The organism is Bacillus sp. URHA0034 (assembly GCF_056280405.1).
In genome coordinates, this window is record NZ_JBWCDK010000002.1 from 572,379 (window position 1) to 687,721 (window position 115,343).

The following is a 115,343-nucleotide window of genomic DNA, read 5'->3' on the forward strand; positions in this document are numbered from 1 at the left end:
CTTTCTTCGTTCAAGAGGCGAAATACCGTCTTCCATCTCTACAACCACGTGCATCATCACACCTGCAATAATTTTGATAAGTTTTCGCTGGGCATGCTCTGCATTCATCCCATCTGGTATATTTTGGGACACTGTTTTTAATTTATCCAAGACCCAGATCATCGTGGATTCAATTCCTTCCCTCTGAGCCCATCGATATAACCCGCCCATACTAAACGATTCGTGATCCTCTTTTCCACCCTTGGTCAGGCTATTTTTTAACTGAGCAACGACCTGACGAATTTTTATCTGGGTGTCAGGAGCATCCAACGCTTTGCCCAGATCACGCATAAATAGGTAGGATATGCTGCGATCCAAATAGTTATCCAGTTTGCCTGTATAATCAAGCCAACGGATATAATTGGAATATCCTTGGGAATTCGTTTTATTCTTTCTTTTCGAAAAAAAGGAGAATAGTGGATGGTGATGAATATGGTTTTGTTTCCATACATTTATATCTTTTGTTAAAGCAGGGACATAAGACTTTTCGATGACTTGGAGATAAAGTGATTGAAAATACTGTACAGCCTTGTGCTCAGCTAATTGATAGGATTTATCCGCATTTATTATTAATTTTTCATTCATCAATATTTATCCCCTGCCCAAAGTTCTCTAGTTCTACCTGCCAAACCGTTTTTATTAAACAATAACTAGATGTATACCTTAAATTATAAAAGGTTTCTCAAATAATAAAAGGCGGCAGGTATCTTATTTTATTCGTTTAAATTAACTACAAGAACAAATTATTCCTTGCAAATGCACTCAGGATTCATTTACTCAGATTAAAATGCACTTCCCTTAAAAATGACAATTTTATGGGTAAGAATAAGATATAAATTCATCTTGAAGGTGGGAATGTAAGTGAAATATGTTCAATTAAAAAATGATAAGATCCCTCCCATAGCACTGGGGACTTGGTCTTGGGGAAATGGAATTAATGGCGGGGACGCTGTTTTTGGCAATAATCTTGCAGAAAAAGATTTAAAGCCCGTTTTTGATGCAGCGATGAAAGCTGGATTCAATTTATGGGATACGGCTGCGGTTTATGGAATGGGCGCCTCAGAAACGATTTTAGGGAAGTTTATCAACGAAAATAGCAATGTGATCATCTCGACGAAATTTACTCCACGTGGGGAGCAGCCTGATACTGCCATAGAGGACATGCTCAGTCAAAGTTTACAACGACTTGAGGTGAATCATGCCGACATCTATTGGATTCATAATCCAAATGATGTAAAAAGATGGACAACTAAGCTGATTCCTTTAATGAAAAGCGGCAAGGTAAAACACGCAGGTGTTTCGAATCATAACTTAGAGGAAATAAAATTAGCAGCTTCGATTTTAGAAAAGGAAGGTTTGGAACTTTCAGCCGTACAAAACCATTATAGTTTGCTTTACCGCTCTTCTGAAGAGGCAGGCATTATTGATTGGTGTAATCAACATAACGTTCTGTTTTTTTCTTATATGGTGTTAGAGCAGGGTGCGTTAACAGGAAGCTATAGTGACAAAAATCCGTTTAAAACAGGGACAAGGCGAGGAGAAGCATTCAATGCTGATGTGCTGAAAAAGTTAAATCATTTAATTGATTTGATGGAGACCATTGGTAAAAAGAGTGGTGCAGATCCTGCCCAAATCGCTATTGCATGGGCGATTGCAAAAGGAACAGTACCTATTATAGGGGTAACAAAGCCAAAACACATAGATGGTGCCATTTCGGCTGCTGAAATTGTGTTAACAGAACAGGAACTCAAAGAGTTAGAATCAGCAGCAAAGGCAACAGGGGTCGAAATTAAAGGAGCTTGGGAAAAAAGTATGCACATATAAAGCGCAAGCGCCTTGGTAAGCCCCGACAAGCATAAGACAAGCCGGCCGAAAGGTTGCTTTTTAACCTTTTGAACGGCTTGGCTGTAGACCATCGAGGGGCTAGGCGCTGGAGCTAGACAATTTTCAAAGTCAAAAACCTTTATACTTTCTAACAAAAAGGCCTATTCCATCCATGTTGTAACAAGCCTTTTTCTGTGTATCCTAAGCATACGTTTCCGTTTCCATTTTGTTAAATAACTGAATTAGGTCCTTTAATGTATAAAGCTTAGCGGTTAAAAGATAAAGCTCTTCGTAATTATTTTTTACATAATCATCTATAACATCGATTCCCTTTTTAAAGCCATCAACTAAATAATAAGTATACTTTCCATCCCAGGAGTACTGATTGATTCGTAATAATTCTTCCGCGATCATCTGGAACTTATATTCCTCAACGAGGAGTTTAACTTGATATAATTTATCGATATTAAACCTAAAGCTGTTTTTGATCTCATGATTTTTTTCGACATATAAAATAAATTCATTTATATTTTTTGCTAACATAATCGCTTTTTGCATCTCAAACTTCAATTCCCTTACCCCCTATTTTGTTAAAATGCTGTCCTTAGGAAAATTGTATGATTTCTTTCTGTAATCTGACACTCCAACGTTTTATTGTTGACATTACATCATGACCCTGTTTATAATTTACTTCGCATACGAAATGTTCTTATAGTTAATATTAGAAAATAGAAAGAAAGGAGGGATAGAAACTGGACATATTAAATAATGAAATATTAGTGAGCTTTTTGGAAATAAATAAAGCCTACAACAGGCTTGTTAAATTTGATGCAGAAAGATTAGGGATTACCCCTGTTCAATTAAAGGCACTATTCAAGATTAACAATAACCCTAATATTAGTTTAGGTGAACTCGCTGAAAAATTAAGACTGACGAATAGCACTGTTAGTGGCGTGATTGATCGCCTTGTTCATAGCGGACTAGTCGAAAGAGTGGTACCTCCTGGCGATAGAAGGACCATCTCTATTCTTTTAACAAGCGATGGAAAAAAAACATTAGAACAGTTTAATTCTTCTGATTCGATGCTAATCAAGAAGATCACAGAAGTCCTAGATCTACCGGAAGAGGAAATCACTCATCTGCTGCGGCTTCACCAACTCGTTTTAAAAAGGCTAACAATTGAGGAGGAATAATTGAATGAGTACGAAACGTTTACTTTTGGTCAACATTATTATTTTAATTGTTTTAGTAGGTGGAGGATTTGCAGGATATGCCTACTACAATAAAACTGTTAATTATTTATCAACAGATAACGCGCAAATCGCCGGACAACAAGTAACAATTGCTGCCCCTGCAAACGGAAAATTAACAGATTGGGCAGGTAAAGTGGGGGACAATTTTTCTAAAAATAGTCCGATTGGAACAATTCTTACCACTGGGCCAGATGGCGAACCAACTGAAATGAAAGTAACTTTGCCAACTGACGGAACAGTTGTCCAAAGTAATGCAGTCGAAAATTCATTTGTAGCAGCTGGAACTCCGCTTGCACAAGTATATGATTTAAACAATTTATGGGTAACAGCTAACATTGATGAAACAAAGGTTGACGAAATTGCCGTAGGCCAGGACGTTGACATTTATGTTGATGCTTTCCCTAATTCAACTTTAAAAGGAAAAATCCAACAAATCGGTTTAGCAACTGCAAGTACTTTTTCATTGTTACCTAGTTCAAATAATACAGCTAACTACACGAAAGTGACTCAAGTGGTTCCTGTGAAAGTATCAATTGATGATAATAAAGGTGTAGGAATTGTTCCTGGTATGAACGTGACCGTGCGAATTCATAAGTAGGTGATAAAATGTCAATATATATCACGGTTTATGCCATAATTTGTATTTTGGTACTACTTTTGATTAATTTTGGTGTATTTAAACAAAGAAAACCAAAAATTAATCAAAGTGAACTTAAAAATCAAGAGGTAGAAGATATTCCTCAATCGCCAATCCTTGATAAAAAAGATCTTCATCAAAATCTTGATCTATCAAGCGAAGTGGAAGAAATGCTTGAAGATAACGCTATAACCGAGCCAGCTTTAGAGTATGTTCAAGCGGATGTTCAGCCGAAAGAAGAAATGATTACACAGTCTAAACAAGCAGAAAAGGAATCCGAAAAGTCTGCAGGAACTGGGAAAATTCTTACTGCCTTAATGCTTGGTGCATTTGTCGCCATTCTAAACCAAACTTTACTGAATGTTGCAATTCCACATATTATGAATGATTTAGGTGTTTCAGCAAGTACTGTGCAATGGCTATCAACGGGCTATATGCTAGTTAATGGAATTCTAATTCCGGTCACAGCTTATTTGATTGAAAAGTTTGGAACGAGAAAGCTTTTCCTTACTGCCATCTTTCTTTTCACTATAGGTTCTCTGGTTTGTTCGCTTTCATTAAACTTTTCTATGTTAATGATTGGGCGGGTCATCCAAGCTAGTGGTGCAGGTATTATTATGCCTCTCTTGATGACAGTCTTTTTCGCCCTCTTCCCTCCGGAAAAACGCGGGAAGGCCATGGGCCTCATGGGGGTTGTCATGATCTTTGCTCCTGCTATTGGCCCGACCTTATCCGGTTGGCTGATTGGACATTATTCATGGAGATTATTGTTTGATATTGTCATTCCCATTGGTGTAATTGATTTAATTTTAAGCTTCATGTGGATGAAAGACGTAACTAAAACGACGAATCCTAAATTTGATTTCCCAGGATTATTATTTTCAACCCTAGGGTTTGGTTTCTTGTTATATGGGTTTAGTGAAGCAGGAAGCGATGGCTGGAGCAGTTCAACGGTTGTCATTTCATTAACAATTGGAATTTTGTCTATACTGGCCTTTATCTGGCGTGAGTTAACGACTGAGAAGCCAATGTTGGATTTACGGGTGTTTAAATATGATATTTTTGCCTTAACCACCATTATAAGTATGATTGTCAATATGGCTATGTTTGGTGCCATGATCTTACTGCCAATTTATTTGCAAAATATTCGAGGTTTTTCTGCCTTAGATTCTGGTTTATTGATGCTCCCAGGTGCGATTATCATGGGTATTATGTCGCCGATTTCCGGTGCACTTTTTGATAAAATCGGTGCAAGATGGCTTGGCGTGATCGGTTTAACGATAACTGTTATTACAACATGGCAATTTACTAAATTAAGTATGACAACAAGTTATTCCCATCTACTCCTTCTTTATGTATTTAGGATGTTTGGAATGTCATTCATTATGATGACGATTATGACAGAAGGTTTAAACCAATTGCCTCGTCACCTTGGGGCACACGGTACGGCAGCGTCAAATACAGCAAGACAAATTGCTGGTAGTATCGGTACGGCATTCCTTGTTACCGTTATGACAACTAGGTCAGGGGTACATTATGGTGAATATATTAGTACCATGACTAGCGCGAATCCCTTCATTGCGGGTCAATTTTCACAGCTTACTCAAAGCTTAGGAGCTTTAACACACATGCCGGCTGCTGGGAAACCACTTACTACCTATTTGCTTTATGGTCAAGTAATGCAACAAACAACAATAGATGGGATTAATGATGCATTTATTGTGGCAACACTGATTGCTTTTGTAGCCTTGGTTTTAGTTTTCTTTGTAAAACGGGCACAGATAAAAAAGTAAAATATTAATTGGATAGAGGCTTTCCAAGAGACTAATTCTTTGGGAAGTCTCTATTTTATTGTACATTGAATAATAAAAAGCCGCTCAGCAAAACTGAGCGGCTTAGAAAATGAATGACCTTATAGTCCAAGGGCTTTTCTCGTATTTGGTCCTACCACGCCATCTACTTGCAGGTGATTAGTTCTTTGGAAGTTTCGGACTGCGCTATCGGTGTTTGCCCCAAAGATGCCATCATACCCTTTGGTGTTGTAGCCTAGTGCTGTGAGTTTTTTCTGAAGCGTTACAACAGCTGGCCCGCGACTACCTTTTTTTAGGGTTTCCCCGATTGTAGTAACAGGGACAGAAGGTGTACCTTTCCCGCTTTTCAATCCATTTGCCACTGCGATTGCGTCGAAGGAGCTTTTGGATGTTGTAATGACAACCGGTGTATTAACTGGCACCTGATTGAATAGCCACTCTACTTCATTATCATACATTCGGACACAGCCGCTGCTCACATATCCTCCAATAGAACTTGGGTTATTGTTCCCATGAATCCCGTAGGTTGTTCCCCATGTTCCACGGGCATTTAAACCCATCCAGCGGTTACCTAGTGGATTGCGCGGGTCTCCTCCTGGAATGTGACCTTTGTAGTATGGACGGTTAACAATTTTGTTAACAATTTTGAATTTGCCTTCTGGTGTTAGTGAACTACTTCTTCCTGTTCCTACTTTGAATTGTTTTTTCAAGACGCCGTTTTCATAGTAAGCCAGCTGGTTGTTTGCTTTGTTAATGATAATAAACTTGTTGACGGTAGCGGCCGAACTAGAAGGTACACCAAAACATAAGCTAAACAACATAAGAAAAGCCAAACTAACAAAGATTAACCATTTTCTTTGCAAATTGATCCCCCCATCACCCATTAAATTGACTAATCCGTGTATTTTATGTTTGCTGGCATATCCACATTACAAATTTGTTAGTAATATAACAATCTAGTTTTCTGTGTTACGCCAACATTTCCATATTATTAATATTTCTACATATTTTACCTTTTCTCCTTTATAACGAACAAAAAAATATCCTTTTTTTATTTTGAAAGGCAGGTTTTGATTAACTGCCCCTTCCTTTTTACATATTGCTACATACTTAATCGGAGTTACTTTCCCCTTTTTAATTAAGTGCTTTTTAGTACAGAAATAATAAATCAATAGATTTAAATAACCACAAAAAAACTAACCCACTATTATGTATGGGTTAGTTCTTTCAGATTAGTTAATAATCGTTATGCCGAAACTCTAATATTCTTATCCTTTTTTCTATTAAACGAATACAAGATAAATAAAAGAATAAACCATATTGGTGTTAAAAATAAAGCAGTACGAGTAGCTTCAGCAAATAGCATGACAATTAGAATGAAAGCAAATAAGGCTAAGACCGCATAATTAATAAACGGTGTAAATGGTGCTTTAAAGGTCGATTTTTTTCGAAGATCTGGCCGTAGTTTCCGATACCGTATATGACAAACTAAGATAATCCCCCAAACCCAAATAAAGCAAATCGCACTTATCGTTGTCACGATACCAAAAGCTTGTTCAGGAATTACCTTGCTTAAAAGGGCTCCGCTTGATAGAACAAGTGCTGAAACAAATAAAGCATTACTTGGTACATGATTTTTATTTAATTTTGCAAATTGGGATGGACCTTGGGCTTTAGAGCTTAAATTAAATAAGATTCGGCTGGTTGAAAACAAACCACTGTTGCAGGCCGATGCTGCAGATGTTAAGACAACAAAATTAATAATTCCTGCCGCAATCGGAATTCCTACTAAACTAAATGTCTTTACAAAAGGGCTGTTTTCTGCATTCAATTGTGTCCAAGGATTGATACATAAAAGGATAAACAGTGCTCCCACATAGAAAAATAGAATTCTTAACGGAATTTTATTGATCGCTGACGGGATATTTTTTTGAGGATTTGATGTTTCCGATGCTGATACACCCACCAATTCAACCCCTACATAGGCAAATACCACCATTTGAAAAGAAAGTAAGAAACCTGACACACCATGTGGGAATAGTCCGCCATATTCCCAAATATTTTTTACTGAAACGGCAGCCACATCTGTTTTAAACCCTATGACTAATAAAATAACTCCTATCCCGATTAAAGCAAGAATCGTAATGACTTTAATTAAAGCAAACCAAAATTCTAATTCGCCAAATAGTTTCACTGTTAATAAATTCAAACCTAATAATAGTACTAGGCAGACGATGGCTGGAACCCATTGCGGTATATTAAACCAATATTGTACATATACACCAACGGCTATAATATCCGCCATGGCTGTCATGATCCAACAAAACCAATACGTCCACCCCGTTACAAATCCGGCCCATGGTCCAATGTAGTCTTCCGCAATATCTGTAAAAGATTTATAACCTGCTTTTGATAAAAGAAGTTCTCCTAAAGCCCTCATTACAAAGAAACAGGCGATGCCGACAATTACATAGGCAAACATAATCGATGGACCAGCTAACTGTATGGCCCTGCCTGAACCTAAAAATAACCCTGTTCCAATCGTACCGCCAATCGCAATCAGTTGTACGTGTCTGTTTTTTAAATCCCTTTTTAATTCTTGTTGTGCCACTTAAAACTCCCCCTAATGGTAGTAATAGTACTTCTTGTACTTGTGAAGCAATGAACAAGAAGCAAACCAATAAAAAAGAGACTGGAATATCTCCAATCTCTCAGGGCGTAAGAATAACAAAAATTATCTATTACTCTTTTGGGATAGAATAATAAATAGTCTTCGTACTCTTCTGTCCTTTTGCCTGAGATTGTGAACCCTTCGGCGCCGCAAGTGTGCGGTCTCTCCAGAAGCTGCTCCTGCTATAGTGTGATCCATAGCAATCATAGCTTGCTAAATATGTAGTTAGTAAGTTTGAAAAAGTGAATCAATTTCAAACTATCGCTGAATAATTTATTATTTTAGTAGTATTTGTTCTAATTGTCAACATATAAAATTATCTGCTAAGAACCTTACCCGGAAGACCGGCTTTACCCACAAAAATAGATGGTGAATAACACCATCTATTTTTGATATTCTGCATATTGAGACACTTTCTTCGATGTCTTGATGAGTTCTAACCTCAAATGCATTAATCTCCTCTACTCATTTTTTTCCTCAGATGGGGCATCGAGCAAATTTAGATTCTGTGATTCTAGAACTTCAGCTCGGCTTTGACCATACAGCCCGACATAGATATGCTCAATCTCTTCGCCGGTTAGATCGCCACGCTTTAAAAGCTCCTCAGCAATTCTGTGAACAAAATCAGCGTTATCATTCACAAGCTTCTTTACTTTCGTCATTTCACTCTTTAGGAGTTCATTGATTTTGCCGCGCAGCGCTCTAAGACCATCTGTGCGCGAACCGACGGCGAGCCAGCTGAACAATTCCTCACCCATACCGACAATCCCTAGATAGGCACCGGCTAGTTCTGTTGCCTGTCTCAAGTCGGAAGTAACCCCGTTTAATTTTTTATTTAAAAACTCCTCTTCCACCGCACGTGCTGCCAAACATACTTGGATTTCCGCTAATATTTCTTTATCGGTGCGATTATATCGTTCATGCGTTGGCTTAGTAGCTGCAAGACCAAGTGCACCGCCCCTGCGGATAATCGTTACTTTCCATACTCGTGCATGAGGCTTAAGCAGGAACTGTGCGACGGCATGACCAGCCTCATGATAAGCAACATTCCTTTTTTCATCTTCACTCATGGACCTTAACGGCTGTTTAAGCCCCCATTCATAGGTCTCCATTGCGGCACGGAAATCTTCATAGCTTGTAACTTGGGCTCCGCGTTGATGGGCGATAACGACCGCTTCGTTAACGATATGCTTGATTTGTGCTGGGGAGTAGCCAATGGTATCAAGTGCTGCCCGTTCAGGGGTAATAGAAGAGTCTCTTTTCACCTTTTCAAGGTAGTATTGGAAAACGTCAATTCGGCCATCATAGTCAGGGGAATCAACCCAGAGTTTTCGGTCAAAACGGCCTGGACGGAGCAGTGCTTGGTCAAGTACATCGGGAAGGTTCGTTGCCCCAACCGTTAAGACAGCAGGCCGGTCTGCCCTTTTTTTACGAAGTCCCACCGTACGAAGGAGCTTGGAGAACCAGTTATTATCAATGTTTGGCGGATCCATCTGCAAGAGCAGTTCATTTAAAAGACCCGAACCACCCATCCCCATCATTCCGCCCATCATTCCACCGGCACCGCCTCCTGCCTGACGGCTCATACCGATTGCATCAATTTCATCTATAAAAATAATGCATGCGCCATACACTTTTGCCAGCTTTCGGGCCTTCTTATATAGCCCCATTACTTTAAGATTACCAACACCAAAAAACATATTTTGAAAACTTGGGGCCGAGGCATAAGCAAAAGGTACTTGGGCCTCATTTGCAATTACCTGGGCTAGATAGGATTTCCCAGTCCCTGGCGGTCCACATAAGAGTAAGCCACGGATAGCCTCCCCGCCCATTTCCTTGAACTCTTTTACCCCCTTTAAGAGGGTAACAATCCTCTTGGCATTTTCGACAATCTCGGGGTTACCCCGGTAATCGTCCCAAGTGGAGCCGGTTTCCCCTGGCAGGATCCAATAGGTTCTACCGCGGGCAAGGAACCAAAAAAGGGCAACAAACTGGATAATCATGAATAGCATGGCAAAGAGCAGCTGCAGTAACAAACTAACAATACTTATCACGACACCCCAAACTGTTGGCCCACTATTAAGCAAATATATACTTATAATGACCACAGCTGCGACCCAGAGGATGATTTTACGCCATTTTACCCATCGATATTTCCTCATGGCTCCACACTCCTTTCTGAATATTTAGAATATTTTTTCGTTACTAGACCGTTATAAATGTTAGGCCTCCAAATTATTTAATCTAGAATACTGATATTTATTCCTATTTCCGACTAGTCATACCTATCGAAAAAGGTAAATTTATCAGTTGAATTGACAAAGTTTGCTTTCTCCCTAGAATTAATGTAAAAAACCCTCCAATCAGCATAGGAGGGTTTCTAACAGGGATTATTTAAATTTTTTTATAATGTCTAATAAATACTTAATTGCAACAGCTAAACCGCCAACGAAAAAGAATGCTATTAAAATCCACCCAGAAGGGTCGATTGGGAACATAGAAATGAGGAAGTTCAAAGGAATAACGTAATATAATAAATCCTTCAAATATCCTAAAATAAAATCTGAAGTGAGCGTGCCTTTCCAGAATGACTTTAAAAATCCTAATAATAGATCGAGAATCATTAGTCCAAAAACGGCCCACATTGTATAAAGCATCCAATCTGATAGTATCATTTTTTCATCACCACCTTGATACATCATATGCTTGTAACAGAGGCAGGTGAGAGTACTTGGAAACTTTTGTTCACAGAATATTCATAAATTAAGGAGGGTATGAAAAAAAGGATGCCCAACGATGGACACCCTCCTATTAGTTAATTTTCTGCAAGTTTGTTAACAACTTTTTTGTCTGAAGCCTTCAACTCTTCAGGATCTTCAGCTTGTTTCGCCCGTTTAATAAAAAAGGCAAGTACTAAAGCAATAAGAGCAATCCCAACAGAAACAAGGAATGAATCGTTAATCCCTTCTAACATAGCCTTCATGGCAATTTGCTGCTTCATTTGGGCTACCATTTCCGCTGTCGGTTTTCCTGTAACATGTTTCATCGCAGAATCAGCCAGTTCAGTAGCATGTGTTTTCGTGCGGTTCGACATGATCGTAATCAAAAGAGCCGAACCAATCGCACCTGATACTTGTTGTAACGTGTTATTCATTGCGGTACCATGCGGATAATAACGTGAAGGAAGCTGATTCAATCCGTTTGTCATGACCGGCATCATGACCATCGACATACCAAACATACGTGCTGAGTAAATAAGCATTAATTCCGTATAGGTGGTTTCTAATGTTAATGTACTAAACATATAGCTTGTAAAGATGGTAATGGATAGACCGATCACTGCAAGAACTCTGCCGCCGAATTTATCGAATAATTTCCCTGTGATTGGGCTCATAATCCCCATTAAGATCGAACCAGGAAGCATCAATAACCCTGATTTTAGCGGTGTGATGCCACGAATGCTTTGCACGTATATAGGTAATAGCAGCATGGCTGAAAACATCGCCATGGCAATTACGATTGAAATAACAGATGAAAGTGCAAACATCGGATATTTATAAACTCTAAAATTCAACATTGGCTTTTCAAGTTTGTTTTGACGAAGGACAAACCATACCAAGCTGATTGCCCCAATGATAATCGTTGCATAGACTTGCGGGCTATCCCAGCCCTTATCACCGGCAGAACTGAATCCATAAAGTAATCCACCAAATCCGACACTTGATAATAATAATGAAAACTTATCAAGACGAAGATCAACCTTGCCTTTTTTATCTTTTAATAAGAAAATAGCAATGACAAGAATCAAAGCGGCAATTGGCGAAACAAGATGGAACAAAATTCTCCAGCTATTATGTTCAATTAAGTAACCGGATAGAGTTGGACCCACTGCTGGGGCAAAAATAAACACTAATCCAAATAGTCCCATTGCTCCTCCCCTTTTTTCAGGCGGGAAGCTTGTTAACATTACATTCATTAATAATGGCATCATAATCGCTGAACCTGCAGCTTGAATCATCCTAGCTGCTAATAAAAGTGGAAAAGCATGCGCGAATCCAGCAATGATCGTCCCAGCCGTAAATAGCGCCATGGCTGTAAGGAATAATCTTCTTACTGTATATTTTTGAATTAAAAATGCGGTTGCTGGTATCATGACTCCATTTACGAGCATATACGCAGTTGCCAGCCACTGGACAGTAGATGCATTTACATCTAAATCCTTCATGATGGATGGCAAAGCCACGTTCAGTAGTGTTTCATTTAACATTGAAATAAATGCCCCGATCATCAATATAGCGATAATCCCATATGGCGGGCGATCATATTTAATGGTATCTTCCATCTTAATTCCCCCTAGTAAACTAATAGTTCATTTTTTTATACCCCTTGTTTCGCATAGACAATATCATATACCGATAGTTCATTTTTTGCAATCAAAAAATCTCAAGTAAATTACTAATTTGTCTTAAACCAATAATTAAGGTACAATTATTTTTATACTAATAGTCTAATTAGAATTCAAGGTGAATGTAATGAACGAAAGAAAACAACATGTTATCAATAAAGCACATCAATTGTTTATCGATAAAGGTTTTCAAGCTACATCGATTCAAGAAATTATCGATTACAGCGGGATATCGAAGGGTACCTTCTACAATTATTTTTCCTCAAAAAATGAATTGCTAATGGCTCTTTTTACTTCCTTAAGCCATAGGATAGAGGTTGAACGAAATGAGCTCTTAATCGGACAAGATATAGCTGCTATTGAAATTTTTATCCAACAGATTGAACTGCAAATGGCCTTTAATCGCAGGAACAAGCTATTTACTCTCTTTGAAGAGGTATTCGTCTCCAATGATCCTACCTTAAAGGAATTTTTAAAACGCACTCAAATCATGCATATTCGCTGGATTTTTAATCGTTTTGTCGATATCTTCGGTGATGACAAGCGCCCTTATTTATTAGATTGTGCGATCATGTTTATGGGTTTAATGCATCATAATATCCATTTTCATTTTTTAGCAAAGGAATCTGATGCCAATATTAAACAGGTCATTCGGTATTCCGTAAGACGGATAGAAAAGATGGTCGATGAGGTAGAAAAAAGCGGTGCTCAATTATTAGAACCAGAAATATTGGAAAAGTGGCTGCCAGAGAATAATAAATCTGAACACGCATTGGAGAAAAAACTTTCTAATACTATCTTGGCCTTAAAAAAATGTTTAGGCGGCGGCGATGATCAATTTAAAAATATTGAGCTACTGGACTTTATACAAGAAGAAATTCTACATTCCAAAACACCGCGGCAATTTCTCATTAAAAGTGCTATTTCCTCTTTAAAAAATAATCAAACTAGCTCTTGTAAAAAGGATCTCCAAAAGCTAGAAAAAATGGTCGAAGATTGTTTTTCGAAAGTAGGAATTTCGTAATCCATTTTCGATCAGATTTGTATTTAATAGGTTATTAAAAGCTTGTCGGAGAGTACCACTTAAACGACAAGCTTTTTCGAGATTATTAAAATGGATTCTTCCACTCCATTAAAGTACCATAATTACACGATTCTTTATCTTGTAAATAACCTTTTACTACTTTGACAGGTGTTCTGCCTAATCCTCTTTCCTAACTGAGAACGAGTCTATCGGTTTCCCAATCGGGGTATAGATCTGTGCGTCTGTCACGCCAAGTTGTAACAGATCCCTTTTCACGCACTTTATACAGTAACTCTAAATTAAGGTCTGCTGTGACAATCATATCTTGGTTAATCTCTCCTTCTGCCATGATGCCTTGAGGAGGGAATGGAATGTCATTCGGTGTAATAACCGCTGCCTGGCCAAAATTAGCACGCATGAAATCAACCGTTGGCAGTGATCCGACTGTACCTGTTGTTACGACATATACTTGATTTTCAATCGCTCTGGCATGACTTGTATAACGAACCCGGTGAAAACCATGGCGGTCATCGGTACATGATGGACAGAAGATGACATCTGCTCCCTTTGCCTTGGCCATTCGAACGATTTCGGGAAACTCAATGTCATAGCACGTTAATAAAGCGATTTTCCCTTTATCCGTTTCAAATACTTCCAAGCTCTCTCCCGCACTCAGCCCCCACTCATTTACTTCTGTTGGTGTAATATGGAGTTTTGCCTGTTGTCCAACTCGTCCATCTGGGTAAAACAAATGGGCAACATTGTAAAGACGATCACCTTTACGGATAACATGAGTTCCAGCAATAATATGCATCCTGTATTGAAGAGCCAATTTTATAAATAAAGACTGGTACATCTCAGTAAAGTCAGGTAATTCTTGGATCGTTAAAGCTTCCCCATTAACATTGCCAATCGACAAAAGCTGAGTAGTTAAAAATTCAGGAAAAAGGATAAAATCCGCTCCAAATTCTTCTGCTGTTTTTATATAATGCTCCACTTGATTTTCAAACTCCTCAAAAGAATGAATCGTATGGAGATGATATTGAACTGCCGAAACTCTTATTTGCATAAGATCCCCCTTCTCTCGTATTGTGTTATTTATTTTATGGTAAAAACGAATTAGGACTAATTATATAAAAATAGTATAAAGAAATATAATTTAAAATATTTTTCCCCTGATGTCAATAGAAATTGAGAAGTTCTCTCTTAACACCTTTAACTAGTGAGTTCAAACAGTAGTTTAATAATAACAACATGATTCTTAACCTTTTTCAAAATAAACAAAATGAATCAAAAATAAGACGAAAATCTGTATCTTTTAAGATAAATATAGAAAAGGAACATGGAGAATTTCAGGTTATGATACCTATGTAAGCGACATCAAAATAGCAGAATAAAAGAATGAAGGGAGATTTTTCAATGAGTAAAATAAAAACATGCGTTAGTTTATACAGTTTACAAGATGAATATTTAAATAAACGCATGAGCCTGGAAGATATCTTTAAATTTATGGCAGACAACTCCGTTGAAGGAATTGAATTTTTACCCGACCAGATGATGCACAATAGCCCTCATCCTTCAGTGGAAACATTAGCAGAATGGGATCGACTAGTAAGTACCTATAAGATGAAACCAGTCATTGCAGATGTTTTCTTGAATACAAATCTTTATAAAAATAGAGAATTAACGCAAAAAGAATGCGTAGATCTATTAATTGAAGAAATTAAACTTGCAAACCGTTTAGGGATTCGATTGATTCGACTCGTATCGATGGTACCAGCTTTTGTCATTGAGCCATTATTACCATATGCGGAAAAATATAATGTTACCTTGGCGCTGGAAATACATGCAGGTTTGAGCTTTGATGTTCCAAAAACTCAAGAATTTATTAATGAAATGAAACGATTGAATTCTCCTTATGTGGGACTTGTCATTGATGCTGGTATTTTCTGCAAAAGGCTGCAAAGAGTAATGGCTGATTATTGTCAACAACATTTAGGTACCAGCCAAGAGGTGATTGATTATGTCAATAATATTTTCTCTCAAGGTAAAGATCCTCGAAAAATATATTTGGAAAATGGCGGTTTTCCAGATGATCTAAAAAGATTATTAAAATCGGATGCCGATCACTTTTTTGCTCATTTTGCTGATGGATATGAAAACGAGCCCTATAGTATCTTAGATGAATATATGCCATATATTAAACATTTCCACTTTAAATTATTTGAAATGACAGAAAATGGCGAAGAATATTCAATTGATTATAAGGGTCTTCTCCAATACCTGCATGAAAAAGGATATGAAGGCTATGTCTCAACCGAATACGAAGGAAACCGCTGGGTGCTCCCCGGAAATCCAATGATAGAAAAAGAGCAGGTTTTAGCCCATCAGGCATTGATACGAAGTGTTATTAAGGAACTAGAAGGACAGGAGGTTTATTAATATGTTTGATAATAATGTATTTCTTGAAAATACATGTAAAAATATTGAAGAAGCAAGTAAAATTACAGGATTTGAATTGAAAACCAACATTACTTACTATCGAGGCATTCCGCTTTCAATGGTAAATGATATTGGTGTTGAAGTAGACGGTGTAAGGGTTGCTCGTGAGGATATTCTGTGTTCAGTGGATCAAGTTGATTGGTTTACCTTAGCAGAAATGGAAACTGTTACGACCTATAAATGGGAATATGGTGAACCACTAACGGTTCGAGTTCGTAAGGACGGCGGGCTATCTAAGGGAACCCATGAAGTCGCATTAGATGTAGTTGTTCGGACTGCCTATATTCCGGTGCCTTTGGCGGGAAGAAAGGTTAGGACTGTCGAGATAGCATAATAGAAGTTCCATAAAAAAAATCAGCCCATGGCTGATTTTTTTATTAAATATCAAAGTTTATTTATCTAAGCCCTGTATTGTTTGCTCCATTACGTTCAAATCACTCTTAATACTTGTGAATTTATCCCCAATCTTCCCTTCATTTTCCACTTATTTCATACTCCTTTAGTGATTTTATTTATTATAGGAAGATTGTTTTGTGCCTCCAAAAACGGCCAAAAAATCATTACTCCTTCTACCCCTTTTGCTCCAAGCTGCACACATGAAAATACTTCCTATTAAAATCAATGCACCAAAAAGAAATGGTATATTGTAGGATACATCATAGAATATTCCTGCTAATGAAGGCCCAATAATATTTCCTAAACTGCTGTAGGCATTATTCATTCCTGCCGCGAAACCCTGTTCACTGCCTGCCATTTTCGATAACATGGTATTAATCGCTGGACGTAGAATCGAAGTAAGCAAGAAAAATAATATATTCATTATTAACATATAAATAAAGTTTCCAGAGAACAAGACGAGAATCATTGAAACGGCCGAAAGGAAGAAACATGTATTTATCACTTTAATCTCATCGAAGCGGCGAAGCAGCCAATCTACCATTACTGCCTGAATTATAACCCCCACAAGTGCACCAACTGTCAAGATAATAGAGATATCTTTAGGGGTATATTCATATTTTTCACTAACATATAATCCATAGATTGCTTCAAAGTTGGCTAATCCAAATGTCATGGTAAAAACGAGTAATAATAAAACGAAATAAGGCACCTTAAAAGATCGTTTAATTTCATGTATCACTCCAACTTTTTCTGAAGTTGAATTTCTAAAAGCATGTTGTTGTTCTTTTGACAATGTCTCCGGCAAGAAAAAAAAGGAAATAATCATAGCGATACCTGCAGCAATGGCAGAAGCAAAGAACGGTACACGGAGTCCATAATCAGCTAAGAATCCACCAATCCCTGGCCCGATAACAAAGCCAAGTGAAATGGCAGCACCCAATAAGCCCATCCCTTTCCCACGATTTTCGACGGTTGTAACATCAGCGACATATGCCATATTCGCTGGTACAAGTATTCCAATACCGATCCCTCCTATCAATCGTGATAGATAGAGGAGCCATAAATCCGAGGCAAAACTAAACATAAGCTGTGACAGCATGATAATTCCTAAACCAGCAATCGTAATGATTTTTCTGCCATATTTATCTGAAAACTTCCCACCAAGCGGAGAAAACAAAAATTGGGTCAGTCCTGTTGCAGCTACGAGATAGCCTTGGTCTTTACCTGTTGCTCCTAAGTCTAGAATAAATTTTGGGAGAACAGGGATCGCTAACCCTACCCCAAGCAATGCAATAAATATGTTCACCATAAGTATTAGCAATGGTACATTCATTTTCACTTTTAAACCTTTAAACTTCTGCATTTATTTTCTCCTATTCTTAAAGTTAAATCTTAATATAATCTTACACCCCCCATTCCTACATTTATTTCACTTTTTTAATCACTTTGCGAAGCATTTTTTAACCTAACTTATTTATTATTTTCGTAAATATAAAAGAGATTAAAAATCTATTTATGATTTTTAACCTCTTTTGATTACTATCTATTATTAATCATTTTACACCTGAAGAATTGCTTGCCTGTAACAGCTTAATTCAGTTTCTCTGTAATCAAACCACTCGAACTCCGCACTGTTTTTACTTTCTTTACCATTAGAACTGGCAAACATGCAAAGCATGGTCCCAACCATACCACCTACGGATTCAGGATTTAATTTCCTGCCATCTGCATTCTCATAAAACAGCTGGAGATTTTCCTCCTCTTTACCAAAATAGAAGTTATACGATTGACCCTCTGCAGAAACCTTGAGGATGATTTCTTCACCTTCTACTTCAGTTTTAGCAAGCTCCTTTTCTGTTGTTATACATTGAAATTGAGGCTGATGAGGGTATCCGTTTATCTCGCTCGTACACTGGATCAGCCTCAATATTTACTTTCCTTTTTCCACCGAACGCTCCAACCGGAATTGATGATTACAAGCCTGCATGATCGCTAAACCAGCAGTCTCATTCTCCTCGGAGGCTAGGAAGTTCATCTTTGATGCCATCCTAAAATTTGCATGCAGTTGTCTACGGCCAATAAACCCAAGGGTTGGGACATTTTTATCCACTTCTGTCGCAGTTAAGTCGATTTTACGTATCTCCTGGCTGATTGAACGAGTAAGAAGTTTCATTGTCAGCTTACTTTCTGAATTCGTGTAAAATTCCTCATAAGGGGTCCCAAAAAATACCCAATCCATTCCAAGTTTCTCTCCATTGAATTCATCCCTCGTTGAAATTACTCGTTCTGTAACTGCAGGCAGATCTGGCGCCGGATAACTCCATTCCACTTTCCCCGTTCCAGGACTGATAACAGGCCAGCCTTCTTCCCATACGACTGGGGCAATAAAGGTTTCACGTCCAAGATTTTTATGATAGCCTTCGATTAACCGAGAACCGAGGATGACGGCATACCACTCGCCATTTTTCAGTTGAACCAAATCCGCGTGACCCACATTGCAAATCGGATAATGTTTTCCTAGATGACGGTGGGTTAAAATGGGGTTCCCCGCATAGCCCTCAAAATCATTAAAAATCGTACGACTGCGTGCAACCGTTACGGCATGGAAGTGCTCTGTACCTCCCTCAGCAATCACTAAATAATAAAAGCCGTCCTTTTTATAAAGATGCGGTGCTTCTGGTGAAGCGCAATTTTTTAGAGCTCCACCCCAAATTGTCCTTGCCTCTCCGACAAGACACACCCGGTCTAAATCGATTTCACTAACCCATATCGCCTGAGACCTTGTACCATCTGTATTCGTATCCTCTCTTGTACCTGTAAGGTATGCTTTTCCATCATCATCAAAAAATAAAGATGAATCAATCCCAGGGCATCCCTCTAGCCAGTAAGGATCTGACCAGGGACCACGAGGATCTTTAGCCTTCACAATAAAATTCCACTTATCGCTAACATTCGTCGTAATCATGTAGTAGGTACCGTTGTTATATCTCAGTGTCGGTGCCATAATCCCGGCTGTCATATGATCTGCTGACACATGAAGTTGGGATTTTCGATCAAGTATATGACCAATCTGCTTCCAATTTACTAAGTCGGTAGAGTGAAAGATTGGGACGCCTGGAAACAGAGAAAAACTCGAGGTAATCATATAAAAATCATCATCCACCCGACAGATGGAAGGGTCTGGATAGAATCCTGGTAAGATTGGATTCATTAACTGTTTTGGCATTTTTTAAAATCACTCCCACTATCAAAAGTTTTTTTTCAAAACTTAAACTAGGATTAACTTTCTCTTGTGGGGAATTGCACCAAGAACCGTATCTGCCACTGGTGGAAAATAAGAGCAGCTATACGTATAGCTTACTTCAATATCGTGGCTTCCGGCTTCTAGTCCGCCTTCTTTTGCCACTGTAAGCGTTGCTGGCTCTAAAATGCCCCAATGAACATCTCCAAGTGAAGCCATTTCAGCTTGCGTATAGGTATCACCATTAATCGTCCATGTGATCTGATCGCCTGAAAAAGTTTCCCCATTTACTGAAACCGTAGCGGGGCGTAATTGTGAAAGCCAGAGCCCTCGATAATACAAAGATCTTATATTAACTTGGAAGCCAATGATTTTTCCATTTTTCTCTACATTTTTAAAGCCTCTCGATTGGATGCAAGGTTTTTCTAACATTGTCATGGTTATTCTCCTTCTCTCTTATTCTCCTAAAATTCTTTTCATCATTACATGTTGTTTCCGAATTTGTTCAGAGGCATAGCCGGTCACGTCTTTGTTTGGACCTTCATACTCACTCACCATATAGCCATCCCAGTTATGCTCCATTAATGTATTAATAATTTTTTCATAAGGAATCGTCATCTCTTGAAAATCATCTGTCATTTTTACAAATTTAGCATGGCAGCAATACACATAAGGTAATAATGGGATAATATCCTCTACTGGACTATGTTCAGATGGAGGCATGATAAAATCATCTGGACCCCATTCACTTGCAGGTAAAGCCTTGGTTTCGAATACACCAAAATCGATGTTTAATCCAAAATACTTTGTTCCTGTCTCTTTAATAAACTCAACATAATCGTCCACCATCTTAGATTTCAAAAGTGTAGGAGCATGAATCTCCGGGCACATGCGGACATTGTATTTTTCTCCTAACGGAAGCGCCATTTTGATAAATTCCCGCCAGTTTTCTACGGGAGTAAGATCATCATCGATTACGCCTAATTTGGTCCTAAGAACGGTAAATCCAAGTCTATTTGCCAGTTTGAAATCACGTTCCAACATTTGTAATGATTCTTCTGATGTAAGATGTCTTCCCTCATACAAGCGTGAATCGACCCAATGACCGTATTCTGCCGGAACAATATTATATTTTTCTATTAATCGATCCCAATTTTCCAGCCATTCCTCACTAGGATTTGGATAGCCTTCAATATGTGAGTTTGCTAATATTTCTAAGCCTCTTGCACCAATATCGTTCATTTCTGCAAACATATCTTCTAATGTCATGGTTACACCATATTCGCCCGCATAACTATAGAGTGAAACTCCTCGTTTTGGTTTTCTAAGATTCCCAGCTTCATAATTCATACCAGTTTACTCTCCTTTTTCATATACTGTATCCGTTTACAACTTTACCAAATTACCACATAAACACTTCCTTGACTTCTGGTGGTAACCAGGCACAGGTTGATACCGCTTCCACTTTAACTATAAAGTTTATTTCTACTAAATACCTTTAGTTATTTATCTTAATAGATATAGATTTTATTTCTTTTTGTCTCTTTCATTATCCATAAATAAAAAAGGATAAAAATCATAGCGTGATTTTTATCCTTACTTGACAGTTCCAACTTCCTAATGTAGTTCTCGGAATTTCGCTGGCGTTATACCTTCCTTTTTCTTAAATACCATCCCAAAATAACTAACATCTTCATATCCGCACATTTTACTAATATTTTTGATTTTTTCATTCCTCTCCTTAATTAGAAAGGTTTTCGCATTTGCTAAACGAACATCTGTAATATAGTCAAAAATAGAAAATCCGTTAATCTTTTTAAATAACTGGCAAAGGTACTCTTTTGACAATTGGACCTTTTCCGCTAAATCAGATAACACAATGGGCTCGTTATAATGCTGGTTAATATAATCCATTACGAGATGTACTTTGTTATTCTGATTTTGAATAAACCTTTCATTTTGTTGCGTAGTTGATTTTGGAAACTCCAGTAAAATATCATAAAGCACTCTTGAAAAATCATACATTTCCATTCGGCTATTGCGAGTATAAATTAAAAATAATTCTTCCATATATTTCTCTACTATTTCAGGATCGTTTAGTTTATAAATACCCGATTGCTCCATCCCGATATTTTCAAAAAAATCCTTTGTCCCATAGCCTGTAAACAACATGAAATGAACAATCCATTCTTTGCTCACTCCATAATATTTATGACCACCATTTGGGAAGAATAATATCCCGCTCCCTTCCTCAACCACAAACTGTTTATTGTCTATTTCGAGCACTCCGCTTCCCTTGACAGCTTGAATCCATTGAAATAATGGCAAACCTGAAGGTCTGTTTATGTATTCCTGCCTATGATTTAAACCTAAAGAATATAAAACAAAAGGTAGTTTTAAATTTTGTTCTGTGTATTTTGTAAAAAAAACCTTTTCCATAATTCAAAAAGCCCCATTCAATACTTAATATATTCATATCAACTATAATATTTTAAGATTTATTCTGACAATAAGATTTATTAAGATATTAATATAATCTTATCATGAAAGGGTGCTTTTATCATGTCAACAATGCCTCATATTAAAAAATACAATGATATTCCAACATTATTCGTTCGTGACGAACCCTTTATTGCGTTAGCTGGAGAGATCCATAATTCTAGTTCCTCGAACCTGGAATATATGGAAAAACAGGTTTGGCCAAATTTAAAAACATTAAATATGAATTCCGTTATTGTCCCTGTTTACTGGGAATTAATTGAACCAGATGAAAATCAATTTGACTTTACCATCGTTGAAGGACTCATCAACCAAGCGCGTGAAAATAACATGCATCTTATTTTCCTATGGTTTGGATTGTGGAAAAATTCAGAATCTATGTATGTGCCCCACTGGATGAAAAAAAATACTAGAACTTATTTCCGTGCATGTAAACCAAGCGGTGAAGCAATAAATACCATTTCACCTTTATGTGAAGCCGCAATTGAAAAGGATGCTAACGCATTTTATCACTTAATGAAATTTATCAAATCTATTGATTCAGAAAAAAATACCGTTATTGTTATGCAGGTTGAAAATGAAATCGGACTTTTAGGGACAGATCGAGATTATTCTTTTACAGCAAATAAAGCTTTTTCACAAGAAATTCCGCAATCCGTTGCGGAAGAATTCCAAGTTTCTGGAACATGGGAAGAAGCATTTGGCTATGATTCATGCGAATACTTTATGGCTTATTATTTTTCATCTGCAGTAGAACGAATTACGAACACAGGTCAAAAGGCTTATCCTCTTCCTTGCTACGCCAATGCATGGTTAGAACAGTTCCCGTGGCGTGCGGGAACCTATCCAAGTGGCGGTCCCGTAATGAAGATGCGAAAAATGTGGAATTTAATGGCTCCTTCTCTATTTTGTCTGGCACCTGATATTTATGTTCCATATGTACCTGATGTATTGGATGAATATAGTCAGGGTGGCAATCCATTATTCATCCCAGAGGTCCGAAAGGATGCTGTCTCAGCTACATATGCCCTATATGCTGTTGGTGGTTGTAACGCAATTTGTTATGCACCATTTGGCATTGAAGAACTTTTAATGAATCCAGAAAAGACTGACAAACCACCACTAGAAATAATGATGTCATTAAATATTGACCCCTCTGCATTTGAAATTGAAGGCAGCGCAGCATATTTAGCCAAGAGCTATTCCATAATCGAAAATATCAAACCACTCTATTATAAATATAGAGGCACCAGTCATTTACAGAGCTTTGTAAAGAGAAATGAACATGACTTTGGTAAGCTCCTTCATTTTAACAATTATGATATTCTCGTATCTTATTCGCCAAAAGCACCAAATAAGCCAACTTCAGGAGGCATGATTTTTGAACTTTCGGAAAATGAATTCGTCGTTATTGGAACAATGACGAAGGTTCAATTTTTTTCAAAGCCAGGAAAAAATACACACGTGGAATTGTTACGATTCGAAGAAGGCGAATTTGTTAACGGTGAATGGAACGCAGGAAGAGTTTTAAACGGTGATGAAAAGATGATGATACAGTTGAAAGATATGCCTTCAGCATATAAAATTCAAGTATATGAATATTAAAATATATTTTAATAGCCAATACATACAAATAATATTATTTGTATGTATTGGCTTATTTATTATCTGTTCCGAGTTTGTTTCACAAGTGATGCTGCTCCAATTACCCCTGCATCATTTCCTAACTGGGCAAGCTTTAGTTTCGTACTAGTTCTTACTGTTGGGAAGGCAAACTTTTGGAAATATTCTTCTACCCCTTTTAACAGCATGTCCCCTGCCGCTGACACTCCCCCACCAACAACAATAGTTTCAGGGTTTAAGATGTTACCAATATTGCCGCAAGCTAGTCCCAAATAATAATAAAATTTATCGACTACAATTAAAGCCAATTTATCTTCTTTTTTAGCTTGATCAAAGACTGTTTTAGCCGTCACTTCTTGTCCATCATCAATTAACCACTTTAATTCAGATTCCCCAGCATATTTTTCTGAAAAATCTCTGGCTAATCTGACAACACCTGTTGCACTTGCTACTGTTTCCAAACAGCCTTGATTTCCACATGTACATTGATAACCGTTAGGCTCTACAACTACATGGCCAATCTCTCCACCTGCACCAACCTTACCGTGAATAAGATTACCATCTGCAATAATACCGCCTCCTACACCCGTTCCAAGTGTAACAAAGACAACATCAGCACCATCTTCCCCTGCACCCTTCCAGCGCTCACCTAATGCAGCGACATTGGCATCATTATCAATACTAAAAGGAATGCCTGTTTCTTCTTCAATCTGTTGTTTTACTTGCTGCAAAGTACTCCAGTTTAAATTATAAGCTCCAATGACTGTCCCTTGGGCGCGGTCAACTGTCCCAGGAGAACCCATTCCGATTCCTAAAATATCATCAGCTGAAAGCCCATACAAATCAAGACGATGTTTAATCGATTCAATAATGTTTGGTACGATATTCTTTCCTTCATTTTGAATATCTGTCTCAATACTCCATTTTTGTTGAATTTCGCCCTCTTCAGTTAAGATTGCAAATTTAACCGTAGTGCCTCCAAGATCAATACCAATTAGTTTTTTCATCTATTCCCCGCCTTATAAAATAATACAGGTGAAAAACCCACCTGTATTATTATAAACTATTTACCTAATAATTTCCGCTCCATTTGTAAATGACGTTTGGTCATTTCTATAGCTCTTCCCGATAAATGATCTTCATATTCTGAGACAATATAACCATTAAAATCAGAGTTTTGAATAATCGGTAAGATCTTATCATATGGAATGCTTGCTTCTTCCAGATTTTCATCAATATAATGAAACTTTCCATGGAAGTGAATTACATGAGGCATGATTTGCTTTAACCCTTCATAATCTGGCTCGTTGTAAAAAGTAACAAATCCATACATTCCTTGGAATGCCCCGATTACAGCACCATTTGCACCAGCATCAAGCAGTCGTTGTCTTGCTTCCATCATCGGAACTCCATCATAACGAAATTGAGCGGCCATTTCCAGTAATTCAACAGGTGCTCCATTGGCTAAAGCCTCATCCCAATGCGGTTTATTTGGGCGAGTTGCAAAAGTGCCAAAATCAGTAACAAATCCAAGATAGGGAGATCCTGTTTTTTCAATTACCTCGGTGAATTTTTGAATGCTTGGTGATGTTGGCGTTTCAGGATTATGAATTTCAATTCCAACCTTGATTCCGTAAGCCTCCGCATATGGCGCTAATCTAGCAAATACGGATGGTCCAATAAGATATTGAGCACGCATAATTTTACAACCCAATTTATTCGCTGTTTTCAAATCAATAATAGACGACTGAAGCAATTCTTCTTCTGTTAAATCACGATCCGCTCTTACCCCGCGGTCTGCATTAGCTCCGTAAGAAATAAATTCGATTCCATAGTGATTCGTCATGGCCTTAAATTCAGTTAAAATTTTGTCATTTACATATGGGTAGGATGAAAGCATTTGTGTACCTACCAACTCAAATCCTTCCGCTCCAAATTCAGCTGCGGTGCGAATGCAATCCTCTAATGTAAATTTGCCTTTCACGTATTCATCTGTAAAGCTATATAGAGAAACACCTAATTTAATATTACTCAATTGATCTTACCTCCTTTCTCCTAATCTCTTACCTGTAATGTTTTGCTTCCACAAGAATCTAATACCGCATATTCACGTTCTGTCTTTCTTCCAGGAACGGCCATATATGGAATACGTAACATCATTTTCACATCAATATGATGTTCTCCTTCAGATAAACCTCCCGGTGCAAATACACTAATCGTAGCTGGTTCTACTAAATTCCAAAACTCCGAAATAAGACTTGGCAGTTGTCTTAAGGTAAACTCTTTTTCATTTAACCCAAAAGTTATATCATCAGAATTCACTTCTTTACCATCAACGGTAACCACAAACTCTTCAATACAGGATAAATAATGCCCCCGATAGTTACTTAAACGGATTTGGAATTCATACCCCAACTTTTTACCATTCACAAAAGTATTTTTTAAACTTTCATCGCAAACAACGTCGACGAAAGGTAATTTCATACTAAATGCCACTTGGTCCACCTCCTATTTGCTAGCCACTGTTTCCTGTTCAAAAACAACTTCTTTTCCAGTTTCAGCAGAACGATAGACAGCATCTAAAATCTTTGTCACAACAAATGCTTGTTCTGGTTTCACTAGTGGTTCTTTATCAAATTTAACCGCTTCTAACCATTGTTTTGCTTCGAGTACTTCGGGTTTATTGGATCCACCTTCAAAGAATGCAATGGCTCCACCTGCAGAGTTTTTCTCTTCTGTTAACATACCATTGCGTGCAGAATTATAAATTAACTCATTGTTGCGGAAGCTCATGCCGGAATTGATTTGTGCTCCTGCCTTAGTTCCACATAGAGTTGTAGCCGCTTCTCTTGATTCTAGTACATTAAGTGCCCAAGAAGATTCAAGAAATACCGTTGCTCCATTTTCCATTTTAATGTATCCAAATGCTGAATCTTCCACTTCATATGTTTCAGGATCCCAAGGGCCAAACATATTGCCTTCGACAGCTTCTGGTAAATTACCTAGTTTATTGAACACAGAACCTGTTACCGAAACTGGTTTGTAATTATCCATCATCCATAAAGTGATATCAAGAGCGTGTGTACCGATATCGATTAGTGGACCTCCGCCTTGCTGTGATTTATCAGGAAATACTCCCCATGTTGGAACTGCACGGCGGCGAAGGGCATGTGCTTTTGCAAAATAAACATCTCCAAGCTCATCTTTTTCACAAGCTTTATAAAGTGATTGGACTTCTGGACGGAAGCGGTTTTGATATCCAATGGTGAATTTCTTGCCGGATTTTTTCCAAGCATCCATCATTTTTTGAGCAGCTTCTGTATTGTGTGCCATTGGTTTTTCACACATAACATGCTTGCCTGCTTCAAATGCAGCAACTGTAATTGGGCTATGGCTAACGTTTGGAGTTAATACATGCACAAGATCAATGGATTCATCTTTTAATAGCTCTTTATAATCAACATAAATTTTTGCATCTTCAGTTCCATATTCTTTAGCGGCTTTTTCAGCACGTTCAATTTCAATATCACAGAATGCCACCATTTCAGCAATTTCTTTAAATTGTGCTAATGCTGGAAAATGCTTTTGATTTGCAATACCACCGCAGCCAATAATACCAATTCTTAATTTACCCATAATATTCATTCTCCTTTTTGTTTAAAATATTTTATTAGATATATAAATTGATAATCTATTTAAGCAAAAAATTGACTCAAATAGTTTTTACTAATGTTAATTGAATCTTTTTTCGATTTAAGTGAATCTTCAAATGCCTTGTCCTCAACTTCAATGACGGCATATCCACGGTAGCCAATATCCGTTAGAGCAGATACATATTGGCCCCAATTGACATCTCCAAGGCCTGGTAATTTAGGCGAAATATATTCCAGTGGTGTTGCCATGATTCCCACATCGTTTAAGCGATTCTTAAATACTTTGATATCCTTGAAGTGGATGTGGAAGATCCGCTCTTGGAATTCATATAAAGGCTTAATATAATCCATTTGCTGCCAAACAAAATGCGATGGATCAAAATTCAATCCAAAGTTTTTATTTGGGATTAATCCAAACACGCGACGGAAGATGGCTGGTGTTGTCATAAGATTTTGGCCGCCTGGCCACTCGTCTGAAGTGAATAACATCGGGCAGTTTTCAATTGCAATCTTGACTCCAAGCTCTTCTGCAAATTCTATGACAGGCTTCCAAACCGTTGTCATCGTTTCCAAATTTTCATCTACTGTTAGCTTTTGGTTTCGGCCAATAAAGGTGGTGACCATGTTAATATCCAATTTGTGGGCTGCCTCAATACATTTTTTGATGTGGGCAATGTAGTATTCACTTTTCTCTGGATCTTCATCTAAAGCATTAGGATAATAAGCAATCGCAGAAATTTTAATTCCTTTTGCTTCGGTATAATTTTTGACGTAATCCACATCTAAGTGATCGACATCAAGATGGGTAACACCTGCATATTTACGGGCCGCTTTCCCTTTCGGCCATGCACAAAGCTCCACACATGAAAAACCGTTTTCAGCTGCATAGTCAATAACTTCTTCAAAGGTGCATTCATTTAAGATAGCACTGTTAAATCCAAGCTTCATCGTGCCATATCCTCCTATGTTTATAGTAAAATCTTAGAATTAATAAATGATTTCGCTTACATATATATCTTAACCCGTTATTTGATATATTCCCTTACATTAATTATCCTAGTAAGGTATACATTTTCGTCCTTTTTCAAAGATTCTACATTTTTGTATTTATAATAGATTAAATATGATAGTGTTATTTTTAACCTTTCCCGAAATTATATAAAAACCAAAAAAGGTGCAATGTTAAACTGCACCTTTTTTGGTTTAAAATAAAATTCTTATTTCTGGTTTTTTGCCCATTCATCTAATTGTTTCTGTTTTTCTGCTATGATCTTATCAATACCAGCGGCCTTTAAACCTTTAATGAACTCAGGTAGACTCTTATTAGGATCTAATACACCTGATTCAAGTCCTAGTGCGTATTTTGCAACGACATTGGTAACGGCTGTTACTTCCGTTTTAACGGATGAACTATCAAAATTAAATCCAAGTGCTTTAGATTTAATCGCGCTTTTATTGAACTCCTTCGTTTCGTTCCATATGTCTGGATTATTCCCTTCGAATACATATGATAGAAAAGAATTCCCCATTGCAAAGCTCATATTTAAATTGTAACCATTGTTTCCTGCATTTACCCCATCTGGATACTTGATTACATTATCCGATACTTTAACATAATGCTTTCCTTCAATCCCCCAATCTAGCAAATTGACAATATCTTTATTTCCATACATTAAATTAAGAAATTTCATTGCTGCTTCCGGGACCTGAGAGCTCTGTGGAATTCCCCACATCATTGTGGTTACGGCAGAGGTGGTTGTAACTGGTTTTAAAAGTGAAGCAGTCACCATTGGCTTAGCCGTAATTTGCGATTCCTGTAAAGCAATACCTGGTTTTTGAGGACTAAAATAACTAAAACCTACATTTGACTTCACTAACGATGTGCCAGGATCTGGATTCGTTGTTGCATTTTTTAACGTAAGTCCTTCCTGATTCCATCTTCTCATTGTCTTAACAAACTGCGCATATTCGTCTGTTTCATATAAGTCTACTATTTTCATATTATTGTCGTAGTTTGGTAGAACCCCCATTGTGTCACCTAGCGGATCGAACCAGTTATAAACGACAGTTTGCTGAGCTCCAGGCTGAAAAGGAACAATTGGAGTGATCCCTTTCTCATTTTCCTTGATCGTTTTCAGAGCAGCCTCTACATCATCCAGTGTTTTGATTTTATTAATGTCAATGTTATATTTATCTACCAAGTCCTTGCGCATATTTATACCAGGTGCTCCTGCCATATCTCGAAGAGTTGGAACTGCGTACAATTTCCCAGAAACCTTGGCAGCATTCAAATAATCCGGATCCATTGTCTTTTTAATATCCGGACCATACTTATCTACCAAATCATCCAGTGGTAATAATTGTCCTTTAGCCACTTGTGATGTATAACCAAAAAAAGAGGTAACCAGCATTAAATCTGCTTTTTCATTACTGGATAACATTAAATTCATCTGTTGAACGTAATTACCTATATTAATGGGTGTTAATTTTACCCTAACCTTGATTTTTTTTTCTGATATCTTGTTAATTTCATCCTGTACGAGTTTGATATCTTTGGGTATTTCAGTTGTAAAAAAGACCATATTTACTTCAGATATTTTTTTCCCTGAACCTGAACTTTCAGATGTGGAACTCTCTTTATTCGAACTGCATGCCGACAGAACTAGTAAAAAACAAGCAAGCATTATACTTATTAATTTTTTATTCTTTTGCATTCAAGAACCCCCATTTTTTATTTTTTGAAACCGCTATCATTTTTAAATAGTGTTCACGACCAAAATCAATATAAACTCTGTAAGTATCCCCCCTATTCAAATGGTTATATTATTTTAACCATCGATTCATATACCGCTTATTATAAGGAGGAAAGTTCTAGAAAACGTTCAATTAATTAAGAAAAATTATATTAATTTTTAATATTTTATGAAAATAAATAATATTCTAAACTATTACCGCAAAGTTTCCTCCTCTTTGCGGTGAATCCTCCTTATTCAATTCTTTTAGTTATAACTCTTGGTCTACTGTAATTTCTAATCTCTGAAATACTTTTCCAATTCATAAAGATCATCTTCTTCGGTATATTCATAACTTTCGATTCCTTTTACTTCATTTTTAAGAGAGTTACCCAAGGTTTTCTGCTGATTTTTTCTGAACTGATAGGGGGTTGTATGAAAGGTATCTTTAAACAATTTGTGAAACGTATTTAAACTCGAAAAACCTGACTCCATGGCAATCTGAATAACTGGCCAATTGGTTTCCAATAAATACTTTACTGCCTGTTCCAGTCGAATTCCGTTTAAATACTTTACAAAAGGCTGTCCCATATGCTGCTGAAAATATCGTGATAAATAAGGAACCGTCAACCCTTCATTTTCAGCGATTTCATTTAAGGTAATCGGATGCACATAATTTTTTTGGATATAGCTGGTGATTCTTGTTAGACGTTCTATGTCTTTGCTGCTTTTTCGGTTGATTTGCTTATGATTTGCCACTCTAAATTGACTAACAAGACTGTAAACTATGTCTAAAAGTAATGAATGAATTTTAATCTCATACCCTAGCTCTTTTTTTCTTAAAGTAAACATAAGGTGAATCATCAACAAACGAATACCATTAAACCTTTCTTGATCCTTATTATGAAAGGATTGACATTCAAAAGATTCCTTTTCAATGTTTTGGTACCATTTTTCAATAAAAGTTAGCGGTATTTGAAGTAGTAACACCCGGTTATCTTCACTTGCTTCCACACCATGAACTTCATTGCTGTTAATCAGCAGCAAGTCATTTTCATTTAAGGAGTACTCCTCACTTCCTACAAAAACTTGAATTCGTCCTTTTAGAACAAACAAAAATTCAATCCTGTCATGCCAGTGCATCGCGACATATCTCACACTTGTCATTAACATTAACATTGGAATCTCTTCGTTTATGACCGCACTTTCATATGGATATTTCATAAGCGCCTCCCCTACAGTTAATACAAAGTACCGTTAAAAAAGGTGTGCCTCTTTATGTACACACCTTTTTTAATATCATCATTAAAAGGACAACGTAATCTTTCCAAACATACCGGTTGGGTCTATAGGATCATGCCATACAATAAATGGAGGTTCTGGATGATTAAAACGATCCCTGTCCAATGTAGTTGCTACTTCTACACGGATGGTATTGGTGCCTTCCCTTAAATAGTCCGCAACATCGTAAATATAAGGTGGACAAACTTTCATCCCAACATATTGATCGTTAATCGATAATTCCACGGCTTCATAAATAGATTCAAAAGCTAAAATCCCTTGTCTTTGAACTTCTGGAAGCTCAAATGTCTTTTCGTACTTAATAATTCCTGTAAAAGCTGGGTCTATATTAGAAATTGGTACCAATTCATTCATTTGAGTTACTTCGCCAAAATTCGGATAATCAATGTTATTTACCAAAGAATAATTCCAGCTTTTAGATAAATCTATCGTTTCTTCGCATTCATTAAGTTTTATTGAAAAAGGACGATATTTTTCATATTCACCGTTCAGGGCTTCGTCACCCACAAATAGAACACAAGAGTCATAAGGTCTTAGCTCTAGATTAATAATACTTTTTCCGTTTACTTTCCTAACTTCTATCTTCTCAAATTTATTTTCAAGTCCGTTATAGATTATAGCAAATTCTCCACCAGAAAGTTCAATATCCCCACTGAAAGTCTCATGTGCTGATTCATTCTGAAACATGTAAATACTAATCTCTTTTTCATAATGATAATAGGTTAAATTCTTGAATGGTTTCTTTAATTGAAGATCAAATATTCCTTTCTCCTTAAGCTCTTTAGCCAACTCACTTAGAGGTACAATCTTATACTTTTCCAAAGCTCTTAAAAGTTCAGACACTTCTTGTCCATCTACAACATTAGAAATCCCTTCAGGTTGTCCATCTACAAAAATAATTTCTAAACCAGCTGCATTTTTAATAAAAGCGGCCAACTCTTTTGTTATATATTGGCTATAAGGAATAACTATACATTTAAATTCTTCGCCATTAATAGTTAAATGGTTATTCTCTAACTTTCCATTGTAGGTTTCTAAATTATTCAGCATATCAATCGAAACAAAATCAAAATCAATTTGATTTTCAGTAAGGGCTCTAGCAGGCTTTTGCATTTTCATATATTCGCCTGTCCATTCACTTTCACCGTGATATAAAACAGCTACAGGTGCCACATGTCTACCGCCATTAAAAATATGGCATAAGCGGTTAGCATAGTGCATCAGATAAGCAAAATGCTTGAACTGCGGATTATGTCCACGTGCATAGAAATGTGGTGGACAATCGAAGTCAGGATATTCACGCATTGAAAATGCATGTGGAACAAGGTGATTGATGCCACGGACAACTAGATGGTCCAGGATATACTTCATATCTCTAACACCAAGCTTCCATCCATAAGCACCAAATAATTCACACATCGTTCTTCCTTTTTTCTTGGGATCGAGATGACCATAGGAAGAACCTAGTTTTCCGAGTGTATAATGATAAAATTCTCCATCTCCCTTAAAGATTCCACGGCGTTCTAACCCTGCACCGCCAAAAATCACCTGACCGCCAATTACGTCAATCCCGGACATATGCTGCCCTGATAGGGCTCTAAAGAAATGCCCCGCACCACTTCCTAATCTGCTATGCTGATCATTATCTTCAATCACGTGTCCAATGTATTCAACATTATGTGCTTCACACCATTTGCCCAATTGATTGCTAAAGTTCTTTTCATATAAACGGGTAACAACATCCATGTAGGTATAACGAGTATGGACACAAATGTTCATTTCTTCAGAGCTGTTCCATAGATAGGGTAGGAATACTCTCCAGTTATCCCCTAGGGCTTCAGAAAGCAAAGTTTTTGCTTCTTCACTCCAAGGTAATGGCATGTCTTTCCTTCCGATTGATTCATTAAAATCAAACCCATTAACATTTCCGAATGCGGGCTCATCTGAGAAAAATCCGGCAAATGTCTTCCCAAATTCGTCTTTGTAATGTTGAAAATGTGGTTCATATACCGCTTCAAGTTGAGTGCAGACTGACTCTTCATCAATCATGTTGATATATTTCGGGTTGCCGCCGTCCGTTTTCGTTTCATAAACGACATAAATTCTCCATGGTCCTTCTGGTAAGGTGCAGGTTAAAAAATCACCTTCAACATGATTAATTAAATCGATTAATTCTTCATTAATAACTCCATCTGTTACTAGTTTTCCTGCTACCACACTAATTAATTTATTATTTTTCTGTTCCTCTTTGTTTATTGGCTTACCAATATCTAACCATGATGTTTTCGGTTTTAACATCGGACTAATATGGATCGTTACTTCATTTTGCGCACCTAATACATCAACTGTATTATAGTTGATATAAGTTTTCTTTCGGTTCGGATATTTTTTCTCAATTAATCCATTGGCATAACCTGTTGGAAAATGGGCATCGTCTAATACCCAAACCCTCATTCCTCTTTGTTTGGCCTCGTCCATGACAATATCCAGGTCATGCCACCAGCCTGGACCTGCAAAATCAGGATGCGGCCTTGCTTCGACACAAATTCCTTTGATCCCGCATTCATAGATTCTAGCAATTTCTTCTCTGATAACTTCTTCTTCTTCCCCTTTCATCCATAGAAAAGGTAGAATATAATTTCCTGTTTGCTGGCTCATTAAATCCTGAACAGTCTTAATCATGATGCAAACCTCCTATTAAAATAGCTTATAAGCTACACATGATAGTGTAACTTATAAGCTCAAAAATAATATATTTACATTGTTAACTCATTTCGTCTTCTTAAAAGTTCATTTGTATTATCCATAGCTCTTGCTTTAGAAATCTTATAAAAAAATAACGGAATTGTGGCTAATAGATAAAGGATCCCAGGCACTAGGTTTACTAAAGCATTTATTCCATGTACAACTTCCGGTGTCTGTTGTTGATTAGCAACATAACCGATGGCCCCTAAAATAGTTGCACTCACAGCTCCAACTAAAGCGCTTGCAATCTTAGTTGAAAGACTTGTAAATGAGTAAATAGCACCGTCAGCTCGAATTCCTGTTTTAATTTGATAGTCATCGATACAGTCAGCAACCATACTAAAGTTCATAGGGCTGGCAAAACCAGTTGGCAAGCATGCAGCGATTGTCCATACGATAATCATGGTAATATTGGTAGCTGGTGTAAAGTATAATGCTATAAAAGCAATACCAGTAAGGATTGAACCAAGAATTAAGATTGTTTTCTTTTCAAAAAATTTAGCTATTAACGGAAGAGAAAAAGAACCAATTGCCCCACAAACGGAAAGAATTGTAAATGAGACTGCAATTAAATCTGGGCGATTTAAGACGTAAATACAGTAATACGTTAAAGTACCAATTCTTCCAAATACACCTAATAGTACAACGAAAAGACTAGTTAATAATAGTAGTAATTGTTTATTAGCTCCAACAGCTTGTAAAGATTCCTTAAGAGTTGGTCTCTCCTCTATGGTTGGCTCTATTAATTCCTTACAGTTCTTAAAGGTAAAGAATAATAAAGGTGCGGATACCACTGATAATACAATTGCAGCATAGAAGAAACCGTGTTGCTGATTACCATGACCCAAGATAGTAATTAAAGGCATTACCGCAGCACCTGTAAGAATACCAGCGACTTGTCCAAAAACTCCTCTATACGCATTTAAATTTGTTCTTTCGTGAGTATCTCTTGTCATAACTGTTGCAAGGGCACCGTACGGTACATTTACGACAGAGTGGACAGTACCTAGTAGTAAGTATGTAACACCTGCGTAAATAACCTTAGCTGTACCTGTTAGGTCAGGAGTGTAGAAGGTCAAAATATTTAATAAAGCTAGAGCAAAGGCACCGTAAAGAATATAGGGTCTAAAACGGCCATGCTTACTCTTTGTCCGTTCCATGATTAAACCGAGAATAGGATCAACAAAGCAATCCCATACCCTTGCTACAAGCAAGATTACAGCTGCTGCACCACCAGCGATGCCAAAAACATCTGTATAAAAAAACAATAGATAGGAAGACGCTAAGCTCCAAACGACACTGGCAGAGAACTCACCAAATCCATAACTTAACTTTGTAAGAAAACTAAGATTACCTTTAATTTGAGGCACTACCAAACTTTCTTTTGTTTGTGGAACTGCTCCATTTGCCATCTCTTATCCTCCTAGTTCAAAATACCTCAATTACAAACTTGTAAAACATTCAGTAGCTACTGTTACAATTATCGTACCGCAACCCATATGTAACCGCCTTCATTTAATTAAACACATAAGTATAATTTTTTATCCTTTAAAGTGAGCTTTTATGAGTACCTAAGAAAAGATTAAATAAGTAGGTATGATTCTTAACCTTTTTTCAGTAAAATCTGACATTTATTTTAACATAAGACAATAGTTTGAGTTTTTTAGCTATTTTATCACACTTTTATTAAAAACAGATTAATAATTACCTAGGACAGGTTGCCCATAATTTATTTTTTATAAGAGGATAAAAAAACAACCTATAACAAGTATAGGTTGTCGATCCGTTCAAATTTAGTTTTCTAAAACTCTAAATTCTCCTTCTAGTCCTTCTTGAGAGTTTGATCCGATGAATACTTTAAACAAACCAGGTTCAACTATATACTCCATAGCCTTATTATAAAAACCAAGACTATTGATATTTATTTCAAAAGTAACAGTTTGCCGTTCTCCTGGTTGCAGATTGATCTTTTTAAAGCCTTTCAATTCCTTAACCGGTCTTACCCTGCTTGCAACGACATCAGAAACATAAAGCTGGACAACCTCCTCACCGGTACGCAGCCCTGTATTAGTTACATCTATATTAATCGTTACGAGACTCTCCTTCGTAACCTCTGGAGAATTTACAGTAAGGTTTTGATAATTGAATGTCGTGTAACTTAAACCAAAGCCAAAAGGGAACAAGGGTTGATGTGGTCCATCAATATATTTAGAAGTAAACTTAATCTTACTTGCCGGTCTGCCTGTACGAGGATGATTATAGTAAATAGGAACTTGTCCAACTGAAAAAGGGAAAGTCGCCACTAATTTACCACTTGGATTGTAATCACCAAACAACACATCCGCGACAGCGCTGCCAGTCTGAATGCCCAGCTGCCATGCTTCTACAATGGCAGCTACGTTCTCGGCCGCCCATGGGATCGATAATGGTCTTCCGTTAATAAGGATCACAACGATAGGTTTACCTGTTTGATGTAATGCTTTTAATAATTCTTCCTGCCGGCCTGGCAAATTTAAATCCATTCTACTGGAAGCTTCTCCACTCATGTCGGCATTTTCACCAACAACCGCAATAATCACATCCGATTCGTTTGCAATCTCTACAGCTGTCTTAAAGTCTGCCCCTTTATCTCCAATGACTTCACAACCCTTGGCGTAGACTATTTCTGTGTCCTTTTCAACCGCAGAAGTAATCCCAGAAAGAATGGTAACCACATCTTCTTCATTACCAGTGATGGCCCAAGTACCGAGCATATCCTTTTTATTATCAGCCAATGGGCCGATCACAGCAATTTTGTTAAGGTTTTTCTTTAATGGTAAAATTTGATCCTCGTTTTTTAATAAGACAATTGAACGTTTTCCCATTTCTCTCGATATTTCTACATGTTCAGGTGCCAACAAGGATTTTACTTCAATCTCATGATTGGTTCGATATGGATTCTCAAAAAGCCCCATCTGAAATTTCACCCGCAAAATTCGTCTAACGGCTTCGTCTAAAGCCTCTTCAGGTATTGTACCGGTCTTAATTTGTTCAGGTAAATCTTCCTTATACGTCCCCTGACTCATATCCATTTCTAACCCCGCCAGTAGTGCCTTTTTGCTGGCTTCTTTCCGATCTTCTGAATCTCCATGAACAACTACTTCAGCAATCGAGTTGGCATCACTTATAACAAAGCCTTTGAATCCTATCTGTTCTCTTAAAACATCCGTTAATAGATATTTGTTTACAGTACATGGAACACCATTCAAATCATTAAAAGCACTCATAAATGTACCTACACCTGCTTTTGCTGCAGCCTCAAACGGTGGAAGGTACACTTCGTGAAGAGTTTGTAGAGACATGTCCACGGTATTATAGTCACGGCCGCCAATTGCTCCACCATAAGCAGCAAAATGTTTTGCACAGGCTAGTATTCTCTCAGGTTTAGTTAGATCATCTCCTTGAAATCCTCTGACTCTAGCAGCAGCAATCATACTACCCAGATATGTATCTTCTCCTGCACCTTCTGCAATCCTTCCCCAGCGCGGGTCCCTTGTAATATCTACCATTGGTGCATAGGTCCAATGAATGCCTGCAGCAGAGGCCTCTTTTGCGGCAATTTCTGCTGTTTTTTCAATTAATTCGAGATCCCAGCTACAGGCTTCTGCAAGAGGAATAGGAAAGATCGTCCTGTAGCCATGGACCACATCTAAGCCGAAGAGAAGCGGTATTCCTAATCTAGATTCTTCAACCGCAATTTTTTGTAGTTCATTTGAAAGCTCTGCACCGGTAGCTCCTCCCATAGAACCAAGGAGGCCTTCTCTAATTTCATCTTTATGATAGTTTCTCTCCATGGCCTGAAATTCCTCATATGAAATCTCACCCTCTACCAATTTGGCAATGATTTCGTCTTTTGTCATTCCAAATGCCCCAAATATAGATGGTAGAAATTGTGTTAATTGACCAACCTTTTCTTCTAAAGTCATTTTATCAATTAATTCATTTATTTTATTCTCGAAATCTTTATAACTATCTTTACTACTTACTTTTGGCATTACCAAAGCACTTCCTTTCATGAATGTAATCCTGAATTACAAAAAGTACCCTATAGGCAGATTTTATATTTTCTACACTACTAGGTACTTCCATTCATCTTTTTTTAAAATGACGATGATAGTAATACAACCTTATTTTTACCTCTTTCAAAAAAAACAGGTTCTTTTCGGCTAGCCGCTTTATAAAAATGATCGATTATATTCATCATGTAAACACCATGTTCAGCAGGAGCGATTAATTCTTCACCAGATAAAATACAATTTGTAAAATGTTCAAATTCATTCTTTAATTTAATATTTGGATTCAGAATTGGCGATATATCCACACAAGTATCCAATAATTCAGAGTGTAACTTTAACTCCCCATTAATAAGGCTTACTCCGCCTTTTGTTCCTAATATTTCCACAAACGTTTTGTCTTGTGCAATATTAGAAGCCCAGCTAAATTCAAAATTCACTGTTGCCCCATTTTGTAGACCGATGAAGCCTATAGCTGTATCTTCAACATTAAAGATGCCGTTTGGATTTCCTTTATAACCGTTGCGGTTACGTGTTGTGGTATGACTGAAATTTTGGTGAATGGCTCCAGTAACGTACGATGGTTCCGGCATCCCGATAAGATATAGTGCTAAATCAAGATAATGAACACCTAAATCAATCATCACTCCGCCGCCAGCACAATCCTTATTTGTAAACCATGTGCCTCGCCCTGGAATACCGCTACGTCTAATCCAGCCAGCTTTTACTTGATAGATATCTCCTAAGTAACCCGCATCAATATATTTTTTTACATAAACTGCCTCATTTGTAAAACGATTATTTAAACCAACCATCACCTGTTTTCCGGATTTAATCTTCGCTTCGACTATTTTTTGTGCTTCCACTGCATTAATGGCCAGCGGTTTTTCACAATGCACATTGACCCCTTTTTCAAGTGCGTAAATAGATATTTCCGCGTGCAGGAAATTTGGGGTACAAACGCTTACTAAATCTAACTCTTCCTTGTTTAGCATATCCTCATAATTACTATAGACGTTTGGAATATTATATTTTTGGGCTAGTCTTTGGGCATTTTCGATATTCACATCACAAATGGCGGCTAATTCGACATTTGGCAGTGTCATATAATTATTTAGATGCTTTCTTTCCGCATTACTTCCCGCTCCGATTAATCCATAACGTAGTTTCTTGTCATTCATTTGACCACTTCTCCCCAAGTTAAAATGCTAGTTTCCTCATATACTCAATCGTGTAATCGATTCCCTTTTCTCCTAGTTCTCCTGTCCATACAGGAGAATGCGGTTCAATACTTAATCCGCCTGTATAACCTTTTACTCTTAACAATGAAATGAATGTTTTCCAATCTGTTTGGTCCAACCCTGCCGGCGGGTCATCTACTCTCACGCCATTAATGATCATTGACCCCTTTAAATGGACATGGTTGAAGCGATCACCCCAATCAAGTGTTTCTTGGAGGTAATCACCGCCAAAATATCGACTATGTGAAGGATCAAATTTGATTCCTAATTCCTTCAAATGACCATGAACAATTTTCCAGACATCAGGAGTATTGACAAAATTCACCTTTCGGCAGTTGTAAGTAGAGACCTTTACTCCCTTTGGTTTCGCATAGTCAATCAATAAAGAGAAAAACTGAATGGCAGCTGTACAGTTTTCATAGAAAGATAATTCTTCCACGTAGTTACAGCCACTTACAAAGTTAGTACATCCTAATTCACTGGCTACATCAATCAATCTGCAGCATCTTTCTAGCTCTTCTTCGATCACGCTGCCTTTTTCATCAATACGCAATGATTTCCATCTTCCAATCGAGCCAATGCTAATACCATATTCATTTTTCCAATTTAGTAAATTCTCACGATTACGAAAAAACTCATCCACATTTTGACCTTCATTGACACAAACTTCTATAAATTCTAATCCTTTTTGCTTCGCTTTTTGAAAACTTTCCTCTGTTGGTGCTGCAATAATTCCAAGCTGCATCATAATAAAACCTTCTCCCTATATTGTTAGAACATAATCTATATAACACTAAAAATTTTGATTACCGCTTACATTTTTATTTTAATCAAAGAACAAGTTTATATCTTTCTTACAATTAACCAATTAAATATTAATTTTCATTCTTTTTTTTTAGAATTATGAATGATTTAAAAAAAGAGATTAAAAATCTACACTAGATTTTTAATCTCTTTAGTTTTATAACACTTATAGATCACTTATTAACAAATTAAATTCAAACAATCTTACCTCGTGCGGTTGTAGATCTCCTATTAAAATAATCGATTCATTTTCCACAACATGATGTTTTACCTTCATATCCGGAACACAAACTTGCTTTAAATAGTCTACTTCATCTGGTTTCATATCATCCACGGCACCAAATTTCAACCATTCATCAAGTACACTCCCATGGTCGCGGTTCAATTTCAGCTCCTTGACACGATACTTCCCATTGGCGATGCCTTGTATTTCTAATGACAGGTTCAACGTGTCATTGTTCTCAAATATTTCGTATTGCTCGTGAATTCCCATACTTCCTTCAGGATGTAAATAATAAGAGTAGTTAAAATGTTTGTAGTTATAACAGATCACTTGATAGCGATGACCAGACTTTTTCGTCACAATATAATGGTCACCTTTGGCCACAAGAATTTCACCCAATTGTTTTAACAGCATATAGGCATGGTAGCTTGGTTTCTTTATTCCGCTTTTCGTCACCAATCCGGCCCCGCCATGCAAAAGTGTTTTAGAGTCCCAAAAGTCACTAAAAATATCTGAAAACAACCAATAGCCCATCATATTCACTTGATTTTGATTTAAATTTTCAATGATATTCTTTATCAAGTAAGAAGCTTTAAAACAGCTATCATTAAGGAAGTTTCGATTAGATATAGAAATATTCCATTCTGTTACATTCAATTCTAAACCATCAAATCCAGCCTTTTTTAATGCTTTTCTTACCTCATTCAGTTTATTAATGACATAATTAGGATTGTTGGAGTGTAGGTTTTTAATCGGTACTCGATACTTATCACGATGAATTTCGATCGGATAAATGGATATGGAAAGGAAATCAGGCTGGACTTCCTCTTGTTTCCATTGTTCTAGTAACAAATCAAGTTTGTCGCCTTCCAAATCCATACTTAACCCACATCCACCAACCTTCGCTGATGGAATTAATTCCTTTGTATGCTTCTTTAATTCGCTAAATATTTTAAAATACTCTTTAAAATGGCTCAGACCAACATTTTGATTATTTTTAATTTGATCTAAGAAATCCTTTTCACTTTGTAAACTTGTATTAAATACATCTGTGTGCGGTTTCCACATCTCAAAATACCAAGTCTCGACTTCATCAATTCCATACCGCTGAATGCATTGTAGTAAAAACGCCCTAAAAAGGTTTGTCCATTCTTCTAGTGTCCTTTCACTTATTGTCTGGACAACAATGTTCTCTCCTATGGCATTATGAATAATTTTAGGTTTTGGACCAATTTCAATAAAAGGTTTTAATTTATTTTTGACTAGAAAATCCAATAATTTGTTTGTATTAGAAAAATTGTAAGTGATTTTTCCACCAGAACGATCTTCCACCAGCATATCATCGCCAAACAATCCCCAAAATCTGGCATAGGTAAAGCCGATTTCGCCTTGTAAGAGAGTAATTTGCTCTTGCATATCCGAATTTAAAATATCTTTTGCATACCCAATATTCAAAAGCTTATTCCAATACTTCGTAAAGGCATCCAATTTCCCTATTTTTATTATCTCTGTTTCGATTGCTCCTGTGGACTGAGGAAATGTTTTGACCTTTTGCTCTACTGAACTTTTCAGATATTGCTGCAGCTCAGTAAATGCTTCATTACTATCATGATTCCTAATTTCTCCCGTAATATTTTCCTCTTTTTTAGTTGTATCTGACTTCTGTTTACGGAATTCCACAGGCTTTAACTGATAAACTTCATTAAAGACCCTGTTAAAAGCCGCTAAATTTGGAAATCCATTGTCTAATGCAATACGTGTAATTGGCTTAGCCGTGTTAACTAGTTCGTTAACAGCATGGGCGAGACGAATTTCATTTATATATTGAGAAAAGGTTTTTCCAGTTTGTTTTTTAAAAAATTTAGACAAATAAGGAACAGAGATGAAATGGAGACCGGCAACTTCCTCTAACGTTAAGGGCTCCCGATAATTACTTTGGATATACTCCATAATCTCAGATAATCTTTCATTTTGACCTTTGTTAGTTGTTTGGTTTTGTAATTCTAGCTGATTCGTACTCTTTAAATAATGTAATTTTAATAATGAGATTAATTTAAACGTTTTCTCTAATGATTCCACCTCAGAATCATTTCTCTGCTGCATATATACCGATAATAATTCTTCAATGACATTTCTTAATTCCTGATCGGAAGAAGGGTTTTGCTGGTTTGAATTACAAGTAAATAATAAACTTTTTTGACTCAGTAAAGAACTTAGTTCTAAATAATTAAAATGAAAAACAACAAATAAATTATCCTTTTCAGATTGAAAAGAGTGAAATTCATTTGAATTGACCAAGATAAAGTCGGATTTGTTCAAGTGATTGATATTATTCGTTATTTTCACTTGAAGCTGGCCCTTTATCATGTAGATCAATTCAATGTCTCGATGAGCATGCTCTAGATTACTCTTACGATTCATAACCGAAACCGTTATCAATTTGGAATCTATTGAAGATTGGAAAATGTGTGTAGCACTCAGTTCAATCACCTCTTTAAACACAAAAACTTTTTAAAAAGTCGTTTATTTCTAAATATAGCACAAAAAGAAGACACTTCGACATTTATTTTATAATATTCAAGTAAGCGCAAATTAAAATGAGCATAAACATTAAAGTGGGTGCCCCCAAAAGTATATTTTGGGGGCACCCACTTTTTTATACATTAAACTAGTCTGTTGATTGCCGCTCCAGGCGTTTCGCTCTAATCAACAGAGTGTGAAAAAATTATACAACAACAACCTTTTGGGTCAGCCTCACAACATTCTATTTATTTAGTAAGTTGCTTAATAAGACTTGATGACGTCTAACTTGTTCTACACTGTCCACTTCCATAAAGTCTTGGATGTGACGGTTTCCTTCATATTCGCTGTCAATATATCCTTCATATCCAGCTTCTGTTAATACCTCGATAATCTCTTTATATGGAATACTAGGTTCCTCGTAGTTTTCTGTAATTTCATAAAATTTCCCATGGACATGCATGATATAAGGAATATAGTCTTTAAGGATTTTTGGATCGGTATAGACAAAGTGCATTGCTAGTTCTGCATATTCTACATCTTTTTTATTGGCATTCTTCATACTTTTTACAATTTCAAATGTCTCTTGTTTATCAAGACCATTGGCATAATTGTCACTGACCAATTGAACGATCTCTGGGGTAGCCCCATCACGGATATATCTTTGCTCCATAACTGGTAACATTCTCTTCACAAAGATGCCTAAGTCAGGCATAATCCCAAACCACTTGGTTCCACTCTTCATGATATATTCTAGTCTTTCTTCAAACCATGGTGTCCCAAAGGTGAAAGGAGCATGAACTTCAAGTGCAATTTTAACGTCATACTCTTCTGCATAAGGCAGACTATTCTGTACAACTTCCAACGGTGTGGAAACCAATGTTCTTAAAACCTTAAACCCTAGTTTATTAGCAAGCTTTAGATCTCTCACCATCATTTCCACATTTTCTTCTAGCGTTAACAAGCGATTAGGGAATAATTTGTTATCTAAGAACGCATCATAGGCAATCGGTTCGACTCCATATTCATCCATCCAGCCAAACCATTGGTCAACAAATTGATCCGTTACCTTAGGAAACCCTGTAAGCATTTGTTCTGGAAGTAATTCAATCCCTGTAGCACCAGCTTTGGCCGCCTCAGCGATACATTGTTCTAAAGTTAACTTTCTTGTAAAGTATTCTTCCTGGTAACTATATAATGAAACTCCGCGCTTAATGTTTGCTTGTTTGTTCATTTTTAAACCCTCCTTTTAACTAAGCTATAATTCTATCTTCTTCAAGTGTAATTTGTTTGATATCATTTCCAATATTAGGCCATGGCAGATAGGAAATTCGCAAATTAACAACAGCATGTACTTTATGCGTCCCTGCTTCTAAGCCACCTGGTTTTTTCACGAATAATGTTGCCTTTTCACCGAATTCCCAGCGATTATTGATAACGGTTGATAATTCGTGATATGGAAAGCTGCCGGTTTCTACTGAAAAAATCATATCGTCATGTACATAAGATTGATCATTTATCTCTAAATCAATACTATTAATTAATGACAAAGCAATACCACGATAATATGGAATCCGTAACTTTACTTCAAAGCCAACTACCTGTCCGTCTTCCACCACATTTCGAAAACCATCTTCGCAGACTAAGTACTGTTCAAACATGTATTTTCACTCCTTAATGATTCAAATTCGCTCTTAGAAAACGCTTATTATGTTGTGTTCTATTTAAAATATACCTCTTCAATATCATTAAAACTATTTTGTTTTCTCCCCATTCCATATACTTTTATATCCATTTTCCTTTTTAAAAGAATATATGTAATCATTTCAGATTAAAAATGTAATGCATTTTTTTAACCTATCCCCAAATGCGATTTAAATTAAATTTAACTTACATATATCAAAAAGGAAGGATTTTCACCTTCCTTTCCCAAATTTATACTTGAGCTGATATCTCTTTATTGCTCGATTGATTTAGTTTAATAGGTGCGGTTTCACTTATACCAAAAGTGAAAAGGAACCCAACAAAAGCAGCTGCTGCCGTAACCCATAATGGAGCCATAAGTCCAAATCGATCAGCTAGGATTCCTGACACAGTTGGCCCAAAACTACCGCCGATAATTTCACTAGTTAAAATAACAAAACTTATCGATGTTGCTGAAAATGCCCTTGAAACAGATTCAGCAGGAATAATATTCATAATTAATGGCTGGTAGCCATTTCCTAAAGAGAAAACAAGAATGGAGATGAGTAGGACTCCGAAGTTGTGGTAAGAAAGAGCTATTGAGATAGGAAGGAATATAGCTAATAAAGAGAATACTTTAATTGCAGGTAATCGACCAATACGGTCGGAAATAGCTGCACCCCCGAACTGTCCAATAAACATCATCAGACCCATGAGGCCTAATAACATACCAATTTGTGCTTCCCCATAATTAGTAGCTTCTGCATAAATGGTAGGTAAAAAAGCAGTAAGTGATAAAATATAAATCATATTACAAATACCAACAATTGTACTTAACCAAACATTTCTTGTCTTAAAAACACGAATGTAATCAGCTTTAGTTGGTTTAGACTTTATTGGTACCACATGAGGGGACATACTTGGCTTTGGCTCTTTTAAAAACTTCCATATGATCAGACCCATGAGGATTCCCGGGATCGCAATGATATAAAAGGAAGATCTCCAGCCAAAAGAAGCAGCAAGAGCAACGGTGAGAACAGGTGCTAATGTTCCTCCAATTAAGGAAGAAGAACTTTGCACGATTCCCATATTTAGACCTCTTCTTTTTTCCGAAGACTCCTGAATCACAATCGATTGAACCAGCGGCATTACCGGGCCTTCCGCCAATCCCATTATGCCCCTTACTAATAGTAATGTAGCAAATGAACCGACAATCCCTGATAGTAAGGTAGCAATGGAAAATAGAAACACAAAAATGACAAGCATCGGTTTCTTTTTACCTAAGAAGTCGGAAAGACTGGCAAAAATCAAAGTAGAAAGGCCAAAAAATAGTCCAGTGACAGACACAGTTATTCCTAGTTGTGTATTGGACAATCCCAACTCAGGAGCAATTTTCGGAAAAATGAACCCTAAACTTAACCGATCTAAGAATACAAGACCAACAACTAAAAACATGGTAATGACTAGGAAATTTTCATAACGAAAAAAACCTCTTTGTTTCTCCATCCAACTGCCCCCTTCAATCTTTTTACTTGATTGATATCAAATTAGAGACGCATATAATCTTGTATACGTCTCTACAGTGTGTTTACTTCTGATAAAAAAGGTTCATTCATTTTTGCAAGTGTTTCATAGACATACTTACCAACATTTACATTCTCATTCATCTGACCGCTCCAAGTGAGCAATTCCCATTCAACTAACTGGTCTGAATTCTCAACAATCAGTCTGCAGCGTTCATACCGTTTCTCCATAAAAATCTTAAACGTCTCTTCGACCCCAAGGTTAGATTTCAAAATATCAGCCAAAACAATGACATCTTCAATAGCGATCGAGGCACCTTGTCCAAGATGTGGAGCTGTACCATGAGCAGCATCACCGACAAGCAAAATATTTCCTTTATACCACGGTTTTGCCATCATATGCGTAAAGATTGGCCGATAAACTACCTGATCAGGGTCTGTTATTTGATTGGCCGCTTCTGCAATCGCACCACCGAATTCTGTCAGTCTTTCTTTTAGTAATACATGAAGCTGATCATTTGGAAAACGAGGATTACCTGGTTCATGAGTGGTTACAAGCAAATACATTTCATCTTCTGACATCGGAACCAAACCAGCTTTTGCTTTTTGCCCGTAATAGAACAGGCCCCGGTCCACTTCTTTCGGACGTGGTAGGGTGTAACGCCATACCCCTTGACCGCTATATTTTTGAACAATATCCCCGAATAATAATTTTCGAACCTTTGAGTTTGCTCCGTCCGCCCCAATGACCAAGTCATAAACTGCCGAAATCCCGTTACTTAACTCAACCTTTACACCATTTGAGATATTTTCCATTCTTTCGATGGTTGAACCCATATATATTTTGGTTCCAATTTTTTCAACAGCATCTAAAAGAAATTCATGTAGTTTTCTTCTTGAAATGCCGTTAACGCCCGGATATCCTTCAATAGTTGGCGAGTCTCCCTTAAACATAAAATGGCCTTGCCCTGTGTAATAATCGAAACCTGGATAGGAATACCCGTCCTTCATACATGCATCTGCTAAGCCAATTTCATTTAGAGCTCTAAGAGCATTAGGCGGCTGAATGATCCCAACACCGTATACATTCCATTCCAGTTCCTTCTCAACAATCTCTGCGTCAATCCCAATTTTATGAAGGGCAGCAGCTGCTGCTAAACCACTAATTCCACCGCCAACTATGAGTACCTTTTTAACAAATTGATTTGTCATTTGAAACACCCCTCATTCCCTATTAATCAATAATCGCAACAGCCCGAGTCCAGCCTGCACTGCCACCTCTTATTTTCACAGGAAAAACAGATACTTTAAATCCATACGCTGGTAACTGGTCTAAATTAGCTAGTTTTTCAATTTGACAGTACTCTTTTTCTTTTCCGGCAAAATGGGCCGCCCAAAGGACACCAGGACGTGGATTTTGTTTATAATCTTGTGCCTGAATGGTCAATGGCGTATCCCAGCCCCAACCGTCGGTTCCCATTACTTTAATACCTTGTTCGATCAGCCAGAGAGTTGCTTCTGCAGAAACTCCCACGTGGATTTCACTATAATTCGGCTGATATCTTTTCTTATCAGCATCACATCGTATCATAACAATATCAAACGGTTTTAACTGATAGTCAATTTCTAGTAGCTTTACTTGTATATCTTCAACTGTCAAAGAATAGCCTTCTGGTTTGTCAGTAAAATCAAGGACTACCCCATCGTTAAAAAACCATTCAAGCGGTAGTTCATCAATCGTCCGAGAAGGTTTTCCTTCAGATGTCGGCCAATAATGCCAAGGTGCATCGACATGTGTCCCGGCATGACTCGTTAGCGTAAGAAATTCTCCGGCAAGACCTTTTCGCTCAGGAAAATCCTCCGGTGTGACACCGACAAGCTTCGCTCCAAATTCTGCTCCTTCTTCATGTGTTTCAAAACGAATCGAAAACGGAAGAGGATCTTTTAAATCCTCTTCAATTGAAACACTTAGGTCAACAATTCTAGCCATAAAAGTTCCTCTCCGTTCATCGTTCTTATATGATTCTATTTTTCAATGAGCCTAGTCCTGTAATCTTTAATTCTACTTCATCCCCAGGCTCAAGGAAGCGGTGCACCTCGGAACCGAGTTCCATAATGCAGCCAAAGCCAACAGTTCCGGATCCGATAATATCGCCTGGAAATAAGGTGACTTCCTCTGAAGCGCGCTCGATCATGTCGTCAAATGTGTAATAAATATCCTTAAAGTTTCCCCGGGAAAGAACCTCCCCATTTACCGCGGCAGTCATTTCTAAATCGAATCCCCCGGCAGTTTTATATGGTTCTAATTCATCTTTTGTTAAAAGATAAGGACCTATCGATGTCGCAAAGTCCTTCCCTTTTGCCGGACCTAAAAGCACCTTCATTTCTTTCATTTGGATATCTCGAGCGGACCAATCATTTAAAATCGTATAGCCAAAAATATAGTCCTCTGCTTCTTCAGCTTTTATATTTGTTCCTTTTTTTCCAATAATACAAGCAAGCTCGAGTTCATAATCTAAGCGTATACATTTAGCTGGCCGTTTAACCTCATCCCCCGGTCCCTTCATAGCATGAGGGTTAGAAAAATAAAAGATCGGCATTTCATACCACTCTGGTGCCACCGTATCCCCTGAGCGCTTTGTTGCATTTTTGACATGGGTCTCAAAGGCAACAAAGTCTCTAAAAGTTACCGGATTTGGCAATGGAGCTGTTAACCGAATTTCCTCAAGCGAATAGAATGGAAGATTCGCTGAACCACTTAATCCCTCTATTATAGCCATATACTTTTCGTTATTTTTGATAAATTCTAACATACTATCGGGTAATTCACCTTTGGAGGCAATCTTCATATCGAACACTCTATTTCCATCCAGCCACCCCGAACGGATTTGTCCATCCGGATTTAAAAAGGTAACGAACTTCATGTCTCCACCTCCGTACTACTTCGCTAACTGTTCTTTTAACCAATCATACATCTCATAGGTTTCTGTGATATTATCAACTTGACAATGAGATGAACCTGGGCTGCTAGTCGGAATGATCTTTAACCAACGCGGGCAAGTAAGATCATTGTAAACATTGTAGGCATTTTCAACTGAATTCTGCCGATCGTCCTCACCATGGACAATATAGGTTGGCATTTGGATTTTTTCCGCCACACCACGTAAATTATAATGCTGAAGCTTTGCCCTTGCAGCAGGCATGTCTTCTACACCAAAGATATGCTGGAGAATCTTCGCTAAAGGATGATGATCCGGGCGTTTTGCCCAGACATCGTTGTAATCATAAACAGCCCCCCAGATCGCACAAGCTTTAAACCTTGGCTCGAAGGCTGCACATCTGGCTGCCATATAGCCGCCCATCGATACTGCCATTACTCCGATTCTTTCGGGATCCACATTTAAATTTTCAACTGCCCATTCGTATGCTGCTGTTCCGGCCGTATTATAATCATGACGCGAATGAATATGATGGATTCGTAACGCTCCGCCCTGACCAGGTCCATCTAGGGCAAGAAGCGATATGCCCCGTTCATTTAAAAACTGTGCAGGTCCATAATATAATTCCTCTGCGGTTGAATCCAAGCCGCCAAACATCACCATCAACGGTCCCTTACTTTGACCTGGTGCTTCAAAATAATAACCAGGCAGTACTGCATGCTCAAATGGAATATTTATTGCCTTTGGCGGTACAGCTAGCAGTTCTCCTCCTTTTCTGAATGATTCTACTCCTTTTAAGTAGGTTGGAAGTTTACGTTCATCATCCGGCTGCAAGAAAAATTCTGCCGTGCGAAAGTAGTTTGCTGCCCGTAAATAGCCGGACCGTGCTGTTTCTTTATATCCCTTGTCCATTGCATCATTTGCTTTAGTTAATGATTTATTTCCAAGTCTCATCCATTCGTGATGGAAACTCTCATAATCTCCTAACTTCATACGGCTGGCTGCATCCAAAATTTCATTTACCTCGCCGCCGCCAAAATAAGATTGGCTAATCATTCTCACAATTTGATAAGACCACATGTAATTTTCCGGAAAGAAATGCCACATTTCGATTTATCCTCCTGTTGTGCTTATTTTATTACTTTGCCAGATGCATCCCAAGGCATTTCGCGGCCCCAAGCATCGTTTGGATTTTCTGAAAGACTCCATCTGTACGGACCAAAATCCGGTGCAAACACCAGGTGTGCTCCTGCATATAATTCAAAACGGTTGCCGCCTGGCTCATCTACGTAAAAGAAGAATCCTTCAGCGAGAGCATGACGTGTCGGCCCGCCCATTGCTAATTCATAGCCGTTTTCTAGGATATGGTCGGCAGCTATTAAAACTTCCTCTCTACTTTCTACGGCATAACACACATGGTTAAACCCGCCTGGTTTGCCGCTATGACCTTTTAAGAAGGCAATATCATGGGAAAGGTTGGTGACTGATAACCAAGCACCAATTTCAGGACTTCCAGGTTCATCAGCATTTAAAAAAATCCCTTCGTTATAGCGGAAACCAATGTTTTGATAGAATTCGCGGTCTTTTGCTACATCATTACTAAAAAGGGTAATGTGATCAATTCGGCGAGGAGAAATACCGCGGCCTGGATTTTTTTGCGGACGGTTTTTCCATTTGCTGCGAAGCTGATCAGGTGCTTCAAATAATTCAACATCCCAGAAAATCTCTTCTAAGTGTCCATCTGGAGAAGTGAATTGATAGGCCCGGCCATGTCCAAGGTCCCCTTCAATCCAGCCAATCCCTTGTCCAAGTTTCTCAATATGGGCAGCTGCTTCTTCAAGTGCAGCCGGACTATCTGCTCGCCAGCCAATATGACCAAGACCAGGTTCATTGCCTTCCGTTATTTTCAAGCTGTGATGGTAATGCTCTCCCCATGCACGAAAGTAAACGGAATTACCTGTTCGGCCAGACTCTTCTAACCCAATAATATTTTTAAAGAAATGGGCTGATTCTTCTAGTTTCGGACTAATGATTTCAACGTGGGCCAGATGAGAAAAAAAGTGTGGATTTTTATACATGATCAATGCCTCCAAATTAAATAATCATAAACAAACCATCTGGATGAAAGCGGTTTATTTATGATTATTATAGCGAGATTCTGATTTGGAAACGTTCACTTTTTTATCAAAATTAATATCAATTTTTATCTTTTTCTGAAAATATCAAATACTTATACCATTTTTTCTTGTCGTCTTCCTCGGTGAAATCGTACCCTTCTATTCAAGTTAAAAAAATAAAAGGTACGAAAATGATTCCGCACCTTCTAAGATTATTATTGAAGTTAAACAGGAATAGAAATGGTAAAAGACGTCCCTTTACCAATTTCACTATCTACTACTATTTTTCCATTTACTTTATTAATGGTACTGTAAACAACAAGCATGCCAAGACCGGTTCCTTCTTTTTTGGTAGAATAATAGGGATTCCCTAATTGTAAAACCTGCTCTCTTGTCATTCCAATCCCATTATCCTTTATTATAATCACAATGTCTTTCTTTTGCTCGGAAACATCGATTATAAGAACCCCGCCTTTTTCTTTCATTGCTTCAATGCCGTTTTTATATAAGTTGATTAAACACTGCTGTATTTGGTTTTTATCATATTTAAAAGATAAAGAGTTTTTAAACGTATATTGAAGTTCGACTTGATGCATGTTGGCGTAGGGAGTAATAATGTTTTTTACATACTCCGTTTCTTCCTTTAGATTCGAAATAATCATATTCTCCGACTGCGGCTTTGCAAAAGCCAAAAAGTCACTTACAATATTTTCTGCTCGTTTTAACTCTAATAATGCATACTCAACATAAGTTTTTTCATCTACTGTTAGCGTTTTAGATTTATTTAACAGCTGTAAAAATCCATTTGTAACAGTAAGCGGATTTCTGATTTCATGCGAGACACTCGCTGATAAATCACTTAGGACATTAAGGCGCTCGGATTGTAAGAATGACTTTCGGGTATTCATATTATCAATGATTTTCTCTATCAATATCATAATAATAACCATGACTAATGTGTAAGTTGGTAAAGCATTAATCGTTAATATCCAAAATTCATTGTTTAAAGCAGGTAATTGGGCAGCGAGAGTAGTTAAATAGAACACCATGGTAAAAATGGATACCAAAACAGCACACAAGATACGTTTCCTAGCATTTTGCCCCAAAAACCATTTACTTAATAGAGGTATTAACATAAAAACAATAGTGGAGAAAAGAAAGGATTGCAGTGAGCCTGCCCCGCCAATTATGATTCGATAAATGTTTAACACCATATACAATGGAAGCGTATTTTTATATCCTCCGAATAGGGCAACGATAATAAATGGAACGAAGCGTAAATCAAAAATAAATCCAATTTCCAATTTAATTGGAAAGGCCATGCATAGCACCATTGAAATGGATGAGAGAAGGATAAGGATATTTTTATTGTATGTATGTAGCTTATTTTCAAAAAAAATCAGGAATAGTAAAACCGGGAAAAGTAAAAACAGAAAATTTAACAGTAACGCTTCGATCAAGATGAAACCCCTTCCATGCGATTGAAAACACAAATATAAAAGACTACTATAAATGTCCAGATTACTATTTTACTACATTTATGGATCCTCGTTCTATATCAATTATCACTTTTTTGAATGATTCTTATTTTCCATTAACAAAAAAGGGCAATCCCACCGCAGAGTAAGTAGTTCAGTTTTAAGGTAGAAAAATAAATTTTAACAGCATTTTTTAGTCCAATTCCAAGTTATGATTCAAATAAGGTGGATGATAAGTATTTTAACTACCGCTTGCTCTTAAAACATCAGATGGGCAAAAGTCTATGAAAATAGGGAGCTTTGAACAGTATGAGGGGAAATTATATCAGTTGTGTCCGAAGTCGAGGCACCTTCGGACAGCAGCTGGCTAAATTTCTTCCGTCCTGTCCGAAGTCGAGGCATCTTCGGACAGCAGTTGGCTGAATTTCTTCCGTCCTGTCCGAAGTCGAGACATCTTCGGACAGCAGTTGGCTAAATTTCTTCCGTCCTGTCCGAAGTCAGGAAATCTTCTTGAAAATAAGTTTTCCGACAGGCTATAAAAAATGCTTGGTTTCCCAAGCGTTTTTTTTGCTATTTCACCTGCTAAAATTTCGTGTAAAAGCAGTGTTAATCAGGTTGATCGTTGAGTTGTGCATTTTAACTTTCTACTCGATACCTGAACTACTTATTCGCATAAATTACACTTAATCTGTCGCTAATTTCATCGCATATTGGTAAATAAGTTGAAATGGAACCCCATGATCCCTTGCTGCCTTTGCTACATCTTCATATTCAGGAGCTTGGTGAAGCATTTTGTTTTCTCTGTATGCCTGCTTTACCCTGATGTGCCCATAAGGGGTTTCCACCTCAATAAATCTTCGATCAAGAATATCACGGCTCCACATACTTCTGCGTACACCAAGAGTAGTAGTTTCCTCCAACAAAACTTTCTCACAATGATCGGCTAATTCCAAGGAAACTAAAACTGTAACAAGGGTGCCGGGCCGATTTTTCTTCATGAAGACTGGCGTATAAAAAACGTCGAGTGCCCCAACTGCTAATAGTCGTTCCAATGTATAACCAAGCCCTTCCCCGGTCATATCATCAAGCTGGGCTTCAAGCACATAGATAGATTCCCGGCGTTTATGGGACTCATCTTTACTGTTCATAATGTCTGAAGCTGTAAGGAGTAAGGCCCTAAGTACATTCGGATGGTCAAAGTCATTTTCCCCAGCTCCATAACCAATCTCTTCCACAATATGTCCGCCGATAGGTATGAACTTTTTTACGAGTGCCCTTAATATCCCTGCCCCTGTCGGTGTAGTCAGTTCACCTTCAACGTTTAATTCTGCGAGGGGTATTCCTTTTAGCAACTCCATTGTAGCCGGAGCGGGAATTGGATAAAGTCCATGAGCCATCATCTTTTTTCCATAACCGGTTGGTACGGGAGATGCATAAATATCTTCGATTTCAAGGCTTTCGAGCGCCAAACATACTCCGATTGTATCTATAATCGAGTCCATTGCTCCCACCTGATGGAAATGAACCTCCTTAGGATCAATTCCATGTATTTTACCTTCAGCAATAGCAACACTTTGAAAAATGGCCAGACTGCGTTCTTTTACTCTTGTGGGAAGCGTGCTTTCCTCAATCAACGACAAAATCTCTTTCGCACTCCGATGTTCATGAAGATGTGCGTGGCCATGGTGATGGAGCCGATGATCATAATCATTATGTTGATGATGGTCTTCATGTTCTCCTGATGGAAAATGGATTTTCAATCTTTTTGCTGTTATACCGCATTTATTGACATTATGTACTTCGATTTCAAAGCGATCAATCGGTAATTTTCTCAACTGTTCTACTATGTAGGAGAGATCTGCTCCTAGATCAATCAGAGCAGCCAATGTCATGTCCCCTGCAATTCCGGAGATACAATCAAGATAGAGGTTTTTCAATTTTTTCGTTCCCCCAAATTTAATTTTGGCTCTGTTAAGTGGCTGTTGATTTCCGCTCCAGGCGCTCCTTTTCCGCGGGCGTGCCGTGGGAGCCTTCTCGGCTTTGAAAGCGCCTGTGGGGTCTCCCCTGCCCCGTACTCCCGCAGGAGTGGCGCGCCTTCCGCTCCAATCAACAGAGTATAAAAAACAACCATATCGTTTAACAGAACCTTAATTTAAAAAAGCCAATTATTAGGATTTCATTAGCTGTATGCCTATTAACATGAAAAAAGAAATCCCGACCAAACACATTACCCATAACCAAGCTAAATTCATATTCCCTGCATCCATTGCAACGTAGATCGCAGTTGAAACAGTTTGGGTTTTCCCTGGGATGTTTCCAGCAAACATTAAAGTCGCCCCAAACTCGCCTAATGCTCTTGCAAAACTTAGAATGGTACCTGAAATGATTGCTTTAAGTGCTAGAGGAATGGAAATGGTCAGAAATAATTGTAGTTCATTCGCCCCATCCACTCGAGCTGCATTCTCAATATCTTCCTCTATGGCTTCAAATCCTGCTTTTGCAGATTGATACATTAAGGGAAATGCAACAACTGTCGAAGCAATTACGGCAGCCCACCAAGTAAACATAACAGGCTGCCTGAAGATCCCTTCAATCACTTGTCCAATAACACTATTTCTTCCAAACAATACAATTAATAAGAAACCTACAACTGAAGGTGGTAAGACTAATGGTAGAAGGAATACCGTCTCAACTACAGCTTTCCCTTTGAATTTTGTCTTAGCCATCAGCTTTGCAAAAATTAACCCTAAGATTAATACACATACGCCAGAGACAGCAGCTACTTCAATGGAAAGTTTGACTGGTGACCAAAAATCCGTTGCCATAGTATGATTAATCTAATCCTTTAAATCCATAGTTGATAAAAGTCTTCAAAGACTTGTCAGTCTGCAGATAATCATAAAATAATTGTGCCTCTGATGGATGGGTACTGTTCTTAATTACACCAACAGAATAAACAATCGGTGCATGAGTTTTTTCATTCGCCGTAGCTGCAATCTTAACCTTTTTTGAACTCCAGGCATCTGTTTTATAAACAACACCTGCGTCAACATTTTGACTTTCTACATATGTAAGCACTTGACGAACATCCTTAGCATATACCACTTTTCCTTTGACTTGATTCCAAACATTTAAATCTTCTAATGTTTCCTTGGCATACTCTCCTGCTGGGACAGCCTCCGGAGTTCCAATCGATAGTTTATCTGATTTAATTATATCTTCAAAGGAATGGATTCCCTTATTTGAGTGATTTGGAACCACTAAGACAAGTTCATTTCCGAGTAAGTCTTTTCCTTTTGTTTTTTCAATTAATCCCTTTTTGACCAATTGATCGAATTTATCCTCCGCCGCGGAGAAGAAGAGATCCACCGGTGCTCCCTGTGAGATTTGTTGTTGAAGTGCCCCTGACGCCCCAAAGTTATAGTTTACGATCACATTTGGATGTGCTTTCTCGAACTCTGCCTTGATGTCGTTTAGGACATCTTGTAAACTAGCGGCTGCTGAAACCGTTATTTCTACTTTCTTTTCAGTAGATGTTTGTTTCTTTTCTTCCGGTCTATTAGGTTGTTCCTTAGATGAACATCCAGCAAATGCCAGTAAAAGCACGCTCAGCGTGAACAATAGCGGATATAGCTTTTTCAATCCTCTCTCCCCTTTAAACTAAATATCATCAATTATAACTCATTATAATTAGTAATAAATCCAAAGGATAGGATAATACTCACATTGTTCTATTTTAAACTTTTGGTTGCGCATCTATTTGTTTGAAAAAAATAGTGTTTTCCAATAAAAAAACACGATATCCTCTATATTCATATCGTGTGCCTATTTATTGATTTATTTAATCGGTTAAAGGACAAGCAAATATTGAATTTGACCGGGTGAAAGTGGTGTTATCGCCATAACGTGATAGCCAATACTTAGCAGCTGTGATAATGTTTCTGCACAATTTTGACGCGGCGGTTCGATTGGAGCATGAAAACTTTTATAAAGATCAATAAACTGATTATCCGTTGAACAGTGAAGCAAAACAACATGTCTTCCCGTCCACGCTTGACCAATTATTGGTTGAATTGGAATTCCCCTAATATTTCTCATCTTTTTACATCCTCACTCATTGATACCATTAGATTATGTATAAAATGAGTCCATTGTTCGCTTAGGAAATTCAATCTGAACAATATATTGGAACATATTGTTCATTAAAATAAAGAGCTTTCTATATTAGTATAGAGATATATATTTTTTATCTAATAGAGGAGGTTTTTATGCTTAAGAAAATATTTTCAACTATGTTGTCCTTCTCCCTTGTTCTTTCAGGAATTCTTACTGTTTCAATAATAGAACCAGAGGAAACAAAAGCATCCTCTTACAATAATTTGGCTGATCGTCCATTTATGGGGTGGAGCAGCTGGAGCTCCATCCGTAAAAAACCAACAGAAAAAACCATAAAAGCGGCAGCAGATATTATGGCGGAAAAATTTAAGATACACGGTTACGAATATGTAAACCTTGATGATTATTATCAGCTTGATTGGACTTCTAACGTGGACAAATATGGCAGGTGGGTAGTAGACCCTAAAAAATTCCCTAATGGTATGAAAGCGGTTGGGGATTATATCCACGAAAAAGGATTGAAGTTCGGATTGTATGTCACGCTTGGTATTCCAAAAGGGGCGTTGGATCAGAACACGCCTATTGAAGGAACACCCTACCATGCAAAAGATATTGTCGATCTTAGCAAAGGTCAGAAGGTAAGTTTTAATTTCGATAATATGTATGCGATCGATTATTCAAAGCCTGGGGCACAGGAGTATATCGATTCGTGGGCTAAACTATTTGCGTCCTACGGGGTGGATTACCTTAAAATTGATGGTGTCCGAAACGAGGATATTCCGGATATCGAGGCATGGGCAAAAGCATTGAACAAGACAGGAAGACCGATTCATCTTGAGTTATCCAATAACCTTGATATCGATCATGTATCTACTTGGCAGCAATTATCTAATGGCTGGCGGACGGACCATGATGTTGAAAGTTATGGAAAACCAACGCTTACCGATTGGGAACATGTTTTTAGAAGATTTAATCATGCGGCAAAGTGGCAGCCTCATGCTGAACCAGGCGGCTGGAATGACTTTGATTCACTCAATGTAGCAAACGGTAGTAAGGATGGTCTAACAGCTGATGAAAAACGTTCCTATGTATCACTTTGGGCCATTGCTGCTTCACATTTTGTTATTGGCAGCGATCTAACGAAACTAGATAACTATGGAATTAGCCTTCTGACGAATGACGAAGTAATTGGGGTTAACCAAAGTGGAGTTGCTGGGAAACGCTTATCCAAAACAACTACCTCTCAAGTTTTTTATCAAAGCTTGCCGGATGGTACGTACAACATCAGTCTTTTTAATACGGGTTTATCGCCCCAAAAAGTTTTCGTCAAATGGAAAGATTTAGGATTCAATGGTTCAGCATTGGTCCATGATCTGTGGAGCCATGAAGATCTGGGTAACAGGCGATCTGGGTTCACGGCTGCTCTATCTAGCCATGCATCTCAAATGATTCATTTAATCCCGGCTTCTACCCTTACCGTCTCCCCAAAAAGTGGTCAAACCGAGATTAACCCTTCAAGGGTAACATTAAGCTGGGGGGCAGAATCCGGAGTAGACAGCTATCATGTCCAGGTAGCGCAAGATCCTGACATGAAAGAGATTATTTTCGACCAAAACGTTCCTTCGGCCTCTTTGACCATTAAAAACCTTGAAAATGATACACGATACTATTGGAAATTGTCATCCGTTACAGGTGAAAGCGAGAAACTGAAAGGAATTTACTCCTTTTATACTAAAAGGACAACAGCTCCATCTGCGCCAGATTGGGTAATGGCAGATAAGAATAACAATCGAACAGTTACACTTACCTGGAATCCAACTGCTGGAGCAACTTCCTACACGGTATACCGTAAAAAGATAAATATACTAGGATTCAGCAGCTTCAAACCGATTGCAACAAATCTAACAAATCCGAACTATAAAGATAAATCTGCTATACATGATAGCCACTATTCATATGTCGTAACGGCAAAGAATACCATAGGTGAAAGTGGAGAGTCGATCGAGGTTCAAACAGATAAACACCAAGCAGCCTCTCAGTTGATCACTCTTTTATCCGCATTTCTGATGGTGGTTTCTTGTATTATTTTCATCAGGGTTACAAGAGACAAATCCAAAGCGAACTCGGTTGAAGGTCAGTTTAATAAAATAGCATAAATAAAATGCGAAAAGAGGGTCTGCCAAAGTAACGTATCTTTTGGTGTACCCTCTTTTTGTGAGCATTTTTAGGATTGAAATTTTTATTACACTTTCAGTAGTTCTTCACTTTTCAACTACTCAACTAATCCTGGAGTCTAGGTTTGGCAGGATCACAGTTTGGCGGGTCTAGACTAGCAGACTCTGCTAATTTCATCAAATAATAACATTCTTCACGGAACATATGATCCGCCATTAAGGGTGCGAAGGTCCCTAATGCCTGCTTCGTTAATTCAAGTTCTTCTAGTTCAGCTAAAAAGTTTTGAAATAACTTTATTTCTAACTGGCTGTCTACATTCATTTTTGATAAAGCTGGAAACGTAGTCAATCCTGTACGTAGATAACCGGCTAGCTCAACAGCTTTAAGATAAAAACCTTCAAAATCCTTCCTAAATAAATTACTTTTTTCTTTCAATTTCTTCTCAACACCATCTAAATTGGAGGAAATCGCCTCAGAATGACCTGCAGCATCTAACAACCATAAAAGATGATGGTGCAATTCATGGTAGACAGGAGGTAATTGGCCTTCCTTAAGGTGAGTTAAAATTCTTACATACTCCTCTAATTCATTAACCATATGATTGATAAAGGTCGGGGTTAGGTGGATTTTAATTTTACCAACAAGATGTTTGCTGATTAATTCTAATTTGAATTCTCGTAGATTTAAAACCGCTGATTCGGCATCAGTTGTGACTGATATCAAATCAGCGAATTTTGCACGATCCAGAAGTGTGTCAAAGACCCGAATAAAAGTTAAGGCTTTATTAATTTCCTCTTCTTGAACTGGTGCAAGAGCCTCATAAATAAACCGAGAATGATCACCAAGTATTTGCAGCCAAAAACGGTGTTCAAATCGCGCTGTCCTCTCAAAGACCTCATTCATATTTATTCCTCCTCGTATAAAACTCCCCCACTAATTTAAGATTTTATTCTCCTTATGAACATTTTATTAAAGAAAAAAGGCAACAACCGTCTGTCCTTTTTTTGAAGTACGAAAAAAAAGAAGAGCCCTTTACATGGGCCCTAAATAAAAGATTTATAAGTAGCTTTTTGCTTTAGTAGTCTTAATTTCTGGTTTTTGGTTAAGATTCTCCATAATCTCGCTTTGAATACCATAATATACCTCTCCTCTCAGGGATCATGTATTTTCATGTCATTTTATAACCTTAAGCATAGATTTAAGTGGTTGTGTATCTATTGTAGCAAACATATTTTGTAAAAGAAATTTCAAAAAGTCGACTATTTATAACTCAAAGTTACAAATTCCACGCTAGATCTTCTATATGCAAAGAAAGTATAGGAGAATCTTCGTAGAACTTTCGCTACTCTTGTCGAAATATGAATTAAAAATTTTGAATAAATATGTCAAGATTGTGAACTAATAAAAAAACTATTACTCAAAAAACTTATATAATTTCTTTTTCAAGAATATTGATTTTTTTTAAAATAAATTATATTATAAGTCTCGTTGATTTTCTTTCGACATATTTTGCACTACTTTCATTGTTTATATTTTCACAATATTTAAACAAGGGAGTTAAAAGAAGGGAAGTTTTTATGGAGATTTTCAGAAAAAAATCTATAGAGGATTTACTCAACCAAGCAGAAAAAAAAGAAGGGTCCTTAAAAAAGGAACTTGGCGCCTTTGATTTATCTATGCTCGGAATTGGAGCGATTGTCGGAACTGGGATTTTTGTTCTTACAGGTGTGGCAGCAGCCGAACATGCAGGCCCTGCCTTAATTCTGTCTTTTATTTTATCAGGGCTAGTATGTATATTCGCTGCACTATGTTATGCAGAATTCGCATCAACAGTTCCAGTATCGGGGAGTGCGTATACCTACAGTTACGCTACATTCGGAGAATTCATAGCCTGGATTTTAGGCTGGGATTTAATACTCGAATACGGGTTCGCCAGTGCCTCGGTGGCCAGCGGATGGTCTGGGTATTTCCAGGGGCTGATTGCAGGATTTGGCATAACCATTCCAAAAGCGATCTCTAGTGCCTTTAATCCGGCGGATGGAACCTATGTCGATGTGCCGGCTATTTTAATTACGTTTGTTATTACTTTGTTATTAACAAGAGGCGTTAAACATTCGGCACGTTTTAATGCCGCCATGGTCATCATTAAATTAGCAGTTGTGGTCATTTTTCTAGCTGTTGGAGCATGGTATGTGAAGCCAGCTAATTGGACACCTTTCATGCCATTTGGCTTTTCAGGAGTCGCTTCTGGTGCCGCGACGGCGTTCTATGCCTATATCGGGTTTGATGCTGTTTCAACCGCGGCTGAGGAGGTTAAAAACCCACAGCGGAACATGCCTATTGGGATCATCTCCTCTCTAATTGTTTGTACGATTTTATACGTAGCCGTGTCCGCTGTCTTAACCGGGATTGTTCCCTATCAATTGCTAGATGTAAAAAATCCTGTTTCATTTGCTTTAAACTATATTCACCAAGATTGGGCTGCGGGATTCATTTCCCTTGGGGCTATAGCTGGAATTACGACTGTTTTAACCGTGATGGTCTATGGACAAACTCGTTTATTTTATGCCATCAGCCGTGATGGCTTGCTTCCTAAAGTATTTTCAAAAGTAGATCAGAAAAAACAAACTCCAGTGGTGAATTCATGGATTACCTGTCTGCTTGTTTCTGTATTTTCTGGTTTGATTCCGCTTGGAAAGCTGGCAGAACTAACGAATATTGGCACTTTATTTGCGTTTATGTCTGTTTCAATTGGGATTCTATATTTGCGTAAAACACAAGGAGCACCAAAACGAGGCTTCCGAGTACCGCTCGTACCGTGGATCCCATTAATTGCTTTTTTATCATGTGGATACCTAGTTCTTCAGCTCCCTGGTATAACCTGGATTAGCTTTTTGGTTTGGCTTGTCATAGGCTTAGTGATTTATTTCAGTTATGGAAGGAAGCATTCCACGTTAAATAATCGAACAGCTTAACACAAACCTAGAGACCTTCTGTAAAAATTTTTTACTGGAGGTCTTTTTATGCCAGATCCCTGAGTTTTCCAATCTATTATAAGGTATAATGCTTATATAAAGTAATTCTAACTTAATTGGGACGCTATACTTAATGAGGTGTTTAGAAGTGATAACTGCAGATCAAATGCTTGTCAAAAAAATCAATCAAAGATTAATATTAAATGAAATTGTTGCCAATTCCCCTATTTCACGGGCAAAGTTATCTGAAACAACAGGTTTAAATAAATCGACTGTTTCATCGCAAGTGAATACCTTGATTGAAAAAAATCTCATTTTCGAAATTGGACAAGGACAATCAAGCGGCGGAAGAAAGCCTGTTATGCTGGTTTTCAACAAAAATGCTGGCTATTCTATTGGAATAGATATTGGTGTCGATTATCTCAATTGTATATTAACGGACTTAAAAGGAAATATCGTTCTTGAAGATTACCAGCAATTAGAAAGCCAGTCCTCTGAGGACATTCAGGATGTTCTTTTTTTAAAAATTAAAAACTTATTAGCTCAGATGCCGGAATCCCCATACGGGCTTATCGGCATTGGCTTATGTGTGCCGGGACTCGTAACTACAGAGCAAAAAGTTATCTTCACCCCTAACTTGGAATGGAATTATCAGCTTGACTTAAAACCTCTAATCGAACAGGAATTTAAAGTGCCTGTCTTTTTAGAGAATGAGGCAAATGCCGGGGCTTACGGTGAAAAAGAGTTTGGAGCTGCAAAAGATTACGAAAATCTTGTTTACGTAAGTGTTCATACTGGTATTGGAGTCGGCATTATTATTAATAATGAACTTTATCGTGGGGTCCGTGGTTTTGCCGGAGAAATGGGCCATTTAACAATTGACTTGAATGGACTTAAATGCAGTTGTGGAAATCGGGGCTGCTGGGAATTATATGCTTCCCAGGATGCTTTATTGAAATCATTATCGAAAAGTCACCAAGAGAAACTATCTAATCGGGATATCATTCATCTCGCTAACCAAAATAACCCAGACATTCTAATGGCACTACAAAAGTTTGGTTTTTACCTAGGGATTGGATTAACAAGTATACTAAATACCTTTAATCCCCAAGCCGTTATCATCCGAAATAATATCGTCGAGGCGTTGCCAATGGTGTTAAACTCGATCAAAAATTCGGTGGCATCGAGAACCTACCAACAACTTGAAAATAGTTATGAACTATTAATCTCATCCTTAGGAAAAAACGCCCCCGCCTTAGGGGCGAGCTCGATTGCAATTGAACACTTTTTAGAAACGTTTACCGCCTAAATGGTCGCATAAAACGCAAAGTAAGAATGTCTACTTTGCGTTTTTTATTATCCTGCTTCTTATACTCCACAAAATTAACCCACTTTTAGACTAATTCAATCTCGAAATTAGTCTAAACTAAAAAGGAAAAGGAATAGATTTCTCATCGTTACAAAAATAGAGCAATCATAAATTAAAATTAATAATGGGAAGAAGGTTGTGTCATGTCTTGGTTGGTATTTGCTATTTTATCTGCTGTTTCAGCTGCATTAGTTTCGATATTTGGTAAAATTGGGTTACAAAATATTGATGCCAATACAGCTACTGCGATTCGATCTGTTATCATGGCGCTCTTTTTAATCGGAGTTGTTAGTGTTCAGGGGAATTTGGGCAAAATCCCTGAGATTATCGGACAAAGGAAAGCCTTGTTGTTTATCGTCCTAAGTGGTTTGGCCGGTGCCACCTCCTGGTTGTTTTACTTTTTAGCCTTAAAAACTGGAAAAGTATCGCAGGTGGGTCCAATCGATAAACTAAGTGTCGTCATTGCGACCGTTTTAGCGATTATCTTTTTTGGAGAGAAACTTAGCCTTGTTAACGGAGTCGGGGTAGCATTAATAGCCATTGGAGTCATTTTAACTGCGCTTCAATAGCGTTAAAATCCAAAAAATAATCCTATAGAAAAATGCTTGTTTAATTAAAACCACTAGTGAACGCTCACTTTGTGGTTTTATTTTTTTATGTCTAGTTATATTTGGGCTTTTGCCGTCTCTTTAGACATGTTAGATAAATATCATATCAGAAAGGTCAGTTAATCTTGACTATTTAAATCAACATTCAGAAGAATTTGAGGAGGATTTATAGATGGATCTGCTCGCTTGTATTCATCAACAATTAGGTAAGTTAACAAATCCAACACTTAAGGAATTAGCAAATGCTTTAAAAAGGATTCCAAATATTTGTGATTTAGTCCAACCTTTTATCACTGACCCAGACCAATTTTCATATGGGAGGAATGTGATTTACTTAAACGAACATTTAGAAGTGATCGTAATAAACCTCCCTCCACATGTAGAAACCGCCATCCATGATCATGGTGAATCTCTCGGATGTGCAATGGTATTGGAGGGAAAATTACTCAATTCCATCTATCAAACCAATGAAAATCAGATTGAACGAGCGACTGCCTATTTTATTAATCAAGGAAATTGCCTTTATTCCCCTAAGGGGCTGATCCATAAAATGAGTAATCTGCAAGATGAACGGATGATTTCGCTTCATGTTTACTCCCCGCCCCTTTTAAATATGTCTAATTATCAGGTAGAACAGCGAGAGAACGAACTCTTAACTGTTATGTATGAAATAGAACCTTAATAAGGAGGGCTTATTACGGTGGAAGTTGTCATATACAGAAACATAAAAGGGAGTATCGAAGCGATCGACCTAAAATGGTGGAAATCATATGCCAATAAATTTGGGCTAAACATTCATGAACACTTGACAATCAATACTGTTACCATAACAGTTTACCTTAAAGAGAAATCGGCAAGTTTTTTAATTTACCGTTCCGGTTCTCATTATCAGTTGAGTCTTGATTATTTTCGTCTAGAATTTTCAGACTTACCACTGGCTAACTTCATTGATCTACTCATTTATGACAAGCGGCTTTCTGGAGAAAAGCATATTATAAAAACTGGATCGTTCACTGAATTTACTTATTTTCATGAAGGAAAAGTAGTCGATTCAGATAAAAATATATCCCCATTCCATTTTGACTTATTTCTATTAAGAGAAGCTATTTTTGGTCATGTTCATTTAGCACTGGATGAATTAATTCAAGCTCAGCGTCTAGGTGATACTGAAAAGGTGAATAAAATCAAACAGACTTTGAACCGGTATCAAAAACAAATTGCTAATCTTAATGAACAACTTAACCTATAACCAGAGCTTATTAAACTACTTTTTTAGGAAATAAAGAATACACCCTCATTTAAAAACATCATCTTATGGAATATTAAGTTATAAACGCAAATATATATCAAAGGGTAGATAAAGAAGCATATGCCGACTTTACAAAAAGAGGCGTTAATAGTGAGCTAATCATAATTAACGCTGATTCTGTAGGCATATGCTTTTTATATTGTCTACCTATTGAACCTAAATTTTTTGGAGGTTGATTTAATGACAAATGTTAGTTATGCAATCGGAAGCCAATTGGACGTATGCTTACAAGACTGCATCGATGCATGTAACCGATGTATTCAGGCATGTAATGAGTGTTTTGATGTATGTTGTTCTTCAGCACAATCGCCAGAGTATGCTGCTTGCCTGAAAATACTTCGTGACTGTTCAGATGTTTGTGCATTGGCTTGCCAATTGATTGCAAGAAATAGCGTCAACGCTCGTTTCTTGTCCAGTATTTGTGCTAACATTTGTGATGCGTGTGCGAAAGCATGTGAAAAATGCGAGGATGCTTGCTGTAAAAAATGTGCAGAAATTTGCAGACAGTGTGCAGATGCTTGCCGTGAAGCCTGCTGCTGCTAAAAGAACAAAAGGTAGACTATAAAAAACTTTCATTCTACATGAGAGGGTACATCCTTGTACCCTCTTTTAAAGATGGATAATAACTATCTTATGAACCGTTTGAATAAGATATTCTCCCTTCTTATATAGTAAACAGTGTGGTTTTAATACTATTCAGTGAAGAATTTAATCTATTTTGTGCATCCACATCTAATTCAAAACGATTATCTTCTAATTTTTTTATTTGACTATCTAAAATAAAGGCTCCTTTTAAAATATGGGTTGCTCCTAAAGCTGTTAAGACAGGCTTTAAGGCATAATCAATCATTAATAAGTGCCCAAAAGTGCCGCCGACAGCAATTGGTAAAATGGTTTTCCCCTCTAGACCACTTTGTGGCAGAAGATCTAGGTATGTTTTCAAAACACCAGAGAATGAAGCTTTGTAGACCGGTGTTAAAATGACGATAATATTCGCATCCTCCACTTTTTTATTTGCCGCTATTATTTCTTCATGATCAAACTTTGCTTGAATCAAAGCATTTGATGGTAGTTGGCGGACATTTATAATTTCAGGTTCAATCCCAATTCCACTAAAATGATTTAATACCTCGTGCAGAACTCCATTTAGTCTCGTTACCTCTGTAGGACTTCCAGAAATGATCGTTACTTTGCTCATCGTTTATCGCCCTTTCTTCTATTATACTTCTGAATGATTTTCTATTTTGATTTCTTATTTATGATTTTTATGGAACCTAAATTACAATGCGGATGTTGAATCGATTTGAATGCTTTATACTCATTTTCTAATTCCGTTAGTGATAATTCAAATAGATGTTTATCTTCTTTCTTATATACATTAAAGGCAATTAGTTTTTCGATTAACTTTTTGCGTTTATTTTCAACAGCGTCCCGAAGAATATTCCCCATCCGAATCACTCCTATTTAGAAATTAGGTATAAATGAAACGTTTTTCGTTTGGATCATACACTTTAAAAGATATTTTCTAGCAAATTCAGCGATCTAATAATTCTCTTGTACTTCCAAATAAGAAATAAGCCGCTTTTAAAAGTGCTGATTCATCCACCGTAAATTCAGGATGGTGCCAATCCTCGTTCCCATTGGTACCAAAAAAAGCGAAGAACCCTGGAATCTGATGAAGATAATAAGAAAAATCTTCTCCGGCTGTCGATGGTTCTGGATGGATGATGTCCAAGGATTGTTGTTTTGCAGCTCTTTCCACTATATCTGTTACCGATTTATGATTTATTAGTGGCGGCGGACCTGGGAACCAATTAATCTCCACTTCTTGTGAGAAAGCAGCAGCAATTGAATGTACAATCGTGTGAAACCTTGTTTTCACTTCTTCTCGTACAATCGAATCAAAGGTTCGAACCGTCCCTTCCAAACTAACATTACCCGGAATTACATTCCACGTGCTCCCTCCTATAATCTTTGTCACACTCACGACAGCACTATGGAGAGGGGACACATTCCGGCTGACAATCGTTTGTAGAGCTGTGATCAGCTGTCCGGCAGCTGCAATGGGATCATTTCCATTTTGCGGGAGGGCGGCATGACTCCCTTTCCCATGAAGAACGATATGAAAACGGTCAACTGCCGCCATTAGCGGTCCTTCTTTTATTCCTATCGTACCAACAGCTAAATCTGGTTTATTATGCAGTCCAATAATCGCTTCGACATCATCTAATTGCCCATCCTTAATCACATGCCTGGCCCCTCCACCTAGCTCCTCGGCTGGTTGAAAAATTAAACGGACAGAGCCATTTAACTTTGACTGATTCTCCTTTAATAGATAAGCAGCACCAATAAGGGCAGCTGTATGGAAATCATGACCACAAGCATGCATGACCCCTTTATTTTTAGAAGCATAAGGCAGTCCTGTTTTTTCTTCAATTGGCAGTGCGTCAATATCTGCCCGGATTGCCACAGTGGGACCTGGTTTTCCTCCTTTTATGTCGGCAAAAACACCTGTCTTCATGTCCGTTTCTCGAATCGAAATATTTAAGTCCCGAAGCCATTGTTGAATCGATTTAGTTGTTTCAAATTCTTGGTTCGATAATTCAGGGTATTGATGTAAATGACGTCGAATTGATAGTAAGAATGTCTCTAATTCCTGTTGATTCATAGTAACGTCCTTTCTTATAAATCATATCGATAGCATTTTACTAAAATATCATTGTTATAAAATTCTTTTGTATGATCACGTTTAAAACCGAACCATTCATACAGCCGGATTGCGTTTTTCATTTTATCACCTGTGTGCAGGTACAACTGGTTTGCTCCTTGGGACTTTGCAAACTGAAGACCAGCATTAATTAATGCTTGTGCTATGCCTTGTCCTCGTGCTTCCGGGTGAACAGCTAATAATCGAATAATTGGTGAGAAAATCTGTAATTCTGGTCTTTGATAGGCCTTATCTGATGAAAGAAATAACTGTAAGGTCCCAAGAATTTGATTCTCATTTTTGGCAATCAAGATTTTTTCTACGTCTGGATTATCAACGGATGCCTTTATATTAGTTAAGTACTCCTCCCAAACTTGAGCAGAATTATACTCATGTTGGTACTGTTGATAACTCTCCACTAATAATTGTCGAACGGTCTCTTTTTCTACTTCTTTTAATTCATCTATCATAATTTGATTAATCGCCATAGATATCACCCTTTCACAAAATAAATCTGCCTTTTTATTGACCTGCTCTTTTAACGGTGTAAACAAGGATTCCCCTGAAATCCGTTGTAAAAATCGACGTGTCCTTTCTTCCTTTGGTGCATGGAATATCTCCAAGGGAGTTCCTTCTTCTACAATTACTCCCCCATCCATAAACAGAACACGATCAGATACTTCTCTGGCAAAACTCATTTCATGTGTAACCACTACCATGGTAATTCCTTCTTGAGCAATTTCTTTAATAACGGAAAGCACTTCTCCAACTAATTCAGGATCTAAGGCGGATGTCGGTTCATCAAATAAAATAACTTCTGGATTTAAAGCTAATGCTCTTGCAATCCCTACTCTTTGCTGCTGACCACCAGATAATTGTGAAGGATAGAAATGTAATTTATCACTGAGACCCACTTTTTCCAGTACTTGTTCACTTAGAACTCTGGCATCCTTTTTCTTTACTTTTTTTGCAACAATCAGACCCTCCATTACGTTTTCGATCACTGTCTTATGAGCAAATAAATTATAATGTTGAAAGACCATTGCTGATTGTTTTCTGATCGATAACATTTCCTTTTTCGTTGCCTTAACCGTATTGACCTGAGTATTGCCAATCTGAACAATGCCGGTCTCGGGTCTTTCTAAAAAATTTAAGCAGCGAAGTAACGTTGTTTTCCCTGAACCACTTGGTCCAAGGATCGTCACCACCTCACCACGATTTATTTTGAGATTAATTCCTTTTAACACTGGCAAGTTGTTAAATGATTTTTTTATTTCTTTTAAAATAATCATGACACGCCTCCTCGACTATACGATGTCACCCTTTTTTCAAGTAATAACGAAATTCCCTCTACAATAATCGTCAGTCCCCAATAGATGATACCTGCGGCGATAAAGGCCTCTAAAAATTTCAAGTTAGTGGAAGCGACAATATTGGCAGCACCAGTCAATTCTTTTTCTGATACAAGAAATGCAATCGACGAGGTATGCAAAAATCCAACAAAAATATTGGTGAAGTTTGGGATAGATTGTGCCAGCGCCTGTGGGAGAATAATTCGAAACATCGCTTGAAGTTTCGTCATCCCTACCGAGTAGGCAGCTTCCAATTGTCCAGTTGAAACACTAATGATCCCTGAGCGGATAATTTCTGATAAATAAGCACCTGCTGCTAATGATAAAGCGGTTAAAACAAACAAAATAATTGGGATTTTGCTAGATTGTATATTTAATTCAAACTTTAAGGATACTTGGTCTATTAATAAAGGAATTCCATAATAAATGACCATAATGTGCATAATAATGGGGGTTCCTCTAAAAAAGGACACATACCCATTTGCTGCCTGGTATAGAAACTTCGTTTTATAAATCCTGATGAGTGCAACCACCATTCCGATTAAAAAACCTACAACTAGAGGGACAATGGTTAAGATAAGTGTGATGGGAAGAGTTTTAATAATTTCTTTAAAAGCAGTCCATATAAAAGGAAGATCGATTGTCATGTATACCCCTCCTTACTACGCAGCAGCTGATAAATCAGCTTTCTGATAACGATTGAAATATTTTTCTAGTTTGCTAAAGATCTTTTCAAACAATAAAACAACTGCATAATAGATAATAGACAAGGATATGTACACTTCCAAGGCATGAGCAGTTGCTGAAATCAGCGTATCTCCTCTGCCGACCATATCCATTACCCCAATGGTAAAAGCAAGGGAAGTGTCCTTTAAAGATCCAATCACCGAGTTTGCCACATTCGGAAATGCAATCCGTAAAGCCTGTGGTAAAATGATTCGAAAGAAGTTTTGAGTGCTGGTCATTCCTATTGAATAGGCGGCTTCCGTCTGCCCTTTATCTACAGCGCGAATGGCTCCGCGAAAAGTTTCTGAATAACCTGCTCCGTTACTAATCGCATACGTAATAATCACAAAATAAATGGCCTCTAGCTTAGAGATATCAATATTAACGATCATCAAAACTGCGGGTAAGCCATAAAAAACCAGAAATAATTGGATTAATATCGGTGTCCCGCGAATAAACGAAACATATAAAATAACCAGTTGATTTAAGAATGGAATTTTAAACAACCTCGGTATAGCGGCCGCTACACCGAGGATAAGACCAAGAAGAATAGATGCTCCTAAAATCTGGAGAGTTACTCCTAGATAATGAATAAGTGTCGGGATAAACTCGATAATTAATAAAGGATCAAATGCTTTACCCATTTTAGATAACCTCCAAACTAGCTCCAACGATTTAAAAGCTGACGGTGTAGTCTGCCCCTAACCACTTTTTACTCAATTCACTAACTACTCCTTCTTTTTTCAATTCGACGAGAGCCTCGTCAATTCTCTTTTGTAATGGTGTTTCATCTTTTCTAAGCAGGAAATATACTTTCGAATTCAAGAGCGGATCTCCAACAACTTTTTCTTGGGCATCGACTGACTTGTTTAGAAAATCCACTGAAAAAGGTGTAGTTATGGTGGCATCTGCTCTGCCTGTTTTAATTTGATTGATTGTAGAATCTGGGCCATTTCCTGCATAAACAATTTGTATTCTAGCATTATGTTCCTTGTTATACTTTTCGATATATACGGCTGAGTTACTAGTCGGGCTCACGATGACCTTTTTGCCTGTTAGATCCTTAATCGATTGGATTTCATTGTTATTTTGTTTCACTGTTACATGAAGAGGAAAAATATTATAAGGTTCTTTATTAAAAAGAAACTTCTTTTGTCGTTCTTCATTCACTTCCATTTGGTGGGCAATAAAATCAATTTTACTAGTTTCTAAGCTGATTAATAGGTTTGAAAACTCCATCGTTTTAAATTCAAATTTGTATTCTGGCAGCTTTTCATCTATTTTCCTTACTAGTTCCACATCATAACCGGTTAGCTTTCCATTCTTATCGATAAAGCATACATTCGGAAACTGTGTACCTGTTCCCACGATGATTTTTTGTACTTTACTTCCTCCTTTAGCTGTTTCAGAGGATGTTTTACTTGTTTCTTGTGATGAGCAAGCACCCGCCACTAATGCAACAAGTATCGTCAAAATGAGTAGAAATGATTTTTTTATTTTCATATAGATCCGCCCTTTATTTTTTATCCAACTCTTCGTCCATCTTAGACTAGATATGCTAGGTATGTAGAACTACACTGACCCAAACTTAGACTAGTAATCACATGAATTTAGTCGGAATTATTTTAAACTTGTTTGCTTACTAATTTTCAAAAGTACCTCTTCAAGATGTTCGATTCCCACTTTTGTAACCCCTTCATATACTTCACCTTGACCAATTTCAACGACAGGTACATGACGAACACCATACTTAATCTCCAGGATATCTCTACGCTCGTCATGGTGTGTGACATCAATGGTTTCGTATATTATTCCTTTATCTTCTAAGTATTGTTTAACCTCTCCACAATAATGACATCCTTGTTTAGCCCAAACGACAACTGATATTTCTTTTCCCATCTTTGATTCCTCCCTATACTTTTTGGTTTATTTGAAATAAAATAGGCTCCCTATTAAAGATTTCATCTTAAATAGAGAGCCTCTAGTTGACTAGCCGGCACACAAACATATTATTATTTCGTTTAATCAATGGGAGACCACCTTCTTAGCATATCGGTTTTCTGGGAATGGAATTCCAAGATTACCACGTAAGGTTTCAGCCTCGTATTCTGTTCTATATAGCCCTCGTTTCTGCAGAATCGGCACGACAGAGTCTACAAATTCATTCAATCCATTGGGAACAGCTGAGCCAATAATAAACCCATCAGCGCCGCCTGCTTCAAACCATTCCTGAATGAGGTCCGCCACTTTTTCCGGAGTGCCAAGAAAAGCGGGTCGTGGTGTGGTCTCTCTTAATGCTACTTGGCGAAGGGTTAAATGCTGTTCCTTTGCTTGTTGTTTAATACGATTTGTATGACTTTGAAAGCTATTCTTTCCTAAGTCCCCTAGTTCTGGGAAGGGTTCATCAAGCGGATATTGCGAGAAATCATGATGCTCGAAATATCGGCCCAGATAATCAAGGGCTTTATCAATGGATACAAGATTTGCAATTTCTTGGTATTTTCTTTCTGCTTCTTCTTCAGTGGCAGCAATAATCGGTGCGATCCCTGGAAGGATGACGAGCTCATCTGGATTACGTCCATTAGCTTTTGCTCTCTCTTTTACATCCTGATAAAATCCTTTTGCTGCTTCTAATGTTGGATGTCCTGTAAAGATGGCATCAGCTTCTTTGGCTGCAAGGTCTTTTCCTGCCTCTGAGGAACCTGCTTGAAATACGACCGGTCTGCCTTGCTGGGATCTGCCGATATTAAGCGGCCCTTGTACGGAGAAAAACTCCCCGTTGTGATTTAATGGATGTAATTTATCTGGATCAAAAAATACTCCTGTTTCTTTATCCCGAACAAATGCATCATCTTCCCAAGAATCCCATAGCCCTTTCGCTACCTGCAAATATTCAGCTGCAATTCGGTACCTTTTTGAATGGTCAGGATGTTCTTCAATCGTTTTACTATAGTTTAAAGCCGTTTTTTCCAATGGTGAAGTAACCACATTCCAGCCGGCCCGGCCATGACTGATATGGTCAAGGGACGAAAACTGCCTTGCCACATTGAAGGGTTCACTATACGAAGTAGAAAGTGTCCCCACAAGACCAATTCTTGAGGTAACAGCAGCAAGAGCTGACAATATAGTTAGTGGTTCAAACCGATTTAAAAAGTGTGGAATGGATTTCTCATTAATGTGCAGGCCATCTGCAATAAAGACTAGATCAAATTTTCCTTCTTCAGCCTTCTGAGCCTGATTGGTATAAAAATCCAAACTTACACTTGCATCTGCTTGAATTGCAGGATGCCTCCATCCAGCAATATTTCCGCCAACTCCATGAATAATAGCGCCAAATTTCAATTTTTTTGGATTAGACATTACAGATCCTCCTTTTTTAATTCTTAGTTATTGGATAGGAATACTATCGTTATTCTTGTGATTTATCCTATCACGGAAAGTGCTGAGTTTCTATACTTTCCCTGATAGAAAAACATATTGTTTATATTCATAAAATCTATCAAATAATGCTATTTCTTCAGGCTTGCCCAATTAATACTATATCACTCCATGGCCAACTTGCAGTTGGACGAACCGATGACAACCCTCTACAATGAGGTCTTTGTCATTATCCAAAGATGCCACATGATATGAATTGGGCAGAACAACCCTTTCTTTTACTTTAGAGCCGATGTGTTTAATAATAAAATCAGAATTTGCCGGTGGTACTACATGATCCACTAACGAATTTATCGCTAAAATCGGACAATGAATATCGGCTAAAATTGCTGGTGTTGTGTCCATCAGTGTTTGCAGTTGATGAATAGCTTTTATCGGTACTTTTGGATAGGTGATTTCATAAATATCCGTTGCTTTAATATCGGGATCACCTTCATCAATAAATCTTGGCGTTTCTTTTCCTCTTAGATGTTCAAAAGACGGAATTGTTAAGGCGGGGTTAACTAAGATTAAGCCTTTTATATCTCGATATTTATGTACAAGCCAAAGCGCCAGTGTCCCGCCCATCGACTGACCTAATACAAAAATATTTGCGCATACCTGTTTTAATTCGTGATAACCTCTTTCTAATGACTCAAACCATTCCTTATGTGTGCAGCTTTCTAAATCATAATAATGAGTGCCATGGCCCTTTAATCTGGGTACCAGAACATGATACCCATTAAGCGCAAGTCTTTCTCCGAGGTAACGTACGCTTTGCGGGGTACCAACAAATCCATGTGAAATAAGAATCCCAACATTGTTTCCTTTCATATTAAATGCCTCTGCTCCCTTTATGATAGGAAACTTTTCTTTCATCGATATCTCCTCCTTATATATAAGGACATTTTCACAAACACTACGATTTATATTTCACACTAAACATATTAAATAAGTATGAATTTAAAGGATAAAAAAACTTCAAAAATAGGATTATTATTGAAGTTTTCTTTAGCTCAGTTAATCGTTGCAAATTGATTTACTGGAAAGGCAAATGATATTGAACACTCTCAACGCTTAAGATTCCACCACTGCCTGCTCCATTTCCCAAACTGTACTAGGAAGCTCGCGTTTCAGTACGGGGATAACTTCCGCCGCAAACCTCTCCAGCTGCTCAAATTGTTCTTCCTTACTTATGCCTCCTACACTAATACTTTGTACCTGGTGTCCGAATGCTTGATGGTACTTAAGAATCTTTTCGATAACAAACTCTGGACTTCCTATTAGAGCTGAGCCATTTTGGATGTGGTCCTCAAGATTCTTAAATGGAGACAGATTATGTTTCGCTGCTTCTGTATTCATTTGAATATCATAGTACGGTTGAAAACGGGTAATCGCTTCTTCCGTTGTATTGGCCAAGTACAAACTTCCAGCACCAGCACCGACTACAGCTTTAGTTGAATCATATCCATAAAACTCCAGGCGTTCCCGATAATGGTCTATTAATTCTTTATATTTAACCATTGGATGGAAAGCATTAGATGAAAAGATGGGTTCGCCATTCTTTGCAGCAAGTTCTGTAGAAAGCGGGCTTGATGCACTGCCATGCCAAATAGGAATCTGTTTTTGATACGGCCTTGGTTCTGTGGTTACATTAGTTAATGGGGGACGGTAGGTCCCTTCCCATGAGATATTTTCTTCAGACCATAAGCGTTTCAGAAGATCATATCGCTCAGCAAGTGAAATCCATTGTTCTTCCTCTGTAATTCCAAATAACGGGTAATGGCGCGGATCATTTCCTTTTCCAATCATCATCTCTATTCTTCCACCGGACAGATGATCAAGTGTGGCATAATCCTCGGCTACTCGCACAGGGTCAAGGACACTTAAAACCGATACAGTTGGCAGTAAGCGGATTTTGGAGGTTCTGGCTGCAATGGCCGTTAACATCACTGCCGGTGAGGAGGATAAAAATGGAGCACCGTGTCGTTCGCCAACCCCGTAACCATCAAATCCAAGCTTTTCAGCAAAAACGGCCTGATCAATTACTAGTTTAATCCTTTCTTGTGCAGTTAAAGTCTCTCCTGTCACACCGTTAGGATGATTACTCATAAGATCAAACAATACAAATTTCATTCTTATTTCCCCCTGTTAGCTCCTTTGCTCAATCATTCATTGGGCCGGGCATGTTCATTCCTGTTTTGCAGCTAGTTGATTTTGGTTTCTGTTGGGTTTTTTCCTTCATCCTCGCTTATTTATAATGGATGATGGCAGGCTGCCCAATGCCCCTTTGCCACTTCCCTGAATTGGGGTTGTTCTTCTCGACAACGCGCAGTTGCTGCCGGGCAGCGGGTATGAAATCTGCAGCCACTCGGTGGATTCGCCGGAGATGGTATTTCTCCCTGAATAGAGATACGTTCTCTACCATAAGTAGGATTTGCCACTGGAATTGAATCAATTAAACCGTTTGTATAGTGGTGGGCAGGATGTGAAAACAATTCTTCACTATCAGCAATTTCCACTAATTGACCTAGATACATAACACCAATCCGATCTGATATATGCCGGACAATATTTAAACCATGAGCGATAAATAAATAAGTTAAGTTCCTCTCCCTCTGTAAATCCTGCAATAAATTCACGATTTGCGCCTGTACCGATACATCCAATGCCGAGACAGCTTCATCTGCTAGTATAAACTGAGGATTTAGTGCAATCGCTCTAGCAATGGCAATCCGCTGACGCTGTCCTCCTGAAAATTCATGAGGATAGCGATCATAGCCGCCTTTATTAAGCCCAACGATCTCTAGTAATTCTTGAACTCGCTCATTCATTTCTTTTACACTCAGAGATTCATGAACCCGAAGAGGCTCACCAATGATATCCCCAACCTTCCAGCGTGGATTAACAGAACCATAAGGGTCTTGATAAATCACTTGCATGTCCTTTCGCTTTTCACGTAATTCTTTTGCTCCTAACAGTGACAAATCCTGCCCTCCGAATATGACTTTTCCACTAGTTAGTTTTTCAAGCTGCAAAAGCACACGGCCTAATGTCGATTTGCCACTGCCTGATTCTCCAACAAGACCAAATGTCTCTCCTCTTTCAATGGTGAAAGATACATTGTCAACTGCTCTAATAGAGGATTGATTTCGGGAGAAAACTCTCTTGCTAATCGGATAATATTTACTTAATTCCTGAATCTTGAACAAAGGTTCACGGGATTGTTTTTGGACCACTTCTTTTTCAGAGAGTTCGATTGTTTTTGTTTCTTCCATAGGTTGTTCCCCATTATCGAACTCTAAAATCTCATCTGCATACCAGCATGCCGTATGTCGATTGTTCACTTCCACTAACGGTGGCGACTCCTTTGAACAAAGATCGGTTGCAAAGGGGCAGCGCGGATGAAACTGGCAGCCCGATGGCATGTCGGCCAATCCTGGAATAGATCCTTTAATAGAATAGAGTTTCTTACTGCGATCGCTCTCCATTGTTGTAATCGACTTAAGCAATCCACGTGTATAAGGATGATGGGGCAGCTCAAACAATTGTGCTGCCGTTGCATGCTCGACAATGCGGCCTGCATACATGACGATGATTCGGTCCGCCATTTCTGCAGCAACGCCCATATCATGGGTGATTAAGAGAATCGACATACCAAACTCTTCTTTCAATTCTTGAAGCAGCTGCAGTATTTGAGCTTGAATGGTAACATCTAGTGCTGTCGTTGGTTCATCCGCAATGAGAAGGTCCGGACCGCACGCAAGCGCCATTGCTATCATTGCCCGTTGCAGCATGCCTCCAGACAACTCGTTGGGATATTGTTTTAATCGTATTTCCGCATCGGATATGCCAACCCTGTTTAATAAATAAAGCGCACGTTCTTTGGCTTGCAATTTAGTAGATTGTTTATTTTCAAGAATGGTTTCGATGATCTGGCTTCCAATCGTAAACACAGGATCAAAAGCAGCCATCGGCTCCTGAAATATCATCGCCACCTTCTTACCTCGAATCGAACGGAGCTTTTTTTGTGATAGCTGGGTGAGGTCCATTCCGTCCAGTACAATGCTGCCATCTGATATCTTGCCATTTTCATAATCGATGAGCCGCATGATGGCTTTTGAAGTAACACTCTTGCCGCTTCCAGATTCCCCGACAATGCAAACCGTCTCCCCGATTTTAATATGTAACGATACCTCTTTTATGGCTGTAAGATCACGATCCTTCATTGTAAAATCAACTTTTAAATGTTGAATATCGAGCAGCTTTTCCATCTGAGGTTCCTCCTTTATCTCGCATGGCTTGTTTTTGGATCAAAAGTATCCCGAAGTTTATCACCAATAATATTTACAGAAAGAACAAAGAGGGTAATAGCTAAGCCCGGGAAGGTAGAAATCCACCAGCCAACGGTCAAATATCCGCGTCCCTGCGAAAGGAGTGCGCCCCAATCTGGAATTTCTTTGATGACACCTAGGCCAAGAAAGCTCAGTCCTGAGCCAATTAAAATAGAGGACCCGAGGCCAATGGTCGCCATGACAAACAGTGGGGACCAGGAATTCGGTAATAGATGCCAAAGAAAAATCCTCCATTCGGGTGTCCCAATTGAGCGGGATGCATCCACATATTGGCGCTTTTTAATAGAAAGCATCTGCCCTCTCATAACTCGTGCGTATCCTGGTATAGAAGCCGCTGCAACGGCTAATACAATATTAAATAAGCCAGGCCCGAGTGCAGCAGCAATAGCTAATGCCAACAGAACACCCGGGATGGTCATCAATATTTCAATCAACCGCATAAAAACAACATCGATTAATCCGCCAAAATATCCAGATAACGATCCGATTGTCCCGCCAATTAATCCGCCAATGAGAACGGATGCCAGCCCAATGATAAGGGAATCCCGGCAGCCATAGATTACTAAGCTAAACACATCTCTGCCAAAATAATCGGTTCCGAACCAATGTGCTGAACTTGGTGCACGTAAAATAAGTGAGGTATCCATATAGGTTGGCGAAAAAGGTGCAATCCACTTTGGAAATAATGCACAGGCGATAATGAATAGGACAATCAACCCTGCTGAATAAGTAAAGAGGTTTGAACCGGAGAAGTTAGTTTTTAATCTTGTAAACTTCCATTTTGGCACCTGAAGCACCGTTTTAGTGTTAACCACTTCCTTCATTATATAGTTCCTCCTGTTTTTAATTTTTCACGCATGTCATTGGGGCTGCTCACCATAATGTTTATCATTTTAATTAGCTCGGCGTACCCGAGGATCAATGAGTGAGTAAGATAAATCTACTAAAAGATTGACAATCACATAGACAATGGCGCTAAAAAACACAACACCTTGAATGACAGGGATGTCTTTAGCCATAATGGCATCCGCGACAATACGGCCAATACCCTGTCTGGAAAATACGGTTTCAATAACAACCGTACCGGCCATAAGTTCCCCAATATTCAAACCAATAATCGTAATGGCAGGTATGAGTGCATTCCTTAGGGCGTGACGATACATGACTGCCCGTTCTGAAAGACCCTTTGCTCTCAGAGTAACAATGAATTGCTCATTTATTACCTCCAACATGCTATTGCGCACCATCCGAATGATTAACCCTGCACCTACAAAACCAAGGGAAAGAGATGGGAGTACAAGCGTTTTCCATCCATCAGACCCCATGGCAGGAAACCAGTGCAGGAAGTTAGAAAAAATAAGAATAAGTAAAATTCCCGACCAAAAGGTCGGCATAGAAATTCCAAATAATCCGATTAACCGTGCGACAATATCAATCCATTTATTCCGATAAATCGCTGAAAGAACGCCAAACGTAACACCAATCACAACAGATAAAATGGCGCTTGTGAACGTTAAGGCGAGCGTAGCAGGAAAATGTTCTAAAATTTTGGGAAGTACCGGATCACTATTAACGATTGATTGACCAAAATTCCCATGTAGAACATCAATGAAATAATGTAAGAACTGAATGTAAAAGGGTTGATCCAGCCCCAATTCCTTGCGTAAATTTGCAATCATTTCCGGTGTTGCAGCAGAGGGATCAAGCATCGACAGTACAGGATCCCCCGGAAGCAAATAGATAATGCAAAAGACAAGGATTAAGGAGCCTAATATAGATACAAATGCAGTCAATATTTTCAGAAGGATCTTGTTCACTAAAGCCACAATGTATCAGCTCCTATTCTTGTTATGGTTCAATGCTTACATCATTGAACACTGGATAGCCTAATGAATCAAAGGAAAGTCCTGTTACTGTCTTTGATGCTGCTACGGTGTATGGGAAAACATAAATTGGAATGATCCAGGCGTCTTTGATAATGATTTGCTGGGCCTTTTTATAGATCTCTTTCCGTTTCGCCGAATTGGATTCAATCGTTCCCTGCTCAAGTAATTTATCTAATTCTGTATCCGAAGCACCCGTTAAGCCTTTAAAAACAGCTTCCTCTTCCGGTGTACGACTATGGTAGATAGCACGAAGCGCATTCGGATCAGAATTTACTTGGCTGTTTCCATATAAATCATAATCAGCATTCTTATAGATAACTGTTGCGACATCTTTTGTAATATTAATTTCTACTTTAATACCGACCTTTTTTAACTGCTGCTGGATGATCACAGCAATATCATTTCTTTTTTCGCGATTTGGTGATCCATCAACATATTTCAATGTAAATGGCTTACCGTCTTTTACCCGTATGCCATCAGACCCTTTCTTGAAGCCTAATTCGTCAAGGATTTGATTGGCCTTTTTAATATTTGCTTTAGTGCTGCCTTCGAGTGATTGATCATAACCAAAAATGCCAGGTGTCAGTGGTGACCATGCCCTATGATATGTTCCTAGGTACAATGTCTTGACGATCGAATCAACATCCACTGCAAGCTGTACCGCTTGACGAACCTTAACATTGGTCCAAGGTGCTTTTCTTTGATTGAAAAAGAGCGTATATGGCAAACCAATTGTATTTACTGTCAGTAATTGCGTTTTAGGATCATTTTTTAACGAAGCAATATTTTGTGGCGGTACGGTTTCGGCTGCAAGTACCTGGCCGCTTTGAACACTGCCGATCCGTGTTGCCTCTTCTGGAACGATATTAAAAGTGAGTTTATCTAAATTTGGCTTTCCTTTATTCTCTACGTTAGGCGGTCCCCAATTGTAGTCACTATTTTTCTCAAGTTGGATGTCTGCATTTTCTGACCAGCTAACAAATTTAAAAGGTCCAGTCCCTACCGGATGTTTGCCAAATTGATCACTATATTTCTTTGCGGCTGTCGGAGAAACAATTCCTAGTTGATTTTGGCTTAAATTACTTAAGAACGCAGCAGATGGTGTAGCAAGATTAATCTTGATGGTGTAATCATCGATTACTTCTGAAGATACATATGGCTGGAGGAGCCCTGGTGCATTTCCTGATTTGGTTTTTGGATCGATAATCCGGTCAAAACTATATTTCACAGCTTCAGCATTAAAAGGAGTCCCATCGTGGAATTTCACATTTTTACGAAGCTTAAACGTATAACTTTTTCCATCATCTGAAACGGTCCATTCTGTTGCAAGCCACGGTTGGATTGTGTTATCCTTCGCCTGAACAACTAAGGTATCAAAGATATTTCTGAACACTCGGCCTGCTACTGCTAAACCGCTTCGATGTGGATCCAAAGTATCTGGTGATGTAGCGAGCGCATAGGTTAATTCCCCGCCCTGTTTTGGCTGCGATTTACTCTTTTCGTTCGTATCAGCTGATTTATTGGTTGTAGTTGCACCGTTTGCACAGCCTGACACTAGAAGTAAAAATACTAATAGAATGGTAAATAATTTTGTCTGATTAACTAGTTTCATATCAAACGCCCCTTATCCATTTTTTACTGTAGATTGTGCATATCGATTAGTCGGGAATGGGAGGCCCAGATTCCCCCTTAATGTGTCAGATTCATATTCTGTGCGGAACAACCCGCGTTCCTTTAGGATCGGTACTACGTAATCAATAAATCCTGTTAAAGTGCTTGGGAGATTAAAGTGAATAATAAACCCATCTGCTCCAAACCCTTCGAACCACTCTTGAATCAGGCCGGCTACTTTTTCAGGTGTTCCAATAAACGGTGTTCGTGGGGTCGCGGCTCTTAATGCTACCTGCCGAAGGGTTAAATCTTGTTCTTTTGCATCCTGTTTAATTCGGTCTGTTCCACTTTTAAAGCTGTTAGAACCCAAATCACCGATATCTGGAAATGGTTCATCAAGTGGATACTGGGAAAAATCATGATGTTCAAAAAATCGCCCAAGGTAGTTCAGTGCCTGTTCAATCGATACTAAATTAGCAATCTCTTGATATTTCTGTTCCGCTTCTTCCTCTGTTTTTCCAACAATCGGCTCAATTCCTGGCATGATAAGAATGTGATCAGGATTCCTGCCATATTCAGCTGTTCTGCGTTTAACATCTTGGTAGAATTTTTGGGCATCTTCCAATGTTGCTTGACCAGTGAAGATAGCATCAGCGTCTTTAGCAGCAAGGTTTTTCCCATCTTCAGAAGACCCGGCTTGAAAGATAATCGGCCGCCCTTGCTTTGATCTGCCAATATTTAACGGCCCTTGTACCGAGTAAAATTCTCCTTTGTGGTTTAATGAATGCAATTTTTCTGGATTAAAGAAAACCCCTGATTCTTTATCGCGAATAAATGCATCATCTTCCCACGAATCCCATAATCCTTTAGCGACATCTAAATATTCAGAGGCAATTCTATATCTTTTTGGATGATTAGGATGCTCCTCGATTGTTTTACTAAAATTCTTTGCTGTTTTCTCTAATGGTGAGGTGACAACATTCCAGCCCGCCCGTCCATGACTAATATGATCAAGGGAGGAAAATTGCCTAGCTACAGTAAACGGTTCACTATAAGAAGTGGATACGGTTCCGGCAAGGCCAATTCGTGAAGTGACAGCCGCAAGTGCCGATAAGATCGTCAGTGGCTCAAATCGATTCAAAAAGTGGGGCAATGATTTTTCGTTAATATGCAAGCCATCCGCAATAAAAACAAAATCAAATTTAGCCTGTTCAGATTTTTGGGCTTGCTCCTTATAAAAGTCAAAATTCACACTGGCATCTGTTAATACCTCAGGATGCCTCCAAGCGGCAATATTTCCTCCAACCCCATGAATAATCGTCCCTAGTTTTAATTGTCTTTTATTAGCCATCGCAATTTCCTTCCTTTCACTTATTATAATATTTACAATCCCTACCCGAATAGTTGGTTTTAAAGGTAAAAAAATAATCCTTATCTGTTTAGCGGCAGAACATTCGTTATATTTAGAGGGCTTAACAACTGAAAGGATTGAAATCTTTCTGCTTCTTGTTCAATAGGTGTATGTATGATAAATTCATCCACCTGGTAGGTTTTTTGAAGTTGAGTTAAAACTTCCGTTACATAATCAGGTGTTCCCGCAATAATGTCCGCTTCTTGTTCCGTGATTTCATATCGTTCACCTGATTGCTTTCCAAAAATCTCTGCTTGTTCAATGGATTGTACCGTAACCGAACGTCCACTCTGGAGATGGACTTTGACTATTTTTCTGTCCCCAATTAATTGTTCTGCTTCTGTTTGAGTAGGTGCCGCAATAACAGCCAGTGAAACAATAAATCTTCCAGTAGGAAACCCTTCCCGATAATATTTTGCAGCACTCTCTAGTACTTGTTCATCACTATTGATAAATTTAGCAAAAACAAATGATATTCCCAGTTCGGCAGCAAGGCGGGCACTCGTTGTGCTAGCACCTAGCAGAAATATTTCAGGTTTTTCCTGAGGAATTGGGGTTGCTTGAATTCCTGCAAGCGGATGACTGCTATCAACAGAGTTTTCAATTAAGTCTACTAAAAAGGAGAGCCGGTCTGAAATGTCCTTCCCATCATTGACAGTTCCATACTGTAAGGCTTTTGTTGACAGGGGAAGACCACCTGGTGCTTTCCCAATCCCTAGATCGACTCTTCCAGGTGCAAGGTTCGATAAGACATGGAAGTTTTCAGCCACCTTATATGGACTGTAGTGCTGGAGCATCACCCCACCCGAACCAACTTGGATCGTCTTGGTTTGTGCTAATAAATAGGAAATTAGCACTTCTGGTGATGATCCTGCCAATTGTTCTGTATTATGATGTTCTGATACCCAGAAACGTGTATATCCCCATTCTTCTGCTTTTTGAGCTAGTAATACGGTTTGTTGCAATGCATGGGAAGCGGTAGTGCCAGGAAAAATTGGACTTTGATCCAGTATACTTAACTTATAACTCATTAACGTTTCCTCCGTTTTATTCCGACTTTACCAATCAGATAAGTTTATTTTGGTTTATTGTTGTTTATCCTATCATCGGAAATAAAGACCTGGCAATAGTTTCACTGATAGGAAATTAGCTATGTTTGATTTAAAAAATCTATCAATAAATTTTTGAGATTACAACTAACTCTTTTCCATGATAAAATCATTCAGCCTCTTTGTAAGACCTCCATGACCGAATCTTATAAATTTAGACGAATTTGGTTGATTTAACTGATCTTTAACAGAATCTAAGAATGCTAAAAGCTGAATTCTGCGGGAATAGATATTAACAATTCCATATTCGTGAAACCATTGATCAATCGTATTATATATACCTCGATTCACCTTAAATTGCTGATTACACCAATTAAAAAACTGCAAATCCGGCATATTAAGATAGTTATACGCTGCAAAGGAATTTTGCGTTTTAGATTTTATCAATGGTCTTACATCATTTACATTTTGTGCTTTCATGCTTTCTGGCCCCCTATAATATCCAAGAATACACACTTGAATACTTGGATTTAAAACAATATTTTCCCGAAATTTAATAAAAAATGTTGATTTGTTGTTTAATGAATTTAATCCTATCATTGAAAAGATTGATACCGCAATACGTTAGCTGATTGAAAATTTTAATCAATTGATCGGAAACTTCAATTAATAGCGAGATAGCGTTGATTCTCAAATTCCTTAACGGTCAAAAGGATATCTTCCCAGACCAGCGAATGTGTGAACCCAGTGTGTAAATGGGTTATAAAAATAGGCTGATTAATCTCGAGGATATGTGACACATCGATTTCAATAAGCTCTCCCCGTTGAAGCTCCTCTTTAATACTTAAGGAGGGTAAAAATCCAATGCCATGTTTACTTAGAATAATAGATTTAGCTACCTCAAGATGGTCCACAAGAAATTCTATCTTTGGTTCAATATTGGCAACTTCAAATAAATGAAACACCCGATTCCAGTCAAAAGCTCCACATTCAAAAAATACCATCGGTTCATTAGCTAATTGCTGAACAGAGATTTTCTCCTCAAATTGAAATGAGTGCCCAGGATAAACGACGAATTTTAGTGAATTATCGAGAAATGCTTGCTTTTGCACCCCCCGATGCGAAACATCCTTCATGAAGGCGATATCGACTTGCTTCTGCAGTAATTTTTCAAGAAGTACTTCATTTGGAGCCGTAATAAATTTAAACCGCAGCTCTGGATGCGCTTTTTTTAAGAGCGGGAGGGCAAACGGTATAAAATATTGTGATGTAATGATATTCGCTCCAATGGCGAGCTCCTCGGGATGGTCTTCTTTTTTTAGTAGTTTCTTCCCTTGCTGGTAGGTATGGATAATTTGTTCTGCATATGGGATAAACGCCTTTCCCTCCTCCGATAATGTCAAACTTCTTCCCTTCCGTAAAAATAATTCGATACCCAGATCCTGCTCTAATGTTTTAATCCTTGCGGTAACAGTTGGCTGAGATAAATAAAGTGCTTCCGCCGCTTTATGAATACTTTCTAAATGAACTACATACATAAACGCTTCAAGATGATCAATATTCAATGCAAATCCCCCTTTTTGACTTCCTCTGTGTGTTCTAAAAAAGTATTTGCCATTTAAGAAATAAAAAAGGCTCCTCTACGCAAAATGCGTTTAGGAGCCTTTGGTTAACCAATCAGCTATATTTTTTGAATTCTCTAAATTTTAACCTAATTAATCCCATAAGTAAAGTAGGAATAAGACTTATTTTATTTTAAAAAATTCTATGACTTGTGGATTATCTGATAATTTAATATAATAATTCTTACCCATATAAAAAGTGAGTGTTTAAAACACTCACTTTAGGGCAAATAAATCTTAAAACGGTTCATCAACTAGAACGTTCAGCAAGCCAATCTCCAATGGTTGGGTAGGTAATTTTGGAGGCTTGGGAGCCAAATGTAATTGAGGTGTGACCTACTGGCAGGTTTTTATACTGTTTATCTGTACTAGATATAGCGTCCATCAAGGCCTCTACCATATGAGGCTGGGCAATTAGATCGTTTTTCCCTGATAAATTCAGGACATTAGCAGTGATATTTTTTAAATCAACCTTGCGGCCGCGAACGACCAATTCCCCTTTTATCAACTTGTTCTTTTGATAAAAGTCTCGAATCCATTGACGATATGATTCCCCTGGGAATGGAATCCCGTCGTTTAACCATTTTTGCAGGAGTTTAAAGCTTTTTACAAAATTTTCATTATCTGCACGATCAACAAGACTCACAAATGGTCCATAGAAGTTACCCATAGGTTTACTTAACTTGTTTCCATAGTCAATCATTTCAGGCGGAATTACACCAAGTGTATCTACTACTTTATCAATATTAAAGTATTTTTCATTTAACATGGCACCATATGATCCTGTATCCGCAAAATCAAACGGACTTGTCATAAAGATTAGATTGCGAATTGGTAATTCCGGATAAAGAGCTGCAAAAATAGAGGTCATCGTACCGCCCATACAATAACCAAGAATGGACAATTCATCAACATTAGATGTCTTTAAGACTTTTTTAACCGCCCGCGGGATATAGTCGATAATAAAATCATCTAGTTTCATATTTCGATCTTCATAGCCAGGTGTACCCCAATCAAGAAGATAGACATCAAACCCATTATTCACTAGATATTCTATTAAACTTCCACCCTTAGTCAAATCTAATACGTATGGTTTATTGATTAATGCATAAACCAACAGTAATGGGATTTTATGTTTTTTCGGTTGTTCAGAAATATAACGATAAAGCTTCGTTTTATTTTTAGTCCAAACCACCTCTTTTGGAGTTGGTCCGACTTCTGGCTGAGGATCCACAGTTAACACTTGAGTTGCCTTCATCACACGTTTCATTTGCTCTCCATACTCTTCAGGCAAGAAATCTAGAAGCATGTCCCAATCTTTTTCCGCAACTAAGCTCATATTGCACACTCCTTCCTTGATTTAGTCATTATTTACTATATACAGTGATATCTGCCTTGATGACAGTTACATGTAAAGTCCGCCATTAATATTAAGCTGCTGACCAGTAATATAGTCGCCATCCTTGCATAGGAAAGCAACGCCGCGAGCGACTTCTTCCGGTTTTCCTAGGCGTTTTTGCGGAACTTTTTCTACTATTCCTGCTAGAACTTTTTCAGGGATTGCTTGAACCATTTCAGTTCCGATAAATCCTGGGCAAATCGCATTAACGGTAACATTTGTTCTTGCTAGTTCAAGAGCAAGAGATTTCGTGTACCCAATTAACCCGGCTTTTGCTGCAGCATAGTTGGTTTGACCAAAACCGCCAGCTTGTCCGATAATGGATGAAATATTGATAATGCGTCCTGCATCTGATTCAAGAAGATATGGCAATGCTGCTGATGTTGTATTGTAAACACTATTTAAATTAACATCGATTACCCTTCTCCAGTCTTCAGAACTTAATTTTTTAAATGTACTGTCTCTTGTGATACCCGCATTGTTAACCAAAATATCTAATCTTCCAAAATGATCAATTGTTTCTTGGACAAGATGGGCTGCATCCTCACTATTGGAAACATCTGCCCGGATCGCATAAGCTTCGCCGCCGATTTCATTTATATCAGCGACCATTTTTTCAGCTAATTCATCACGAGTAACAAAGTTAAGAACCACTTTTGCACCCTGTCTTGCAAGTTCCATAGAAATAGCTGCACCAATACCTCTGCTGCCGCCCGTTACAATTGCTACTTTGCCGTTTAAGTTTGTCATTTGCCCATACCCCTTTTTTATGTTTTGTCTACTGTTTATTGTGCAGGTTTTAATAAAGAGAGAATTTGATTTAATTTTTTATCCAAGTTCTTCATTTCGGATTTTAAATCTGTTAATTCGCGTTTAAATGACACCGGATTGTCAGTGTTCTCTAGTTTATCCTCCAGTAACTCTTCTAAACTATCAACCTTTGCATCGACATTCACAATTTGAGAGGACAAGTTGGCAAGATCCTTGCGAGATGGCAGGTTGCCAAGCTCTAAATATTTTTCAGTGGTTTCGTCGATTAATTTTTTAAATTGTAGATTCATGTCCAAAATTTTGGCCAATTCCCTGAGAAGGAAAAGATTCCATTATTTTTTCATCATATAAATTACTTGTCTGGTTATATAGATCCTTCCAGGCCTCGAAGATATTAAAGTTTGTACTCATTTTTTTTCCTCCTAATGATTTTTATCGACATTTTAATCATACTAACATCCTTCAAACAATTAAAGAACAAACATTAAAAATAATCAAAATATATTATTGCATTTTACGACAAATTTCTAGCCTCTATGTAGATTACATATATGGAAATTTTTTATAACCCAACCAAACCCAGTAACTGCAACCGTTTAAGCGTTTTCAAAGCGGTGGATAATTTTTCCTTAGTTCTATTTATGTTATGAATTGAATAATATTTTTAGCAAATCGCAATTGCTTTTTATAGAATAATTCCTTGTTTGATGATGCTGGATTCGCCGTTTCTTCAACACGAATCGACAAATTTATTTTATTTGCTGTTTTTTTGTTCACTATTTAGACAAATTTCAGACTGAATGGTTTCTCTTCGTGAATTCTGGTGGATGGATGAATTTAAAAAAAGAGGTGGTAAGTTTGAAGTTTAATGAAAGCGTTGTTTTGATTACCGGCGGAGCACAAGGAATTGGAAAAGAAACAGCAAAAAAATTTCTACACGAAGGAGCGTTTGTTGTTATTTGTGATTATGATGAAGCAGCCGGAAGAAAAGCATTGGAAGATTTGAATGACGAAAAGGCAGAATTCTTTCAAGTCAATGTAACGGATAGCTCCCAAATCGATGGTATGGTTCAATCTATTATCCAAAAGCATGGTAAAATTGATGTCCTGATAAACAATGCTGGGATCACCCTTGATGGTTTTCTAACCAAAATGGACGAAGCGGATTGGGAGAAAGTGATTTCAGTTAACTTGTCAGGTGTATTTAAATGCACTAAAGCAGTCGCTCCTATTATGTTAAAACAAGGCTCAGGCGTAATCCTGAATGCCTCTTCCGTTGTAGGACTATATGGAAATATTGGTCAAACAAATTATGCTGCAACAAAAGCTGGGGTAATCGGGTTAACCAAAAGCTGGGGGAAGGAATTTGGGCCGAAAGGAATTAGAGTTAATGCCGTTGCACCTGGCTTCATTGAAACAGGTATGACTGCAGCAGTTCCAGAAAAGGTTCTCAATTATATGAAAGATAAAACACCACTTAAAAAACTGGGTCAACCAGAAGATATTGCAGCTGCCTACCTGTTCTTAGCGTCAGATGATGCAAAATATATCAATGGAACGGTTTTAAGTGTTGATGGTGGTTTAGTGATTTAGAGTATACGGATAACTTAGCCGGGATGCGTGTAGAAAAGGAATATAGAATCAGAAGGCTCCTTATTCTACATCAATTTAGTAAGCAAAACACAAGGGAAAAACTTCAATGTTTTTCCCTTCACCGTTGTTTATCACCAGTAACACAAAAACACTATTACTATTTTAACAAACTGTTTTGGCCGATTTACTAGAATTTTGTCTAGTAAAACTAAAAGTTGACCACTCAGCCAAAAAAATTTTTCTACAACAACCGCCAAATTAAACGGAATTTCAACAAAATTCTCTCTATTTATTTAAATAAATTTTTATGGTCATATTTTGGTTCTTTGGAGAATGAAAAATTATCCTTTTCACCCACTCTCAATTGAATTTACCTCCCAAAAGTCTTTCCTCTTAATCGAGTAAATTCACCTCCAGCCCATCAACCAACTAAAAAAGCAAGCTACTAAATTTGTCGAAGAATTACTGAGAAAACTACCTACTATATGTAGTATCATATGGGAGAAATTATACATAGGAGTATAATAAATTCGCTATGGGAGTGATTCAGATGACAGTAAACGAAGTTGTAATTGTAAGTGCTGTTAGAACACCAATTGGAAGTTTTCTAGGAAGTTTACAAAATGTTACAGTTAAAGAGCTTGGGTCCACAGTCATAAAAGCTGCTATTGAAAGAGCAGGAATTTCTCCTACTAATGTTGATCAAGTTATTATGGGAAACGTGTTACAATCCGGCGCTGGCCAAAATCCTGCTAGACAAGCTTCCCTTGCAGCAGGAGTACCACAGGAAGCACCCGCAATGACGATTAATATGGTTTGTGGTTCTGGCTTAAGAGCAGTTCATTTGGCAACGCAAGCCATTCTTTCCGGCGAAGCTGAAGTGGTAGTAGCTGGAGGAATGGAAAATATGAGTCAAGCTCCCTATTTATTAAAAGGCGGCCGCAACGGGTTTAAAATGGGAGACCAGAAAATTCTCGACAGCATGATTCAAGACGGATTATGGTGCGCCGAAAATGATTATCACATGGGTGTGACTGCTGAAAATCTGGCTGAAAAATATGAAATTACACGCGTGGAGCAAGATGAGTTTTCTGCATGGAGCCAACAAAAGGCCCAAGCTGCGATTGAGTCCAATCGATTCGCAGATGAAATTGTTCCTGTTGAAGTCCCTGGTCGTAAAGGTCAAGTAAACGTATTCAGCCAGGATGAGTTCCCTAAGTTTGGAACGACAGCTGCCGGCCTTGAAAAACTTCGCCCAGCCTTTAAGAAGGATGGAACAGTAACTGCAGCAAGTGCTTCAGGAATTAATGATGGTGCAGCTGCATTAGTTGTTATGAGCCGTAAAAAAGCCGAGGAACTGCAGCTTAAACCACTAGTCGTTATTAAAGCAAATGCTGTTGCTGGTGTTGACCCAAGTATTATGGGGATTGGTCCAGTCCCAGCAGTAAAAAAAGCTCTACAATCAGCTTCTTTATCATTAGAAGAGGTGGATTTAATTGAAGCAAATGAAGCTTTTGCAGCTCAAGCAATCGCGGTAGACCGTGAATTGCATTTTAATAAAGAAAAATTAAACGTAAATGGCGGTGCGATTGCCTTAGGTCACCCAATTGGTGCCAGCGGAGCAAGAATTTTGGTATCCTTAATTCATGAAATGAAGAAACGTGAAAATCGTTTTGGTTTAGCTACATTGTGTGTCGGTGGGGGCCAAGGTGTAGCAACAATTGTTGAAAACATTTAAACTGCCAATACCAATCTAATGACGGGCTCACTGAAAAAGAAATTCAAAAGAGAAACAGTCCTTATCTAGCTATTCCATGTGAATAACAGGTAAATGGAAGTCAGCATTTATTCAAGTTAATTAGACATCCCTTGATGATTCTCTTTTTAAAGAATTCAAGGGATGTTCATTTATCCATCCTAATTTTACTTATTAACTTACGATTTCTTGAAAACAAATAGGTTCTCCTATAAAAGACCATGCTCTAGTGGTTTTAATTTTCTTTACTCGCGACTACATCTCAATTTTAACAAGAAGTATTAGGAGGGATTAATTTGAACTTTAACGAATCTAAAATTAATAATGACTTTAATAAAATGCTCAATACTGATCAAAAACGATCAGAAAACACTTCACTAGAGGATCTCTTTAAAGAATATAAAAGATTCTATGAAACTGAAAGCTTTCTGGAAGCATTCGAAATGCTCGCTCAAATCATCAATAAAGGATTTCCAGCTGCAGAGTTTGAAATGGGGAAACATCATTATTTTGGAAGTGACCAGTTAGGTATTACAAAAGACTACCTAAGGGCATTCGAGTATTTTTCTGAAGCTGCCGTGCTTGGGCATACAGGTGCTCTTTATTATCAAGGGCTGATGTATCTTAAAGGTTTAGGGGTTGTTATGGATATTAATCAAGCTTTACATTCTCTAAATCAGGCTGCAACCCAGGGTGAAATCGAAGCATTAGATGTATTAGGTAAGATTTATCAATTCGGTATCTCTAATATTCTACCTGATTATAAAAAAGCTGAAAACTACTATAAGAATGCAATTAATTTAGGTTATCCGCCTTCTATGTTAAATCTTGCTGTATTACTTGAAAATCAGTTAAGGTTTGAAGAAGCTTATGAATTAATAATTGAATCAGCAAAGCAAGGGTATATGAGGGCCATCCATTATGGCTTGAGTACATACAAATAATGTATTCACTCCCCTATTATTTTTAATATTTTAGAATACTTTTATCTATTTACAAATACGTTTGTAGAAAACTGTCTTACTAATGTTTCCATATTGATAAAAGAAGAAGGTGTCCCAAAAGTATAACTTTTAGGGAGCACCTTCTTTTTTATACATTAAATTAGTCTGTTGATCTCCGCTCCAGGCGCTTCGCTTTCCGCGGGCGGAACGGGAAGCCTCCTTGTCGCACCGCTCCTGCGGGGTCTCCCCAGCTCCGTACTCCCGCAGGAGTCTTCGCGCCTTCCGCTCCAATCAACAGAGTGTGCAAAAATTATTCATCAACCACCTTTTGGGTCAGCCTCTATTTTTTAGTTATTGGAATTACTAGGTATCTGGCACATACTAGCAGCAATCATCTTTATCATTCCTTCAACAAGAAAGGGAACTTCTTCAAAGGCACTTTTCATGTGTAGTCGTTCCGTACGTTTATGGGCATCTTTTCCAAACGGCCCGACATTTAAGACAGGAGCTTTGAGTTGGGCCATTGCATCGAAAGGAATGGTATAGCTGCTCCCCCATACAGGCGTATTTGCCTTAAAGGCTGTCCAGCCTTTTCCATCATCTTGATAGTTTACATAACTCAAGTCGCTGATTCCATTGAAATAATGTACTTGTTTGACAGGTAAAGCAAATTTCTCCAGTCCTTCTTCCCTAACATATTGAACACACTTCTTCACAAGTTCATCGTGAGAAGAATTGACGGCTGGATAATAAGGTGGTGCAAAAATTAACACTATCGCCGGTGCGAGTTCTTGGCACTCGATCATTAGGCTGTCTGCAATTCTTAATGATTTTTCACGGTCATCCCAATTAGAATTGGCTTGAACCTCAGCCTTCACCTTCTCTACCTGTTCAAGACCCAATTTTCGAATTGCATGCAATTGTAAATCTTCAAAACGCAATACCCGGACTTCGCCAATAGGCGTGGCGGATTGCTTAAGACAAACCTCTTGATAGAATTGATTGCATGCTCTCGCAGCATCTTGAGCGACTTTTTCAAATATCTCCATAATTTCTTCTGCAGTCCGTTTCATTAAAAAAACATTATATAAAGCTGCTGATCGGTATGGAGTTTGAACGGAGTATTCCGATCGTAAATCCTTTTGCAGAAGTGTTACGGGGAGCGGTGTGGTTTCTCCCATCACATTTTCCTGCAGGTCTATATTCCACTCCATCCGCTGTGTCAAAAATGAGGCAATATATGGGGCAGTAATGCCGCTAAGCGGTTCACCTACATGTGTTTCTTTCCCATAAAAGAGGGCAGAAGGCATAATTTTTCCGATTGACCCAGAATAAACATAATAACTTCTGTCTCCAGGTTCTTGTGTAAAGACTGGCTCTCCATTTAAGAATAACTTATAGTCGAGCTGATGCTCTCCTCTTAGTTCTAATAGTTTGGTAACAGCGGCTCGCATACCTGATGAGTTTACCTCCTCATCTGGAACGGTAAGCAGCAAGATATTAATAGGCCATTTTTCAACCGATGCTTTTTCCAGTAACGCCATGTGCATCGCGAGTCCCATTTTCATGTCCATTGTCCCTCGGCCAAATAAATATTGACCTGATAGTAGATCAAACTTTGCCTCTCCGTGTAATTCATCCATTCTATCAAAAAGTAATTTTGTCAAAGCTTCAGGTTGATAGGCAAATGGCTCAAGGTCTCCATATTCTTCAGTGTTTACTGTATCAAAATGACTTATTAAAACAATTGTACCTTTTACTTCCTTATGGCTATATAATGCGGTTAAAAAACGTCGTCCCAAGTCCGCTTCATTCAGTTCCAGGTTGTTTGGATTGTCGAGAAAATATTGAAGTTCTTTCAACTTCCCCTGAATCTTACCGGGAAATTCACGTTCACCCTCCGTTAAGGTCATACTATGCCAACTCACTAATTCACACAACAATCCTCTTAATGCATCCGGTGTTCCCCACCTTAGCTGTTCCATATCTTGTTTACCCCTTTAAAATCAATTCGCAAAATAATATGTTGCTATATTAATATTTAAACTTAATGTTTTTGTGATAAATCACTGTCCACCTCTGATGGACTGTGTACATTTGTGGTGCCTGACACCCTATTCTTGAAAAAGAAGGATAAGTAGCAGATCAGCAGGAATCCTAGTCCAATCAGGAGTCCAATTAATTGGGTTGGATCAAATGCTAGAAATATTAAAATTGACACACAACATATTATGCAGACGAGGGGGATTAACGGGTAGAATGGAACTCTATACTGTAAATCCTCCACTTTTCCACCCTGCTGCAGGTATTTACGGCGAAACATGAATTGGGAGAGGGCGATTCCGATCCATGAGATCGTTACCGATATCCCGGCAATTGACATTAATAATACAAAAACTGTATCGGCAGCAATCACACTTGTTAATAAAGATAATAATGAAAAAATCATGGTAAAGATAAGAGCTGTAAATGGGACCTTCCGTTTGGATAATTTACCAAACACTCTCGGTGCCATTCCTTCATGAGACATTGCCCATAATAGCCGGGTTGATGCATAGATACATGAGTTCCCAACTGATAAAATGGCGGTCAGGATAACAAAGTTCATAATATCCGGTGCAAAGGGAATTCCAGCCAGGTCCATTAAGGTCACGAATGGGCTTTCCAATAATCCAAGCTCCTTCGTTGGGAAAATGGCTGATAAGATAATAATTGAGGCAAGATAAAAGACAATAATTCTAAATAACACATTGCGAATAGCACGAGGAATGTTCTTTTGAGGTTCTTCGCTTTCACCCGCTGCAATGCCAATCAACTCAGATCCTTGATACGAAAAGATTACATTCATCATAGTTACAAAGAGAATGGCAATCCCAGCCGGAAATAAACTAGTTGGTGCTAGGTTTTGCAATAAAGGAGCTGGCCGATCCTCCAAAGGAATAATTCCAATTATTGCCCCTACACCAATGATAATAAAAAAGATCACGGCTACAACTTTAATTCCCGAAAACCAATATTCGGCTTCAGCAAATCCTCTTGTTGTTAAGGCATTCAATAAAAATAACAGGAGAATAAATACAGCACACCAAACCCATACAGAAACATCCGGAAACCATCGCTTCATAATGATTCCGGCAGCGGTGAATTCTACTCCTGCCGTAGTTGCAGACCCAATGAAATACATCCACCCCAGAGAAAAGCCGGCCGATGGATTAATGAATTTACTTGCATATGTTTGAAAGGAACCGGTAACAGGCATATATACAGCCAGCTCCCCTAAACACACCATAACAAGGTACAATATGATGCCGCCAAATATATACCCTATTAAGGCACCACCTGCTCCCGCCTGATTAATCGTATAACCAGCATTCAAAAACAACCCCGTTCCGATGACTCCCCCTAATGAAAGCATAAACAAATGACGGCGTTTCATTGACCGATTTAATTGTTCTTGTGGAACCCCTTGATTTCCCATCCTCTCGCTCACCCCTCTTAAAATTGCCGTCCACTAAAAACGCAGTGACAAACAGCTTAATCCGCCATCCAACTTTCGAAACTCAGACATTTCGAGTTCAATTGTTTGATAGCCGGCTTCATTAATTTTTTGTTTCGTCACAGGGTTGCCAGCGGGAATAATGACATAGTCATTGACACGGATGCAATTGGCCGCATATTCCTCTTCAGGAGGAACAATAATTTTATTGAAAGAGTTGAAGTCGGGATGGTCAATAAATTCACCAGCAACAACAATAGTTTCGTCCCCTAAATAGGCGATCCCAGTTTTTAGATGAAAAAATTTCTCTAAATGAATAATCGTTGCTTTATACCCCTCAGATTCAAAAATTTGTTTTAATTGTCCGGCACCCTCTAAGTTTGTTCTTACAGATACGCCAATATAGAAATGATCCTCAATCTGTAAAATATCTCCTCCATCAAGAGTTCCAGGGGCTTTAATATAATAAATGGTTTCATAGAAAGACTTAATGACAGGTTCCATATCATGGATTTTCTCCATTCCGTGACAGGGCCCCTGGGTTTGAAATGACCGCAAATCTTGGGGTCAATACCGCTGTATCCTCAACAAAAGTGGAATCTGGAAATTCAATCGTACTTGGTAAAACTGTTACATTCGTTCCGCACTTTTCCAAAGCACTAATGTATGCTTTATGCTGTTCTAAAGCTTTTGCTAATTCCGGTGTCCCCAGATCGGAAGTAGTCAAACCATTCACATAACTTTCACTTGGTATTTTTACAATGGTATGTCTAAACATGTTTTCATCCTCCTCTATTTTTATTCACGAACAACCGGACATGTCAGACATGTCGGCCCGCCCGTCCCTAAATACGAGATTTCATTTCCTTCATATTCATGTACTACTGTCCCTGCCTCAATTAATTGTTGCTTCGTATAGGGGTTTCCACTGACGATTACACATACTCTTGGCGCTAAAGCAAGTACATTACAGCCAAGCCGATCGTATTCTTCATCGGGTACTTCTATTAATTCAAAGCCCCTTTTGATAAGTAACTGTCTTAGGAAGACAGGCATTAACCTGGAATATACCACTGCTAGATTTTCATCTACTATACTGATGAACGACATAAGATGAAGACATTCCTCTTCTCCTTGATGATGCGGCAACTGAACAATTATACATTCATCCACTAAATCTTTTGTGATTTCTTCAATCTGGCGGATGGCTTCATCATTGGTACGATATCCTCGGCCAATTAACAACGTACGGTCATCCAGCCAAACTAGGTCGCCTCCATCAGCCACCGCTTCACCAGTAAGTTCTCCTAGAATTGGTATGTTCTTTTCAAGTAAAAATCGTTTATACGCTTGTGCTTCCGGCTGACGCAGCCTTTTCCCTGATTTTAAAATGATGGCTCCTTGTTTGGTGAATTTAACAGGGTCATGGGCATAAAGAGAATCTAGTCCTACTGTTTGTGCTGCGGGCAAAAACTCTATTTCAGCTACATGTTCTTTCATAATTGCAAGGAACTGTTCAAATTCTTGATGTGCCTTTATGTAATCTGGTTCATGGATGTAATTGAAATTTTTCCAAGCATTATTTAAATGTTCTTGACTGATAAACGCATCCTTTGGATGTTTCATAATAACTTTATTAAGTTTTTTATACATTGAAGAAACCAGGTCAACCCCTCCTCCTTTTTTCCGCATAGTGGAAAACATTTTCTTAGAATGGAAATTTATAATATGATATTATAGTAGGTAAGGATGCATGTCAATATATTTTGAATTTACAGATTATTTCTTTAAAAAAGAAATAAAGATCCTCGCTAGGAGTTGGCCTTATGCAAACAATTGACCGTGCAATGCAAGTAATTAAAGTACTAAATGAAAGTGAGATAAAAAGATGGTATTCTATAACAGATTTATCTAAGGAATGTGACCTGCCTGTCAGTACTATGCATCGTCTATTGCAATCAATGATTAAACACGGACTAGTTCAGCAAGATCCGGATTTAAAACTCTATTCAATGGGCAATACATGGTTGGAGTATGGCTTAAAGATGTATGACACCTTTGATTTTGTCGGGCTGATTCGTCCCGAAATGGAGAAATTAATGCATGAGGTTGAAGAGTGCGTTTACTTTAGTAAACCAATAGGCTTAGAGTCATTAGTAATGGAGCGTATTGACTGCCCGCAAAACCCCATCCGAATTTATGATCAACTGGGAATCCGAATCCCGCTGAATATCGGTGCTGCCAATAAGGTAATGTTAGCTAATATGCCAAAGAACGAAGCCTTAACTATTGTAAATCAATTAGTTTCCGAAGATAATACAGAATCCTTCTTACAGCTGCTAGCGACCATTCATATGCAAGGCTATGGGGAAAGCCACGAGGAAAAAACCAAAGGCACCTCTTCGGTTGCAGCCCCCATCTTTAATCACTCGAACGAACTAATCGGAGCGCTCAGCATTGGTTATGTTAACTTCAATTTATCAGAAGAACGGCAGCGTTATCTAATTGAACAAGTGATACAATATGGTTTACGGATATCAGCGAAGCTTGGGAGTAAGCGGTAACCCTCTTTACAAATTAAAAAAGGTAAATGCATTTCTGCATTTACCTTTTTTAGGGCGTTGAATTTTATTTATTTGATTGATTTCCTTTAGCATCACGTTCTACTTCCATTTTTGTTACAGGAAGGTATCCTTGATCTTGTAATAGTTTGCTTTGGAAATCATCTGACATCATATAATCTAGGAATTCTTTAGCAAGATCAGTAGCCTCCCCCTTTGTATAGGAGTGCTCATACGCCCATACAGGGAATTTACCAGTTTGTACATTTTCAGCAGTTGGTTTTACACCATCAATGGAAAGAGGTGTTACAGAATCATCTGTGAAGTATGAGAATGCAAGGTAACCAATCGCTCCATCTGTTTCATTAATAATCTTTTTAACTGTGTTAGAGGAATCTTCCGTAATACCTTCTGCAGGTGTTGCACCATCAAGAGCAAACTTATTGAATACGGCACGTGTACCTGAAGAGTCAGGACGGTTTACAAGAACGATTTTTTGGTCTTTTCCGCCTAGTTCTTTCCAGTTAGTGATTTTTCCTGTGAATACTTTGATTAAATCGTCTTTTTTAATATCTTTAATCCCAACTTTAGGGTTAACAGCTGCAGTCATACCTACAACCGCTACTTTATGATCTACTAACTGATCCGCAGGGATGCCATCTTTTTCTTCAGCAAATACGTCAGAGTTACCAATTTGAACAGGTCCTTCAGCAACTTGTGATAAGCCTGTACCAGATCCACCAGCTTGTACTTGTATATCAACTTTTGGATTTGCCGCCATGAATTCTTCAGCCGCAGCTGCTACTAAAGGCTGCATTGCCGATGAACCAGAGATAGATAATGAACCTGAAAGTTCTTTCTTTTCCTCAGTTTTAGTTGTTGTCTTTTCGGTGCTACTTGCTGATTTGTCTGTAGATGTTCCGCCTCCACATGCAGCCATGAAAACCATTACTGCTGCGAAAAGTGTAAGTAGACTTAGTTTTTTCAAACGTTTCATTTGCTTTATTTCCCCCTAGTGATTCATATCAATTTATGAATCTATTTGTTTTCCTTACAAGATTTAATATAGACCATAAGTATTAATTCAGTTTGAATTGCATGTAAAGGTTTTGTAAAGTTCTCCATTTGTTAATTTGATAGTTTTAGGAAAAAATATCTTTTATAACTTTGATTAAGGAAGAGCGAAAGAGCGGAACTCCTCCGTAAAGACTTTGAGTTCCGCTCTTTTTATGCTTCGTACAAAATGGGATAAATTATTATGCTGAAAGTCCTTGCTCCTGTTTTAAATTAGAATGATTTACTTTTCCACTCAGCCATTTAAAAACGATTGGGATGATCAAGAGGCAAATAAGCGTAGAACTGATCATACCTCCAACAACCACAACCCCCAGTGTTTGGGAAATGACAGCGTCCCCTTTCCCTGACACAGCTAACGGAATTACTGTTAAAATAGTCGTAACGGCTGTCATTAAGATAGGTCTAACTCTTGTTGCCGTTCCACTCAGGATTGCTATATCTAGTTCTAAACCTTCACTAAGGTTTCTTTCAATCTTATCAACAAGGACAATCCCGTTTGTAACCACAATCCCCGTTAACATCATTAATCCTACTAATGCTGCAAGATTCCATTCAAGCCTAAAAATCATCATTGCCATGACAGAGCCGATAAACGCTAACGGAATGCACACTAATACGGATAAAGGTGCTCTCCATCCCCGGAATACAATACTAATAATTAGTAGAACAAGCAAAATGGAAAAGAATAACGCTATCGCCATCTCATAGATCATTTCATATACTTGCTCAGGGGCACCTGCAAAAGAATAATCGATACCCTCTGGCAACGGAATTTTCCCAAGGGTACTTTTGACTTGTTTCGTGACTTTTCCAATATCACGTGAAATGATGTTAGCTGTAATCACCGCATACGGTTTTCCATCCTTCTCTTGAATCACCGCGGAACCTACAGGTATTAACGTAGCAAGTTGATCTAATGTCACTTTTTGTCCTTGTTTAGTTAGGAAGGTCTCCCCGCCCATTAAAGTAAAAATATCCGTTGTACTGCCATTTTGTTTATCCGTATGAATAACAATTGGAAATGTATTTTGATTAATAGAGATGAACCCTTGTGTTCCATCAGCAGTAAATTGCTGAATTCGATTTAAAACATCATCTAGCTTAATGCCATAATGTTCAATAGCCTTCCGGTTTAATGTAATCTGATACTGGGGTATATGATCTTCATCATCGGCAATCCCCTGTACGGATAGTCCAGGAACAAGCTTAAGCTTGGCTCTAATGGTTTGTGCCATTGTTTCCAGAGTCTGATTATCTGCCCCTGTAAGATTGATCTTTAACTGGGAATCGTCGCCTGCGATGCTTTGATTCGAAACCGTGTATACAGCTTTACTTGACAATGTATTTAATTGTTTCTGTAGACTCAGGATAAAGGCATCTACATCGGTATCCCTCTTTACCGATATGGACAAATTGGCAATATTCGGTTTCTGAAGCCACCCACCACCTGCATCAAATACATCATCCGATTGGGGAGTAAATGATGAACCAAGTCCTGATGAAAACGAGTCGATTTTAGAATTTGTTTCCAACAATCCTTCCAACCTTCTCACTTCTGCGTCTACTTCCGTTAATGAAGTATTTGATGGAAGTTCCACTTGTACTGCGATTTGTCCCTTGTTATTTGACGTAGGTAAAAAATTCACGGGAAGGAAGGCGGCTCCCACCGACGATAATAAAAATAAAGCAATAAATACGGAAACCACTTTTTTCTTACGAGCAAACACCCAAGAAAGCATTTTATGTGCAACCGGTTCTAATTTATCATCGTTCGAGATAGGTTTACCCTTCCAAAAAAGATTATATAGTGCTGGAACAACCAAAATGGAAACAAATAGTGAGATGATTAAAGCAATCACCACAGACCATGCAAAACCTGAAAAAGCTGAACTTACTAAACCACCTATAAGTGCAATCGGAATGTAGACAGCTACAGTAGTGGCTGTTGATGAAACAATCGCAGGAATCATTTCACATACAGCACCTGTTAGCGATTGAACACTGTTTTTCCCCTGTGTTTTATTCACTTTCCGGTTCATATTATCAAGGATAACGATTGAGTCATCGACTACCCTCCCCATAGCGACAATAAGGCCAGAAACAGTAAGAATATTGAGACTGATTCCCATTGTTTTTAATAAACCAGTTGTAGCCAATAGACAAATTGGCAGCGAAATGACAATTAGTAAGGTGGAACGGACTTTACGGAAAAACAGGAAAACACAAATCATCGAAAACAAGCAGCCTAATAAACCCTCTTTTATTAACCCTTTTAATGATGCATTGACCTGATCTCCTTGATCAAAGAGAATTGACGCATTTATATCCTTATATTTCAAAGAAGGAATATCCTTCATTTTCGCCTTGACTCGATTAGATACATCGGTAATATTGGAGGATGGAGTCTTCAAAACATCGATTAGAACACTAGGTTTTCCGTTGGTCCTTGATATAGTCTCTAGGTTGACTATGGAATTTGAAATGTCGGCCACTTTAGAAAGTGGAACCGTTATACCCTCTCCGTTATGAATAGGCAACTGCAACAAATCTTGTTGATTTAATACCCAGCCCGAGACCTGGACAGGAATGGATACTTGGTTGTTAGAAACTTTTCCCTCTATTCCAGTCGTATAGTCTTCTTCGAGCGATTGTTTTACGTCATCTACTGTTAAACCCGCTTTTTTTAAATCTGCCATCCGCAAGTTAACTGCATAACCGGCTATTCCCCCACCGGATACGCGTACATCTTTAACGCCTGGGACTGTTTTCAATCGATTGACGAAATCTTCTTGAATAGTGGTTCGGAGCATGTTTTCTGTTATATTTTGAGACGAACTGTTCAGACTCATTCTTATAATCGGCATGGAATGAGTACTAAGACGGGTTACTAGCGGCTTTTCAATACCGGTCGGCAATTTGATATCCGCTAATGCTTTTGCAACCTGTTCCTCCGCTTGCTTCATATCATAATTCATGGGAAAGTTCAGACTGATCAAAGCCCCCCCATTGAATGAGTTGGTTTCAACATCTTGTAAGCCGTCCACTACCCGGAGTGCCTGACCAATCGGTTCAGTAATTTTCGCTTTTATTTGATCGGCTTGATAATGATCGGCACGAACAGTGATTGTGAGAGTTGCATTATTAATTTCCGGCAGGTAATCGCGCTGTATTTGTTGAGCCGACATTCCACCCCACATAAGTATAAGAACAATTAAAGTGATAATGAGAATCGAACGTTTCATCGTTTCATTTATTAATCGTTTCATATGATTTATTTGGGCAATGATAGCCCAAATTCTCCCCTCTTTTATGTAATTGGTACCTGGTTTAACAACAATAGCTACCCTTATGGATAGCTATTGTTGTTTATTGACTGACCACCATAGTTAACGATTAGTCATTCTCAGCAGGATTTGGGGCAAAGCTTTCCGGCTGCTGTTCTACCTCATCTGGTGTATGAACCTTTTTATCACCTGGATATGGTTTATCAAAGCCTTCTGTTGAATACCAAACAGCATGATTCAGCATGTTGGCGTTGACTTCATCAGGTGAAGCATGTCTACCAGTAAACTTGTCCTTATTTTTGTTAGACCATTCTGTCCACTTTTTAGAAAGTTCCTTTGTCTCTGGTGTCACTTGCTCTGTGTTGGCAAGGGCAGCAGTATTAGAACCCGGCTGGCCATTTAAGGTGTCAAGCGGGATTTGGTTTGGTTCAAAATTGTATGGAGTAAAGTCAGGATTATTTGTAAAGAGTTCGCTCATTGGCTCTGCCGCTGCATCGTTTTGGTTCATGGCAGGAAGACCAAGAATTTGCTCAATACTGCGTACCATGTTGATGACAGTCCAGTAGTGACTGTCAATAATACCTTTCTTTACCCAAGGACTGATGACATGTGCAGGCTCACGATGGCCGTCCACGTGATCTAACCCATTCTGTGCATCATCTTCGGTTATAAAAATAACAGAATCTTTCCAATACGGGCTGTGTGAAATCAGGTCAACGATTTTACCAATAGCCAAATCATTGTCTGCCACCATTGCTTGTGGTGTTGGAGAACCTGTAGCATTTCCTGCAGTGTGGTCATCCATCACCCACATAGTGTTTAATGCTGGTAAATCATTATTTTTGACATGTTCTTCAAACCGCTGCTTGAAGATCTCAAATCGATATTGGTCAGGTATATTCGTATCAAACGTTGGGAACGGCTTATACGTGATAGGTCCAAGCGATGGAATATCGTATGTGGCCGAATAGTTTCCGATTGGTACATGTAGATTACCTTGCTTTTGGCCAGAAAGGATTAAGTAATCGTTATACCAATCAGTCCAAGTGCCAAATGGTGCTGAACCTGTGAACCCGGTTGTATCTTCCCCGAAGTTTTCGACTGATACATTATGTTTAGCAGCTTGATCCCATAAATGTCCTGTAGGAGCATATGCCATTGGGTCCCCGGCACCACCAGGATAGCTTTTAACATTTGCTGTATCAGTTTCTTTATCCTCATAGTCTGTGTTCGTTCCTTGCATAACCCATTGATGTCCGCTCGCTGACTGGATACCAGAGGTATACATATTATCAAGAAGCGGGAAGGTAGTAGCAAGTTTATGAATGTTAGGAGTTACAGCTTTAGGGAACTGTGTTAATCCTACTTCTCCATTACCCTTTCCTAGATCACCCAGTACTTGGTCATAGGTCCGGTTTTCCTTGATAATATAGAATACATGTTTAATAGTTGATGGCTCACCCACACGCCCAGGCATTGCAACTGGTTTCTTATTATTACGCGGTTTAGCGTTTAGATCCTTTAAGCCATACCAGTTATTATCAGCGTAAACCTGTTTTGTTCCCCTAGCTAGATCCTCAGCCGAAGGGAATGGGATTAATGAAAGAGATCCCATTTGCGCATAAGAAGAGTGGCCAGAAACCTTAATTCCTTGAATCGTTAAATCCCGTGCTGGTCCTTGTGAACCAATACCATCCGCATTTGCAACTACTAGATTTTTATTTTCAGCGTCCACTGCAATATCTACCGGGAACCAGGCAGTTGGTAAAAGACCTTGTAATTCTGGAGTTTTATCAGGTCCTTGCCAGTCATATACAGCAATGGCGTTATCACGGCCAAGGCTGACCATTAGCTTATTGTCTACTACCTTAACAGCGTTTGGTGCAGAACCTTTATGCGCATTTGGGTACGGTTTAATGTCAATAGTTTGAGCAACAGTATTCGTCTTTGTGTCAATGACAGAAACCGTGTCACTGTTAGTATTTGTTACAAATATGTATTGACCGGATTGTGCCATACGTTCAGGCTGTACGCCAACTTCAATTGTCTTTGTAACCTTGTTTGTTGTCAGATCAATAACTGATACTGTTCCTGTTGACGTCGCACCTGTCTTAGGATCGACGACTACTTGAGTTCCAGAAGAGTCAACGGTTGTATCCCCTGCTTTCGCTACCCGTCCGCCTTGGTTTGTAACATAAGCTGTGTTACCATCAACTAAAACACTTGTTGGGGCATTTTCCACTACAATTTTGGCTGTTAATGCGCCTGTTTGCGGATCGATCACACCTAGGCTGTTATCACGGTTAAGAGCTACTAAAAGCTGGCCTTGTGGTCCTACCGTTAGATCAAGCGGATTGATATTTCCACCTACAGCTGCATTTGGTAAAGTATAAGTCTTTTGAATAGTTGGTGTTCCATCTGTTCCTACAGACATAACCACCACTTTACCTTTTCCTCCCTTAGAGCCTGTTGCAAATAGCTGATTTCCGTCCTTCGAATAGGTTAATCCCCACATAGTGGAAAGGCCTAAATCGAAATCTTTTAATGTTAATTTTCCTGTTGCAAGATCGACGACATTGATTCCCTTGCCGCCGTAATTGTTACGGCCGACGATGGTTACCGCCGTTTTTCCCTTTGGATTAACAGCAACTGAAATCGGGTTTCCGCCAAATTCAATTTGCTTTCCTGCCGGTGTAATCAATTGATTAACAGGTGTTTGTACGGAACCATCCGCTTGTGTCCCAACTAAATTACTTCCAAATGCTCCATCATTTGCAGCGTAAACTCCTGCTGACCCCATTAACACAGTACATAAAGTAAGTCCAGCAAGCAGCTTTTTCTTTTTTCTAAGCTTCTTTAACATCCATACCATCCCTTTCTTTACTACAGTAATAGAATACAATTCTTTTATTAAGGAAAAGTTGAGGCAGTGTAAAAGATAAATAAATAAAATTCTGACTATTTATCCACAACTTTATATCTAGTTCTTTTACGTGAATCAACTATTATAGTATTTAAGTAACCTTTACATGGTTATAATTAATAATTCTTTAACACTTGCTTCATCTTCTCTTAAAATACTTACCGTATAATTTGATTATGTAATGGATTACTACAAAAAAGGAGGTAATAGAATGTTCTTGAAAAAGTTAGCTCAGGGTGGACTGATTACGGTTGAGTATAATAAAAATGGAGTTTTAAGGACCCTTAAAGGGCGGGTTCGTCACTTAAATCTCAAAGACCAACTGGTTTCATTAATAGATGAAAAAAAAGTACTGCATTCCATCCATTTATCTGGTATTAAACAAATTCATTAATGGCTTTAAATTGTAAGAAACTAACCTTTTAGTGTTAAGGTTATTTTTTTTGTCCTTTAAACTCTAGTTAATGGACTGCGAATAAAACAAAAGAACCTGAGTATATCACTCAGACTCTTTTCGATACCTATAATTTTCAGTAAATGATTAGCTTGGATCCCCAGCTTGTAGCGCTTGATCCATGGTATTAATCTTTTGTTCAAGATCATTAATTGAATTCTTTAAAGCTTCAGGATTTGGTGAGCTATTTAATTGCTTACTTACAGTGGAAGCTGCGTTGTCAAGGGCTGTCCACTCTTCAAAGTGATCATCGGATGAAACACTATAAAATTCTTGTATACCTTGGATAATATCCTTTATCTCTGGTTTCATTGTCTCATAGTTTTTTTCAAATTGATATTGTTTCAACAATGCAAAATGGTGTCTTACATCGCTGACTGGATTCATATTTCCATGGTTCATTTTGTCATGGTACTGATCGTATACCATCATCATGTGCATGCCATGTCTATCATGCGGCCCCATATGGCAATGAATCGGCCAAATACCAGGATTGTCCGCTTTCAGCAATAGGTCATACTTTTCGCCTGGTCCGATTGTAATCGAATCCTTGGTCATTGGGTTTGAGATATCCCTACCGTCAGAAGCAACCACTTTAAAATGATGTCCATGGGTGTGAAAGGTATGAACTTCAGAACCAGCATTTATTAACCTGATCAAATAGGTTCCTCCTTCTTTAACATGAAGAGGGGGTATTTCCGGAGCTACTTTACCATTAATCATATAGTACTTAGCTTTTCGTTCGGTTGTATCATAATCACCCTCTAAGTGAAGATGCTCAGCAGCTGTACCAACATACTGATTAGCTTCGGTTCCCTCAGACAGGCTTAATAGCGGATCTCTTTCTGCAAGGAGAAGTGTAAACTCTCCATCTGTCTTAAATTTTGGTTGTTTAGGCTCCACAATAAAAGCTCCATATAAGCCCATTTCTGGATGCCTGTCCGGTTCCACATGACAGTGATAATAATAGGTACCGGCATGTTTTGCATCAAATTCGTAGGTAAATGTTTCTCCCTTCATGGTTGGATGTTGACTCATATCAGGTGTCCCATCGCCAGCAAAACTGTTGTCAACCCCATGAAAATGAATCGTATGCATTTCTTTTTGTTGATTATGGAACACGACCTTAACGTGATCCCCTTCTTTCACACGGATTTCTGGGCCAGGAACACTAGGAGGAGTAGCAGGAGCATTTTTCTTAGGATCCCATAAGCCCAAACCCCCAGGAAAAAAGGGTTGTTCCTTGAGAAACTTCCTGTTCCATATCTGCTGCATATATATGAAACACCTTTGTTTCCCCTTTAGTTGTTTGGACGGAGGCGGCCTTTAATTTCCCCTCTAAAATAAAAAAGGCGATTGCCGCAAGACAGCAAAATAAAGATAAAAACATAATCATAGATCGTTTCTTCATGTAAACACTCCTTGATGTTGGTAAATATCGGAAATTACATGCCATTCAATCATAAACTCCGGTAACCATTGATTACCGGAGTTTACCTGTAAAATATGTTTATTTATTTAAATCACTTTTTACATCTCTATTAGTATTTTGCATGTCTTCTAGAGAAGGTAACCCGGAAATATATCCTACTCCACCAGTACGATCAATTCCAATTTCTTTCTCCATCGCTTGTTCTAATTCAGTTTTATCGACTGCTGTAATCTTCTTACCTTCTAACTCATCCCCTGGGTGCTGGAAATTGCTCATGATGTAAGAGAATCCATTACGATTATCTGCTGCAAATAAACCTGTTGATTCTGCTCCAGCTGGGACAGATAAAATTCTTGTCAATTCCTTCGTGTCTACATTATAAGCCCATACAAAGTTGTTGGTATGCATTCTGCTGTCCTCACCAATGAATAAGGTTCTTAATGCTTCCGAATAGCTCAAGTTATCTGTATTAGCCACTTTATTCACATTCGCTTTATTTCCATAAGCATCCGCAGATGGCATATCTTCGCCAGCGATTAAACCAGACATGCTAGCGGCAACATATTTACTATTAATCTTTTGACCTGAGGAATCTTTTTGACCATCAGTTAAATCTAATTGATACGTAACACCTGATTTAATTTTGGGCAGTTTCATATCATCGACTGGATCGGCAGCACTTTCGACCATACCATTACTTTGATCGGAAATCGCAATGTAAACTTTTTTATCCTTTTCGTTTAGGGTCACACCTTCCATTTTGTTAAACTCAGATGTTGCCCCAAGCAGTGCTGCATAACGGCGGGACTCTAAAAATGCTGCTGCCTTTTCCATGCCAGGCTTAAGCTTTAAGTATTCTGTTTTTCCATATGAATATTGCTTGATAGCTTTGAAGCCTTCTTTTGGAACATCAGAAGTTTCAAAAATATCGCTGAACGTTATGCCACTGTCGATAATTTTTTTAACTTCCTTATCGGTAGAATGGCCAAGTTTGATCCATTCTAAATTACCAGCTCCGCCATTTTTAGTACCTGTTTGGTGGAATTTCGCTGCATATAGTGTACCAGCGGTAAGATCCTTTGCTTTATCCGCTATATACATAAACATCGTTGTATAGGAACCGTCGTCTCCAAAGAATGCTGTACGTTGATCAGGCATCATCTTCATTAATTCGTGAGAAAAACGGCCAATACTATAATGTTTTGCAACAGAGGCTTCTCCATGTTTATCTACTTTAATTTCAGGAATGAATCCATAAAAATATGGATTGGCCTTTGACTTGTCTCCAAAATAAAGTTTAGCAAAGCTTTCTACTTGAGTTCTGGTAGAGGAAGCTGGTAATTCAAAACTGCGAGCATCTGGCTCATACTCTTCAGAACCTAAGTGGGTATTCCATGGTGAAAGAGATCCGTTACATGGTATCCAAAGTCCATTTACGCTAGAAAAATCAATTTTCTTAACTGATTTTGGTGTTAATTCCCCAGTTTCCTTATCTTGTTCTAGTTTGGATAATGACATTGACGCTGGAACAATACCATATGCTGATTTTCCTGCAGCATCAATTGTCTGGTATTCATAATGGGTGACCATATATTGTTGTCCATGGATTGGATTCAATAAACTATTGGAATCGGGTGCATCTGAAACATAGTAGGTAGGGTTTCCTTCCACACTTGTATCCATGATGGGGTCACCATTTACATCAATTGGTGTACCTGCAGGAATCAACTTTCCTTTGTTCATAGCTACTTTATCTTCAGATTTAAATAGCCGCTTGTAAGAAAGTGGGAAATTCTTCACTTCACCATTACTATACTTTACATCCATAGATGCGTTCGTATAGGTTTGAACCATTTTATCAATTGTTTTTGGTGCTTCCATCCCATTAAACTTAACGGAATCAATCGTAACATGACCATTGCCTGCCGCTGCAGCTGGTGTTAATGCTGGAATCGTTAAAGCTAGTCCTAGTGCGATAGTAGTCGCTTTTTTACTAAAAGTATGTATTCCCATTGTTCTCCCCCTAGTAATTAGAAATATTTTATTCTCGTATCTATTAAATAAAAAAATTATTAACCTGGGGTTTCCAGATTGTTAAGGGTTCGTAAAGTTAGGTTAATTCCTTGTAAAGTTTCTTTAGATTAAATTGTAAAAAACAAAAGCTAAAATTATCATTAAAGAGACCAAGCCTAACAAAGGGGAAAAATAATCAGAATTGAAGATTGTCATCCTATTAGAATAACGGGGGATTTTATGAAACGTAAAATACTAGTAATCGATGATGAACCATCCATAATAACTTTGCTGCAGTTTAACTTGAGCCGTGCAGGATTTGAAATCATAACAGCCTTGGATGGTGAAGAGGGGAAAAGACTAGCTGAAACAGAAGCACCAGATGTTATTCTATTAGATATAATGCTCCCAAAATTAGATGGAATGGAGGTATGTAAGCAACTTCGACAAAAAAAGATAATGACTCCTATTTTAATGCTCTCAGCTAAAAACGACGAACTTGATAAAATAATCGGTCTTGAGTTAGGTGCTGATGATTATATGGTGAAACCATTCAGTCCGAGAGAGGTGATCGCAAGAGTTAAGGCTATTCTTAGAAGAGCTCAGATTCAAATAGAAGCTGTATATGACACTCCCATGGAAGAGGCACAAATAGAAATCGGAGAATTAGTGATTTTCCCCCAGAAATTTGAAGCCCATTTCAAAGGAAACCACATAGAATTAACTTTGAAGGAATTTGAATTACTGCTTTATTTAGCGAAAAATAGGGGTAGAGTTCAAAGTCGTGATGAATTGCTCAACACTGTGTGGAAAAATGATTTTTCTAGCGACACGAGAATTGTGGATGTTCATATTTCTCGATTAAGAGAAAAGTTAAAAGAGGAGACGAAAAGGCCGGTTTATATTAAAACATTTCGAGGAATTGGTTATAAATTGGAAGAGCCAAAGTGTTAATGACAAAAAAAGGCTGCCTTCCGTCATTGCCTCGGTTTAAGTTTGAGATTAACTTTGGCTTTTGATGATCATGACAAACGAACAAGTTATAGTTTTGCTATTTTTGCATATAATTAACCTAAATTAGCAATCTATCAGTAAAGGATGAGATTCTATTTTATGGAATTAGGCTGCCTAGTATCAAAACTAAATGAGATGACTTTTTCGTTATTGTTAGCCGGTTATAAAACTTGTCCACCTAATTGGTCTAAAAAGGGGAAAAAACCTCTCTACCATTCCCTTTGGTTTATTACAAAAGGAACTGGGGAAATCGTGATTAACGGGAAGAATAGTTCACTTGTGCCAGGAAAGCTCGTCGTTTTTACGCCAGGGATGATTTGTGACAAAAAAACTTCCCCATCTGATCCGCTTGAATTTTATTTTATTCGTTTTACTCCTGCCGTGGCATTTGAGAAGAAAGAACAATGGTATTTTAAACTCCCACAGGAAATCACCTTTCCATTACACGGAGTTTATAGCATTAAAAATAGTGCAGAAGTTATCCTTTTATTAGAAGAAATCAATTCTCTATCAAAACGAAGAGGTGTAACCATAGCCTTTAAACAAAAGATCCTTTTCCAGGAATTATTACTCTCCTTTATCCATGACTTTCATTCTCAAACTATACCTGGGGATACAAATCGAGTAATTGAGGAAACGATCGGTTACATGGGAAATCATTATAATCAGGTGATAACCTTAACAGACTTAGCAAAGTTGGCTGGCTTAAGTAAGAGTCACTACTCTAGACTGTTTAAAAAGAATGTGGGTTACAGCCCGATTGAATATTTGACCCATCTGCGTATTGACCGAGCAAAAGAACTGCTTGCCCATTCAGATATACGGATTAAAGAAGTCAGTCAAAGTGTCGGATATGAGGATGAACTATACTTCAGCCGGATATTCAAAAAAATAGCAGGGGTATCCCCTACTCAGTTTAGTGATGACCAAAAAACATCCCCTTCAGCATTGATGAAAAAGGGTGGCTTAATCAATAGATAAACCATCCTTATTTTGTTTCCTTAGTTAAAAAAAAACGTTCAACCAACTGCCAAGAGATTACTTAAACTCTTTCCTTCATTCGATTTCCTTTACTCTGATTAAGACATAATTGATAGTAAACGGATTGGTTTTTTAACAGTTGTTGATGATTCCCCATTTCTACCATTCTACCTTTATCCAAGACGATTATTTTATCCGCATGCTGAATCGTAGAGAGTCGATGTGCAATGATAATCGTTGTTCGATTTTTTGATATTTCCTTTAAGGTATCTTGAACAGCCTGTTCTGTTTCTGTATCAATATTTGCCGTCGCTTCATCGAGTATTAGGACATCATTGTTGGCAATCATTGCTCTTAAAAAAGCAAGCAGCTGCTTTTGACCTGCCGATAATACAGTTCCTTCCTCTCCGAGCAATGTTTCATATCCTTGCGGTAATGTACTAAAAAACAAATCAATATTTACCGCTTTAGCTGCTTTTATAATAGATTCATCACTGACTTCCCGATGATTTAAGCGAATATTATCAAAAACAGTACCTGAAAAAACAAAAGGGTCTTGTTGAATAATTCCAATGTGCTTTCTAAGCTCATTTAATGGAACTTCTTTAATATTGATCCCATCTAGTGTGATGATCCCCTTTTGGTTATCATAAAACCGGTTGATGAGTTGAATGATCGAGCTTTTGCCTGCCCCGGTTGCCCCGACAATCCCAACTGTTTCTCCTTTATTGACTCTAAATTGAATATCCTTTAATACCCACTCTTCGTTCTCATAGGCAAACCATACATTTTGAAAAACGATTCTGCCCTGAACCCTCTCCGGAAGTTTCTTAGCCTGAACAGGGTTTAGGATAGTTGGTTTTGTATCCAGCGTTTCAAATATCCGTTCAGCTGATGCTAGCGCGGCTTGTATCTGGTTAAACCTGTCTGCTAGCCCTCTAAGCGGTTCAAAAAACTGCCTGACATAATGGGTAAACGCATAGACAGTTCCAAACGTAATACTCCCGTCTAAAACACTCCTTCCGCCATACCAAACTAGGAGCGAAAGTGAGATATTTCCGAAAAGACCGATTGAAGGGTTGAAAATGGAATTAATGATCGTTTGACGCATACCAGCCCGGTAATGCTTCTCGTTTAATTCATTAAACATCTCCAATTGTCTTCCTTCACGAACAAAAAGTTGAATAACAGTCATCCCTGAGAGATTTTCGGCAAGAAAAGAAAGAAGCCTTGAAAGAATCGTTCGCAGATTCCTTTGTGAGGTACGTAACACTCGTTTAAAATAAAAGGTGACTATTCCAATAACAGGAATGACAATGAAGCAGATAAGCGTTAGTTTAACACTCATATAAAGCATCAAGAATAGAATTCCGATGAGGATAAGGACATCTTTTACTAAATTAACCATTACTTGTGAGTAGAGTTGGTTGAGGGATTCGACATCATGAGTTACCCTTGTTACTAGTCTGCCAATCGGATTTCGTCGATAAAATGACATTGGCATTTGGGAAAAATGATGGAAAATGGCTTGCCGAAAGTCAAAGATGACATACTGTCCAGTAAATTGCAGTGTGTTATTTTGAAAATACGTACATAGGGAAGAACCGATAATTAATAAGAAATACAGGATCCCCAAATAAATGAGACCTTGATAATCATTTGTTCGGAATTGGTCAACGTCCTTTGTCGCTAAATTAGAAACGGGATACGTATGATTACTTATCTTAATTTCACGGCTATCCCGATGGAGTTGATATTCTTTTACTTGGTTGAGTCCTTCGTTCCACCCATGTACAAGATAATAGTTATTTTTTATCGAAACAATGGCCGTTTTCTCTGCTCTTGAACCTGGCTGGAAGTGGAGATGAGAGGATTCCAATCGAAAATAAACAATTTGATCGATCGTCGCTATTTCCTTATATGGAATATTCTTTTGTTCCAATTGCTCTTTCACTTCAGCCGATTTGGATTGCTGTGCGGAAATCATTGGGTCATATAATCCATTTATATGATTGTCAATTGCCACTTTTAAGATGAAAGGTTGAGCTAAGCTTGCGATAACAATAAAGCCAGTTAACAGAATCGAAAATAAAAGGAGTTTCCAATATGGTTTAGCGAACGATAGCATTCCCTTTGCTAATTGACGATCACCCATTTTAGGATTATTTCCCTCTTTTTTATTTCGAATCATTCCCTCCCCCTTCTTTTAATCACAATTTTTTTTTCATAAATAACTGGTCTTTTTGACTGAACAGAGGTAAGTCCCGTTATTTGCTGTGTATACATTTTTTTATAAATACCATCTTCCTTTAATAGAGACAGGTGCGTTCCCCTTTCGACTATTTCCCCTTTATCTAATACAATTATTTGATCAGCTTCTTGAATGGTAGAAATTCGATGACTAATGATAATGGATGTTCGACCTTTCATCTCAGTCCGGAGTGTAGTTAAAATATTCGCTTCGGTTTTAGAGTCCACTGCTGAAAGGCTGTCATCAAAGATAATAATAGGTGAATGTTTGATTAATGCTCGAGCAATACTGACACGCTGCCTTTGTCCCCCAGATAACGAAAGACCCCGCTCCTCTAATTCGGTTTGAAACTTATTAGGAAAACCGATAATATCAACATAAACTTGGGCTTGCCTTGCTGCTTGGTATACTTCCTCATCCTGATAAAGGTTCGGGTCGAAAGAAATATTATCTCTAATCGTCGAGGAAAATAAAAAATTGTCTTGCGGAACATAGGCAATGGAAGATCGCAGTGTTTTTAATGGAATATCGTGAATATCAAGATGATCGAAAAAGATGGTATTTTTGGGGGGATTGTATAGACGTAAAAGTAAATGAACTAGAGTGGATTTTCCGCTGCCTACCTTTCCAACAATGGCCAAACTTGTTCCTCTTGGGATGGTGACGTTGATATTACGCAAGGCATAACGATTGTTCCTTTGATACTTAAAAGATAAATTTTTTATTTTCAGATCCCCCTTTATTGAAGTTAAAGGAAGCAGCCCTTCTGCATCTTGAATATCCGGTTCAGTTGATAGAACCTGACGAATCCTGTGATCTGCAGCTTTTCCTTGTTGGAGAAGATTAATGACCTTACCTATATTTTCAATCGGACCAATCAACATAGATAAATAAGTATTAAAAGCAACAAAGTCACCAAGCGAGATGATGCTTTTCATAACCAAGATGGATCCCACTACGATTGAAAGTAAATAACTAAATCCAATGATACCTTGACTTAGTGAAGTAAAAAGTGAGTTCGAGCGGATTAGTTGTTTATTTACCTCGACATTTGACTCATTTTCTATTGTAAACTTCTTAAGTTCCTCTTTTTCCTGTACATAGGTTTTTATTACACTAATTCCCGAACAAAATTCTTGAACACGACTTGTCAATGTCCCTATAGCCTCTTGTACTTTTAGAGAATGCATTTGAACTTTGGTTCGAAAACGGTAAGCAATGTAGGTTAATCCAGGTAATGGTAATAAGACAAGAAGTGTAAGGTAAAGATTAATGGTACCGCCCATCATAATACCGGCTATTGATATTAGTACTACGGCCTCGACCATCTGAAAATATCCCTGCATCCCGATTTGCCGGAGGATATTCACATCGTTTACAGCATGGGCCATTAAATTCCCAATTCGTTGATTCTGAAAGTAATCCGCCTCGAGCTTCTCCCAATGGGAAAATAGCTGCGTCCGCAAGTCCCGTTCCAGCATTCTGGACATGCGGAATATATAAATTCTGCCACTTGACCGAAATAAAAAGGTTCCAATTCCGGCAATCGTAAACCAAAACGACAATTTAAGTAAATCTGAAACATGAAGGGACCCGTTTTGAAGCCCGTCGGTAAACTCCTTTAATAAACTAGGAACCGATAATTGCATAACAAGCGATATGGATAACAAAACTGTTCCAAGCAAATAACTCCATTTATGTAAGACAAAATGTTCTCTAAAAATTGGACCATTTTTCATTAAATCACTCCTTCATAAAGGAATATG

The 115,343-nt window shown here is 38.1% G+C and carries 97 protein-coding genes, 4 pseudogenes and 1 riboswitch (1 of these 102 only partly in view); of the genes and pseudogenes, 23 read left to right on the forward strand and 78 right to left on the reverse strand.

Translation table 11 applies throughout. The annotated features are described in order from the left end of the window. On the reverse strand, positions 1-624 hold the beginning of the coding sequence (locus ACZ9EE_RS05040) for a polyprenyl synthetase family protein (protein WP_476025574.1). Its footprint begins 1,749 nt before the window's first position; the window shows 624 of its 2,373 coding nt (coding positions 1-624); its start codon is at positions 622-624; the stop codon falls past the left edge of the window. Between the two features lie 276 nt (positions 625-900). On the opposite strand from ACZ9EE_RS05040, the gene ACZ9EE_RS05045 reads away from it, so the two are divergent. Beyond that, positions 901-1,863, forward strand: coding sequence for an aldo/keto reductase (locus ACZ9EE_RS05045; protein WP_476025575.1), 963 nt, complete (start codon positions 901-903; stop codon positions 1,861-1,863). A 201-nt stretch (positions 1,864-2,064) separates the two neighbouring features. On the opposite strand, the gene ACZ9EE_RS05050 is transcribed toward ACZ9EE_RS05045, so the two are convergent. Continuing rightward, the gene (locus tag ACZ9EE_RS05050) at positions 2,065-2,433 is read right to left on the reverse strand and encodes a hypothetical protein (protein ID WP_476025576.1); all 369 of its coding nucleotides are present in this window, start codon (positions 2,431-2,433) and stop codon (positions 2,065-2,067) included. A 218-nt stretch (positions 2,434-2,651) separates the two neighbouring features. Between ACZ9EE_RS05050 and ACZ9EE_RS05055 the strand changes: the two genes are divergently transcribed. The 3 genes from ACZ9EE_RS05055 to ACZ9EE_RS05065 are packed head-to-tail and all read left to right on the forward strand — an operon-like array spanning position 2,652 to position 5,546. Then, complete coding sequence (locus ACZ9EE_RS05055) at positions 2,652-3,056, forward strand: MarR family winged helix-turn-helix transcriptional regulator (protein ID WP_476025577.1); 405 nt, start codon at positions 2,652-2,654, stop codon at positions 3,054-3,056. Positions 3,057-3,060: 4 nt separating this feature from the next. Beyond that, positions 3,061-3,714: an HlyD family secretion protein gene (locus ACZ9EE_RS05060; protein ID WP_476025578.1), complete on the forward strand. Its 654-nt coding sequence runs from the start codon at positions 3,061-3,063 to the stop codon at positions 3,712-3,714. An 8-nt stretch (positions 3,715-3,722) separates the two neighbouring features. Then, positions 3,723-5,546 (forward strand): DHA2 family efflux MFS transporter permease subunit, encoded by a 1,824-nt coding sequence (locus ACZ9EE_RS05065; RefSeq protein WP_476025579.1) that lies wholly within the window; start codon positions 3,723-3,725, stop codon positions 5,544-5,546. Between the two features lie 119 nt (positions 5,547-5,665). Here ACZ9EE_RS05065 and ACZ9EE_RS05070 read toward each other — a convergent pair whose 3' ends face one another. The 5 genes from ACZ9EE_RS05070 to ACZ9EE_RS05090 form a co-directional block, all read right to left on the reverse strand. Further along, positions 5,666-6,427 (reverse strand): L,D-transpeptidase family protein, encoded by a 762-nt coding sequence (locus tag ACZ9EE_RS05070; RefSeq protein WP_476025580.1) that lies wholly within the window; start codon positions 6,425-6,427, stop codon positions 5,666-5,668. A gap of 383 nt (positions 6,428-6,810) precedes the next feature. Continuing rightward, positions 6,811-8,175: an amino acid permease gene (locus tag ACZ9EE_RS05075; RefSeq protein ID WP_476025581.1), complete on the reverse strand. Its 1,365-nt coding sequence runs from the start codon at positions 8,173-8,175 to the stop codon at positions 6,811-6,813. A gap of 162 nt (positions 8,176-8,337) precedes the next feature. Further along, positions 8,338-8,415, reverse strand: a riboswitch (glycine riboswitch). 281 nt (positions 8,416-8,696) lie between these two features. Further along, positions 8,697-10,397 (reverse strand): AAA family ATPase, encoded by a 1,701-nt coding sequence (locus ACZ9EE_RS05080; protein WP_476025582.1) that lies wholly within the window; start codon positions 10,395-10,397, stop codon positions 8,697-8,699. Between the two features lie 228 nt (positions 10,398-10,625). Then, positions 10,626-10,910, reverse strand: coding sequence for a hypothetical protein (locus ACZ9EE_RS05085; RefSeq protein WP_335499024.1), 285 nt, complete (start codon positions 10,908-10,910; stop codon positions 10,626-10,628). 140 nt (positions 10,911-11,050) lie between these two features. Beyond that, a complete protein-coding gene (locus tag ACZ9EE_RS05090; RefSeq protein ID WP_476025583.1) occupies positions 11,051-12,577 on the reverse strand; it encodes a DHA2 family efflux MFS transporter permease subunit in 1,527 nt (508 codons plus the stop codon). Between the two features lie 190 nt (positions 12,578-12,767). Between ACZ9EE_RS05090 and ACZ9EE_RS05095 the strand changes: the two genes are divergently transcribed. Next, on the forward strand, positions 12,768-13,664 hold the full coding sequence (locus ACZ9EE_RS05095; RefSeq protein ID WP_476025584.1) for a TetR/AcrR family transcriptional regulator: 897 nt from the start codon (positions 12,768-12,770) through the stop codon (positions 13,662-13,664). Positions 13,665-13,749: 85 nt separating this feature from the next. On the opposite strand, the pseudogene ACZ9EE_RS05100 reads toward ACZ9EE_RS05095, so the two are convergent. Both ACZ9EE_RS05100 and ACZ9EE_RS05105 read right to left on the reverse strand, forming a co-directional pair. Then, positions 13,750-13,842, reverse strand: a pseudogene (locus tag ACZ9EE_RS05100) (GNAT family N-acetyltransferase); the annotation flags it as partial. Between the two features lie 12 nt (positions 13,843-13,854). Further along, complete coding sequence (locus ACZ9EE_RS05105) at positions 13,855-14,733, reverse strand: carbon-nitrogen hydrolase family protein (protein WP_476025585.1); 879 nt, start codon at positions 14,731-14,733, stop codon at positions 13,855-13,857. Positions 14,734-15,083: 350 nt separating this feature from the next. Here ACZ9EE_RS05105 and ACZ9EE_RS05110 point away from each other — a divergent pair, with 350 nt between their 5' ends. Further along, entirely contained in the window at positions 15,084-16,106 is a 1,023-nt protein-coding gene (locus ACZ9EE_RS05110) for a sugar phosphate isomerase/epimerase family protein (protein WP_476025586.1), read from the forward strand. 1 nt (position 16,107) lies between these two features. Continuing rightward, positions 16,108-16,500, forward strand: coding sequence for a C-glycoside deglycosidase beta subunit domain-containing protein (locus ACZ9EE_RS05115; protein ID WP_476025587.1), 393 nt, complete (start codon positions 16,108-16,110; stop codon positions 16,498-16,500). A 174-nt stretch (positions 16,501-16,674) separates the two neighbouring features. Here the strand turns inward: ACZ9EE_RS05115 and ACZ9EE_RS05120 are convergent, their stop codons facing one another. From ACZ9EE_RS05120 to ACZ9EE_RS05140, 5 genes and pseudogenes are all read right to left on the reverse strand, one after another. Further along, positions 16,675-17,928 (reverse strand): MFS transporter, encoded by a 1,254-nt coding sequence (locus ACZ9EE_RS05120; RefSeq protein ID WP_476025588.1) that lies wholly within the window; start codon positions 17,926-17,928, stop codon positions 16,675-16,677. Between the two features lie 195 nt (positions 17,929-18,123). Further along, positions 18,124-19,791, reverse strand: a pseudogene (locus ACZ9EE_RS05125) (glycoside hydrolase family 43 protein). Between the two features lie 42 nt (positions 19,792-19,833). Next, positions 19,834-20,244: a C-glycoside deglycosidase beta subunit domain-containing protein gene (locus ACZ9EE_RS05130; protein ID WP_476025589.1), complete on the reverse strand. Its 411-nt coding sequence runs from the start codon at positions 20,242-20,244 to the stop codon at positions 19,834-19,836. Between the two features lie 18 nt (positions 20,245-20,262). Continuing rightward, positions 20,263-21,156, reverse strand: a complete 894-nt coding sequence (locus tag ACZ9EE_RS05135) for a sugar phosphate isomerase/epimerase family protein (RefSeq protein WP_476025590.1) — start codon at positions 21,154-21,156, stop codon at positions 20,263-20,265. Positions 21,157-21,423: 267 nt separating this feature from the next. Further along, complete coding sequence (locus ACZ9EE_RS05140; RefSeq protein ID WP_476025591.1) at positions 21,424-22,245, reverse strand: helix-turn-helix domain-containing protein; 822 nt, start codon at positions 22,243-22,245, stop codon at positions 21,424-21,426. 123 nt (positions 22,246-22,368) lie between these two features. Here ACZ9EE_RS05140 and ACZ9EE_RS05145 point away from each other — a divergent pair, with 123 nt between their 5' ends. Beyond that, complete coding sequence (locus tag ACZ9EE_RS05145; RefSeq protein ID WP_476025592.1) at positions 22,369-23,910, forward strand: DUF5597 domain-containing protein; 1,542 nt, start codon at positions 22,369-22,371, stop codon at positions 23,908-23,910. A gap of 59 nt (positions 23,911-23,969) precedes the next feature. On the opposite strand, the gene ACZ9EE_RS05150 is transcribed toward ACZ9EE_RS05145, so the two are convergent. The 22 genes from ACZ9EE_RS05150 to ACZ9EE_RS05255 form a co-directional block, all read right to left on the reverse strand. After that, positions 23,970-24,935 (reverse strand): ROK family glucokinase, encoded by a 966-nt coding sequence (locus ACZ9EE_RS05150; protein WP_476025593.1) that lies wholly within the window; start codon positions 24,933-24,935, stop codon positions 23,970-23,972. Between the two features lie 56 nt (positions 24,936-24,991). Then, entirely contained in the window at positions 24,992-25,963 is a 972-nt protein-coding gene (locus ACZ9EE_RS05155; RefSeq protein WP_476025594.1) for a sugar phosphate isomerase/epimerase family protein, read from the reverse strand. Between the two features lie 20 nt (positions 25,964-25,983). Beyond that, positions 25,984-26,424: a C-glycoside deglycosidase beta subunit domain-containing protein gene (locus ACZ9EE_RS05160; RefSeq protein ID WP_476025595.1), complete on the reverse strand. Its 441-nt coding sequence runs from the start codon at positions 26,422-26,424 to the stop codon at positions 25,984-25,986. Positions 26,425-26,436: 12 nt separating this feature from the next. Then, complete coding sequence (locus tag ACZ9EE_RS05165; RefSeq protein ID WP_476025596.1) at positions 26,437-27,564, reverse strand: Gfo/Idh/MocA family protein; 1,128 nt, start codon at positions 27,562-27,564, stop codon at positions 26,437-26,439. Between the two features lie 59 nt (positions 27,565-27,623). After that, on the reverse strand, positions 27,624-28,529 hold the full coding sequence (locus ACZ9EE_RS05170; RefSeq protein ID WP_476025597.1) for a sugar phosphate isomerase/epimerase family protein: 906 nt from the start codon (positions 28,527-28,529) through the stop codon (positions 27,624-27,626). Between the two features lie 269 nt (positions 28,530-28,798). Further along, positions 28,799-30,295 carry an ABC transporter substrate-binding protein gene (locus ACZ9EE_RS05175; protein WP_476025598.1) on the reverse strand — a complete coding sequence of 499 codons (1,497 nt, stop codon included), beginning with the start codon at positions 30,293-30,295 and terminating at the stop codon, positions 28,799-28,801. A gap of 315 nt (positions 30,296-30,610) precedes the next feature. Continuing rightward, on the reverse strand, positions 30,611-31,537 hold the full coding sequence (locus tag ACZ9EE_RS05180) for an AraC family transcriptional regulator (RefSeq protein ID WP_476025599.1): 927 nt from the start codon (positions 31,535-31,537) through the stop codon (positions 30,611-30,613). An 81-nt stretch (positions 31,538-31,618) separates the two neighbouring features. Further along, entirely contained in the window at positions 31,619-34,297 is a 2,679-nt protein-coding gene (locus tag ACZ9EE_RS05185) for a glycosyl hydrolase (protein ID WP_476025600.1), read from the reverse strand. Between the two features lie 74 nt (positions 34,298-34,371). Beyond that, positions 34,372-35,772 (reverse strand): MFS transporter, encoded by a 1,401-nt coding sequence (locus ACZ9EE_RS05190; protein ID WP_476025601.1) that lies wholly within the window; start codon positions 35,770-35,772, stop codon positions 34,372-34,374. A gap of 381 nt (positions 35,773-36,153) precedes the next feature. Continuing rightward, positions 36,154-38,394, reverse strand: coding sequence for a glycoside hydrolase family 3 N-terminal domain-containing protein (locus ACZ9EE_RS05195; protein WP_476025602.1), 2,241 nt, complete (start codon positions 38,392-38,394; stop codon positions 36,154-36,156). 104 nt (positions 38,395-38,498) lie between these two features. Next, positions 38,499-39,593 carry a Gfo/Idh/MocA family protein gene (locus ACZ9EE_RS05200; protein ID WP_476025603.1) on the reverse strand — a complete coding sequence of 365 codons (1,095 nt, stop codon included), beginning with the start codon at positions 39,591-39,593 and terminating at the stop codon, positions 38,499-38,501. A gap of 19 nt (positions 39,594-39,612) precedes the next feature. Further along, positions 39,613-40,401 (reverse strand): sugar phosphate isomerase/epimerase family protein, encoded by a 789-nt coding sequence (locus tag ACZ9EE_RS05205; RefSeq protein WP_476025604.1) that lies wholly within the window; start codon positions 40,399-40,401, stop codon positions 39,613-39,615. A gap of 222 nt (positions 40,402-40,623) precedes the next feature. Further along, complete coding sequence (locus ACZ9EE_RS05210; protein WP_476025605.1) at positions 40,624-43,101, reverse strand: GH39 family glycosyl hydrolase; 2,478 nt, start codon at positions 43,099-43,101, stop codon at positions 40,624-40,626. A gap of 343 nt (positions 43,102-43,444) precedes the next feature. Further along, entirely contained in the window at positions 43,445-44,434 is a 990-nt protein-coding gene (locus ACZ9EE_RS05215) for a sugar phosphate isomerase/epimerase family protein (protein ID WP_476025606.1), read from the reverse strand. Positions 44,435-44,453: 19 nt separating this feature from the next. Beyond that, positions 44,454-44,861: a C-glycoside deglycosidase beta subunit domain-containing protein gene (locus tag ACZ9EE_RS05220; protein ID WP_476025607.1), complete on the reverse strand. Its 408-nt coding sequence runs from the start codon at positions 44,859-44,861 to the stop codon at positions 44,454-44,456. Positions 44,862-45,135: 274 nt separating this feature from the next. Beyond that, positions 45,136-46,389 (reverse strand): MFS transporter, encoded by a 1,254-nt coding sequence (locus tag ACZ9EE_RS05225; RefSeq protein ID WP_476025608.1) that lies wholly within the window; start codon positions 46,387-46,389, stop codon positions 45,136-45,138. Between the two features lie 71 nt (positions 46,390-46,460). After that, positions 46,461-47,618 (reverse strand): FAD-dependent oxidoreductase, encoded by a 1,158-nt coding sequence (locus tag ACZ9EE_RS05230; RefSeq protein WP_476025609.1) that lies wholly within the window; start codon positions 47,616-47,618, stop codon positions 46,461-46,463. Between the two features lie 22 nt (positions 47,619-47,640). Further along, complete coding sequence (locus tag ACZ9EE_RS05235) at positions 47,641-48,396, reverse strand: cyclase family protein (RefSeq protein WP_476025610.1); 756 nt, start codon at positions 48,394-48,396, stop codon at positions 47,641-47,643. A gap of 25 nt (positions 48,397-48,421) precedes the next feature. Next, positions 48,422-49,330: a fumarylacetoacetate hydrolase family protein gene (locus ACZ9EE_RS05240; protein WP_476025611.1), complete on the reverse strand. Its 909-nt coding sequence runs from the start codon at positions 49,328-49,330 to the stop codon at positions 48,422-48,424. A gap of 15 nt (positions 49,331-49,345) precedes the next feature. Continuing rightward, positions 49,346-50,452, reverse strand: a complete 1,107-nt coding sequence (locus ACZ9EE_RS05245; RefSeq protein WP_476025612.1) for an alpha/beta hydrolase family protein — start codon at positions 50,450-50,452, stop codon at positions 49,346-49,348. Positions 50,453-50,475: 23 nt separating this feature from the next. Continuing rightward, on the reverse strand, positions 50,476-51,423 hold the full coding sequence (locus ACZ9EE_RS05250) for a VOC family protein (protein ID WP_476025613.1): 948 nt from the start codon (positions 51,421-51,423) through the stop codon (positions 50,476-50,478). A gap of 263 nt (positions 51,424-51,686) precedes the next feature. Next, positions 51,687-52,922 carry an ATP-binding protein gene (locus ACZ9EE_RS05255; RefSeq protein ID WP_476025614.1) on the reverse strand — a complete coding sequence of 412 codons (1,236 nt, stop codon included), beginning with the start codon at positions 52,920-52,922 and terminating at the stop codon, positions 51,687-51,689. A gap of 349 nt (positions 52,923-53,271) precedes the next feature. Here ACZ9EE_RS05255 and ACZ9EE_RS05260 point away from each other — a divergent pair, with 349 nt between their 5' ends. Beyond that, a complete protein-coding gene (locus ACZ9EE_RS05260; protein ID WP_476025615.1) occupies positions 53,272-53,415 on the forward strand; it encodes a hypothetical protein in 144 nt (47 codons plus the stop codon). A 208-nt stretch (positions 53,416-53,623) separates the two neighbouring features. On the opposite strand, the gene larC is transcribed toward ACZ9EE_RS05260, so the two are convergent. The 4 genes from larC to ACZ9EE_RS05280 all read right to left on the reverse strand — a co-directional run bounded on the left by larC (position 53,624) and on the right by ACZ9EE_RS05280 (position 57,038). Then, entirely contained in the window at positions 53,624-54,877 is a 1,254-nt protein-coding gene (gene larC / locus ACZ9EE_RS05265; RefSeq protein ID WP_476025616.1) for a nickel pincer cofactor biosynthesis protein LarC, read from the reverse strand. 231 nt (positions 54,878-55,108) lie between these two features. Beyond that, entirely contained in the window at positions 55,109-55,765 is a 657-nt protein-coding gene (gene modB, locus ACZ9EE_RS05270) for a molybdate ABC transporter permease subunit (protein WP_476025617.1), read from the reverse strand. A 7-nt stretch (positions 55,766-55,772) separates the two neighbouring features. After that, positions 55,773-56,582 carry a molybdate ABC transporter substrate-binding protein gene (gene modA, locus ACZ9EE_RS05275; protein WP_476025618.1) on the reverse strand — a complete coding sequence of 270 codons (810 nt, stop codon included), beginning with the start codon at positions 56,580-56,582 and terminating at the stop codon, positions 55,773-55,775. A gap of 207 nt (positions 56,583-56,789) precedes the next feature. Further along, positions 56,790-57,038, reverse strand: a complete 249-nt coding sequence (locus ACZ9EE_RS05280; protein ID WP_476025619.1) for a hypothetical protein — start codon at positions 57,036-57,038, stop codon at positions 56,790-56,792. 170 nt (positions 57,039-57,208) lie between these two features. On the opposite strand from ACZ9EE_RS05280, the gene ACZ9EE_RS05285 reads away from it, so the two are divergent. Continuing rightward, a complete protein-coding gene (locus ACZ9EE_RS05285; protein WP_476025620.1) occupies positions 57,209-59,212 on the forward strand; it encodes a fibronectin type III domain-containing protein in 2,004 nt (667 codons plus the stop codon). 124 nt (positions 59,213-59,336) lie between these two features. On the opposite strand, the gene ACZ9EE_RS05290 is transcribed toward ACZ9EE_RS05285, so the two are convergent. Continuing rightward, on the reverse strand, positions 59,337-60,134 hold the full coding sequence (locus ACZ9EE_RS05290; RefSeq protein ID WP_476025621.1) for a DUF2935 domain-containing protein: 798 nt from the start codon (positions 60,132-60,134) through the stop codon (positions 59,337-59,339). A gap of 674 nt (positions 60,135-60,808) precedes the next feature. Here ACZ9EE_RS05290 and ACZ9EE_RS05295 point away from each other — a divergent pair. From ACZ9EE_RS05295 to ACZ9EE_RS05320, 6 genes are all read left to right on the forward strand, one after another. Beyond that, the gene (locus ACZ9EE_RS05295; RefSeq protein ID WP_476025622.1) at positions 60,809-62,206 is read left to right on the forward strand and encodes an amino acid permease; all 1,398 of its coding nucleotides are present in this window, start codon (positions 60,809-60,811) and stop codon (positions 62,204-62,206) included. Positions 62,207-62,339: 133 nt separating this feature from the next. Beyond that, positions 62,340-63,515 (forward strand): ROK family protein, encoded by a 1,176-nt coding sequence (locus ACZ9EE_RS05300; protein WP_476025623.1) that lies wholly within the window; start codon positions 62,340-62,342, stop codon positions 63,513-63,515. Positions 63,516-63,718: 203 nt separating this feature from the next. Beyond that, positions 63,719-64,144 (forward strand): EamA family transporter, encoded by a 426-nt coding sequence (locus tag ACZ9EE_RS05305; RefSeq protein WP_476025624.1) that lies wholly within the window; start codon positions 63,719-63,721, stop codon positions 64,142-64,144. Between the two features lie 211 nt (positions 64,145-64,355). Then, on the forward strand, positions 64,356-64,865 hold the full coding sequence (locus ACZ9EE_RS05310; protein ID WP_476025625.1) for a cysteine dioxygenase: 510 nt from the start codon (positions 64,356-64,358) through the stop codon (positions 64,863-64,865). 18 nt (positions 64,866-64,883) lie between these two features. Further along, entirely contained in the window at positions 64,884-65,432 is a 549-nt protein-coding gene (locus ACZ9EE_RS05315; protein WP_476025626.1) for a hypothetical protein, read from the forward strand. Positions 65,433-65,672: 240 nt separating this feature from the next. Next, the gene (locus ACZ9EE_RS05320) at positions 65,673-66,035 is read left to right on the forward strand and encodes a four-helix bundle copper-binding protein (protein ID WP_476025627.1); all 363 of its coding nucleotides are present in this window, start codon (positions 65,673-65,675) and stop codon (positions 66,033-66,035) included. A gap of 121 nt (positions 66,036-66,156) precedes the next feature. Here the strand turns inward: ACZ9EE_RS05320 and ssuE are convergent, their stop codons facing one another. From ssuE to ACZ9EE_RS05445, 25 genes and pseudogenes are all read right to left on the reverse strand, one after another. Beyond that, positions 66,157-66,690, reverse strand: coding sequence for an NADPH-dependent FMN reductase (ssuE, locus tag ACZ9EE_RS05325; RefSeq protein WP_476025628.1), 534 nt, complete (start codon positions 66,688-66,690; stop codon positions 66,157-66,159). A 41-nt stretch (positions 66,691-66,731) separates the two neighbouring features. Beyond that, on the reverse strand, positions 66,732-66,941 hold the full coding sequence (locus tag ACZ9EE_RS05330; RefSeq protein WP_476025629.1) for a Fur-regulated basic protein FbpA: 210 nt from the start codon (positions 66,939-66,941) through the stop codon (positions 66,732-66,734). 85 nt (positions 66,942-67,026) lie between these two features. Beyond that, on the reverse strand, positions 67,027-68,160 hold the full coding sequence (locus tag ACZ9EE_RS05335) for an amidohydrolase (protein ID WP_476025630.1): 1,134 nt from the start codon (positions 68,158-68,160) through the stop codon (positions 67,027-67,029). 14 nt (positions 68,161-68,174) lie between these two features. Then, the gene (locus tag ACZ9EE_RS05340) at positions 68,175-68,687 is read right to left on the reverse strand and encodes a GNAT family N-acetyltransferase (RefSeq protein ID WP_476032859.1); all 513 of its coding nucleotides are present in this window, start codon (positions 68,685-68,687) and stop codon (positions 68,175-68,177) included. Positions 68,688-68,756: 69 nt separating this feature from the next. Then, positions 68,757-69,491 (reverse strand): annotated as a pseudogene (locus ACZ9EE_RS05345) (amino acid ABC transporter ATP-binding protein); the annotation flags it as partial. Further along, the gene (locus tag ACZ9EE_RS05350; protein WP_476025631.1) at positions 69,488-70,198 is read right to left on the reverse strand and encodes an amino acid ABC transporter permease; all 711 of its coding nucleotides are present in this window, start codon (positions 70,196-70,198) and stop codon (positions 69,488-69,490) included. The gene ACZ9EE_RS05350 and the pseudogene ACZ9EE_RS05345, both read right to left, overlap by 4 nt. Before the next feature lie 15 nt (positions 70,199-70,213). Beyond that, positions 70,214-70,921, reverse strand: a complete 708-nt coding sequence (locus ACZ9EE_RS05355; protein WP_476025632.1) for an amino acid ABC transporter permease — start codon at positions 70,919-70,921, stop codon at positions 70,214-70,216. 31 nt (positions 70,922-70,952) lie between these two features. Further along, positions 70,953-71,780, reverse strand: coding sequence for a transporter substrate-binding domain-containing protein (locus ACZ9EE_RS05360; RefSeq protein ID WP_476025633.1), 828 nt, complete (start codon positions 71,778-71,780; stop codon positions 70,953-70,955). 117 nt (positions 71,781-71,897) lie between these two features. Next, on the reverse strand, positions 71,898-72,176 hold the full coding sequence (locus ACZ9EE_RS05365; RefSeq protein WP_476025634.1) for a glutaredoxin family protein: 279 nt from the start codon (positions 72,174-72,176) through the stop codon (positions 71,898-71,900). A gap of 126 nt (positions 72,177-72,302) precedes the next feature. Then, the gene (locus ACZ9EE_RS05370) at positions 72,303-73,637 is read right to left on the reverse strand and encodes an LLM class flavin-dependent oxidoreductase (RefSeq protein ID WP_476025635.1); all 1,335 of its coding nucleotides are present in this window, start codon (positions 73,635-73,637) and stop codon (positions 72,303-72,305) included. Positions 73,638-73,814: 177 nt separating this feature from the next. Next, positions 73,815-74,573, reverse strand: coding sequence for an alpha/beta hydrolase (locus tag ACZ9EE_RS05375; RefSeq protein ID WP_476025636.1), 759 nt, complete (start codon positions 74,571-74,573; stop codon positions 73,815-73,817). A 198-nt stretch (positions 74,574-74,771) separates the two neighbouring features. Continuing rightward, on the reverse strand, positions 74,772-75,830 hold the full coding sequence (locus ACZ9EE_RS05380) for an LLM class flavin-dependent oxidoreductase (protein ID WP_476025637.1): 1,059 nt from the start codon (positions 75,828-75,830) through the stop codon (positions 74,772-74,774). A gap of 119 nt (positions 75,831-75,949) precedes the next feature. After that, entirely contained in the window at positions 75,950-77,968 is a 2,019-nt protein-coding gene (locus ACZ9EE_RS05385; protein ID WP_476025638.1) for an ABC transporter ATP-binding protein, read from the reverse strand. Positions 77,969-77,982: 14 nt separating this feature from the next. After that, positions 77,983-78,873 carry an ABC transporter permease gene (locus ACZ9EE_RS05390; RefSeq protein ID WP_476025639.1) on the reverse strand — a complete coding sequence of 297 codons (891 nt, stop codon included), beginning with the start codon at positions 78,871-78,873 and terminating at the stop codon, positions 77,983-77,985. Between the two features lie 69 nt (positions 78,874-78,942). Next, positions 78,943-79,866, reverse strand: coding sequence for an ABC transporter permease (locus ACZ9EE_RS05395; RefSeq protein WP_476032861.1), 924 nt, complete (start codon positions 79,864-79,866; stop codon positions 78,943-78,945). A 31-nt stretch (positions 79,867-79,897) separates the two neighbouring features. After that, a complete protein-coding gene (locus ACZ9EE_RS05400; protein WP_476025640.1) occupies positions 79,898-81,547 on the reverse strand; it encodes an ABC transporter substrate-binding protein in 1,650 nt (549 codons plus the stop codon). 12 nt (positions 81,548-81,559) lie between these two features. After that, positions 81,560-82,897, reverse strand: a complete 1,338-nt coding sequence (locus ACZ9EE_RS05405) for an LLM class flavin-dependent oxidoreductase (protein ID WP_476025641.1) — start codon at positions 82,895-82,897, stop codon at positions 81,560-81,562. Positions 82,898-82,977: 80 nt separating this feature from the next. Next, positions 82,978-83,988, reverse strand: coding sequence for an LLM class flavin-dependent oxidoreductase (locus ACZ9EE_RS05410; protein WP_476025642.1), 1,011 nt, complete (start codon positions 83,986-83,988; stop codon positions 82,978-82,980). A 165-nt stretch (positions 83,989-84,153) separates the two neighbouring features. After that, positions 84,154-84,486 (reverse strand): hypothetical protein, encoded by a 333-nt coding sequence (locus ACZ9EE_RS05415; RefSeq protein WP_476025643.1) that lies wholly within the window; start codon positions 84,484-84,486, stop codon positions 84,154-84,156. 182 nt (positions 84,487-84,668) lie between these two features. Continuing rightward, entirely contained in the window at positions 84,669-85,571 is a 903-nt protein-coding gene (locus tag ACZ9EE_RS05420) for a LysR family transcriptional regulator (protein ID WP_476025644.1), read from the reverse strand. 307 nt (positions 85,572-85,878) lie between these two features. Next, the gene (gene phaC / locus ACZ9EE_RS05425; protein WP_476032863.1) at positions 85,879-86,937 is read right to left on the reverse strand and encodes a class III poly(R)-hydroxyalkanoic acid synthase subunit PhaC; all 1,059 of its coding nucleotides are present in this window, start codon (positions 86,935-86,937) and stop codon (positions 85,879-85,881) included. Positions 86,938-87,033: 96 nt separating this feature from the next. Beyond that, a complete protein-coding gene (phbB, locus tag ACZ9EE_RS05430; RefSeq protein WP_476025645.1) occupies positions 87,034-87,777 on the reverse strand; it encodes an acetoacetyl-CoA reductase in 744 nt (247 codons plus the stop codon). Between the two features lie 35 nt (positions 87,778-87,812). Beyond that, positions 87,813-88,088, reverse strand: a complete 276-nt coding sequence (locus tag ACZ9EE_RS05435) for a hypothetical protein (protein WP_476025646.1) — start codon at positions 88,086-88,088, stop codon at positions 87,813-87,815. Beyond that, positions 88,072-88,209 carry a hypothetical protein gene (locus ACZ9EE_RS05440; RefSeq protein ID WP_476025647.1) on the reverse strand — a complete coding sequence of 46 codons (138 nt, stop codon included), beginning with the start codon at positions 88,207-88,209 and terminating at the stop codon, positions 88,072-88,074. Before ACZ9EE_RS05440 ends, ACZ9EE_RS05435 begins: the two co-directional genes overlap by 17 nt. Before the next feature lie 228 nt (positions 88,210-88,437). Further along, complete coding sequence (locus ACZ9EE_RS05445; RefSeq protein WP_476025648.1) at positions 88,438-88,575, reverse strand: hypothetical protein; 138 nt, start codon at positions 88,573-88,575, stop codon at positions 88,438-88,440. A gap of 54 nt (positions 88,576-88,629) precedes the next feature. Between ACZ9EE_RS05445 and fabG the strand changes: the two genes are divergently transcribed. From fabG to ACZ9EE_RS05460, 3 genes are all read left to right on the forward strand, one after another. Continuing rightward, on the forward strand, positions 88,630-89,391 hold the full coding sequence (gene fabG / locus ACZ9EE_RS05450) for a 3-oxoacyl-[acyl-carrier-protein] reductase (protein ID WP_476025649.1): 762 nt from the start codon (positions 88,630-88,632) through the stop codon (positions 89,389-89,391). A 550-nt stretch (positions 89,392-89,941) separates the two neighbouring features. After that, positions 89,942-91,129: an acetyl-CoA C-acetyltransferase gene (locus ACZ9EE_RS05455; RefSeq protein WP_476025650.1), complete on the forward strand. Its 1,188-nt coding sequence runs from the start codon at positions 89,942-89,944 to the stop codon at positions 91,127-91,129. A gap of 314 nt (positions 91,130-91,443) precedes the next feature. After that, positions 91,444-92,091, forward strand: coding sequence for a tetratricopeptide repeat protein (locus ACZ9EE_RS05460; protein ID WP_476025651.1), 648 nt, complete (start codon positions 91,444-91,446; stop codon positions 92,089-92,091). A gap of 347 nt (positions 92,092-92,438) precedes the next feature. On the opposite strand, the gene ACZ9EE_RS05465 is transcribed toward ACZ9EE_RS05460, so the two are convergent. The 4 genes and pseudogenes from ACZ9EE_RS05465 to ACZ9EE_RS05480 form a co-directional block, all read right to left on the reverse strand. Continuing rightward, on the reverse strand, positions 92,439-94,076 hold the full coding sequence (locus ACZ9EE_RS05465; protein ID WP_476025652.1) for a M20/M25/M40 family metallo-hydrolase: 1,638 nt from the start codon (positions 94,074-94,076) through the stop codon (positions 92,439-92,441). A gap of 62 nt (positions 94,077-94,138) precedes the next feature. Continuing rightward, positions 94,139-95,569 (reverse strand): amino acid permease, encoded by a 1,431-nt coding sequence (locus ACZ9EE_RS05470; RefSeq protein ID WP_476025653.1) that lies wholly within the window; start codon positions 95,567-95,569, stop codon positions 94,139-94,141. A 33-nt stretch (positions 95,570-95,602) separates the two neighbouring features. Next, a pseudogene (locus ACZ9EE_RS05475) lies at positions 95,603-96,365 on the reverse strand (dimethylarginine dimethylaminohydrolase family protein). Positions 96,366-96,385: 20 nt separating this feature from the next. After that, on the reverse strand, positions 96,386-97,240 hold the full coding sequence (locus ACZ9EE_RS05480; RefSeq protein ID WP_476025654.1) for a dimethylarginine dimethylaminohydrolase family protein: 855 nt from the start codon (positions 97,238-97,240) through the stop codon (positions 96,386-96,388). A 173-nt stretch (positions 97,241-97,413) separates the two neighbouring features. On the opposite strand from ACZ9EE_RS05480, the gene ACZ9EE_RS05485 reads away from it, so the two are divergent. After that, complete coding sequence (locus tag ACZ9EE_RS05485) at positions 97,414-98,151, forward strand: IclR family transcriptional regulator (protein WP_476025655.1); 738 nt, start codon at positions 97,414-97,416, stop codon at positions 98,149-98,151. A 64-nt stretch (positions 98,152-98,215) separates the two neighbouring features. Here the strand turns inward: ACZ9EE_RS05485 and ACZ9EE_RS05490 are convergent, their stop codons facing one another. From ACZ9EE_RS05490 to ACZ9EE_RS05500, 3 genes are all read right to left on the reverse strand, one after another. Further along, positions 98,216-99,145 carry a phosphate ABC transporter substrate-binding protein gene (locus ACZ9EE_RS05490; protein ID WP_476025656.1) on the reverse strand — a complete coding sequence of 310 codons (930 nt, stop codon included), beginning with the start codon at positions 99,143-99,145 and terminating at the stop codon, positions 98,216-98,218. A 259-nt stretch (positions 99,146-99,404) separates the two neighbouring features. Further along, positions 99,405-102,491: an efflux RND transporter permease subunit gene (locus ACZ9EE_RS05495; protein WP_476025657.1), complete on the reverse strand. Its 3,087-nt coding sequence runs from the start codon at positions 102,489-102,491 to the stop codon at positions 99,405-99,407. Between the two features lie 127 nt (positions 102,492-102,618). Continuing rightward, positions 102,619-105,372: a bifunctional YncE family protein/alkaline phosphatase family protein gene (locus tag ACZ9EE_RS05500; RefSeq protein WP_476025658.1), complete on the reverse strand. Its 2,754-nt coding sequence runs from the start codon at positions 105,370-105,372 to the stop codon at positions 102,619-102,621. Between the two features lie 271 nt (positions 105,373-105,643). Between ACZ9EE_RS05500 and ACZ9EE_RS05505 the strand changes: the two genes are divergently transcribed. After that, on the forward strand, positions 105,644-105,826 hold the full coding sequence (locus ACZ9EE_RS05505; protein ID WP_476025659.1) for a hypothetical protein: 183 nt from the start codon (positions 105,644-105,646) through the stop codon (positions 105,824-105,826). 147 nt (positions 105,827-105,973) lie between these two features. On the opposite strand, the gene ACZ9EE_RS05510 is transcribed toward ACZ9EE_RS05505, so the two are convergent. From ACZ9EE_RS05510 to ACZ9EE_RS05520, 3 genes are all read right to left on the reverse strand, one after another. Next, positions 105,974-107,104 carry a multicopper oxidase family protein gene (locus ACZ9EE_RS05510; protein WP_476025660.1) on the reverse strand — a complete coding sequence of 377 codons (1,131 nt, stop codon included), beginning with the start codon at positions 107,102-107,104 and terminating at the stop codon, positions 105,974-105,976. Continuing rightward, the gene (locus ACZ9EE_RS05515) at positions 107,085-107,297 is read right to left on the reverse strand and encodes a hypothetical protein (RefSeq protein WP_476025661.1); all 213 of its coding nucleotides are present in this window, start codon (positions 107,295-107,297) and stop codon (positions 107,085-107,087) included. The genes ACZ9EE_RS05510 and ACZ9EE_RS05515 overlap by 20 nt, the downstream gene beginning before the upstream one ends. Positions 107,298-107,396: 99 nt before the next feature. After that, positions 107,397-109,331: a PhoX family protein gene (locus ACZ9EE_RS05520; protein WP_476025662.1), complete on the reverse strand. Its 1,935-nt coding sequence runs from the start codon at positions 109,329-109,331 to the stop codon at positions 107,397-107,399. A gap of 240 nt (positions 109,332-109,571) precedes the next feature. Between ACZ9EE_RS05520 and ACZ9EE_RS05525 the strand changes: the two genes are divergently transcribed. Together ACZ9EE_RS05525 and ACZ9EE_RS05530 are read left to right on the forward strand one after the other, a co-directional pair. Continuing rightward, positions 109,572-110,285 carry a winged helix-turn-helix domain-containing protein gene (locus ACZ9EE_RS05525; RefSeq protein WP_476025663.1) on the forward strand — a complete coding sequence of 238 codons (714 nt, stop codon included), beginning with the start codon at positions 109,572-109,574 and terminating at the stop codon, positions 110,283-110,285. A 159-nt stretch (positions 110,286-110,444) separates the two neighbouring features. Next, positions 110,445-111,326, forward strand: coding sequence for an AraC family transcriptional regulator (locus ACZ9EE_RS05530; protein WP_476025664.1), 882 nt, complete (start codon positions 110,445-110,447; stop codon positions 111,324-111,326). 61 nt (positions 111,327-111,387) lie between these two features. Here the strand turns inward: ACZ9EE_RS05530 and ACZ9EE_RS05535 are convergent, their stop codons facing one another. Next, on the reverse strand, positions 111,388-113,517 hold the full coding sequence (locus ACZ9EE_RS05535) for an ABC transporter ATP-binding protein (protein ID WP_476025665.1): 2,130 nt from the start codon (positions 113,515-113,517) through the stop codon (positions 111,388-111,390). Continuing rightward, positions 113,514-115,316: an ABC transporter ATP-binding protein gene (locus ACZ9EE_RS05540; RefSeq protein WP_476025666.1), complete on the reverse strand. Its 1,803-nt coding sequence runs from the start codon at positions 115,314-115,316 to the stop codon at positions 113,514-113,516. Before ACZ9EE_RS05540 ends, ACZ9EE_RS05535 begins: the two co-directional genes overlap by 4 nt. Between the last annotated feature and the right edge of the window lie 27 nt (positions 115,317-115,343).

Excerpts from the sequence above, each read along its gene's own strand:
- ACZ9EE_RS05060 (WP_476025578.1), top strand. The coding sequence starts at position 3,061 with ATGAGTACGAAACGTTTACTTTTGGTCAACATTATTATTTTAATTGTT.
- ACZ9EE_RS05065 (WP_476025579.1), top strand. The coding sequence starts at position 3,723 with ATGTCAATATATATCACGGTTTATGCCATAATTTGTATTTTGGTACTA.
- ACZ9EE_RS05080 (WP_476025582.1), bottom strand. The coding sequence starts at position 10,397 with ATGAGGAAATATCGATGGGTAAAATGGCGTAAAATCATCCTCTGGGTC.
- ACZ9EE_RS05085 (WP_335499024.1), bottom strand. The coding sequence starts at position 10,910 with ATGATACTATCAGATTGGATGCTTTATACAATGTGGGCCGTTTTTGGA.
- ACZ9EE_RS05090 (WP_476025583.1), bottom strand. The coding sequence starts at position 12,577 with ATGGAAGATACCATTAAATATGATCGCCCGCCATATGGGATTATCGCT.
- ACZ9EE_RS05095 (WP_476025584.1), top strand. The coding sequence starts at position 12,768 with ATGAACGAAAGAAAACAACATGTTATCAATAAAGCACATCAATTGTTT.
- ACZ9EE_RS05105 (WP_476025585.1), bottom strand. The coding sequence starts at position 14,733 with ATGCAAATAAGAGTTTCGGCAGTTCAATATCATCTCCATACGATTCAT.
- ACZ9EE_RS05110 (WP_476025586.1), top strand. The coding sequence starts at position 15,084 with ATGAGTAAAATAAAAACATGCGTTAGTTTATACAGTTTACAAGATGAA.
- ACZ9EE_RS05115 (WP_476025587.1), top strand. The coding sequence starts at position 16,108 with ATGTTTGATAATAATGTATTTCTTGAAAATACATGTAAAAATATTGAA.
- ACZ9EE_RS05120 (WP_476025588.1), bottom strand. The coding sequence starts at position 17,928 with ATGCAGAAGTTTAAAGGTTTAAAAGTGAAAATGAATGTACCATTGCTA.
- ACZ9EE_RS05130 (WP_476025589.1), bottom strand. The coding sequence starts at position 20,244 with ATGACAATGTTAGAAAAACCTTGCATCCAATCGAGAGGCTTTAAAAAT.
- ACZ9EE_RS05135 (WP_476025590.1), bottom strand. The coding sequence starts at position 21,156 with ATGAATTATGAAGCTGGGAATCTTAGAAAACCAAAACGAGGAGTTTCA.
- ACZ9EE_RS05140 (WP_476025591.1), bottom strand. The coding sequence starts at position 22,245 with ATGGAAAAGGTTTTTTTTACAAAATACACAGAACAAAATTTAAAACTA.
- ACZ9EE_RS05145 (WP_476025592.1), top strand. The coding sequence starts at position 22,369 with ATGTCAACAATGCCTCATATTAAAAAATACAATGATATTCCAACATTA.
- ACZ9EE_RS05150 (WP_476025593.1), bottom strand. The coding sequence starts at position 24,935 with ATGAAAAAACTAATTGGTATTGATCTTGGAGGCACTACGGTTAAATTT.
- ACZ9EE_RS05165 (WP_476025596.1), bottom strand. The coding sequence starts at position 27,564 with ATGGGTAAATTAAGAATTGGTATTATTGGCTGCGGTGGTATTGCAAAT.
- ACZ9EE_RS05170 (WP_476025597.1), bottom strand. The coding sequence starts at position 28,529 with ATGAAGCTTGGATTTAACAGTGCTATCTTAAATGAATGCACCTTTGAA.
- ACZ9EE_RS05175 (WP_476025598.1), bottom strand. The coding sequence starts at position 30,295 with ATGCAAAAGAATAAAAAATTAATAAGTATAATGCTTGCTTGTTTTTTA.
- ACZ9EE_RS05180 (WP_476025599.1), bottom strand. The coding sequence starts at position 31,537 with ATGAAATATCCATATGAAAGTGCGGTCATAAACGAAGAGATTCCAATG.
- ACZ9EE_RS05185 (WP_476025600.1), bottom strand. The coding sequence starts at position 34,297 with ATGATTAAGACTGTTCAGGATTTAATGAGCCAGCAAACAGGAAATTAT.
- ACZ9EE_RS05190 (WP_476025601.1), bottom strand. The coding sequence starts at position 35,772 with ATGGCAAATGGAGCAGTTCCACAAACAAAAGAAAGTTTGGTAGTGCCT.
- ACZ9EE_RS05195 (WP_476025602.1), bottom strand. The coding sequence starts at position 38,394 with ATGCCAAAAGTAAGTAGTAAAGATAGTTATAAAGATTTCGAGAATAAA.
- ACZ9EE_RS05200 (WP_476025603.1), bottom strand. The coding sequence starts at position 39,593 with ATGAATGACAAGAAACTACGTTATGGATTAATCGGAGCGGGAAGTAAT.
- ACZ9EE_RS05205 (WP_476025604.1), bottom strand. The coding sequence starts at position 40,401 with ATGATGCAGCTTGGAATTATTGCAGCACCAACAGAGGAAAGTTTTCAA.
- ACZ9EE_RS05210 (WP_476025605.1), bottom strand. The coding sequence starts at position 43,101 with ATGAATCGTAAGAGTAATCTAGAGCATGCTCATCGAGACATTGAATTG.
- ACZ9EE_RS05215 (WP_476025606.1), bottom strand. The coding sequence starts at position 44,434 with ATGAACAAACAAGCAAACATTAAGCGCGGAGTTTCATTATATAGTTAC.
- ACZ9EE_RS05220 (WP_476025607.1), bottom strand. The coding sequence starts at position 44,861 with ATGTTTGAACAGTACTTAGTCTGCGAAGATGGTTTTCGAAATGTGGTG.
- ACZ9EE_RS05225 (WP_476025608.1), bottom strand. The coding sequence starts at position 46,389 with ATGGAGAAACAAAGAGGTTTTTTTCGTTATGAAAATTTCCTAGTCATT.
- ACZ9EE_RS05230 (WP_476025609.1), bottom strand. The coding sequence starts at position 47,618 with ATGACAAATCAATTTGTTAAAAAGGTACTCATAGTTGGCGGTGGAATT.
- ACZ9EE_RS05235 (WP_476025610.1), bottom strand. The coding sequence starts at position 48,396 with ATGGCTAGAATTGTTGACCTAAGTGTTTCAATTGAAGAGGATTTAAAA.
- ACZ9EE_RS05240 (WP_476025611.1), bottom strand. The coding sequence starts at position 49,330 with ATGAAGTTCGTTACCTTTTTAAATCCGGATGGACAAATCCGTTCGGGG.
- ACZ9EE_RS05245 (WP_476025612.1), bottom strand. The coding sequence starts at position 50,452 with ATGTGGCATTTCTTTCCGGAAAATTACATGTGGTCTTATCAAATTGTG.
- ACZ9EE_RS05250 (WP_476025613.1), bottom strand. The coding sequence starts at position 51,423 with ATGTATAAAAATCCACACTTTTTTTCTCATCTGGCCCACGTTGAAATC.
- modB (WP_476025617.1), bottom strand. The coding sequence starts at position 55,765 with ATGGCAACGGATTTTTGGTCACCAGTCAAACTTTCCATTGAAGTAGCT.
- ACZ9EE_RS05280 (WP_476025619.1), bottom strand. The coding sequence starts at position 57,038 with ATGAGAAATATTAGGGGAATTCCAATTCAACCAATAATTGGTCAAGCG.
- ACZ9EE_RS05285 (WP_476025620.1), top strand. The coding sequence starts at position 57,209 with ATGCTTAAGAAAATATTTTCAACTATGTTGTCCTTCTCCCTTGTTCTT.
- ACZ9EE_RS05290 (WP_476025621.1), bottom strand. The coding sequence starts at position 60,134 with ATGAATGAGGTCTTTGAGAGGACAGCGCGATTTGAACACCGTTTTTGG.
- ACZ9EE_RS05295 (WP_476025622.1), top strand. The coding sequence starts at position 60,809 with ATGGAGATTTTCAGAAAAAAATCTATAGAGGATTTACTCAACCAAGCA.
- ACZ9EE_RS05300 (WP_476025623.1), top strand. The coding sequence starts at position 62,340 with ATGAGGTGTTTAGAAGTGATAACTGCAGATCAAATGCTTGTCAAAAAA.
- ACZ9EE_RS05305 (WP_476025624.1), top strand. The coding sequence starts at position 63,719 with ATGTCTTGGTTGGTATTTGCTATTTTATCTGCTGTTTCAGCTGCATTA.
- ACZ9EE_RS05310 (WP_476025625.1), top strand. The coding sequence starts at position 64,356 with ATGGATCTGCTCGCTTGTATTCATCAACAATTAGGTAAGTTAACAAAT.
- ACZ9EE_RS05320 (WP_476025627.1), top strand. The coding sequence starts at position 65,673 with ATGACAAATGTTAGTTATGCAATCGGAAGCCAATTGGACGTATGCTTA.
- ssuE (WP_476025628.1), bottom strand. The coding sequence starts at position 66,690 with ATGAGCAAAGTAACGATCATTTCTGGAAGTCCTACAGAGGTAACGAGA.
- ACZ9EE_RS05330 (WP_476025629.1), bottom strand. The coding sequence starts at position 66,941 with ATGGGGAATATTCTTCGGGACGCTGTTGAAAATAAACGCAAAAAGTTA.
- ACZ9EE_RS05335 (WP_476025630.1), bottom strand. The coding sequence starts at position 68,160 with ATGAATCAACAGGAATTAGAGACATTCTTACTATCAATTCGACGTCAT.
- ACZ9EE_RS05340 (WP_476032859.1), bottom strand. The coding sequence starts at position 68,687 with ATGGCGATTAATCAAATTATGATAGATGAATTAAAAGAAGTAGAAAAA.
- ACZ9EE_RS05350 (WP_476025631.1), bottom strand. The coding sequence starts at position 70,198 with ATGACAATCGATCTTCCTTTTATATGGACTGCTTTTAAAGAAATTATT.
- ACZ9EE_RS05355 (WP_476025632.1), bottom strand. The coding sequence starts at position 70,921 with ATGGGTAAAGCATTTGATCCTTTATTAATTATCGAGTTTATCCCGACA.
- ACZ9EE_RS05360 (WP_476025633.1), bottom strand. The coding sequence starts at position 71,780 with ATGAAAATAAAAAAATCATTTCTACTCATTTTGACGATACTTGTTGCA.
- ACZ9EE_RS05365 (WP_476025634.1), bottom strand. The coding sequence starts at position 72,176 with ATGGGAAAAGAAATATCAGTTGTCGTTTGGGCTAAACAAGGATGTCAT.
- ACZ9EE_RS05370 (WP_476025635.1), bottom strand. The coding sequence starts at position 73,637 with ATGTCTAATCCAAAAAAATTGAAATTTGGCGCTATTATTCATGGAGTT.
- ACZ9EE_RS05375 (WP_476025636.1), bottom strand. The coding sequence starts at position 74,573 with ATGAAAGAAAAGTTTCCTATCATAAAGGGAGCAGAGGCATTTAATATG.
- ACZ9EE_RS05380 (WP_476025637.1), bottom strand. The coding sequence starts at position 75,830 with ATGAAATTTGTATTGTTTGATCTTATGAGTAATCATCCTAACGGTGTG.
- ACZ9EE_RS05385 (WP_476025638.1), bottom strand. The coding sequence starts at position 77,968 with ATGGAAAAGCTGCTCGATATTCAACATTTAAAAGTTGATTTTACAATG.
- ACZ9EE_RS05390 (WP_476025639.1), bottom strand. The coding sequence starts at position 78,873 with ATGAAGGAAGTGGTTAACACTAAAACGGTGCTTCAGGTGCCAAAATGG.
- ACZ9EE_RS05400 (WP_476025640.1), bottom strand. The coding sequence starts at position 81,547 with ATGAAACTAGTTAATCAGACAAAATTATTTACCATTCTATTAGTATTT.
- ACZ9EE_RS05405 (WP_476025641.1), bottom strand. The coding sequence starts at position 82,897 with ATGGCTAATAAAAGACAATTAAAACTAGGGACGATTATTCATGGGGTT.
- ACZ9EE_RS05410 (WP_476025642.1), bottom strand. The coding sequence starts at position 83,988 with ATGAGTTATAAGTTAAGTATACTGGATCAAAGTCCAATTTTTCCTGGC.
- ACZ9EE_RS05415 (WP_476025643.1), bottom strand. The coding sequence starts at position 84,486 with ATGAAAGCACAAAATGTAAATGATGTAAGACCATTGATAAAATCTAAA.
- phaC (WP_476032863.1), bottom strand. The coding sequence starts at position 86,937 with ATGCTTCTAGATTTCTTGCCTGAAGAGTATGGAGAGCAAATGAAACGT.
- phbB (WP_476025645.1), bottom strand. The coding sequence starts at position 87,777 with ATGACAAACTTAAACGGCAAAGTAGCAATTGTAACGGGCGGCAGCAGA.
- ACZ9EE_RS05435 (WP_476025646.1), bottom strand. The coding sequence starts at position 88,088 with ATGAATCTACAATTTAAAAAATTAATCGACGAAACCACTGAAAAATAT.
- ACZ9EE_RS05440 (WP_476025647.1), bottom strand. The coding sequence starts at position 88,209 with ATGAGTACAAACTTTAATATCTTCGAGGCCTGGAAGGATCTATATAAC.
- fabG (WP_476025649.1), top strand. The coding sequence starts at position 88,630 with ATGAATTTAAAAAAAGAGGTGGTAAGTTTGAAGTTTAATGAAAGCGTT.
- ACZ9EE_RS05455 (WP_476025650.1), top strand. The coding sequence starts at position 89,942 with ATGACAGTAAACGAAGTTGTAATTGTAAGTGCTGTTAGAACACCAATT.
- ACZ9EE_RS05465 (WP_476025652.1), bottom strand. The coding sequence starts at position 94,076 with ATGGAACAGCTAAGGTGGGGAACACCGGATGCATTAAGAGGATTGTTG.
- ACZ9EE_RS05470 (WP_476025653.1), bottom strand. The coding sequence starts at position 95,569 with ATGGGAAATCAAGGGGTTCCACAAGAACAATTAAATCGGTCAATGAAA.
- ACZ9EE_RS05480 (WP_476025654.1), bottom strand. The coding sequence starts at position 97,240 with ATGTATAAAAAACTTAATAAAGTTATTATGAAACATCCAAAGGATGCG.
- ACZ9EE_RS05485 (WP_476025655.1), top strand. The coding sequence starts at position 97,414 with ATGCAAACAATTGACCGTGCAATGCAAGTAATTAAAGTACTAAATGAA.
- ACZ9EE_RS05490 (WP_476025656.1), bottom strand. The coding sequence starts at position 99,145 with ATGAAACGTTTGAAAAAACTAAGTCTACTTACACTTTTCGCAGCAGTA.
- ACZ9EE_RS05495 (WP_476025657.1), bottom strand. The coding sequence starts at position 102,491 with ATGAAACGATTAATAAATGAAACGATGAAACGTTCGATTCTCATTATC.
- ACZ9EE_RS05500 (WP_476025658.1), bottom strand. The coding sequence starts at position 105,372 with ATGTTAAAGAAGCTTAGAAAAAAGAAAAAGCTGCTTGCTGGACTTACT.
- ACZ9EE_RS05505 (WP_476025659.1), top strand. The coding sequence starts at position 105,644 with ATGTTCTTGAAAAAGTTAGCTCAGGGTGGACTGATTACGGTTGAGTAT.
- ACZ9EE_RS05515 (WP_476025661.1), bottom strand. The coding sequence starts at position 107,297 with ATGAAGAAACGATCTATGATTATGTTTTTATCTTTATTTTGCTGTCTT.
- ACZ9EE_RS05520 (WP_476025662.1), bottom strand. The coding sequence starts at position 109,331 with ATGGGAATACATACTTTTAGTAAAAAAGCGACTACTATCGCACTAGGA.
- ACZ9EE_RS05525 (WP_476025663.1), top strand. The coding sequence starts at position 109,572 with ATGAAACGTAAAATACTAGTAATCGATGATGAACCATCCATAATAACT.
- ACZ9EE_RS05530 (WP_476025664.1), top strand. The coding sequence starts at position 110,445 with ATGGAATTAGGCTGCCTAGTATCAAAACTAAATGAGATGACTTTTTCG.
- ACZ9EE_RS05535 (WP_476025665.1), bottom strand. The coding sequence starts at position 113,517 with ATGATTCGAAATAAAAAAGAGGGAAATAATCCTAAAATGGGTGATCGT.
- ACZ9EE_RS05540 (WP_476025666.1), bottom strand. The coding sequence starts at position 115,316 with ATGAAAAATGGTCCAATTTTTAGAGAACATTTTGTCTTACATAAATGG.